The following is a 115085-nucleotide window of genomic DNA, read 5'->3' on the forward strand; positions in this document are numbered from 1 at the left end:
AACCCGCCTGCTGTTGCTGCTATCCCCATCGCCAGCAGGCTGGCTCCCACCAAGCCAGGTCCCCACTCGCTTCCATCGCCGGCACAGGGGTTCCCATGGTGGTGGGAGCCAGCCTGCTGGCGATCGGGGGCTTGGCGATCGCAGGAACCTGCGGCCGTGACTTCCGGCGCTTCCGTGGCCCCTGACCGGGGAGGACCATCGGCGGAGCGACCGCCGACGGATGTCCGTCGGGGTGCGAACCCAAGGGCTTTCAACATGCGTACTCCTCTCGTCAGCGCGATCGCCTTCGCGCTTGCCGGACTTTCGCTTGCTACCGTCGCCGCGCCGGTGACGGATGCGAACCAACTCGCTACCACCCAGTTGCCGCGCACCGTGCGTCCCACGCATTACGACGTGTCCATCGCGCCGCACGCGGACAAGCTGGCGTTCGACGGCACCGTAAGCATCGCCATCGATGTGCTCGAACCTACCCCGTCGATCACGCTCAACGCGATGAACATGGACTTCGCCAAGGTCGCGCTGGCGCCAGCGAAGGGCAAGGCCGTGTTCGCCGCGCCCAAGGTAGCGGTAGACGAGAACGCGCAGACGGCGACCTTCACCTTCGACCATGCGATTCCCGCCGGCAGCTACGTCCTCACGATGAGCTACACCGGCAAGATCGGCACGCAGGCCAACGGCCTGTTCGCCATCGACTACGACACGAAGTCCGACGGCAAGAAGCGCGCGCTTTACACGCAGTTCGAGAACTCCGATGCGCGCCGCTTCATTCCTTCGTGGGACGAGCCGGCCTACAAGGCCACCTTCACCCTGAAGGCCACGGTGCCGGCCAAGCAGATGGCGGTAAGCAACATGCCGGTGGCGAAGCGCAAGGACCTGGGTAACGGCCTGGCCGAAGTCACCTTCCAGCCGTCGCCGAAGATGTCCACCTATCTGCTGTTCTTCGGACTCGGCGACTTCGATCGCGCGACCACGAAGAGCGACGGTGTGGAGATCGGTGTCATCACGCAGAAGGGTCTGACCTCGCAGGCGCAGTTCACGCTGGAAACCGGCAAGGCAGTGCTGCAGGAATACAACGCGTACTTCGGCGTGCCGTATCCGCTGCCCAAGCTCGACAACATCGCCTCGCCGGGGCAGAGCCAGTTCTTCTCCGCCATGGAGAACTGGGGCGCGATCTACACCTTCGAATACGCGCTGCTCCTCGATCCGACCATTTCGACGCAGTCGGACAAGCAGGAAGTCTTCAATACCGCCGCGCATGAAATGGCGCACCAGTGGTTCGGCGATCTGGTGACCATGCGCTGGTGGGACGACCTCTGGCTCAACGAAGGCTTCGCCTCGTGGCTGGCCTCGCGCACGACCGAGCGCCTGCATCCGGAATGGCATACCAACCTCGAAGCGGTCTTCATCCGTGAAGGCGCGATGTCGCGCGATGCCGTCGCCACCACGCACCCGGTGGTGCAGCACGTGGAGACGGTGGAGCAGGCCAGCCAGGCGTTCGACTCCATCACCTACGCCAAGGGCGAGTCGGTGATCCGCATGCTGGAAGCCTATGTCGGTGCCGATACCTGGCAGAAGGGCGTGCAGGCGTACATCAAGGCGCACGCGTATTCGAACACGGTGTCGGACGATCTGTGGAAGGAAATCGATGCGGCTGCCGGCAAGCCGGTAAGCACCATCGCGCATGACTTCACGCTTCAGCCGGGCATTCCGCTCGTCCGCGTGGAATCGGTCTCCTGCGCGAACGGTTCGACCACATTGAAGCTCTCGCAAGGCGAGTTCACCCGCGATCGCCCGGACAAGAAGCCCCTGGCCTGGCATGTGCCGGTCATCGCGAAGACGCTCGGCGGCGCGCCCGCGTCCACGTTGCTGCAGGATGGTTCGGGCACGCTCACCGTCGCGGGTTGCGCACCGGTGCTGGTGAACGCCGGTCAGACCGGTTACTACCGCACGCTGTACGCGCCGGCCCAGATCAAGGCATTGCAGGGCGTGTTCGCCAAGCTCGATCCGATCGACCAGCTCGGCGTCACCGCCGACGTGTGGGCGCTCGGCATGGGCGGACTGCAGCCTGCCTCCGACGTGCTCGATCTCATCAAGGCCACACCGCTGGATGCCACGCCGCTGCTGTGGGATGGCATCGCCAGCGACTTCTCCACACTCGACGACTACTACGAAGGCGACGCGAAGCGCCAGGCCGCGCTGCGCAAGTACGCGATCTCGCGGCTCGCGCCGAAGTTCGAGCAGGTCGGTTGGGATGCGAAGCCTGGCGAGGACGCGCCGGTGGCGATCCTGCGCGCGCAGCTCATCGGTACGCTCTCGCACCTGGGCGACGCGAAGGTCATCGCGGAAGCGCGCCGTCGCTACGAAACGGACAGCATGCCACCGGAACTGCGCAAGTCGATTCTTGCCGTGGTCGCCGCGCATGCGGATGCCGCCACGTGGGACAAGCTGCACGAAGCCGCCAAGGCGGAGAAGACGCCGCTGGTGAAGGATCGCCTGTACGCGTTGCTGGCAACGCCGGAGGACGAGGCCTTGACGAAGCGTGCGCTCGAACTGGCCCTCACCGACGAACCCGGTGCGACCAACAGCGCGGGGATGATCTCGGCGGCAGCACGCAAGCATCCCGAGCTGGCCTTCGACTTCGCGGTGGCGCACAAGGCCGCCGTGGATAAGTTCGTCGATTCCACGTCGGCCTCGCGTTACTACCCGATGCTCGCGGGCGGCTCGCTGGATCTCGCCACGATCGACAAGATCAAGGCGTTTGCCGACAAGTACATCGCACCGACCTCGCGTCGCGATGCCGAAACCAGCATCGCGAACATCCGCTATCGCGCGATGGTGCGCAAAGAGCGTCTGCCGGCCGTGGACGCCTGGCTGAAGAAGAACGGCTGATCGTTAGTTAGCTGCAGCGATACCGTGCGGCCGCCCTCCATGGGCGGCCGCACGTCGATGGAGTTCTGTCTCACAGGGGAGGGTGGGAGCCACCCTGGTGGCGAAGAGCCGACGAAGCGGTGTAGCCGTGAGCCAGGCCCCCATCGCCAGCAGGCTGGCTCCCACCAGCAAGTTCGAGGGATTCTCTGTGGGAGCCGCTACAGCGGCGAGAAGCCAACGAAGCGGTGAAGCCAAAACGCACATTGCGCCGCGTATCACCACACATCGAGGCAAGCTTCCCTCGCCGCCATGGCGGCTCCTACAAGCGGCTCACTTGTCAGAGTCGCTAGCCTGCCGCGTCGCAGGCGGCCAGCAGCGCGTCGCGGAAGCAACGCGCGTCCAGCAGGCGTGCGGCGAGCGTGCCCTTGAAGACGTCACCCGAGCCGCAGGTCGGCACGCGGTAAAGGTCCGCGGCGTCGCCATGCCGGTCCGCGCCGTGCGAGACGAGGCAACTGCGATCCAACGACACCACCACGGTTCCCGCACACAGCCGGCGGGCGAGGGCGTTGATCGTCGTGTCGTCCATGCCGGTCACCGCCTGCGCGGTGATGTCGATGGAGAGGAAGCGACCGCACACGCGGGCGAATTCATGCACGTCCAGCAGCAGCACGTCGGTGCTGGCGAATTCGCGGACGGACAGGCCGGCAGGCAGCGGGCCTGGATCGAGGATGCGCAGCAGACGTTTCTCGCCTGCGCGTTCCAGTGTGGCCGCCACCGCGTCGATGTTGGCCTCGGTGGAAATGAGCAGGATGCGCGCCTCGTCCATCAGGTCGTCCTGCGCGGCGACGAAGTCGGCATCCAGATGCTCGTTGGCGCCGGAGGACAGCACCGAGAGCAATGCGCCGCGCGGATCGACGATCAAGGCCGTGCGACCGGTGCGCACGCCGGCAACGACCTGCCAGCGCGCGATCACATTGGCGGGAAGACCCGAGGGATCGATGGTGTCGTCGCCGATGGCGGCCACGAGACCTGTGGCTACGCCGGCACGGGCCGCGGCGACCACCTGATGAAACGCCTTGCCGCCAGGGCGACGTTCGAAGTCGTCCGCATAGGCAGGTTCGCCCGGGCGAGGGAGGCGCGGCGTACGCCAACGCTCTTCCTCGCTGTAGCCGCCGACGACCAGCAGGCGGACCGGCATGCGCTCAGAATCGCTCGAGCACGCCGGCAATCGTCGCCGTCATGAAGGTGGCGATGGACCCGCCGAGCACGGCGCGCAGGCCGAGGCGAGCGAGATCGCCGCGACGGTTCGGTGCGAGGCCGCCGATGCCGCCGATCTGGATGGCGATCGAGGAGAAGTTGGCGAAACCGCAGAGGGCGTACGTGGCGATCAGCCGACTTTCCGGCAGCAGGTCGTTGAGGTGGCGTGCGAGGTCCGCATACGCCACGAACTCGTTGATCACCACTTTCTGACCGATGAAGCTGCCGACCAGCGTCGCATCCTGCCAGGGCACACCAATGAGCCACGCGACGGGAGCCAGCACCCAGCCGAAGATCGTTTCCAGGCTGAGCGCCACCGGATGTCCGGTGCTCGCGGTCAGCCACGCATTGATGCTGTGCTCGCCACCGAGGGTGCCGACCCACTGCACCGGACCGTTGATGAGTGCGATCAGGGCGATGAAGGCGAGCAGCATCGCGCCGACGTTCATCGCGAGCTTGAGACCGTCGCCTGCGCCGGTGGCAGCAGCGTCGATCACATTGGCGGTGGTCTTCTCCACCTCGATCTTCACGGTGCCGCGGGTCAGCGGTTCCTGCGTTTCGGGCACGAGGATCTTCGCCAGCACCATGGTGGCCGGCGCGGCCATCACGCTCGCGGTGAGCAGGTGCTTGGCGTAGAACATGCGCTGCGCCGGATCGTCGCCACCGAGCATCGACACGTAGGCCGCCATCACCGAACCGGCAATGTGCGCCATGCCGCCGATCATCACGGTCATCAACTCGGCCTGGGTCATCCGCTCGATGTACGGCTTGATCGTGAGTGGCGCCTCGGTCTGGCCGATGAACACGCTGGCGCAGACGCTGGTGGTTTCCGCACCCGAGACGCGCATGACCTTGGTGATGACCCAGGCCATGCCCTTGACGATCTGCTGCATCACGCCGAGGTGATAGAGCACGCCGGTGAGCGAGGCGAAGAACACGATGGTCGGCAGCACCTTCACGGCGAAGATTACGCCGAACTTCTCGCTGTCGAGCAGGCTGCCGAAGATGAAGCGCGAACCCACGTCCACGTAGTCGAGCAGGCGCACGAAGCCGGTGGCGATGGCGTCGAAGACGTCGCGACCCAAGGGCACCTTCAGCACGACCGCCGCGAACACGATCTGCAGGCCGACGCCGGTGGCGACGAGTTTCCAGTCGACCACGCGCTTGTTGTTGGAGAAACAGAAAGCGATGGCGACGAGCACCACCAAACCGAACAGGCCAAAAAGGACGTGGCCCAGCAGACCCAGCATCGTGACTTACCCCTTCGAAGGCCGGGGGTAAGCCCCGTGACCGCTTTAAAAAACGCGAGGTTACGGGACGCTGGCGCGTGGGGCAAGGCGCGCCGCGACACGGGGCGATCGCCGACGGCGCCGAGCGCATGCGCAAACGATGCTTCCGCCGCCGCCACGGCAGGATTACCCTGGCGCGATGAACCTCATGCTCACCGTCGCACTGGTCCAGATCGTGGCGCTCATCACCCCGGGTCCGGACTTCTTCTTCGTGTCGCAGCTTGCTGCCAGCCGTTCGCGTCGGGAGGCGCTGGCGGGCGTGCTGGGCATCGCGCTGGGGGTGGCCGCCTGGGCCGCGCTGGCGCTGCTCGGGCTGCAGATCCTCCTGCACCGGCTGGCGTGGCTGCAGCGAGGCATCGCCATCGCCGGTGGCGCGTATCTGTGCTGGATGGGCTTTCAGATGCTGCGGGCCGCGTGGAAGGCCAAGCCGGACGCGGCGGCACCCGTCGTAGACGTACGCCAGTCGAACCCTTGGCGTGCGCTGGTTCGCGGACTGGCAACCAATCTGGCGAATCCGAAGGCGGCGGTCTATTTCGCCTCGATCTTCTCTGCGTTCGTGGGCGAGGGTATGTCCGCGGCCACGCGCTGGGGGCTATGGGCGATGGTTACCGCCGAGACCTTCGCCTGGTTTGCGCTGGTGGCGGCCATCTTCGCCTTGCCGGCAATGCGCCGCGGCTACGTGCGGGCGAGCCGCTGGATCGACGGCGGGGCCGGCGCGATCTTTACCTTGTTCGGCCTGCACCTGATCTTCGGACGGCGCACCGCTTAGTCGCTCAGTCCTTTTCCAGGTTCCTTGTCACCTGCGCGAGGCTTTCGGCCAGCACGGCGGGCTGATCCACACCTTCCAGCGCCGTGCGTGCCAGGTCGGCCACCAGCGCGCGGACCCGCTCGGCCATGCGCTTGCCGGCGGGCGTCAGCACGATGTCGACCAGGCGTCGGTCTGCCTCATTTCGATCGCGCTGCATCAGGCCACGCTCGATGCCGGCATCCACTGCGTGGGTGACCGTGCTCGCGTTGACGCCACAGGCGGCCGCGAGCTCGGTGGAGATCATGCTGCCGTGGACGGCGAGCAGGAGCAGCATGTCGCTCTGCAGCGCGGTAAGCCCGAACTCGCGCTGGGCGCGCCGGCCCACGGCATCGCGCAGGCGCGAACCGGCCAACATGAGATCCCTGCCCAGGCAGAGAGCGGAGGGCGTGCCGTCGTCCTTGGTCATGTCAGTCCGTGGCGCGCCGCCATGCGCCGGGCGGCATGCCGACCGTGCGGGTGAACACGCGGGTGAAGTGGCTCTGTTCGGCGAAACCGCAGGCAAGGGCGATGTCGGCCAGCGAAAGTTGGGTGTCGCGGAGAAGTTGACGCGAGCGCTCGATGCGTCGGTCCAGCAGCCAGCGGTGCGGCGGCTTGCCCGTGCTGCGGCGGAACGCGCGCGAGAAGTGATTGACCGACAATCCGCAGACGTCGGCGACGGCAGAGACGGGGAACGACTGGTCCAGGCGCTCGTCCATGAAGGCAATGGCGCGCCGTTCCTGCCAGGTCGCCAGGCCGCCGCGCGGCGTACCGGCATCGTCGCGCGCGGACGGCGCGCCGAGGATGGCCCGCAAGGCCAGGGCCACATGTGCCAGGAGCGGGGTGTTGGGCGCCTCGGCGCGCAGGCTGTCGAACAGCACCTGGGCCAGGGTCCGCACAGCGGGTGGATGCGGCGTGTCGATATCGCCCTCGACCGGCCGGCGGAACAGGATTGCGCCCGCGCCGACGGCGTCTGCCGGACAGGCGGCGCGGTAGACCAGCAGCAGATCGCCCGCATCCCCATCGACGAGGATCTCGGTCAGTTGCGCCCGGCCGCGCAGATCGTCGAGCAGGCTCGCGCCACCGTGCCGACCGCCACGGTCGACCGCCGCCGAACGCTGGGCGAGATCGACGAAGACGGTGGGCAGGTCCTGGCGGCACGGGCTGCAGGCGTGTTCGGCGCGGTACATGAGACCGATCCTTTCGAGGTATCGGAGAGCGACACAAGCATTGCGCGTGCAAGGATCGGTCACTACCCCCTTTCGGGGGATTTCCCCTCACTCGTGTCAATTTCCTGACGGTCGAGGATGTAACCCAGCCCGCCCTCGCGGAACCAGCGGTAGCCATAAGGTTCCAGCAGGATGCGATGGCGCCCGCGCGCGTCGGGCTCGCTGTGCTCGTCCGAGAGGACATTGGTCAGGCGCTGTCGCAGGGAAAAGTCCGCTTCCGTCGGCGCGTCGGACAGGTTGTGCAGGAACAGCGTGGTGTTGCCGCGCCAGGTGTAGCGCATCATCAGTACGGCGTTGTCATCCAGCGGCAGTACCTCGAAATCGCCCCAGGCGACCTCGGGGATTTCCTTGCGCATGCGGATCACGCGTTCCATCCAGTTGAGCAGGGAGGACGGATCGCGGCGTTGCTCCGCAACGTTGACGTGCGGATAGCCGAAGGGGCCGTCCGAGATCACCGCCGCGCCGCCGCGGCGCGAACGGGTGAAGCCGCCGTACGGTTCCGTAGACCATTGCATGGGCGTGCGCGCGCATTCGCGTTCGGGCAACGAGAGATCGTCGCCCATGCCGATCTCGTCACCGTAGCGCAGCACCGGTGTCCCGGGGAGGGTAAGCATGAGGCTGTACGCCAGTTCTAGGCGCCGCCGGTCGTTGCGCAGCATCGGCGCGAGACGACGACGGATGCCTCGGTCGTAGAGCTGCATGTCCTTGTCCGGCCCGAACGCCGCGAATACGCGCTCGCGCTGGGCGGAGGTCAGGCGACCGAGGTCCAGTTCGTCGTGGTTGCGCAGGAACAGGGCCCATTGCGCCGTGGCGGGGCGGGGTCGCGTCTTCTGCAGCGCTTTGGTGAGCGAGCGCACATCTGCGCTGGCCAGGGCGTAGAACAGATGCTGGTTCACCTGGAAGTTGAACATCATCTGCAGGCGGTCGCCGTCGGAACCGAAATACTTCATGTCGTCGCGCGGCAGCACGTTGGCTTCGGCAAGGATGATCGCGTCGCCCTTGCGCCATTGCAGCAGTTCGCGAAACGAGCGAAGCATGTCGAACTGCTCTTTCGGCTTGGTCACGTCAGCACCCTTGGTCGCGATGACGAAGGGCACGGCATCCATGCGGAAGCCCGAGACGCCCAATTGCGTCCAGAAACCCATGATCTTCAGGATTTCCGCCTGCACGTGCGGGTTGGCGGTGTCGAGATCGGGCTGGAAGTCGTAGAAGCGGTGGAAGTACCACGCCTTGGCGGTCTTTTCGTACGTCCACGTGCTTTTCTGCACTCCCGGAAAGACCACGCCCTTGCTGGCGTTGGCGGGGCGCGTCTTGGACCAGACGTACCAGTCGCGGTACTTGGACGACGGATCGCGACAGGCGTCACGGAACCAGGGATGGCGATCCGAGGTATGGTTCACCACCAGATCGATCATCACCCGCATGCCACGCTGGGAGGCGGCGTGGGTGAACTCGACGAAGTCGCCGAGGGTGCCGTAGCGGGGATCGACGTTGTAGTAGTCGGCAATGTCGTAGCCGCCGTCCCGGCCTGGGGAGGTCTGGAAGGGCATCAGCCATACCGCGGTGACGCCGAGGCCCTGGAGGTAATCCAGACGGCGGACCAGTCCCTGGAAATCGCCCACGCCATCGCCGTTGGCGTCCTGGAAACTGCCGACGGAAAGGCAATAGACGATGGCATTCTTGTACCAGAGGTCGTTGATCATGACGGCGGTCCGGCGCAGGAAGGAACCCGAGCCTAGGTCAGCGTATGTGAAGGCGTTTCGTACACGCTGCCGGGGCAAGACTGGCTGGAAGGCTCGAGACGAGGAGAGCGTGTGGACGGTTCGTGGTGGCGCGACGGCGTCGTGTACCAGGTGTATCCGCGGTCGTTCGCCGATGCGAATGGCGACGGTATCGGCGATCTGGAGGGGATTCGCGGCAAGTTGTCGTATCTCGCCGAACTCGGGGTCGATGCACTCTGGATATCGCCCATCTATCCCTCGCCGATGGCGGACTTCGGCTACGACGTGAGCGACTACCGCGGCATCGATCCGCTATTCGGCGACATCGGCACGCTGGATGCCTTGATCGCCGACGCCCATGCGCTGGGACTGAAGGTGATCCTCGACTTCGTGCCCAACCACAGCTCCGACGAACATCCGTGGTTTCGCGAGAGCCGGCGATCGCGCGACAGCGCCTATCGCGATTGGTACATCTGGCGTGACCCCGCGCCCGACGGCGGTCCGCCGAACAACTGGCTGTCCAACTTCGGCGGCAGCGCTTGGACCTTCGACGCCGCGACGGGTCAGTACTACCTGCATCTGTTTCTCGACAAGCAGCCTGATCTCAACTGGCGCCATCCGCCGCTGCGCGAGGCCATGTACGAGTCGATGCGCTTCTGGCTGCGCCGCGGCGTGGACGGGTTCCGCGTGGACGTGATCTATCACGTCATGAAGGACGCCGCCTTTCGCGACAACCCGCCCAACCCGGATTTCCGTCAGGGCGTCGATGCCGACGCGCATCGTTTTCTTCCCGTGCATACGGCCGACCTGCCCGAGACGCAGGGGGTGGTCGCCGCGATGCGCGACGTGGTGGACGAATTTCCGGGCCGCGTGCTGATCGGCGAGTTGTACCTGCCGCTGGATCGCCTCGTCGTTTACTACGGCGAAAACCTCAGCGGAGCACATCTGCCATTCAATTTTCTGCTCATCGGTACGCCGTGGGACGCGCGCTCCATCGGCGATCTGATCAAACGCTACGAGGCGGCGCTGCCGCCGGGTGGATGGCCGAACTGGGTGCTCGGCAACCACGACAAGCCGCGTATCGCGTCGCGCGTCGGCGCGGCACAGGCTCGCGTGGCCGCCATGTTGCTTCTTACCCTGCGCGGTACGCCGACGATGTACTACGGCGACGAGATCGGCATGCACGACGTGCCGATTCCCTTCGACGAAGTACGCGATCCGTTCGAGCTCAACGAGCCGCACAAGGGTCTTGGTCGCGATCCGCAACGCACGCCGATGCGCTGGTTTCCTCGCCCCGGTGCAGGTTTCACGCGCAGTACGCCGTGGCTGCGGATCGGTGACGACGTGGATACCTGCAACGTCGCCACGCAGGCAGACGATCCTCGCTCGATGCTCTCGCTGTACAAGGCGCTGCTGCACCTGCGTCGCGACACGCCGGCACTGCATGGTGGCGACGTCACGGTGTTGGCGGCGAGCGATGCGGTACTGGCCTATGAGCGCCGCAGCGCGAGTGATGGCAGGGTCGTGGTGCTCAATCTCACCGACGCACCGGCAGCGTTGCCTCTGTCGGAACCGACGGGGGTCGTCTTGCTTTCGACCCACGGCGATGAGGTTCGTGGTGAGTTGCGCCCGAACGAGGCCCGGATCTATCGGGCGTCGTGACGATCAGAATGCCCAGCGGAGCAGGGCAGCCAGCAGCGCAAGCACCAGGGCCGCGATGACGATGTGGCGCAGGTACGCGCCCCCGGATGCGCCGCCGCCGTCGTAGCTGGCGTCGTCGTAGTCGTGCGACGCATCGCGTGGATGGCGGACGAAGGGCAGGCGGAATCGTTTCTTGGGTCGGGACATGCGCGTCATGCTGTGGCGGCGGGTGTGTGGTGGAGGTCAAGAGTCATCGCGGGCCACGTCATGCGCCGACCCGCGAGGTGTTCTTCAGCTCTTCCAGGATCTCCGGACCGCGCAGATCGATATGGTCGAGGTTGTTGACGTAGAAACGCACGAACGGGTTCTCGGCGTCCTTCGGCATCCAGGGCTTCGCCCAGACGAAGGCGACGCAATAGCCGTCCGTTTCCGCGATCAGCTTGTCCAGCCGTGCACGTAGGAGCTTGCGCACGGGGTAGGCCTCGATGTCCTTGGCCGCGAGGGTGATCGTGGGGCGCAGTTCGGCCTCGCCATGACGGAACGGTCGCGAGAAACGCAGGTAGTAACCGCCGTCCTTGGTAGCGCGCAGGTTCGCGGTGCCCCACCAGACGGCGCGGGTGCCGAGCAGGTCGGCCACCTTCTGCCGGTAGACGTTGCGGAACAGGGCTTCGTAAGTGGTGGTTTCGCCGCCGATCTCGACGGTGGCCTCGGCGAGATCCTTGTCGCGGCGGTGCTCCAGAAACTTCTGGACCAGCGACGACAGCCGATAATAGTGGCTGGCGCGCGGTCTCGGCGCGGACGGTGAGGCGGACGCAGGGCGTCGCGCCCCGACGTTCGCCGGTGGCGTGGTCGACGCAGGTTCCCGATGACGGAAATGACCGGGCGGGCGCTCTGCCTCGAAGACGTCTGCCTGCTTTTGCGTGGCCTTCTCGCCGCGGGCATGCACGACCTCGCAGGTTGGCGCGTGGTCTTCCAGTCGGTACGAACGGAAATACGGCCGGATCCGCAGGTTCTGTTCCGGCTTGTCGAGGCAGGCGCAGATCAGCGGCGCGTGGCAGCCGGTGCCCACGCAGGCGAAGCGGGCGTCACGGCCGAGCAGGTCGGCCCAGTAGAGTTCGTAAGCGCGCTCGGCGGTCAGTCGTTCGCCGTCGCGCTCGGGGGTGACCGCTTCTTCGATCGACACGGGTGCTTCCGGGCATTCGCGATAGCGGCACTGTACTTCAGTAGGAACCGAATCCGCGCGTCGTCTCCGTGCCCAGGTCGCAGGTCACGCCGCGCAGGAAGGCCAGTACGTCCTCGTAGCGGCCCGCCGCCACCAGTGTCTCGGCCGTAAGCATATGCAGGGCGACGATGGGGTCGTCGCGGTACCAGGCGATACGCGCACCCTCGTCAGGCTCGATGCGGGCGGCTTCTCGCAGCACCTGCCATGCATGCGACTTGCGCACAGTGCTTTCATGGTTTGCGCGGAAATCGACAATTCGGGCATATCGCATGGCGGATAACCTCGTTATGGCGGCGGTGGTCTGCCCACACACATGACCTAGACGGTGTCGCGACTATTTTTCCCTACCAACCTTTCCCTGGAGTTCCTCCCCATGGCTAATGTTCTGGTTCTCTACTACTCGTCCTACGGACACATCGAGACCATGGCCCAGGCCGTGGCCGAAGGGGCCCGCGAGGCGGGCGCCAAGGTCGACATCAAGCGCGTGGCGGAACTGGTGCCGGACGACGTGGCGCGCAGTTCGCACTTCAAGCTGGACCAGTCCGCTCCCATCGCCAAGGTCGACGACCTGCCCAACTACGACGCCATCATCGTCGGCGTCGGTACGCGCTACGGCCGTATGGCCTCCCAGATGGCTCATTTCCTTGACCAGACCGGGTCGCTGTGGGCGAAAGGTGCCTTGAACGGCAAGGTCGGCGGTGCCTTTTCTTCCACGGCCACCCAGCACGGCGGTCAGGAAACCACGTTGTTCTCCATCATCACCAACCTGCTGCATCTGGGGATGATTCCGGTGGGCTTGCCTTACAGCTTCCAGGGCCAGATGAAGCTCGACGAAGTCACCGGCGGCAGCCCCTACGGCGCCACGACCATCACCGGCGGCGATGGATCCAGGCAGCCCAGCGAGAACGAGCTGGCGGGCGCGCGCTTCCAGGGCCGGCACATTGCCGAGGTCGCCACCAAACTGTTCGGTTAGGCCTCCTGCCAGCGGGCACGCCGCCAGTGGCTGGGGCTCTGCCCCACCAGGCGGCGGAACAGGTTGCACAGGTGGGCCTGGTCGGACAGTCCACAGGCCAGCGCGATCTGGCTCAGCGGTTCACGGGTCTGCAGCATCAGCGACTGCGCGCGCTCGACCCGCCGCCGCATGATGTACGCGTGCGGCGGATCGCCGAAGCTGTCCTTGAAGGCACGGCAGAAGTAGCTGCTCGACAGGCCGGCGATGGCCGCCAACTGGTCGATGGTGATCGGGAACCCGAGGTTCTCCTCGACGTGCGCGGCGACACGGCGAGCCTGCCAGGGGGCGAGCCCCGCACCCGTGCGACGGCGGGGCGCGACGGCGGGGGCGCTTTCGCGTTCCAGCAGGGCGGCCACGCGGGCCACGCAGGCACGGGTCGTGGCGAGGTCGGTCTCGGCGGCCGTCAGGGCCTGTTCCAGCAGGCGGGTGACACTCGACTCGGTTTCAGCGGCGGCGAGGGTGAAGGTCGCCATGCCATGCATGACGTCGGGGGCACGCGTGCCTCCCGTTGCGGCGAAAGCGCTGGTTTCGTATCGCATCTGCGTGTGCTCCATGGCGGCGGCTCATGGGCGGGACTGCCCATGCGAGCAGCCTATGCGCGATGCGAAAGCGACTGAATTCTACATACGGTCGGGGCCGTCCATACCAAAGGATGAGTGGGCCCTCCGTGGATTTCTTGTAGCGCCTGTGCCGTAACGGTCAAAAACCATCACCGGCGTGCAAGACTCTCGCCGCGGCAATCCGAAACACTTCAGGCCGATTCCTCCAAGACGCCACGGTCCCGGTGCCTCCGATGTCACGATTCCGGCCTCTCCACAGCCATGCCTACGCCCCGGTCGCCAGGCCGCGCCGGCTCGTGGCGGGCCTGGTGATGGCGGCAGGTACCTTGCTGGCGCTGGGAGTGTTCCTGGTCGATACCTTCACCCCGCTGCAAAGTGCCGTGGCGGTGGTCTACGTGGTGGTCGTGCTGCTGGTGGCCGCCAGCGGCAGCCGCCGCGCCATCCTCGGCGCGACGATCGGTTGCCTGGTACTGACCGCGGTGGCCTACCTTCGTGGGCACGGGTGGCCGGAAGTGGACGCTTCCATGCTGCGTTGCGCCGTGAGCCTCGGGGCGATCGGCATCACCGGCGTCCTCGCGCTACGCAACCATGAGCGCATGTTGACGATCGCCGGACAGGCCCGGCTGATCGAGCTGACTCACGACTCGATCTTCGTGCGCGACATGGACGATGTGATCGTGCTCTGGAATGGTGGCGCGGAACAGCTCTATGGCTGGACCGCCCACGAGGCGCTCGGCCGCCGTGCGGGCGACCTTCTGGGCACGGCATTCCCTGGCGAGCGGGGCGAGGCGGATATCGCGCTGTTCGGCGCCGGCCGCTGGGAGGGCGAGGTCTTCCAGCGTCATCGGGATGGCCGCATCGTGATCGTGGAGGCGCGCTGCGCGCTCCTGCGCGACGAGTACGGCAAGGCCCGAGTCATCCTCGAAGCCGGCACGGACGTGACCGAGCGCCGTGCCGCCACCGCCGCACTGGCGGACAGCGAGCGCCGCTACCGCAGCATGTTCGAAACCGCGCGCGTCTCCTTCTGGGAGGAAGATTATTCGCTGGTGATGGACCGGGTGGACGCCCTGCGCGCGCAGGGCATGACCGATTTCGCCGCCTACCTCGAGGCGCACCCCGAGTTCGTCACGGAAGCCTGCTCGCTCACCCAGGTGACCGATGTGAACGAGGCCGCCGTGCGGATGCTTGGTGCGCGCTGCCGTGAGGACCTGATCGGCCCCCTGGACCGGCTGCTGCCGGGATCCGAGCGCACCTTCGCCCGCGTGCTCTTGAAGATCGTCGATGGCAGTGGCGTGGCCGAGGGCGAAACCTATCTCTACAACCTGTGCGGCGAGCGCCTGACGGTGCTGTTCGCGCTGAACATGCCGCTGGGCCCCGCGCGCTACGACCGCGTGCTCGTCAGCGTGGTGGACATCACCGAGCGCAAGCGCACCGAGCGCGCCGTGATCGCGATGCAGGCGGAGCTGGCGCAGGCAGCACGCGTCACGGCGCTGGGCGAAATGAGCGCATCCATTGCGCATGAGGTAAACCAGCCGCTGGCGGCGATCGTGACGCATGGCGAAGCCAGCCTGCGCTGGTTGCGCCGGCCGGAGCCGAACATCGACGAAGCGTGCATCGCGATCGAGCGGGTAGTGCGCGACGCGCGTCGCGCCAGCGAAGTGGTGCATCGCGTGCGCAGCCTTGCCAGCAAGGAGCCGCGCCAACACGTGCGCTTCGACCTCGCTGCCCTGGTGGAGGAGTGTGCGCAGCTTCTCGACGGCGAAATCGCCCTGCATCGGATCGTGTTGCGCGTGGACGTCGGCCGCGACGCGCCCGCGCCTCGCGGCGATCGCGTCCAATTGCAGCAAGTGGTGGTGAACCTCATGGCGAATGCTGTGCGCGCGATGTCGACCGTCAGCGGGCCGCGGCATCTCGTGGTGCGGGCGCGCGCCGATGCCAGCGACGGTCTGCTCGTGGAGGTCGAGGACAGCGGTACCGGCATTCCCGAGCACATCGCGCCACACCTCTTCGATGCGTTCGTCACGACACGCGGCGAGGGCATGGGCATGGGGCTGGCGATCTGTCGTTCCACGGTCGAGTCCCACGGAGGCCGGCTTTGGGCGACCAACCGACCTGGCGGCGGGGCCACGTTTCATTTCACGCTGCCACTGGCAGAGGTCGCGGAGGCCCACGCATGAATCGCGTTCCCAGCGTGGCCGTCACGCGTGCCCCGATCGTCTGCGTGGTGGACGATGACGCCTCCGTTCGCGAGGCGCTGGCGTCGTTGTTCCGCTCGGTAGGTCTGGATGTCGCCACGTTCGGCAGCGCGACTGACTTCCTCGCTCGCGAGCACGCCGATGCGCCGGGCTGTCTCGTTCTGGACGTGCGCCTGCCGGGCGTGAGCGGGCTCGATTTCCAGGCTCAGCTCGCGGCCATGGACAATCGCCTGCCGATCATCTTCATGACCGGTCACGGCGACATCCCCATGTCGGTCCGCGCCATGAAGGCGGGCGCCATCGATTTTCTCGCCAAGCCGTTCCGCGACCAGGACATGCTCGACGCCGTGTCCAGCGCCATCGAACGTGACGCGGCCAATCGCCGTGGCGCGGAGGCCATGGACACCCTGCGTGCCGCCTATGGCTCGCTCACCCCGCGGGAACGCGAGGTGATGGCACACGTGACCGCCGGGTTGATGAACAAGCAGGTCGGCGGTCTGCTGGGCTTGTCGGAGATCACGGTGAAGATTCACCGTGGCAACGTGATGCGCAAAATGGGCGCGAAATCGCTGGCGGAGCTGGTGAAACAGGCGGAAGCACTCGGCATCGGCCCCTGAACGGAGGGCGACCGCACACTTCCGTATGATTCCAAGCGAGGCCTCGTCGGCGCACTGTAAGGGTCGAACGGGGCGAGCAGGTGCCCGACGAGGAATCAAGGTTGGCCGCTAACAGGATCGTGGCGATCGTGGACGACGATGAAGCCGTGCGGACGGCCACCGTCAGTTTGGTGCGGTCGCTGGGATATGAGGTGCGAAGCTACGCTTCCGCCGAAGCTTTCCTCCGCGACGATGACGAACAGGTCGATTGCCTGGTCACCGACGTGCAGATGCCGGGGCTGGATGGCACGGCGCTACAGCGCCGCTTGCGCCATCTCGGCAGGCGCTATCCGGTCGTCTTCGTCACGGCCTTCCCCGACGACTCGGTGCGCGAGCGTGCCATCGCCGATGGCGCCTTCTGCTACCTGGGTAAGCCGTTTAGCGGCGATGAGTTCATTACCTGCCTGGAACGGGCGCTGGCAGGCGGGACGCGCTGAGTTTTCGCGTCGCTCGCTTGTCCACGGGCCGTGCCGATGCTCGCCATGCGGGTTTGCTACTCTCCGCGACCATGACTCTTCTTCTTTTTCTGCTGCTCGTCGTCATCGGCATCGTGCTGCTGGCGCGCCGCCGTCTCCGTGGCGGGTTGGCATTCGCCATCATCGCGCTGGCGTGGCTCTTCTTCGCTGGCTGCGGCCCGCTCACTGCGATGCTGCTGGGCCACCTGCAAGCGGGCTTTGCACCTGATGTGGCGCAATGGGGTAAGCGCAACGCGATCATCCTGCTCGGGGCAGGCACGGTACGTTCCGGTGCAGGCGCGATCGAACCCAGCCTGTTCGCCAACGGACGCATTCTCCGCGCTGCGGAGCTGTATCGCTCGTGCAAGGCGACGGGCGCCGATTGCAAGCTCGAAGTCAGCGGCGGCGATGCCATGAAGCTGCAGCAGGCCGAGGCCGATGTGTACGCCGTCACGCTCGATCGCTTGGGCGTGCCGCGCGCCGATCTGATCCTCGAAGCGCGCAGCATGAATACCTTCCAGAACGCGCAATTCAGCAAGCCGCTGCTGGTGGCGTATGGCGCGGACAAGGTGGTGCTGGTGTCGTCCGCGGCGCATTTGAAGCGGGCGTTGCTGTATTTCGCCCATTTCGGTATCCGGGGGGACGCGGTTCGCGGCGACTACGTGACCGCTCGTTACGACTGGCTTCCCGACTCCGGCAACCTTGCCTACGCCGACCTGGCGATACACGAATACATTGGCGTACTCCGCTACCACGTCTATAACGCCATGGGCTGGAACGCGCCCAGGGTTCCTGAAGAAAAGCCAACCGCACAGACGCCTACGTAACAATTGGCGTCCTATGCTGATCCGCCGTCCCGGTACGGACACGACCCCAAGGAGTTGCCTGTGAAGTCTCGTTACCTGCTCGCCGCCTTGCTGGCCGCCGCCACTGTCGCACCGGTGGCTTCCTACGCGCAGGAGGCGGCGCCCGCCGCCAATCCTGCTTCCCAGATCCCCGCATCCGACAAGCAGGCGATCCAGAACTACAACCTCAACGAAGACGTCTTCGACCGTATCGTGAAGGTCTCTCAGGAGGCGCGGAAGGAAGGCATCAAGCCCAAGGATGCGCAGACGGATTTCTCGAAGATCCATTCGCTCGACGATCTGGCCGCGCAGGTGACGGCCGCCGATCCGCGCATCGAGCCGCTCATCAAGAAATACGGTTTCACGCCGCGCGAGTTCCTGCTCGCGAACCTGGCCGTGACCAATGCCGCCATCGCCTCGGAAGCAAAGAACAACCCGCAGATGGCCGCCTATGTGGATCAGTCGAAGGTCAACAAGCAGAACGTGGCGTTCTACGAAGCGCACAAGGCGCAGATCAACGCTCTGATGGCCGAGGACGATTCGACGGGCCACTGAGCTCGCCGCACGTCGCCGCGCTGACACGGCTAGGGACGGCCGTGTTTAGCCGGTAAAGTGGCGCGATGAATTCCTCTCGTGCCATCCCATGGTTGCCGGCGCTGGCCGTGCTCGGCTCGGTCACGTCGCTGTGCATCGGCACGTCGTTTGCCAAGAAACTGTTCCCGCTGATCGGGGCGGAAGGTACCTCGGCCCTGCGTGTGGGCTTTTCCGCGCTGGTGCTGCTGATCTTCTGGCGCCCATGGCGTTGGCCCCTCAGCCGCCGGGACGCCGGATACGTCGTGCGTTACGGCCTCACGCTCGGCGTGATGAATCTCCTGTTCTATCTCGCGCTTCGTACGATCCCCTTCGGTATTGCCGTGGCCATCGAATTCAGCGGTCCGCTGGCGGTTGCCATGTGGTCGTCGCGTCGACCGGTCGATTTCGTATGGCTTGCCTCGGCCGTGGTCGGGCTGGTGATGCTGTTGCCACTGGGGCACCAAAGCGCACTCGATCCGGTAGGCGTGATGTTTGCCTTGGCTGCTGCGGTTTGCTGGGCGCTGTACATCCTGTTCGGCAAACAGGCCGGGCATCTGCACGCGGGCCACTCTGTGTCGCTGGGGCTTGTTGCGGCCAGCCTCGTGGTCGTGCCGTTCGGCGTGGCCCATGCCGGCGTGCGCTTGCTGGACCCGGGCATTCTTGCAGCCGGCCTGGGCGTAGCGATCGTGTCGAGCGCCATACCCATGTCGCTGGAAATGATGGCGTTGAAGCGGTTGCCCAGCGAAACGTTCGGCATCATGGTCAGCCTCGAACCGGCCGTGGCCTCGCTGCTTGCCATGCTTTTGCTTGGCGAGCACCTCACGCCGTCGCAATGGGTAGCGATCGGGTTCATCGTGCTGGCATCGATGGGCAGTACCGCGACGGCACGCAGGGCGCGACCCGAGGCGGCGGAACTGGCGGGCTGATCGTCCGACGCATCCGCCCGAGATACCCAAACATCTGCGACGCTGGTGGGTCGAATGTATCGACCCACCAGCGTGTTGCTTACCAGTTCTTGCGCACACCGACAGTGCCGGCCACGCGGCGATAGTTGCGCGGTCCGAAACGCGACTCCACATCGATCCACGCGCGCCAGCCGCTATAACGCAGAAAGTTGACGCCGAGCTTCAGCGAGTAGGCATTGCGTGGGACGCCGCCCGTGATCGATTCCGTGTCGAACTGCGTGGCGTCGAGACGCCCCAGTCGACGAAGCCAGTTCGCCGACACGTAAGGCGATGCGACGTGTCCGCCGGGCGTCGTCCAGCGCGCCGCTGCCCGCATGCCGAGGCGTGCGGTGCTGCCACTGGCGTGACGGGACTTGACGCGTGTGCCGGTGGCTTCCGTGTGTGAGCCGCCGTGCAGCCGGTTGAGGAGGAGCTGCGCCTGCGGCTCCAGGTAGGCATCCGTTTCCGCGTTGAGGGCGGTGCGCCAGCGGTGACCGGCTTCGACGCTGGCCGTAAGGACATTGCTGTCATAGCGTTCGCTCGGCAGTGCGTCGCCTTCCACGCGTTGGTTGAAATGAGCGTACTGCGCCCAGCCGCGCAGGTAGGTGCCGTCCTTGGTCCGCACACCTGCATAGATACCGCCCGCCGTGCCGCGAACGCGCCCCTTCGCCGAGTAGCGGGTGAGCAGTGACGTGCCGCGGGTGTCGGACTGCCCGACCGCGGCCATGACACCCGCATAGGCATCGTGTGTGTCGCCGCCGCGCAGCAGGTCCGTGCCGACTGTGAGTTCGTTCGTGGAAGTCGTGGTAGTGATCTGATCACGGAAGTCGAAGGTCGTGTGGCGACGTTCGAACCGTGCCCACGCGCTGCCGCGTGACGCGTCGCCCTCGTCGTCTTCTCCGGCGCCAGGGCCGCCGTGGAACATGTCCAGCGCTGCGGTCTGGTTGGCGCGGTACGTGCCGGTTTCCGGTCGAAGCACCGGCGGCGAGGGTGCCGGAGGCGGATCGACGGCGTCCGGCGTCTCGGGGTCGAGCACCTCGGGATCGATTTCGGGATCGACCGGTGGTGGCAGGGTGGAGCGCAGGTACCAGTTACCGTCGTCCGGCTGCCGCAGCGAACCCTTGTGCAGAAAGTATTCGTGGCTGCCGGCGACGGCGCGGCCTGCCAGCCGGAATGTTGCATCCGATCGGCCGTCTACGCGTACGAGTGGAATGCCCTCGTTGGTGTGATCACCTCGGCTGTCGAGCACGTCCACGGCGATCAGGGCGGTGCCGGTGGTATTGCCGAGCACGTGGACGAGGTCCGCAGGCGAGGTGTCGCCGCCGAGGTGGGCTCGCATGCGGAACAGGCCTTCATGGCCTTCGTAGTCACCGAGGATGGTCAGGACACCGAATTCGCTCGGTGCGGCCGGGTCAAACGTCACAACGCCGCGATCATGGCGAAGGGTGCCTACCTGGCTGTTGCCCGTGACGACCCAGGTTCCCTTGTTGGTCAGCATGAGGTTCCGGACGATCGAGGACGCGCCCGACCATTGCGCGTCGTTGGTGATGGAGAGCGACAGCTTGGTGTCATCCGCTTGTGTGGCAGCGGTATGGGTTGGCAGACGGATGTCGCCTACCGCCTGTGCCTTGTCGCTGAGTTCGATGGTGAACGCCTTCGTGGAGGCCGCATCGACTTCGGCGAATACGCCATGGCCACCCGCGACCACGGCACCGCCCGTGATCTTGATGCGACCTGGATCGTTGAGGCCCAGTGCGGCAGTTTGCGTCGTGCTCACGCTGCCGCCATCGACGATGAGCCTGCCGTCGTGCTGCACGATGGCGCCGTAGGCGTTCTCGCCCGACGTTTCAGCAACGGTGTTCGTGGAGGTGACATTCCCGGCGCTGGTGTAGAGAGCGTGGGCGTTGGCGCCGGTGGTCTCAATTTTCGAGTTGATGAGGTCGACATTGCCCCCGTCGGAGGCGGCAGCGCCGTAACCGAATGCGCCTTCGGTTCGGATGGTCGTGCCGCGCACGTCAAGTCGGGGCGTCCTGCCAATGAAGTCGCCTCCTTTCGCGAGCACGCCATGGGCCAAGCGGCCCTTGGTGGTGACGGTGGCATTTTGCAGGCTGACCGAGGCGGCACGGTCTTCGACACCTGCGGCCTCGTCGCCCTCAGTCTCTATGGTCGTGTTGCGGAAGACGGCGCGGGCGCCGTCGTAAACGACAATGGCGGTGGCATTCGCTCCGCGGGTCTTGAAGCTGCTCTCCTTGACCGTAACGAGGCCGCTGGTCCAATTGGCATTCATGGCATGGGCGCCATCGCCTGCCGTGCTGACCGTGGTGTTCGCGAGCGTCGCGGTGGCCGTGCCGTCGACGTATACGGCGTGCGCCTGTTCGCCGAACGTCTCGATCGTGGCGCCTTGCGTTTCGAGAGATGCGCCGCTGCTGGCAATGAGCCCGCGGGCTCGATCGCCACGTGCGATGACGTGAGTATCTTCCAGGGAGACCTGACCGGTGTTTTCCGCGAGGACGCCGGTGGCGTTGTAACCGGAGGTTTCGATCCGGCCACCGAAGAACTGGCCGTGGGCATTGTTGTGCGAAAAGCTGGCGCCGACCGCGCTGGCGCCTTCGGTGACGATGGTGAGATCGTTGAGGGTGGCGGCAGTGCCTACGGTGTCGCGTACGGCGAGACCGTGGGAAGCGACGCCGGTCGTCCGGAGGGTACTTCGGGTCAGGACGACAAGGCCGCCAAGGCCACGAACGTGGACGGCATGGGCGTCCCTGCCTTCGGTGAGGATATCGAGATCACGGCCGGAGGCGTTGCCACCATTGATGACCAGCAGCCCGTGCTCGGAAGGAGCCGCGGTCGCGTAGCTACCGGGAGCGATGTCGAGCGCGATGCCGTCGGCGACCAGCGGTGGGTCCGCGGCGGCTGTCCGCGCGAAGGCTGCCGCGATGAGCGCGGCAAGGTAGCGTCGGGGGAGGGGATGGGGGGTGTTCAATGCAGGGTCACTCCATGTCATGGGGTCGGCGGGGGTGCCGAACCGCAACTTCCAGGTGACAGGGTAGGGACTGGCTTCGACCGGCGGAACGCGATTATTCTGAAAATGTCTGCGAACGCCGTCTGAGCTGCGCCGCCGGACATCGATGCTTCACCATGGCTGTTACACCCCGGGGGAGGCCCTCGGCCTCACCTGGCGCATTCGTCCCTGGACGCTTGCGCAACAGGTGCGAGTACTTTTTTTATCCGCGCGTGTGGCGAATGCCGTGCAAGGGCCGCCATTTCGGCGGTATGCTTCGCTGCGCTTGCCCTATACATAACGAATGAGGAGCCCAACATCATGAAGGTCATTTCCATCACCGCCCTGGCTTTTGTCGCTGCTGCCATGCTGACCGGCTGCAACAAGTCCGACGACAACGCTGCTTCGACCCCGTCGAGCGCTTCGACGGCCGCTGCCGCCCCGGCTTCGACCGCCGCTGCTCCGGCTGCTGCTCCGGCTGACGCCACCCCGCCGGCCGCCAGCACGGCTGCTCCGGCTGCCGCCGGCACCGCCGCTCCGGCGTCGACCTCGACCGCTTCGGGTCAGTAAGTCGCCGTCGCCGGACCGGCTTTCGAGCCGGTCGCGCGAAAAAAACGCCGCTGCGCATGCAGTGGCGTTTTTTTTTGGCCTGGGCCTGTGCTGCGGCCCCATGGCCCTTCCTTGCGGGATGGGGCACGCTAGGGCGATTCCTCCGTCCCGCTGCCACAGGAATGTCCATGTCCCATCGTTCGTTGATGCCCATGCTTGCGCTGTCCCTGGCTGTTGCCTCGTCCTTCGCCTTTGCGCAGACCGCGCCGCTGGCGCCGGACATTCCCGCCAAGTTCGACGCGCCCACCGCCGCCAACGACTACGTCAAGCGCGTCGTCGAGATTCCGATGCGCGATGGCGTGAAGCTGCACACCGTGATCGTGATACCCAAGAACGCGAAGCACGCGCCGATCCTGCTCACGCGTACCCCGTACAACGCCGACGGCCGCGCGGCCCGCAGCGATTCCTCCACGATGCGCAACCTTTTGCCGATGGGCGATGAGGTCTTCGTGGATGCCGGCTATATCCGCGTATTCCAGGACGTGCGCGGCAAGTACGGTTCGGAAGGCGACTACGTGATGACCCGCCCCCTGCGTGGACCGTTGAACGCGTCGGCCGTCGACCACTCTACCGACGCGTACGACACGATCGACTGGCTGATCAAGAACCTGCCCGAGTCCAACGGCAAGGTCGGCATGATCGGCTCGTCGTACGAGGGTTTCACGGTGGTGATGGCGCTGGTCAATCCGCATCCGGCGCTCAAGGTGGCGGCGCCGGAGAGCCCGATGGTGGACGGCTGGATGGGCGACGATTGGTTTCACTACGGTGCGTTTCGCCAGACCAATTTCGACTACATCGCCGGGCAGAATGCCAAGCGCGGGAAGGGTGCGACGATTCCCCGCACCGGTTACGACGACTACGCCAACTTCCTCGCCGCAGGTTCCGCTGGCGACTACGCACGCGCAGCCGGTCTCGACCAGTTGCCTTATTGGCGCAAGCTGAGCGAGCACCCCGCTTACGATGCTTACTGGCAGGCCCAGGCGCTGGACCGGGAGATGGCGCGCCAGCCGCTCAAGGTGCCCACCATGTGGATCCAGGGACTCTGGGACCAGGAAGACATGTGGGGCGCCATCCATAGCTACGAGGCCATGGAACCCAAGGACAAGGGCAACGACAAGAATTACCTGGTGATGGGCCCCTGGCGGCACAGCCAGGTCAACTACGACGCCTCCTCGCTGGGTGCGCTGAACTGGGACGGCGACACGGCGCTCCAGTTCCGCCGCGACGTGCTTTTGCCGTTCTTCAACCAGTATCTGGTCGACGGCGCGCCCAAGGCGAAGACCCCGCCGGTGCTGATCTACGACACCGGCGAAAACCATTGGGACCGCTTCTCGTCCTGGCCGCAGGCGAAAACGAGCCGTCCGCTGTACTTGGATGCCAATGGAGAGTTGTCGTTTGAGGCCCCTGCAGAGGGCAGCGCGAAATATGACGAATACGTCTCGGACCCGGCGAAGCCGGTGCCATACGTACCTCGCCCGGTGAATTTCGGCGATCGTCAGTCTTGGACGACATGGCTGGTGCAGGACCAGCGTTTCGTGGACGGCCGCCCCGATGTCATGACGTACGTGACCGAGCCGCTCACCGCGCCGCTCACGGTGGCCGGTGCCCCGCAGGTGAACCTGTATGCGTCCACCAGCGGCACCGACAGCGACTGGGTAGTCAAGCTCATCGACGTCTATCCGGCGGAGAATGCGACGTCGCCCAAGATGGGTGGCTATGAGCTGTCGGTGTCGATGGACATCTTCCGCGGACGCTATCGCGAGAGCTTCTCGACGCCGAAAGCGCTCACACCGAACACGCCGCTGGAATATCGTTTTGGCCTGCCCACGGTGAATCACACCTTCCTGCCCGGACATCGTGTGATGGTGCAGGTGCAGTCGTCGTGGTTCCCCTTGTACGACCGCAACCCGCAGACCTTCGTGCCGAACATCTTCTTCGCCAAGCCGTCGGATTATCAGAAGGCCACGCAGCAGATCTGGCACGCGCCAGGTACGGCCAGCGCGATCGAACTGCCGGTGGTGGGGGCGAAGTAACCTCCGCCCGGGCCCTGTGGGAGCCGCTATAGCGGCGAGAAGCCCACGGAGCAGTGAAGCGGCGAGGCTAATCGCCCTCGCCGCTATAGCGGCTCCCACAGGGGTGCCGCTTTTGCAATCCCTGCACGCGGGCGACCGTATGGTCGCGAGACACCCGCGCCGAGGACAGCCCCATGGCCCGCCCCATCTGGACCGGAACGCTCTCGTTTGGTCTGCTCAACGTACCGATCCGGCTCATGTCCGGCGAGCGCCGTAATGACATCCACTTCCGCATGCTCGACCAGCGCAACAACACGCCGGTGCGCTACGAGCGGGTGAATGCCGAGACCGGCGACGAAGTCCCCTGGAAGGATATCGTCAAGGCCTTCGAATACCAGAAGGGCAGTTACGTGGTGCTGGAAGAGGACGATATCCGCAACGCCGCCAGCGATGCGCACGAGACGGTGGAGATCGACAGCTTCGTCGACGGTAGCGAGATCTCGCCGGCCTATTTCGAGAAGCCGTACATACTGCTGCCCGCGAAGAAGGCCGAGAAAGGCTACGTGCTGCTGCGCGAGACGCTGAAGAAGACCGGCAAGGTCGGCATCGCGCGCGTGGTGATCCGTACGAAGGAATACCTTGCGGCGGTGATGCCGCAGGACGATGCCCTGGTGCTGAACTTGCTGCGCTACAAGTCGGAAGTGGTGGACACCGAGGAGTTCGAACTTCCCGGCAAGGCCACCGCCGACTATCGCATTACTCCGCGCGAGATCGAGATGGCGACCGATCTCATCGAGTCGATGTCCGCCAAGTGGAAGCCCGAGGATTACCGCGACGAGTTCCGCGAAAAGCTCCGCGCGGCCATCGAAAAGCGGCTGAAGAGCAAGGGCGTTACGGCAACGGTGGAAGAGGACGAACGCACGCCGGAGAACGCCACGACCAACGTCGTGGACTTTATGGCGCTGTTGAAGAAGAGCATCGGCTCGAAGACGCGCACGCCTGCGGCGAAACGCGCGCCACCGGCGAAGGCAACAAGCAAGAAGACCGCCACCAAGAAAGCCGCTGCAAAAAAAACGGCGGCCAAGAAGACCTCTACGCGCAAGGCGCCGGCCAAACGGCGAGCGGGCTGAGCCATGGCCGGGCAAGTCGTCGGCGGCGTCACCATCACCCATCCAGAACGCCGCGTGTTCGGCGAGGACGGGCCGACCAAGGGCGAGGTTGCGGCCTACTACGAGGCCGTCGCCCCGTGGATGCTGCCGGAGCTGAGCGGCAGGCCGCTTTCACTGGTGCGTTGCCCGCAAGGCTCAACGGGTCCGTGCTTCTTCCAGAAACATCACGCGGATACGCTCGGTCCGCACGTGAAGTCGGTGGACATCGAGGAAAAGAACGGCGACGAAGCGCACTACATCTATGTGGACGACGTGCGTGGCGTGCTCGAACTCGTGCAGATGAACACGCTGGAATTTCATCCCTGGGGCGCGCATGCGGACAAGCCCGATCAACCGGATCGTCTCGTGTTCGATCTCGATCCTTCTGCCGGCGTCGAATGGAAAGCCATCGTGGGGGCCGCTCGTGAGATCCGTGAGCGGCTTGCCGAAGCGAAGCTCGAAAGCTTCGTGCGCACGTCGGGCGGCAAGGGTCTGCATGTCGTCGCGCCTTTCCGCCGCGGGCCGTCATGGATCGCGGTCAAGGCATTCTGCGAAAGCATCGCCGATGCGATGGTGGCAGAGCATCCCAAGCGCTACATCGCCGAGGCCAGCAAGACCAAGCGCGAAGGGCTCATCTTCATCGACTGGCTGCGCAACACGCGGGGCGCAACGAGCGTCACCGGATGGTCGCTGCGCGCGCGTCCCGGCGCGCCTGTCGCCATGCCGGTACGTTGGGAGGAAATCGCCCGACTGAAAAGTGGCTCGGCCTTCGATTTGAAGAAGGCCTCGAAGCGCGCGAAGTCGCTGGATGCGGACCCGTGGGAAGGCATCGCATCGCTGAACCAAACGCTTCCATCGTAACGATGGCGGGCCAGGGCAGGTTGCCGATCCTCGTCCTTGCCGCTAACAGCGGCGGAAGGTCGATCGCACCCTTCCGCCGGTAGTTATGCGATGGACTACTTCGCCTGCATGCGTCGCAGCGACGCCATCACTTCGTAGCACGCACCCATCGTGTGGTAGTCAGTCTTGCCGGCGGGGCTCTTTTCGTCGTCGTACTTCTCGTTGGTGCGCTTGAGAATGCGGTACCACGCGCCGTACTTATGGTCGACGAAGTGTTCCCAGCTATACGCCCAGATCTTTTCGTACCACTGATCGTATTTCGCTTCGCCCGTGGTCTCGAACAAGAGCTGCGCGGCGCCGAGCGATTCGGCCTGCACCCAGAAATACTTGTCGTCATCGCACACGTCGCCCTCGGGTGAGAAGCCGTAGGCGATGCCGCCGTACTGCGCGTCCCAGGCCTTGTCCAGCGCCTCGTCGAAGAGATGCTTTGCCGTCGGTACCAGCCAGTGCTTGTGTCGCGGCGTGCCCTTCGTATAGCGCTCCAACATCATCAGCAGCTTGGCCCATTCGGTCTGATGACCGGGCTGGAAGCCCCAGGGGCGGAACAGGTGCTTGGGATTGTCGAGGTTGTACTCCCAGTCGATCGTCCAATCCTCGTGGTAGTGCTCCCACACCAGTTTCTGCGGGGTGAGGCCCGCCTGACGCTGGGTCATGTTCTCGGCAAGCAGGAGTGCGCGATCGAGATAGCGGTCGTCTTTCGTGGCTTCCCACGCGGCGATCATCGCTTCCGTCATGTGCATGTTCGCGTTCTGGCCGCGATAGCTGGTGAAGTTCCAGTCCTTGTCCGCTTCGTCGCGATAGAGGCCGTACTTCGGTTCCCAGTAGCGCTGTTCCAGCAGATCCCAGATCTCGCCCTGCCATGCGCGGGCTTCGTCGAAGCCCACCTTCACGCCGCACGAGTAAGCCAGCAGCATGAAGGCCAGGCCGTAGCAGTGATTCATCTGGTCGTCGCGCTTGCCGTCGGCGATGGTCCAGGCGTAGCCCCCGGTCTCCGGATTGCGATGCACGTCGCGCAGGTATGTCAGGCCATGCATGGTCAGATCCTTGTCCTCGGGCTTGTGGAACTCGAGGTAGGCCATGGCATGGTTGAACACGAAGCGCGTGCTGGAGACGAGGTGACGGTGGCTTCGGTCGTAGACCGTGCCGTCGTCCTTGAAGTACTGGAAGAAGCCGCCGGCCGGATCGACCTCGTTGGGCTTGTAGAAGGCCATCGTCTTCGCGACGTGGTCGCGCAGGACGTCGACGGAATGGAAATCGGGAAGGGGTACGGTCGTCATGCGTGCTTCTCCATGAAGGCCGTGACTTCGGCCTGGTCGGGAATGGCGGTGAACGAACCCTTGCGGGTGGCGGTGATCGCGCCGCATGCGGCGGCAAAGCGGATCAGGTCGGCGAGTCTCGTTTCGTCGGCGATCATGGCGTCGAAGCGTGCGGGTGTGACGCCCTCGGCAGCGAGGCGCGCCAGCAGCCCACCGACAAAGGCATCGCCTGCGGCGGTCGTATCCACGGCATCCACCTGGTAGCCGCGCAGGGTGCCTTCTGCGGTGCGCGTGAACCAGCGCATGGGCTCGGCGCCGTCGGTCACCAGGAGCAGACGAGCCTTGCCTTGCCACAAACGTGTCAGCACGGCGGCATCGGAGCCGGCACCCGCCTGGATGAAGGCGAACTCTTCCGCGCTGAGCTTGATGACGTCCGCTTCGTGCAGGGCCTGCCACAGGCGCGGCAGAGGTGCCTCGTCACGCGGCCAGAGCGCGGGGCGCAGGTTCATGTCGAAACTGACCAGTGCGCCGGCGGCACGCGCGCGGCGCATGCCTTCCACGGTGGTCGCCGCAATGGCGGCCTCCGTCAGCGAGTTGGAACAGACGTGGAAGATGGCGAGGTCGTCGAACGCCTCGCGACGGAAATGCTCGGGACGAAAGAGCAAGTCGGCGGCGGGCGGTCGGTAGAAACTGAAACTGCGGTCGCCCTTGTCGTCGTGAGCGACGAAGGCCAGCGCGGTGCGTGCCTCGTCGGTCCGTGCAATGTCGTCGGTACCGACACCGAGTTCGGTGAGGCTCTTCAGCAGGAAGTCGCCGAACATGTCACGGGCGAGCATGCCGGCAAAGCGGGCCTTGCCGCCAAGTCGTGCTGCGGCTACCGCAACGTTGGCGGGTGCGCCGCCGGCAAAAGGAACGAAGGCGGGAGGCTGACCGGCGCCGCCCTGGGGCTGTGCGTGAAAATCGATCAGCGCCTCGCCGAAGCAGAGGATGGAAGACATGCGTACGGCCTGTCCTTGGGGGCGAGGGGGAAACACGACGGCCGGCGCGAACGGCCGGCCGTCGTCAAGGGCCGGTTAGCGCGTGGCGACCGGAAGATTGCGGATCTTCGAGCCGCTGAGGCCGTAGAACACGATGTACGCGTAGCAGATCAGCGGAATGAAGAACGCGTGCTGCACGCCGATCTGATCCGCGACCACGCCCTGGATCCAGGGGATCAAAGCGCCGCCCACGATGGCCATGATGAGCAGGCTCGATGCCTTGCCGGTCAGCGGACCCATGCGCTCGATGCCCAGCGAGAAGATCGTCGGGAACATGATCGAGTTGAACAGGCCGATGGCGACGATGCTGTACACGGCGACATTGCCGGTGGTCATCATGGTGGTGATCACCAGCACAGCGTTGATGACGGCGAACAAGGCGAGCAGCAGGCGCGGCGAGAACTTCGCCAGCAGGGCCGAGCCGATGAAGCGGCCGACCATCGCACCGCCCCAGTAGAACGCCACGTGGCTGGCGGCCACTTCACCCGACATGTTGCCGATCTCAGGCAGCTGCAGGTAGTTGATCATGAAGCTGCCGATCGAAACTTCGCCACCCACGTAGAAGAAGATGCCCAGCACGCCGAAGAACACGTGCGGCGTCTTCAAGGCGTCCATCAGCGAGTGGCGGCTGTCGTCGGCCTTCTCGGTGGTTTCCTCGAGGGCCGGGAGGTTGAACAGGTACACGCCGATGGCGAGCAGCACGAGCACGACGGCCAGACCGATGTACGGGCCTTGCACGCTGCTGGCTTCCTGCACGCGATAGGTGACCTGCTCCGCGGCGCTCATCTTGGCGATGTCGGCACCGCTCTTCACCTGGTTGGAGAGAATGAGGAAACCGCCGAAGAACGGGGCAAGGAAGGTGCCGAAGGAGTTCAGCGCCTGAGCGAGCGTGAGGCGGCTGGAGCTGGTTTTCTCCGGACCCAGCAGAGCGACGTACGCGTTGGCGGCCACCTGCAGCACTGTGATGCCGGTGGCGAGGATGAACAGCGCAGCGAGGAAGAACGCGTAGACGCGCATGCCGGCGGCCGGCCAGAACAGCGCGGCGCCGATGCCGGCGACGATCAGGCCGGCGACGATGCCTTTCTTGTAGCCGAGTGCCGCGACCAGCTTGCCGGCCGGGAGCGACATGATGAAGTACGCACCAAAGAAGGTGAACTGGATCAGCATCGCCTGGGCGTAGTTCAGTTCGAACACGGCCTTCAGGTGCGGGATCAGGATGTCATTCAGGCAGGTCAGGAACCCCCACATGAAGAAGATCGTGGTCATCACGCCGAGCGCGAGCGGGAAGTAGGTGTAGCGAGTATCGCCAGCGTTCGTCGATGCCGACGAGGTGGGCGATGGCGTGTATCCGGTGGCCATGGGGCGCTCCAAGGTTGGTCAGGGGGAGGACGGCGGACAACTGCTTTCGCGGACGACCAGCCGTACCGGCGCGATCGTATAGGCAGTGTCCGTCTCGGGATTGGCAAGTCTTTCCAGAATGAGTTCGGCGCTGCGGCGTCCAAGGCCACGCGGATCGACCGCAATGGTGGTAAGGGGCGGCACGCAGACCGAGGCTTCGGCGACGTCGTCGAAGCCGGTCAGGGCGAAATCTTCCCCCGGGCGCCGGCCCCGTTTGGTCAGGCCGAGGATGAGGCCCAGGGCCACGGCATCGTTGTAGCAAACCGCCGCGGTCGGCGCGGGATCGCGCAAGAACAGTGCGCCGGTCTGCCGTGCCGCCTCAAGGCGGGTCGGTGCGCTTTCGATCAACCACGCTGGATCGACCGGCAGGCCCGCGTCGCGCATGGCGCCCGCGTAGCCGCGGCGCCGCTGCTCTACCGAACTGGAATCGCGATGACCGCCGAAGAAGGCGATGCGCTGGTGGCCCAGGCCGATCAGGTGTTCGGTGGCGAGCCGGGCGCCGTGTTCGTTGTCCATCTCCAGCGTGTCCCAGCGATGGGCGCCATCGTCGTCGGGCAGTTCGCGATTGAACACCAGCAGGGGCGTGTGCATGCCCACAGCGGCCAAAACCTGTTCGCCCTCGCTGCCTTCGGCGGGAGAGAGGATGATGCCCGCCGGGCCGTGCTCGATCAGCGAGTTCAGCACCGCCTGCTGACGCTCCGGCGATTCACCGGTGTTGCCCAGCAGGGTGACGTACCCGGCCCGGGCCAGGGCTTCGTCCGCCCCGGCGGCGAATTCCGCGAAGAACGGGTTGCCCAGGTCGTTGATGACGAGCCCGATGCTCGACGACGTGCGTCGACGCAGATTGGCGGCGGCGCGGTTGTAGACGTAGCCTTGCCGCTTGAGTTCGGCTTCCACCCGCGCGCGGGTGGCCGAATTGACCAAGGGGCTGCCACGCAGCACCAGCGACACGGTGGCCCGCGAGACGTCGCAACCCTGGGCGATATCGGCGAGCGTCACCTTGCGGCGCTGCGGGTTATTCCTCGGCATCGGAGCTCCTTCAAACGATCTAAACCGGGCGATCATCGCGCGGCGGACTGAGGGATGCATCACGCACTGCAACATGCGCGACGGCGCTATCTTTGCTACGTTCGGTCTGTTTGTCACGATCCAAATCACCGTGACCGCTCGCCACGCGTCCACCCGAGGGGAACCACCGATGCCGAGAACTACCCGCCTGCGTCGCGGCCTGCTGGCCGCCGCCCTGTCCTTCGCCCTGCCGGCCCTGGCCTTGGCGGCCTCCACCGGTCAGGCAGGAAGTGCCTTCGATGCGGTGGATCCGATGATCGGTACGGGCGGCGACGGGCATACGTTCCCCGGTGCCACGGTGCCCTTCGGCATGATCCAGTTGTCGCCCGACACGGCGATGCCGGACTTCAAGCACGCATACAAGTGGGCCGCTGGTTACCAGTACGGCGACGCGAGCATTCTCGGTTTCTCCCATACGCACTTCTCCGGCAGCGGCCATTCCGACCTGGGCGACGTGCTCGTCATGCCGATTGCCGGCGACGTGAAGCTGGATCCCGGTTCCCCCGACCAGCCCGGTAGCGGCTATCGCTCGCGCTTCGACCACAAGAGCGAGAAAGCGGAGGCAGGGTACTACGCCGTTACGCTGGCCGACTACGGCGTGCGGGCCGAGTTGACGGCGGGCGCTCGCGTGGGCTGGCACCGCTATACGTTTCCCAAGGGCAAGCCGGCGCATCTGCTGCTCGACCTGCGGCCGAGCATCTACGACTACGACGGCAAGGTGCTGTGGTCGTCGCTGCGCGTGCGTGCCGACGGCACCGTGACCGGCGGCCGCACCACGCGCGGCTGGGCTCCCGGTCGCCAGCTCTACTTCGCCATGCGTTTCAACCAGCCCATGACCTCGCGCAGCCTGAAGAACCGCGAGGAGAATGTGCCGTACCGCGGCTTCAGCGGCCCCGGCAACCGTGCGGAGGATGTCGATGGCATCAGCGGGCGGGCACTCGAAGGCGTGTTCGACTTCGGCGATCTCGGCAAGCCGCTGATCGTGAAAGTGGCCGTATCGTCGGTCAGCGAGGACAACGCCATCGCCAACCTGGACAAGGATGGCGCCGGGTTCGACTTCGATGCCCGTCGCGCCGATGCACGCCAGGCCTGGGAAAAGGCGCTGTCCAGCGTCGACGTGCAGGCACCTGCGCAGACCCGCAAGACCTTCTACACGGCGCTGTACCACGCCATGATCGCGCCGGGCCTGTCCATGGACGTCAACGGTCAGTACCGCGGCCCCGACAATCAGGTGCACACGGCCAAGGGTTTCGACTTCTATTCCACGTGGTCGCTGTGGGACGTGTACCGCGCACAGCAACCGCTGATGACCCTGCTGGAGCCGGCCAAGAGCAACGATTTTGTCAGTTCGCTGATCGCCGCGCGGCAGGCCAGCCCGTTCGGCATCCTGCCCGTGTGGGCGTACCAAGGCATGGAGACCTGGTGCATGATCGGCTACCACGCCGTGCCGGTGATCGCCGATGCCTATATGAAGGGCATCCGTGGCTACGATGCGAACGCTGCCCTGGACGCCATGGTCGCCAGTGCCACCTACGGCCCCTACGGCGGCCTCGACGATTACATGAAGCTCGGCTACGTGCCGATCGACCGCCAACCCGAAGCGGCCTCCAAGACGGTCGAGTACGCGTTCGACGACTGGTCCCTGGCGCAGATGGCGAAGGCGATGGGCAAGGGCGATGTGGCTGCCACCTTCATGAAGCGCGCCGGTAACTGGAAGAACAGCTTCGATACCAAGACCGGGTTCCTGCGCGCGCGCAAAAGCGACGGCAGCTACCGTGAACCGTTCGACCCGTCGTCGGCCGGCTACGGCAGCGACTACACCGAAGGCAATGCCTGGCAGTACTCCTGGTACGTGCCGCAGGACGTCGCGGGCCTTATCGAGGCGCTCGGCGGCAAGGACGCGTTCGTCAAGAAACTCGACTCGGTCTTCGACGCCAAGGTCGATCCCAAGTCGTTCGCACACGTCGAGGACATCACCGGCCTGATCGGCTGGTACGCGCACGGTAACGAACCCAGCCATCAGGTGGCCTATCTCTACGACTACGCCGGCCAGCCCTGGAAGACCCAGGAACGTCTGGTGAAGATCATGCAGACCCAGTACACGCCCACGCCGACGGGGCTGGTGGGCAACGACGATCTCGGTCAGATGTCGGCCTGGTACATCTTCACTTCGCTGGGCTTCTATCCGGTGGCACCGGGCAGCAATCAGTACGTCATTGGACGGCCGTTCGTGGAGAAGGCGACGCTCAACCTGGCGGGGGGCAAGCGCTTCACCGTCTCGGCTGACCACCTCGACGCCAAGCACCCTTATGTGGGCAAGGTCACGCTCAACGGCAAGCCTCTGGAGCGCACCTTCATCCGCCATGAGGAAATCGTGGCCGGGGGCGAGTTGCACTTCTCGATGCAAGAAAACCCGGCAAAGGACTGGGGCACCGCACCGGGGGCGCAGCCATACTCGATGAGCGACGCCTCGCGCTAAGCCGCATTTTTCCTGGGTATTTCCCGCGCCGTCACCAGCCCTTCACGGCGCTTTCGGCATTAAGCACGGCTTCAAATGGACGGGTACGCCGCTTTACCTCTCGGTCGGCCGGGAGGCAAAGCGGCGTACCCGTCCTCATGTCCGAAGGCCCTCATGAGATCCCCCGAAGCGACGCGTTGCCCGTTTACAATGCATGCCTTTACCGGGCAGGACTCGTCGCGGGGGATGACGAAGGCATGATGGTGCGGATTGGACAGCGGTGGCGGATGACGGGCTTGCTCGCCGCCGTGATCGTGATCGTGGCGTTGCCCTATGTCGTCACGCGTTCGAGCGCGGAAGACGCGCTGAACTCGCGCGACTGGGTGACCCACACCGCGGAGGTGAAGGCTGCCGTCTATCAGTTGAACACGGTGCTGCGCGACAGCGAGGCCGCCGTGTACTCGCGGCTGGCGGGTGCGCCCGCTGAATCGGTGCTCGACGAACGCATCGCGGTTCCGCGCAAGGTGGTTCCTCAGATCATTGCGACACTGCGCGAGATGACCCGGGACAATCCCACCCAGCTCACGCGCCTGGGTGCACTCGAATCCATTGCCAGCGGGCGCATGGCGCTGACCGAGCAGGCCATGCAGCGGCTGAATGCCGGCGACCACGACGGTGCGCTGGCTTCCATGGAAGACGCGCGCCATCTGTTCCCCATCGCGACGGCCATTGAGGACGTGCTCGCGGAAGAGACCCGGCTGCTGAACGAGCGCCGGAACGAAGCGCGCGACCTTGCCTCCAACAATCGTCTGGTGCTGCTGGTCTCGGCGCTGGCGCAGATCGCGCTGCTCGGTATCGTGGTCGTGGTGTCCGAGCGGCAGATTGCCATCCGTCTCGCTGCCGAGTCGCAGGTGGCGCAGGCGGTGAAGCGCTCGCAGCTCATCGTGCAGGCGGTGCGCGAGCCGATCATCATGCTGGATCGTCAGTTGCGCACGCTGCTGGCCAATGCGGCGTTCGCCGAGCTGTACGGCTACAACCCGGACGAAGACCAGCACGTGCCGCTGGACCAGATCGGTAACGGCGCCTGGACCGATACCGCACTCATGCAGCGCCTGTCCGACGTGATGACGCGCGACCGCGAACTGTGGGACTACGAACTCACCCAGCGCACCGTCGACGGCGTGGACCGCTTCGTGGTCATCAACGCCCGGCGCATCGAACAGCCCGACAGCGACGATCCCGCCCTGCTGCTGACCGTCAGTGACATCACCGCTCGCGCGCTGGTGGAGCAGAAGGTGTCGGAGTTGAACCGGCAGCTCGAAGGTAAGGTGGAACAGATCTCCGACGTGAATCGCGAACTGGAAGCCTTCAGCTATTCGGTGTCGCACGATCTGCGCGCGCCGCTGCGCCACATCTCGGGATTTGCGGGCAAGCTCGAGGCGCAACTGGGCGACCAGGCCGACGACCGCGTTCGCCATTACATCGACGTCATCAGCAGCTCGTCGCGTCGCATGGCCCAGCTCATCGACGACCTGCTGGTCTTCTCGCGCCTGGGGCGCGGCGCACTGCGCCTGCAGCCCGTCGACATGCAGTCGCTGGTGGACGAGGCGCGCGCGCTGGTGGAAGCGGATGCGTCGGGCCGTCGCATCGACTGGCGGATCGCACCGATGCCGATCGTGATCGGCGACGAGAATATGCTGCGCACCGTGTGGCAGAACCTGCTCGGCAACGCGGTGAAATACACCGGCAATTGCGAGGTGGCCCGGATCGAGGTGGGGCTCGATCGCACCGCGGCCGGCGATTACGAATTCAGCGTGCGCGACAACGGCGCAGGCTTCGACATGCAATACGCCAGCAAGCTCTTCGGCGTGTTCCAGCGATTGCACCGTGCCTCCGAGTTTCCCGGTAACGGCATTGGCCTGGCCAACGTCAGGCGCATCATCGCGCGTCATGGAGGACGCACCTGGGCCGAGGGCGAACCGAACGTCGGCGCCACTTTCCATTTCTCATTGCCGGCGTCGGACGTACCCGGCGCCAAGACAGGTGACACATGAACCAGCGCGACCTGCGCACCATCCTTCTCGTCGAAGACTCCATGGCCGATGCGGAAATGGCCATCGACGCCCTGCGCGAGGCCAAGCTCGCCAATCCTGTCGTACACCTCGAAGACGGTGTCGACTGCCTCGACTGGCTTCACCGGCGCGGCGCCTTCGCCGATCGCGTGGAGGGCGACCCCGCCGTGATCCTGCTGGACATCAAGATGCCCCGCATGGACGGCCTGGAAGTGCTCAAGCATCTGCGCAGTGAGGGCGAGCGCTGGAAGCGCCTGCCCGTGGTCATTCTTTCCTCGTCGCGAGAAGAGAGCGATCTGGCGCGTAGCTGGGATCTCGGCGTGAACGCCTACGTGCTGAAGCCCGTAGACGTGCAGCAGTTCTTCTCCGCCGTGCAGACCCTTGGCCATTTCTGGGCGGTGCTCAACCAGCGCCCGGAAGGCGACTGAGCCAGCGCCGACGATCAGGGGACACGACATGAGCGGGCAAGGGCAGAAGGTCAGAATTCTCCAGGTGGAGGACAGCGCGCTGGACGCGGAGCTGGTGCTGACCGAGCTCGACCACGATGGGCTGGCGTACGAGGTGACGCTTGTCGAAGACGAGCAGGCCTACGTCGCGGCCCTCGACAACTTCGCGCCCGACATCGTGCTCTCGGATCTGAGCATGCCGGTATTCAGCGGCGAGCGTGCGCTGCAGATCCTTCGTGACCGTGGTTCGGACATCCCCTTCATCTTCATCTCGGGCACGCTGGGCGAGGAGTCCGCCATCGAGGCGCTGCGCAACGGTGCCACCGATTACATCCTGAAACAGAACACCGCGCGCCTTGCCAGCGCGGTGCGCCGTGCGTTGCGCGAAGCCGAAGAGCAGCGGGCCCGCGTACGCGCCGAGCAGGAACTCATTCGCGCGCAGCGTTTCGAAAGCCTCGCGCTGCTGGCGGGTGGTCTCAGCCACGACTTGCGCAACCTGCTGCAGCCACTGCTGCTCGCCGGCGATACGCTGGAAGACTACGCGGACGATCCGCGCCTTGCCCGGCTCGGCACGCTGGTGCGCGACTGCGGGCGCCGCGGCCTCGAGATGGTCTCGTCGATGCTCTCGTTCGCGCGCGGCGCCCGCCGCGCCGAGCGCGTGAAGCTCGGTGCGTTGCTCGACGCGTTGAACCTGCTGCTTCAGGGCAGTGTGCCGCGCACGGTGCGCATGGAAGTCGACGTGTTCGACCCCGAGGTTGCCTTCGAAGGCAATCACACCGAGCTGCAGCAGTGCCTGCTCAACCTCAGTCTCAATGCGATCCAGGCCATGCCCGATGGCGGATCGCTGCGTATCGAGACCGAACTGGTCAGCCTGCCCGACGACTTCTTCGTCGAAGGCGAGCAGCAGGTGCCGGGCCGCTATCTCCGCCTGTCCGTGATCGATACCGGCCAGGGCATGCCGCCCGAGGTGCTCGAGCGCCTGTTCGAACCGTTCTTCACCACCAAGTCCGGTGGCACCGGGCTTGGCCTGCTGTCCTGCAAACGCATCGTCGCCAGCCACGGCGGTCTCATGCGCGTACGCAGCACGGTAGGCGAAGGCACGCAGTTCCACCTCTACCTCCCGTTGCAGGCGCTGGAAGGCGACCAGGCCGAATCGCAGGCCATGGACGCGTCTCTCCAGGGCGAAGCCGAGCGCGTGTTGGTGGTGGTGGAAGAGGCTGTGCAGCTTTCGCTGCTGGTCGATACGCTCGACGCCTACGGTTACCAGGCCGGCGCAAGCCAGAGCGGTACGGCTGCGCTGCAATGGATCGAAGCGCACGGCGTGCCCGACCTCGTCGTCATGGACGCCGACATGAATCTGTTCACCGGCGTGCGCACACTGGCCGCGTTGCTCGATCACGGCTATGCCGGCGCGGTCCTGCTGCTCGCGCGTCCCGACGCGCCGCCCAACCTGGACGAACTGCCGCATCTCGATCACCTATACGTGATCGACAAGCCCGTGCAGTCGAAAGCCTTGCTGCGCAAGGTGCGCGAGGCGTTGGGTGCGAGTGGTCCGAAGCGCTAAGCTGGATTGCTATCTCCAGGAGATAAGGCAATCGGCCTTAGGCCTCGGCGATGTCGTGTGAAGCATGACTCTCTACCTTCGAGACGCAACCTCGCGTCCAAGACAGCGATTATTGCCAATCGCTATGCATTTTCCGGCCAGGTAGCTGAATCTCCTTAATAAGCTCTGAGTCGACCCTCATATCGCGACCTCGCGCATGCTGCGTGGGCAGCGTAGTCTCAAGTGCAGGTAGGTCGTCGTTTCGACCACCACGCATTGCACGGAGGCGATGATGGAGCGTCAAGAGAAAGTGCCTGCCACCCAGGCTGGGAAGACAGCGCCGGGCGACACCGAGTACGAGTTCCTGCTGCCGTTTCCGCAGCCCATGACTCGTCCGCGCATGGCGGTGCCGTCAGACGAATGGATCTACCTGGCCAACGTTGAAAGCGGTATGGACGTCAGTACGCTATTCGTCGCGCGCACCGCCCGTAACGGTGACGTGGACACTAGCTTTGGACGTGGCGGGTGGATAGCGGAATTCGTCGAGATTCGCTTCGGTGAGCCGATCGGCTTGTGGGTCCGCGAGGGCGGGGGTGTCCTCGCCGCGGTGAAGGACAGTGTCGACAGTCGCCTTGAGGTCGCATTGATATGCTTCACCGAAGCGGGCGAACTCGATTCGACCTTCGGCGACGGCGGTAAGATCATCCACCGCATTGAAGTGCCTGGTTCGTCGAGTGAATCGACCTCGTCCAAGGCGGCATCCGATGTCGCAGAACATGGTCAGGCTGCTGGCTCTGGAACGGCATTCGCGGCCACGGGCGATGGAACCTTCTACTGCCTGCTTGGTACCGGTAACGGACCCTTTTATGCATTGATGCGTTTGCAGTCGGACGGGACGCTGGATACCCGTTTCAACGGTACGGGCTACGTGACCGATGGCGAGTGGGCTTACAGACAGTGGGGAGCGACTTCCATCGTCGTTGGTAGCGATGCCCGAGTGACGGTTCTCGGCGAATTCTACGACGTCACGGCGGTTCCCGATCGGCGACTGGTGGCCTGGCGGTTCGATCAGGACGGTTCCATCGATCGCTCGTTCGGCGACGACGGATATGCATTCTTCGACGCTGACGCTGCGGATGTCGCCCCTGAAAATCTCTATCAGATGAGTTTCGACCACGCGGCAAGCCTTCCGGATGGCGGAGTTGCAGTTTGCGGAGCCCTGACGACCGTGTCCGGGACGACGTATCAGAGGTTCGGCCTGCTGGCCTGTCTTGATGCTTCTGGGAAACCTCTCGACACGTTCAATCGCGGGAAATTCCTCCTCTACGGCGTCATGGGAGAGTACGGTACGGACTTTCGTGGAGGGATCGCTGTCCAAGGCGACGGCAAGATCGTTGTCGGTGGGGGTGTGAGCGAAAGCCTCGTGACGGATTCGGAGCTCTTGGTGGCGCGTTTCCAGCCGTCAGGTTCGCGGGACCTCACTTTTGGTGACGGCGGGGCAAGACGGTTCAAGGGGAAGGGCGCCCAGGTCAACTACATGCGGCACCTTCTCATCGATTCGAAGGGAAACATTCTTGTCGCAGCGATTGGCGGGCCGAACAACAGCGGTAGTTCCATGTGGCCGTTCGTATTCCAACTGACCGGCGGACAGTGACAGGTCGTCTTCCTGCATTCGGGGGCGAAGGTATTGCTGCGGGACGTGCGCGAGGCGCTGAAGGCGGGCTAAAGCGCTTAAGCGCAGCGGGTGGCGATTCGGGCAAGCATTACCTGCTTTGTCTCAATAGCCGTACATACGCCTCAGGGCGGCACCCATAAGATCCTCCCCGCATCAAGGAGGATTGATATGCACCCACCCCGCTTCACACCAAAACACCGCGTTCTCGTGTTGTCGATTGCGCTTTCGTTCGTCGTCTCGTCTGTCCACGCCACGGGCGACGTGGATTCCCTGTCGTCGGCCTACCCATCCGCGGCATCCGGGAACGAACCCCGCGGATCTATGCGCTCAGGCTCGGAAGGCTTGGCCATGGAGGACGTCGATCACGACGACGAAGGCGAGACCGAGGAGGACGCGAACGACCGGCGTTTCGTACTCCAGGCATTGCGAGAGCGCTGGAGCAAGGTTCCTGGGATGGAATGGTTCCAACGCGCGTCGGAGGCCACCCAGTCGGAGTGGCTCGGGCACGTGCAGAATCTCGGCCGGCGCTACGTCGAGCTTGAGGCCGTCCGCACGACATCCGACAACGCGGTACGCCATCAGCTAGAGGCCGCGCTTTCGGAGGCGGGTCTCAGTGGATCGCCTGACGACTACCAGGTGTCGCTGGCCCGCGTGATTCAGGTCGGCGACGTTCGTGTACCTACCCATCACGTGCGGTCGTTGACGGATGCCTGCCTGCGTGCCGATCCCGAGATGGACTTCGCGATGGCGGTCGTACGGCGCGACGGCGACCTCGTTGCCGAGGCGGAGAGGAAGCCCTTGCTCGCCTTGCTCGCGCAGCCGTTCTGCCGAATCTCCGCCGCCGATCGGCTCGCCGAGTTCGACACGCAGCAACCGTTGCTGGAATCGGTGTACGCCGCGTTGCTTGAAACGCAACTCCGGAAGGCGATCGTCGAGGCGGACGCGCAAGGACATCTCACGGGCGGCCTTGATGCATGGATCAAGGGGCACGATATCGTTCGCGCCGCCATGAACGGCGCTGCCGACGTCGACATGGGCACGCTCAGGTTCTCCACGGAAACGGGTGGCGTCTCCGTCTCGCTGCCGCAATGGCTGGTGTTCGTGAAGCGCGACGCGCAGGGGAATGAGGATGGTGTGGTGCTCTATCGACCGCAAGAGCAGGAAGCGCTATCGGTCGGCAGCCAGCAGGAGCTATACCAATACCTGGACATCAAGCGCATGAGCCAGGAGATCGCCGGTGAGATGCCAGGCATGTGTCCCGCGAGGCCATCGTCCATGGGAAGCGAGACGGCGGGTGAGTCGAACACGCCGCGGGCACTTCGCGACGTCGTCCTTGCCGCGGCCGGCCCGGGCGAGGGCACGCCGATCACGAAGTTCTTCGACGACCTATGCGACAAGCCATCGCTATGGCGAAATAATCTTCAGTTCCAACCCTACGACAGCCACGATTTTCTGACGAACATCGGCACGTGGACGAAGGCGCGGATCGATCTGATGGCGAAGGACATACGAAGGCTCGCCCAGGCCCCCGGGCTTCCGTCTCTCGTGACGCGCTATCGAGCCATCATGGACGAGTACACCGCGTTCAACGAGATGCACATGCCGACGCTGCGCGAATTTACGCGGCGACGCGAGAGCGAGAAATTGACGAGGTTCTTCCGCGCGGAGCAACTTATCGCCGTTGATGAAAGTGTGGATGCGGATACCATCGTCATCGAGTTCAATGGTCGGAAACGGCCCTGGACGGACTGGGTTTTGAGCGATTATCGGGAGCACGGCGACAACCTCTTGGCCCTGAGCAACAACTTCGCGCAGGATGCCACTCTCACCGCGAGGGATGCCGCGCTCGCTGCGCGCTTGAATACGAGCGAGATCAAGACGGCCGTCGAACGAAACCTCCGTAGCACTTACGCGGGTGACAATTACATCGAGGCGATGAGCGCGCTGCTCGATCCGAGTGACCCCCGCTATGCGAAGGCCAGCGATCTCCGCGTAGCGATGCAGATCCTCGACATGCAGATGGCACTGGACGTCGAGTATTCCCGAGGCAATATCGATCTCGCCGACTACCCATGGCTGAAAGGCGTGCTGGATGGCCTGCCGATGAGCATCGGCCTGGCCGATGTCGAACTGGCGCATTTCATGATCTCCGGCACACGCATTCCCGGTGTGCTGGCGATCTCCAAGACATCCGCGAGCGGAAAGGGCGACACATTCGTCTTCGTGCCCAACGGGCCCTTTGGGCGAACGCTCTACAAGAACGACGCCTATTTTCAGGAGATCATCCGGACCGACGCGTTCAAGGAATACTTCGTGGCGAGGGCACGGGCGGAGGACCAGCCCAAGCTCGACAAGGCGATCAGGGCGGCCCGTACACCCAGCTATTTCTATACCTCTTTCGCGCCGATCGATGATTTCAAGGCGGAATGCGATCAGGTCATCAAGGATGCGATAAGCAATGCGGCCTCCGTGACAACGAGCAAGGCCGAGGTGATCTGGGAACAGTCGTTGAAGGGTGTCCGCTACGGCATGGGCGTTATCTGCGCGGCGGCCACTGCGGGCGCAGGTGCCGCTGTGTGCACGGCCGGCACGGCCGCTCTTATGGGGCTGGATGCCTATGGTGCCGTCGACAAGCTGCTGCGTGGCCGGGAAGACGAAGCCCTGGTCGACGTGGCGTTCCTGTGGCTCGATGCGATCGATGTCGGCAAGGGCGCCAGTGCGGGCTTGACGACGTTTCAGCCTAAAGCGCTGTTGAGGCTGCTGCGCAAGACACATTTCTCGAGTGTCGACGAGGCGAAGGAGGCCATCGACGCTGCCGCTCGCCATGCCGGGCATTTCCGATACGACGGTACACTGAGCCCGGCGTTGTCCAGGCTCGACGTCGACATCGACCAGTTGAGTGCCCTGCCGAATCGTCCAGGTAAAGCGATCTCAGGTAAGTTCTACGAGTATCGCGGGAGGGTCCATATCGTCGACGACGGTCGGATCTTCGAAGTGTTCTCCCATAACGGTTGGGCCAGCGTGCGCGTGCGCGATCCGGCCCGTCCTTACGGGCCCGGTGCGCTGGTCGTCTACCGGCAGGGGCGGTGGCAGCGTGACGAGGCCGGTCTGCTTGGCGGCGGCAAGGCCGTCAGCAAGGTCACCGATCAAGCCTATGCTCCCCTCGAGGGCGAGCTGCCAGCCCCGCCCACGCTTGCCTTCGCGATGCCTCTGTACGATCAGCCATTCATGAAGGTCATGCGTTGGACGGACTCGGACTACTACGTCTCCCTTCCTGCCGATAGCCAGCGTGCCCGAGAAGCATTCATGGCGCGTCGCAACGAATTTCTCGCGGCCGCGCGGGTGAACGCGTTTGCCGGAGAGCAGGTACCTCCACATGCAGTGGGCAGCCCTCACTTCGTGCCCAGGCCGTCTCGACCTTCTATTCCCGCCAGCCTTGACGGCATGAGTCCAGGCGAGGCGATGAGCGAGCTCTACAAGGCGGCGGACGGCGTGGTAGTGGGTGAAGGACCGGGAGACATCGGAGGCAGGGTGTTTCTCGTCGACAACATGGGTGTGCTTCGGAAGCAAGGCGTCAAGACCCTCTACGTGGAGGGCCTTCTGCACGACGTCGACCAGGTCGAGCTCGACGCCTTCTTCGCCCTGCCAAAGCGCAAGTCGATGCCGGCGAACCTGAAGGCCCGCCTGGATCGGTTGGAACCATCGCATCTCAGGGAGCGGCACACGCGCTACACCTTCTCAGATGTTGTAAGGGTGGCAAAGAAACACGGTGTCCGAGTCGTTGCCGCCGATCAAATCGTGAGTACCAGGCTGTACGGCGTATCGCTCACTGACGCACGCGACATAGCGATGCCCTATCAGGCGCAACAGGTCATCGATGCCTACCAGGCGCAGTCGCCTGGCAAGTGGGTCGCCCTCGTCGACACCAGGCACGCCAGTACCTATTCCGATATCGCAGGTGTTGCGGAACGGACCGGCGCTATCGGGATTCGGACGGTCGATGTTCCGGCAGGCAATCCGATGACGATCGGCCCTGATCCGGGCGTGCTCGTCGAGAATCCAGTTCGGGGCCGCGACCCCAACATGCTCCGCTCCGATTTCGTGGTCGAGATGCCCATCCTGGGTGACGACGCATCACGCGTGCTGCATGTGCTGGACATGCCGGACATGTCGCCGTCCGACATTCCCGCGAGTGCGCGCCGTTTGGAGAAGCCCGGCGAATTCGTCCTTCTGCTGGAGGGCGAGCAGGCGCCGCCGGTGATCTATCACCGTAACCGCAGGAACGAAATCCTGCGGACGGCAATCCATGAGGACGTGGGAGGATTCTATGTCGACCGGGCCGAATGGCCGGGGATTCACGGAACCGTATATGCGACCGTGGACGATCTGGTTCGCGATCTCCGGACGGCCAAGCAAATGCGGCTCGTGATGCCGGCGACTGAAGGGGAGGCAGCCGGCCTATAGCAGTGGCTATGACGACGGCCGCCGGGCGCGCTTCGCTCCCGGCGGCTCGTGCGTCAGTCGATGCCGAGTTTCTTCAACTTGTAGCGCAATGCGCGGAAGGTGATTCCCAGCTTCTTCGCCGTCGCCGTCTTGTTGTAGCGCGACTCTTCCAGCGCCTTGATGATCGTGTCGCGCTCGATGTTGGAGATGTAATCCTCGAGTGAGCCATCGGCGGCAGGTGCGCTGCGCGCCGGTTGTGTGGCCGCAGCGACCAGCGTGGCCTCCACGGCGGTCGCGAGCGAAGGTGCAGCCGACGGCATGCGCTGAGGCAGCATGAGGTCATCTGCCTCGATGGTCTCGCCCTCGCACATGGCCATGGCGCGTTCGAGGATGTTCTCCAGTTCGCGCACATTGCCGGGGAAGGGGTAGGCCTCCAGCGCGGCCAGCGCTTCCGGACGCAGGCGCCCCGGCGCACCGCCGGATTCCGTAGCGAGCTGGCGCAGGATGAAGTCCGCCAGGCGTGGAACGTCACCCCGGCGCTCGCGCAGCGGCGGCACGCGCAACTCGATCACGTTGATGCGATAGAACAGGTCCTGGCGAAACAGGCCTTGCTCGACCAGAGAAGCCAGATTCTTGTGCGTGGCCGAGAGAATGCGCACGTCCACCGGAATCTCATCGCGCCCGCCGATCGGCCGAACGGCTTTCTCCTGAATCGCGCGCAGCAGCTTCACCTGCATATGCAGGGGCAGCTCGGCCACTTCGTCGAGAAACAAGGTGCCGCCCTGGGCGGCCTGGAACAGGCCTTCCTTATCGACATGTGCGCCGGTGAAGCTGCCCTTGCGGTGGCCGAAGAATTCGCTCTCCATCAGTTCCGACGGAATGGCACCGCAGTTCACGGGCACGAAGGCTCCCGCGGAGCGCGGGCCCATTTCGTGGATGAGGCGCGCGACAAGCTCCTTGCCCACGCCGGATTCGCCCGCGATGTAGACCGGTGCCTGATTGCGCGCCAGCTTGGCGATCTTGGCGCGCACCTCGTTCATGGCCGGCGACTCACCGATGAGCCGGTCGGCCCCCGGCGTGCCCTTGTTGCCGGCCTCCGCCTTGCGTTCCTCGGAAAGGCGCAGGGCGGTGCGGACGAGGCGGCGAAGCAGATGGATGTCCACCGGTTTGGAGACGAAATCGAAGGCACCCGCCTTCAATGCGTTCACGGCCGCATCCACGTTGCCATAGGCGGTGATCATCGCCACCGGCATGTCCGGGAAGCTGGCTGCGATCAGTTCGATGATTTCCTGGCCGCTGCCGTCGGGCAGCCGCATGTCCGTGAAGCACAGGTCATAGCGCCGTGCGGCCAATGCGCTCCGCGCTTCGCTGACGCTCCCCACGGCGTCGACGTCGAGTTCCATTCGACCGAGTGTGATGGTCAGCAACTCGCGGATGTCCCGTTCGTCGTCGATGACCAGTACGGTCTGCTTGCTCATTGGGTCCGAAAGTTCGGTGAATGGGTCAAATGTAACCGCCCGGGCCGGTTACGCAAAGGGCGTGGCTCACGCCTGCGCCGCCATCGGGGCGGCCGCAGCGGTGCGGGCGGGCGGGGTGAGGCTGATCCGGAAGCAGCTTCCACCGCCGGCCACCCGCACGTATTCCAGGGCCGCCTGGTTGGCCTCGGTCATCTGGCGGGCGAGGTAAAGACCCAGTCCCGTGCCGTATTCGTGCGTTGTGAAGAAGGGCTCGAAGATCTGCGCGGCGACCTTGGGCGGGATGCCCGGGCCGCGATCGATCACTTCCAGAATGGGGATGCCCGCCTCGGAGTGGCGCGCCACCAGCATCACGCGCGCCGGTTCGCCCGGCATGCGGCCGTAGCGCAGGGCGTTCTGCACCAGGTTCCAGATGACTTGCTGGAGGTGCTGCGGGTCCGCCACGGCCGCGACGGGCTCGCTGCCCGAGACGGCACGCAGGATGTCCAGGCCCAGGTCGTTGCCCTGGCGGTATTCGGTGACGAAGTGGTGCACCCACTTGCCGAGGTCGAGCGTTTCCGGGCGCGAGCGTTCGCGGCGCGAGAGCTGGAGAATGTTCTCGATGATCTCGTTGAGGCGGGAGCAATGGTTGTTGATGATCTCGACCATGCGCAGGTCGGTATCGTTCATGTCGGTGGATTCGGCCAGCAACTGCGCCGAGTAGTGAATGGCGGCCAGCGGGTTGCGGATTTCGTGCGCGATCGACGCCGAGAGGCGTCCGAGCGAGCTGAGCGTGAGTTCTTCCGCCCGGCGTGACACCAGCGACGTGTCGTCGAGGAAGATCAGCACGTGCGAATCGTCGTTGGGGGCCAGGCGAGTGAAGCGCGGCACCACTTCCGGCGTGCCGTCGGCGAGCATGGTGGCGCTCTCGTCGAGCTTGCCGGAGGTGCGCCAGTGATACAGGCGGCGCGACAGTTCCGGCGCGAGCGTGCCCAGGTCGCGCTGGTCGGCCGACGGATTGCCCATCAGCATCCATGCGGACTCGTTGAGCTGGTGAATGCGATTGCCCTCGTCCACGAGCAGCACGCCGGTCTTCATGCGGCGGATGATGAGCTCGTTGACCTGCGACAGGTTGGCCAGATCGATGCCGCGCTGTTCGGCCAGCGCTTCCGACGCGCGGATGTTGCGACCGAGCACGTAGCACAGCGACGCGCAGGCGAAGTAGGCCGCGCCGAACAGGCCGTACTCGGCGAACTCGCGATCGCTGACATCGACGATGGCGAGGTCGAAGAAGGAGTGCCCGAGCATGCCTAGCGTGGCCAGCGCAGCGAAGAACATCGATAACCGGAAGGGCAGCAGTAGGGCGCCGGTGGCGATGTTCACCGCAAGCATCATCGCCACGCCCATGCGCACGTCATGCATCAGCACCAGCGCCAGGAGGGCGGCCACGATGTCGAGGCTCAGCCCGATCGAGACGATCAGGACGGGCCGGTGGAGGGTGCGCCGGGTGCGGGCGACCAGCACCAGGGCGGCCAGCAGATAGGCCAGGGCGAACAGCCGGGCGAAGACCGGCTCGGGCAGCGCAGGCCAGTTCATGTGTTCCGGCCGGAAGGCCAGCGCGGTATAGACCGCCGCCTGGCCCAGGCGGAAGTAGTTGAAAAAGAACAATTCGTGGCGCGCGGTGCCTTGGCTCGCGCTGATTCGAAGGGCGCTGGACGACGCGGGCGTTGACACCGGGTGCTTCTCCGCCGTGGGCCCCTCGGGCCGTAGTGAGGGCCCAGTATAGGGGCCCCGCGGGTCGCGGCAAGCCGCCCCGGCAGGCTTCCTGCGGGCCCGCGGCCCCGGGCTTGCCGCACCGCCCCTTTCCATCCGGGGCGCCTTCCGGGAAAATGCGCGGCTGTATTGCGTAAAGCCGCGCAATCGATCCCCCCTCCCCGTACCGGTCTCACCGCCGGCGCGCTTTCACACGTTTTCTCCCGTTCGCTCGAGGTATCGAATGAATTTCCACGAGTACCAGGCCAAAGAACTGTTCGCGAAGTACGGCATCGCCGTGCCGCCGGGCAAGATTGCCAACTCTCCCGATGCCGCTGTCGACGCCGCCAAGCACCTTGGTGGTTCGCAGTGGATGGTCAAGGCCCAGATCCATGCCGGCGGTCGCGGCAAGGCCGGTGGCGTCAAGTTCTGCCGCAGCCTCGATGACGTCCGTGCCGCCGCCAAGGGCATGCTCGGTACCAACATGGAAACCTACCAGTCCGCCGGCCGTGCGCTGCCGGTGAACCTGGTGCTGGTCACCGACGCGACCGACATCGCGAAGGAACTCTATCTCTCGATCCTCACCGATCGCGACACCAAGTCGATCTCCTTCATCGCCTCCAAGCATGGCGGCGTGGACATCGAACAGGTGGCCCACGATACGCCGGAAGACATCCACACGATCGTGGTGGATTACGTCGAAGGCCTGCAGCCGTACCAGTGCCGCGATCTCGGGTTCAAGATGGACCTGAATCCGAAGCAGGTGAACCAGCTCGTCAAGATCATGCTGGGCCTGTACAAGCTGTTCAACGAGAAGGACCTCTCCCTCGTCGAGCTGAACCCGCTCGCCATCCTCGAAGACGGCAACCTCGCCGCCCTCGACGGCAAGGTCAATTCCGACGACAACGCCGAGTTCCGTCACCCGGACCTCGCCGCGATGCGCGACCTGACCCAGGAAGACGCCGCCGAAGCGGCCGCCGTCCAGCACAACCTCAACTACGTCACGATGGACGGCACGATCGGCTGCATGGTCAACGGTGCCGGTCTCGCGATGGCCACGATGGACGTGATCAAGCTGGCAGGCGGCGAGCCGGCCAACTTCCTCGACGTCGGCGGCGGTGCCACCAAGGAGCGCGTCACCGAGGCGTTCAAGCTCATCCTCTCGTCCGACAAGGTCAAGGCCATCCTGGTCAACATCTTCGGCGGCATCGTGCGCTGCGACCTGATTGCCGAAGGCATCATCGCCGCCGTGAAGGAAGTGGGCCTGAAGATTCCGGTGGTCGTGCGCCTGCAGGGCACCAATGTCGAGAAGGGCCGCGAACTGCTGGCCAACTCGGGTCTGGCGATCACGCCGGCCGACGATCTCAACGATGCGGCCCAGAAGGCCGTGGCCGCCGCGGCCTGAGGAGCGAAAGCAACATGAGCGTCCTGATCAACAAGAACACCAAGGTCCTCGTCCAGGGCTTCACCGGACAGCAGGGTACCTTCCACGCCGAACAGGCGATCGACTACGGCACCAAGATCGTCGGTGGCGTGACCCCGGGCAAGGGCGGTTCCGAGCACATCGGTCTGCCGGTCTTCAACACCGTGCGTGACGCCGTCGACCAGACCGGCGCCGATGCTTCGGTGATCTTCGTGCCGCCGCCGTTCGCGGCGGACTCGATCCTCGAAGCCATCGACGGTGGCATCAAGGTCATCGTTGCCATCACCGAGGGCATTCCCGTGCTCGACATGATGCGCGTGAAGAACGTGCTCAAGTCGCACCCGGACGTCGTGCTCGTCGGCCCGAACTGCCCCGGCGTCATCACTCCGGGCGAGTGCAAGATCGGCATCATGCCGGGCCACATCCACAAGCCGGGCAAGGTCGGCATCGTTTCGCGTTCGGGCACGCTCACGTATGAAGCCGTGTTCCAGACCACGAACGAAGGCCTCGGCCAGTCCACCTGCATCGGCATCGGCGGCGACCCGATCAATGGCCTCAGCTTCATCGACTGCCTGAAGCTGTTCCAGGACGACCCGCAGACCGAGGGCATCATCATGGTCGGCGAGATCGGCGGCAGCGCCGAAGAAGACGCTGCCGAGTTCATCGGTCAGTACGTCAAGAAGCCGGTCGTCTCGTTCATCGCTGGCGCTTCGGCACCTCCGGGCAAGCGCATGGGCCACGCCGGTGCGATCATCTCCGGCGGCAAGGGCACGGCGGCGGCGAAGTTCGCCGCGCTCGAGAAGGCAGGCGTGACCACGGTCAAGTCTCCGGCCGATCTCGGCAAGACTCTCGCGGGTCTGATGAAGTAAAACTCGCCAGCATCACGGCGAAGAAAAAGCGCGGCCTTCTGGCCGCGTTTTTTTTGGTTGGAATCTCCTGGACGTGTGGGAGCCGCTATAGCGGCGAGAAGCCCACGGAGCACGGAGGCGGTGAGGTGGAATGTCCTCGCCGCTATTAGCGGCTCCCACAACTATTGCCAGTCCAAGGCGATGGCGCACGGCGCGTTCGGCCAAAGAGTCGCGGACGGGTAAGCCTCGACCCTCGCATCCATATCCTTGACATGCGAAGCCGTCTAGACGTCCAAACGCTTGACACGTCCATATTGAACCGTGTTACGGTGTCGCACCGCAGCAATAAAACGAGGGGTCGTCATGCGTCACCCACAACTCGTTATGTCCCGAATCGCACACGCGCGTCATTGCCTCGCGCGATGTTGTCCCTGCCGCTGAATCGGCGGCTTCGCCTCGCCCTTGTTGTTGGGTGGACGGCGCTCTTCTGACGTCATAACGATCAACCGCGCCTCGCAGGCGCAGCGGGCCAGCGTGTCCGCATAGTGGCAGGTCACTGCGATCGAACCATCGCCCTCGCAAGGGGACGGCGATGCGGACGGGGCTTGCCTCTCTTCAACGATCAAGGGGTTTCATGAACAAGTGGGTGTGGCAGCGGTCGCTGTTGGCCGCCGCGGTGTTTGCCGCGTATTCGGGGAGTGTGTTGGCGCAGTCCACCACGGGCTCCATCTATGGCCAGGTGCAAGCCGGCGAGGGCGACGTGGTTCGCGTGGTGAACGATACGGGTCTAACGCGTGAGGTCCCGGTGGACGCGCGTGGCCGTTATGCCGTGTCGCAGCTGCCGTTGGGTACCTATACGGTGTCGGTCGTACATGCGGGCGCCACGGTACAGAGCCGCGACAACGTCGCCTTGCGCGTGGGCTCCGGTGTGGAGGTGTCGTTCGTGCCGTCGACGGCGCAGGATCTCAGTGGTGTAAGCGTCGTCGCGAATGCCGTGCCTCCCATCGACGTTTCGACGGTGGATTCGCGTACCGTCGTGACGGCGCAGCAGCTGGCCAAGCTTCCGTTGGGCCGGAGTTCCGAAGCCATCGCCCTGCTGGCGCCGGGCGCGGTGGACAACAGCGGCAGCTACAAGAGCGCGACCGGTAACTCGCTGGTGTCATTCGGTGGATCGGCAGCCAGCGAGAACGCTTACTACGTCAACGGTTTCAATACGACCGACCCGCTCCGTGGTTTCGGTGGCATCTCGCTTCCCTACGGCGCGATCGAGCAGCAGGAGGTGTATACCGGCGGCTACAGCGCGCAGTACGGTCGGTCCGACGGCGGCGTGATCAATGTCGTGGGCAAGCGCGGTACCAACGAGTGGCATGGCGGCGCGCAGCTCATCTGGGAGCCGAACGGGTTGCGTGCCAGCGAGAAGGACAGCTACTACACCAACGGACTTCCGCCGCAGCCGCGAGCTGGCCGGCTTTATGCACCGAATAGCGCCAATTCGGTGACCTCGACCACGGCGAGCCTCTATGCAGGCGGCCCCTTGATCAAGGACAAGCTGTTCCTCTTCGCGGCTGCCGAAGTAGAGAGGCAGACGGGCGACGTAGTGAGCAATGTGACGCTGCCGCAGTCGCCCGATCGCTCCTATCGCTATCAACTTCCGCGCTGGTACGCCAAGCTGGATTGGAACATCAACGACAGCAACATCGTCGAGGTCACCGGCGCGTCCGACAAGACCGAGCGCTCGGGCACGATCTACGATTACGACTACGCCAATCGCGTGCGTGGTGAGCGTCTCTCCGGTGCGAACAACGAAAAATTTGGCGGTGACGTCTACACCGCGAAATACACAGGCTACCTCACCGACAACCTGACCATCAGCGCCCAGTACGGCAAGATGCGTACGGTCAACTACGTGTCACCTTCGGGCTATAACCCTGACGCCGTGTATATCGCAGGACAGGATTTCCAGAATCCTGCCTATACGGGCGGGGTCGCACGCGACAACGGACAGACCGTATCGTCGCTGGCGAACCCCAATCGCGGCAACGAAACCACCAACACGCGTTTCGACGTTCACTACACGCTGGGCGACCACACGCTAACGGCCGGTATCGACAATCAGCAGGCGCGCGCACGCGACCAGGGCACCGCCAGTTCCGGCCCCGGCTACATCTGGACTTACGGCCAGGGGTCGCCGAACCTGCCGATCTCCACCGGGCTCGGCGTGGACGCGCCGGGCAACTATCCGGGCGGCGAACAGGGCTACTACGTCATTCGCGGCGTGTCTTCCAGTCTCGCCACCGTGCGTTCGAGCCAGAAGGCGCAATACGTCGAAGACGCGTGGCAGGTCACCGATCGCTGGCTGCTGACGCTCGGCCTGCGCAATGACCAGTTCACCAACTACAACGCCGACAGCGAGGTCTACATCAAGCAGACCTCACCGCAGTGGGCGCCACGACTCGGCTTCAGTTGGGACGTCTTCGGCGATGCGACGTTCAAGGTCTACGGTAACGCCGGCCGCTACTACCTCGGGCTGCCGTTGAACCCGGCGCTGAATGCGGCAGGTGGCGCGTTGTCCACGTCGCAGTACTTCACCTATACGGGCATCGCTGCGGATGGACAGCCCACCGGGCTCACGGCAATCGCCCCTGGCGTGCCCGTGTCCTCGAACAATTACTTCGGACAATTGCCGGACCCGAAGACCGTGGCCGCCAAGGGTATGAAGGCGGAGAACCAGGACGAATACATCCTTGGCTTCACGAAGACCTTTGGCAGCGACTGGGTATACGGCGCCAAGCTCACCTACCGTAAGCTTCGCAATGCGATCGACGACTATTGCGACATCGATCGCATCGTCGCCAAGGGTCAGTCGCTCGGATTGTCGCTCGACACGAACCAGGTCAACAGTTGCTACCTGTTCAACCCGGGCCGGGCGAATACCTTCACCTTGCTCGATACGGCGGGCAACCACGTGGAAGTGCCGATCAGCAACAAGGAGCTCGGCTTTCAGGGGCTGAAGCGTCAGTACTACAGCCTCGAACTGTTGCTGGAGCATCCCTTCGACGGCACCTGGTACGCGCGTGCGAGCTATGTGTTCTCGCGTAGCTACGGCAATACGGAAGGCCAGCTTCGATCCGATCTCAACCAGACCGCTGCGTCCACAAGCGAGGACTGGGACAACGCGGAGATCATGGAACATACCAATGGCCCGCAGAGCAACGATCACACCCACCAGTTCAAGGTGTTCGGTTATTGGCAGATCGCGCCGGAATGGTTGGCCTCGGCCAACGTGAGTCTCGTGTCGGGTACGCCGCGACACTGCCTTGGCTTTTACGGCCCAGATCGTACCGATCCGGCGGGCTATCAGGGAAACTACCACTTCTGCGACGGCGAACCTTCCCCGCCGGGCGCGCAGGGACGGCTTCCCTGGATTCGTCAAATCGATCTCGGTCTGACGTGGCGACCCTCGTTCGGCGAAGGGAAGCTTGCCTTTAACGCCAACGTGTTCAATCTGCTCAATGAGCGCCGGGCCTTGCAGAAGTATCCGTACTCGGAGGCTGGCCCCGGTCTGCCCGAACCGGCCTACGGCGTGATCACCGCTCGACAGCAGCCACGCTATGGCAGGTTGAGCGTGTCGTACGACTTCTGATGCGTTGAGTGGTGCGGCTTGCGTCGTGCAGGACATGGCGGTACCGAGGGGCATGTCCCTCGGTACCGCGATCATTGGATCGCGTGGGGTACTCGGCTATACGCGTAACCGCGCAGGGCCCAGCATGGCTTCCGTGATGCCTTCATCCACGAGGTGCGCAGGCAGCGCACGTCCCATGATCATGGCGGCGCACGCCTCAGCCATCGCTGCGCTGGTCTGGATACCGTAGCCACCTTGTGCGGCAAGCCAGAAGAAGCCGTCGGCATCGGGTGCGAAGCCGCCCACCAGATCGCCATCGGCAACGAAGCTGCGCAGCCCGGCCCAGGTGCGAACCGGGCGAGCGATGGTCATCGTGGTGGCTTCCTCGATGCGGTGGATGCCCAGGGCGATGTCGAATGCTTCCGGCTGCACGTCGTGAGGATGCGTGGGGTCGGCATTGGCTGCGGACCCGAGCATCAAGCCCGCGTCGGGTTTGAAATAGAAGGTCTCGTCGATATCGACGACAAAAGGCCAGCCACTGGCATCGATGCCTGTGGGCGCGGCGAAGGTGAACGCGGAACGACGCCGTGGTTCGAGCCCGATCGGCAACACGCCTCCGAGGCGGGCGATCTCGTCGGCCCACGCGCCCGCTGCGTTCACCACGACGGGCGCCCGCCATCGTTCGTTGACCACCCAATCGCTGCCATCGCGTTGCAGCGAGGCCACATCGGTATCGACATGCAGCAGCGCGCCATGCGCTTTTGCACCGCGCAGGAAGCCCTGGTGTAGTTCGTTGACGTCGATGTCAGCGGAATGCGGCTCGAAGAACGCCACGTGCGCCGACGTCGGACGCAGCACCGGCACGAGCGCGGCGATGTCCTGATCACGCAGCCAGCGCAGCGACGGGGTGAATGCGCGCACCGCCTCGTATTCGGCGTGTACGCGTTCAGCCTGCTCCGCGCCGCCGATCACCAGGGAGCCGCGCGGCTGGAGCAACGGATGGGCGGCAAAGCCCTCCGGCGGACTCGCCAGGAAGGGACGCGTGGCGCGACTCAGTGCGCGCACCTGCGCCGATCCGTAGCTCTCGCTGAAATGCGCGGCGGAGCGGCCGGTGGTGTGGAAACCGGGAAACGGCTCGCGTTCGAGCATCGTGACGCGCAGATGCGGTGCGAGAAACCATGCGAGCGACGCACCAGCCATGCCGGCGCCGATAACGATGACGTCCGTAGCGGATTCTTTCATGCCTTGTCCTTAAGGGATTGCGCTGCGACGACGCTCGTCGCAGTGAGATCGGCAGTGACATTGCCGAGCGTCGCCAGTGTATCGGGCAGCGTATCCACTGCCAGCATCAGCCCCAGCGGTCCGATCGGCAGGCCCATCGCCTGCGCGACGGATACGTTGGTGGCGATGAAGGTCACCTGACCCGGCAGGCCGACCGAGCCGAGGCTGATGACCACGGCCAGCGCGGCACCCGCGCTAAGTTGTGCGACGCCCAGATCGATACCGAACGCCCATGCGATGAAGCTCGCCGAGACGATGTATTGCACGGGGCTGGTCAGGCGAAACAACGACACGGCCATCGGCAGCACGAGCGACGTGATCGCCTTCGGATAGCGGAGGCGACGATCGGCGCTTTCGATCATCGCGGGCAGCGAGGCAAGCGACGACTGCGTGCTGGCGGCGACGACCTGCGCGGGTGCGATGGCGGAGAGGAAACGGCCGAACGGTTCGCGGCCCCAGATGCGTGCCACGACCAGCATCAGCGCGGTCACCAGCAGGTACACGATGCACTCGACCAGCACGTAGACGCCGAGTGCGCCGAGCATGTGCAGGCCGGCCCGCGCACAGACGGCGAGGATCAGTGCGAGCACGCCGAACGGCGCCAGCAGCAGCACCCAGCGAACGACCACGATCATGGCATCCGCGATGGCGCGGAAGAACTCCACCGCCAGTGCGCGCCGCTCGGGTGCGATGCGGGTGAGCGCGAAACCCAGGAACATCGCGAACACCACCAGCGGCAGCATTGCGCTTTCGGCGGCCGCCATGACCGCGTTCGTGGGCACCACGCCCGCCAGCCACTCGGACCAGCCGATGGGTGTGGTCGCTGGAAGATGGCCCGTCGTGGCGTCCAGGGCACTACGCAGGGTGTCGCTGTGCGGGAAAAGCAGGAACAACGCGGGTGCTGTCGCGGCGGCCACGGCGGCGCCGAGGGCAAGCAGCAGCAGGAACACGACGATCGCGCGTCGTGCGATGCGGCCGGATGCCGCCGCATCCGTGGCCGTATTGGCGCCAACCACTACCAGTGAGAGCACCAGCGGAACCACCGTCATCTGTAACGCACTGAGCCACAGCTTCCCCAGCGGCTGCACGGCGTCGGCGACGCGAATGGCCGCGCCAGGCGCCCAGTGCGCGAGCGCGATACCTGTGGCGGCACCCAGTGCGAGACCCAGCAGGATGCGTTGGGTGGCGGTCATGGCGCGGGCAGGTTCCAGGCCTCGCGCAGGCGCGTGTACTCGGGTTTCGGCAACAGCACGAAGACCGGCTTCTTCGATGGATCGAGCCAGGCGAGCAGGCGTTCCATCGTTGCATCGGTCATGGCCGTGCAGCCGGCGGTCCCCGTCGTGGGCGACTTCCACAGGTGGGCGAAGATGCAGCTGCCGCGGCCCTTGCGTCCGTCGGGATTGTGTTCGATGACGAAGCCGATGCGATACGCATGGTCGCCGTTGAAGTGCAGGTCGCGACGCATGGGCTCCGTGGCACCGGCAACCGCTTTCTCACCCACATCGCGCGCATCCACGATCTGGTTGTAGTAAGGCGAGCTGTCGACATCCACGCAGTAATCGGACGCGGTGAGGCCGCGGTAGGCGAGTGCCGTCGGTGCGCTTTCCGCATAACCGAAGGCCTGCCCGATCCGAAAGACGCCGGCCGGACTGCGTCCGTCGCCTTCCTTCTTGACCGGCCCATCGCGCTCCGGCGGGTTCAGACCGATGCCCCAGGCGCTGCCGCGCTTGCCGATGGTCACGTCGGCGGCAGGACCGACCGCATTCCACTGCGCGCCTTCGCGCACATAGGCACGCAGCACGCCGTGGTCGGCGTTCCAGTCGTCGGTCGTGACGACGATCATCTGTCGTGACACCGACCAGGCGGCGGGCGCTTCGAAGGCGACGGCAGCGCTGCCTCCGAGGGTGGTCGCCATGGCGAGCGTGCCCAGCAGACGATAAAGCGACGGACGAGGAAACATGTCGGCTCCGATCAGGGTTCCAGCATGTGCTGGATGCGTTCGAGGTTGGCGACGAGGCGCGCGTGCCGCGCTTCGTCGCCTTCGCACAGATGTACGAACACGGTGTCGAGCAATTGCTGCACGGACGACTGGTAGACGAGCGACTGTACGTACGAAGCGTCGTCGTGCCCCGCCACGGCGAGCGTGATGTCCGCCATTGCGCGCAGCGGGTTGGACGTATGTCGGGTCACTGTCACCACCCGTCCGCGCTGCTCGCGGAAGTAACGGGCGATCTTGACCAGGGCCGGGTGCTTGCCGTGTTCGGAAAACACGACAAGTACGTCGCCCGGTGCCGACATGGCTACCTGCGCCGCCATGCGTCCCACGTCGAAGTGCCGGATGGCGACGATGCCGAGCAGCGACAGACGCAGCGCGAACACACGTGCATGGAGGTCGTCCTCGCCAAGGCCGATGAGGAAGACCTTGCCTGCGGAGGCGATGGCCTCGACCCACTCGCGCATCGTCTCGGGACGGTTGATGAGCCGCGTGGCTTCCTCAGCCTGGGTCTTCAACTGCCACAGCATGCTGCCCAGGGCGTCGCCGGCGCGTGCGGCGGGCGGTTCGGCGACACCCTCCTCGCTGCGCCCGATGGCCTCGCCTACCGAATACTTGAGATCGGGATAGCCGCGGAAGCCGAGCTTCTGGGTGAACTTCACCACGCTGGACTGGCTGATGCCGAGGGCATTGGCCAGTTGCTGCGATGAGTAGTCGCGCAGCAGTTGCGCATTCTCCAGAATGAAATCGGCAATGCGTCGCTCCACCGCCGACATTCGGTCGCGCTCCGAGCGGATCTTCACCAAGGGCGACATGGCGGTTCCTTCAGATCGGCTCGAGGCCGTGGATGGCACGAATGCCCAAGCCCGGCGCGTCGCTGATCGAGATCTCCGACTCGTTGAAATGGACGCCGCCCTCCACGGGATCGTAAGAGCACAGCGAAGGCCCGTCGAGATCGACCTTGGTGATCACGTCGGACTTCGCGACCGCGACATGCACCGCCGCCGCCACGCTGATGCTCGTTTCGAGCATGCAGCCGATCATGCAATCGATGCCATACAGCCCGGCGATGTCCGCGATGCGGATGGCATTGGAAATGCCGCCCGTCTTCATGAGCTTGATGTTGATGATGTCGGCGGCGCGCATGCGAATGAGGTCCATGACCTCGGCCGGGCCGAACACGCTTTCATCCGCCATGATCGGCGTATGCACGCGCTCGGTGACGTAGCGCATGCCTTCGAGGTCGCGCGCCTTGACCGGCTGTTCCACCAATTCCAGGCGTACGCCCGCGTCTTCCAGTGCATGCAAGGCATATACCGCTTCCTTGGCCGTCCAGCCCTGATTGGCGTCGAGGCGGAGCAGGGCACGGTCTTCCACCGCAGCGTAGATGGCGCGTACGCGCTCGATGTCCACGCCGATGTCCTTGCCGACCTTGATCTTCAGCGACTCGAACCCGCGTTCCACCGCGGCGACCGAGTCGGCCACCATCTTGTCGATGTAATCGACGCTGATGGTGATGTCGGTGCTGATGACCGGGTCGCCACCGCCGAGCAGTTTGTACAACGGCGCACCGTAGAGTTGCCCCCACAGGTCGTAGACCGCGATCTCGACTGCCGCCTTCGCGCTGGTGTTCTTCTCCATCGTGTCCTGGATCAGCTTCGTGACCCGGTTGAGGTCGGCGATGTCCTGGCCGATCAGGCGCGGCGCGATGTAATGACGGATGGCGTCCACGATGGAGCCGTGCGTGTCGCCGGTGATGACGGCGGTGGCCGGTGCCTCGCCATAGCCCACGCGGCCATCGTCGGTATGCACCATCACGACGATGTCTTCGACCTTGTCGACGGTGCGCAATGCCGTCTTGAAGGGGGTCTTGAGCGGCACGCGCAGTATGCCGAAGCGGATGTCGGTGATCTTCATGAAAGCGGTCCCGAAGGCATTAGCGGATGCGCACGATGCTGGTCATGCGATCGACGAACGTGCTGTCGTCGCTGAACATCAGGGGCAGGAGGGGCGTCACCGAAACCTCGTTGAGCTTGACGCGGCGCAGGCTGCCGTCGGCCTGGCGATAGCTCATGCCGCTCACGTCGTGGATCACGTAGGGCTCACCGTCGATCTTGCCGATCACCATCATCACGTGGCCGGGGATGTACACGAGGTCGCCGACCTCGAGCGCCATGGCAGCCTTGAGGCGCGTTTCGTGGCTGTCCTTGCTCGTGTACACCGTATGTGTGAGGCCCGGGCTGATGCTCTGGTCGCGCGTGTTGCGCGGCATCTGCACGCCCATGCTGCGGTAGACGTCGGAGACGAAGCCGCTGCAATCGCGGCCGTTGTACGCATGCCCCCAGCCGTAGCGTTCGCCGAGGAACTTGAAGGCCTGGCGCACGATGTTCGCGCGCGTCAGTGGCAGGTAGTCGGCCGAGGAATCCTGGTTGCGCTGCAGAAGCGCGGGTTGGAATGAGAGCGCGCCATTGGCGCCGCGCACCGGCAGGCTCAGCACCCATGAGGCGTATGGGCTCTGGCCGTTGACCGGCTGGTCCGGCGGCAGCGTGGCATCCAACGGTACGCGCGTGCCCATGTCCAGTTGCAGCTCGGATACGGCAGGCGCTTCCGGCGTGTACACGGTGAGCGGCTTGGCACCCGTGATCACGCGATAAGGCGTGGCATCGGCATGGGCGAACACGGTGGCGGCATCGCCGTAGGCAATATCGTCCGCATGCACCCAGGCCGCGTAGCGCGGACTCACGACGAACACCCACTTTCCGTCCTGGCTGGTATGCACGGCGACCAGCGGGTCACCGGGAAACAGCGTGCTTTCCTGGAAACGGTCGATATCGGTATCGCCTGCGTGGCTGAATACGCGCAGGTCCGTGGGGAAGCCGCGCAGTGCCGCACGCCGCACGGCCATGCCGTAGCGCGGCGTCACCTGTGCCGGAATACGATCGATCGCCGCGTTGGTCACCACCTCGTCGAGAGTGGTGGCGGGCACCGGCTTGCCTTCGACGTCGTACAGCGGCTTGTCCGGACGGCGGGTGAGTTTTTCGATCCAGCCCTTGACCTGTGCCTGTGGCAGCGTCGCCGCCAGGTGGCGGATGTCGTGCATCGAGGGGTCGAGCCGCGCGACGCGTTCGTTGAGGGCCGCGATCGCGGCGCGGTCGAGTACCGGTGCATCGGCATCGGGCAGGCGGCTCACCCAAAATTCCGGTGAGAGCTGCGCATCGCTCATGCCGATGACGCCTGAGGGTGGCACGGGCAGGTCGCGGCCGAAGGCGGGGGCCGCGCCCATGGCGAACACCAGCGTGGCCGCAAGCAAGGTATGGCGAAGCGTGTTCATCGAAGTCCTTGAATCAGGTTGCCAGCGCCGAAAGAACGGCGGCGACGAGAAGACCGAAGCCCGTGCCGAGGATATAGCCGAGCAGCGCAAGCAGGATGCCCACGGGCACGAGCGAACGCGAATAGGTCGCCGCCAATACCGGCGTGGCTGCGACGCCGCCGATATGGGCCAGCGAGGAAATGCCGCAAAGATACAGATCGAAGTGAAACAGCCGCGCGGCGAGGGAGAGCAGGACGGCGTGCAGAGCGATCACAGTCACCCCGGCCAGCAGATAGAGCGGTGCGGCGGCGATGCCCGCGAAACTGCTTTGCGAGGCCAGCACGGCAACCACGCAGATCAGCAGCGCGCTCGATACCGACGGCGCGCCGGGCAGCCGGGCCAACGGTGTATGCGCCGCCACGAGGCCGGCCGTCGTGGCGATGAGGATCGTCCAGGTCGTCGCGGAGACCATGCTGCCGACGGGGAGCTTCGCACCCAGTACTGCGGAGAGCGCGGCGACCAGCAGGGCCAGACCCAGCCACAGGAGCACGCTTTCTCCGGTGGCGGGTGCGCGCGGTGCCGCTTCGGCGACCTCCATGTCCGCGCTCGACGTCGCGCGCGTCCAGCGATTGAACGCAGGCGCCAGTCGAGCGACCGCGAATAGCACGACGACCCACATGGAGTAGCACAGCGCGTCGGTCAGCAGGGTGGTGGCCAGCGACGTATCGGACATGCCGATGGCTTGCTTCACGGCGATCATGTTCGCCGTGCCGCCCATCCAACTGCCCGATAGCGATGCGAGCGGCATCCACGCGTCGCCCGGCATCCAATGTCGATAGAGCAGAAACGTCAGCACGAACGCGCAGAACAGGCTGATCGACGTGCAGACGAACACGCCGAGCACGCGCGGTCCCAGCGCGAATATCGCGCGCAGGTTGCAGTTGATCATCAGCAGAAAGAGCAGAGCCGGCACCAGCCTTGCCACGATCGTGTTCTGCGCGAGATGGATCTCGGGCGAGGCACTCCAGAGCCCGGCCACGGAGAGCGCGGTCACGCTGAGGTAGGTGAGCACGATGGGCGGAAGGATCTCGAACACCTTCCAGCCGAAGCGACGCTCGATTGCGGGCCAGAATCCCGCGGCGAGCAACATCACGGCCAGGTAAGGCCAAACCGACTGGATCACGCGTCCCTCCCCGGGTGGTGTCACAACGGCCGTCAGGAATATCTATTCCTAACGAAGTGGCGTGAAGCATAAATTATTGACCACGCTTTGCAAGCATGTTACACAGCCCTCACGCACGTCCACCCACCACGGTCGCATCGGGGATACCGAACGGTGAAAGCGTTCTTGTGTCATGCAACGATCCGCTCGGCCCTGGCGGCAGGTTTGCTGGCCGCGTGCGTGGTGCCGGTGACGTGGGGGGGCGAACGGCCGGCCGTTCGCGAAAAGGTCGGCGATGCCGTGTCTCGCCAGATCGATGCAGGCCATTTCCGCGACGCCGAAGCCGCCATCGCACGGGCGCTTGCACAGCCCGGTCTAGCGCCCGAGCAGCGCGTAGCGCTGACCTTTCAGCACGAGCGCATGCGTCGCATCCTTCTCGACTTTACGCTCGACGCCAACGCGGTGAAGGCACGTCTGCGCCAGTCCATTCCCGACCTTACCGACGCCGAATTCACCGCGTGGGATCGTGCTGGCCTTCTTGAGAAGCAGGTCATCGACGGCCGCACGCTTTATTTCAAGCGGTCGCCCGGCAACCTGTTCCGCCTGAGCGCCGATGCACGCGCGCGGCGTAAGGTGCAGGTGCCCTTCGACGACGGCCCCAATGAGGTCCTCAACGATCATCATCGCGCGGTGCGTGCGGCAGCGCTCGCGCAACACACCAGCAGCGTGCTTCCACGCCGCGAAAGCGTGACCCAGATACTCACCGTGAAAGCCGATGCCGTACCGGCCGGGGAGACGATTCGCGCCTGGATTCCGTATCCGCGCGAGATCGCCGGGCAGCAGGAAGACATCCGCCTCGTCGGGAGCGAACCGGCCGGGGCATCGATCGCGCCGCCATCGACGCTGCAGCGCACCGCCTATCTCGAAAAGAAAGCGCAGGCGGGCAAGCCGACCGAGTTTTCCATCACTTACGAACTGACGCTCTACGCCCGCTACGTCGATATCGATCCGGCGAAGGTGACGCGCACGCCCATCACTTCGGAACTGGCGCCTTTCGTGACCGAGCGCGCACCGCATGTCGTCTTCACCGATGCCATGCGCGCCTACTCGAAGCGCGTGGTAGGCGACGAGACTAATCCTTACCGCATCGCGCAGAAACTGTTCGCGGCGGTGGACACAATCCCCTGGGCCGGTGCCCGCGAGTATTCGACCATCAGCAACATCGGCGACTACACGCTGCATGCCGGGCATGGCGATTGCGGCGAACAGACCCTGCTGCTCATCACGCTGCTGCGCCTCAACGGCATTCCCGCCCGTTGGCAATCCGGCTGGATCTTCTCCGACGGCACGTACAACAACATCCACGACTGGGGCCAGCTCTATCTCGCGCCTTATGGATGGGTACCCATGGACGTGACCTTCGGGCGCCTCGTGGCCGACGCGAACGCGAAGCCGGGCGACAACGCGCTCGAGTGGTTCTATCTCGGCGGCCTGGATGCCTACCGCATCGCCTTCAACGACGACTACTCGCGGCCGTTCGTGCCGGCGAAGACCTTCTTCCGTTCTGAGACGGTCGATTCGCAGCGGGGTGAAGTCGAATGGAAGGGCGGCAACCTGTACTTCGATCAGTTCGACTACGACTTCCGTTGGCACCGCGCCGATGTACCGCGAGGGGGCGGTGACGCGGCGCCCTGACGGATCAATACAACCCGATTGTCACCTTATGGGAGTGGGGAGATGGGGGAGATCACGACGAACCGGCGCGCGCTGCGCCATGGCGCCTTGTGCCTGGCGATCGGTCTGGGCCTGGTGGTATCCGGCTCGGCATTTGCCGCCAATACCGACGGCACGATCGTCGGCCGCACGAAGTCCGGTGCCACAGTGACGGCGCGCGATCCGGCGACCGGGCTCACGCGCACGGTGACCGCCGATGCAGAAGGCAATTTCCGCCTGCCGTACCTGCCGGTCGGGCACTACCAAGTCGACAGCAGCAAGGACGGTAAGCCCGTGGCGACGACCGCCGAGGTCAACGTCAGCCTGGGCAACGCCACCACGGTCAATCTCGTCGAACGTGGCTCGGCCACCACAGAGTTGGAAGGCGTGCAGGTCAGCGCCCCCGTCGTGATTTCCGCCGCGGACGTCAGCTCCACCGAGACAGCGACCAATATCAGTCGCGAGGAAATCCGCCGCCTTCCGGTGGATCAAAATGTGCAGTCGGTGGCGCTTCTGGCGCCGGGCGTGAACAAGGGCAATGCCGGCTTCGGAGGCATTTCGTTCGGTGGTTCGTCCGTTGCAGAGAACTCGTTCTACGTGAATGGCCTCAACGTAACGGACTTCTACAACCGCAACGGCTTCTCCGAGGCACCGTTCGCCTTCTACCAGGAGTTTCAGGTGAAGACGGGCGGCTACTCGGTCGAGTTCGGCCGCACCACCGGCGGCGTGGTCAACGCGGTGACCCGCTCGGGCACCAACGAGTTCAAGGCGGGCGCGGAAATGACCTTCGAGCCCAGCGCCTGGCAGGCCACCACGAAGAACCGCTACTGGGACGGCGAGCGCTACATCACCTCGTCCGAGGATCACTACTCGCGTACCAAGATGAACGTGTATGCGTCTGGCCCCATCGTGAAGGACAAGCTGTTCTTCTTCGCGATGTACGAGGCGCGTGGCTACACGCCGCAGAACACGGATAACCTCGGGACGGTGCTGACCCAGAACGATACCGACTCGGGCTTCTGGGGCGCCAAGATCGATTGGCACATCAACGACAAGAACCTGTTCGAGTTCATGGCCTTCTCGGACAAGGACAAGAACGTCGGTTCGGTCTACAACTACGACTACGCCACCCACACGAAGAGCCAGCGCAACGATCAGATCTTCAGCGATACAGGCGGCAAGAACTGGAACGGCACCTTCACCAGCTACCTCGTCGACAACTTGTCGATGAAGCTGATGTACGGGCGTAACCAGCGCGAGGACTTCACCCGCGCGCAGTCGGACATCGAGTGCAATCCGGTAGCAAAGGTATCCGCTGTGCCCGGGCCGGGCGTCCCCCTTGGATGCAGCACGAGCACCGCGGTCATCAAGCGCAACGACACGCGCAAGCAAGGCCGCGCCGACTTTGAATGGAGCCTGGGCGATCACCTCGTTCGGTTCGGCTACGACCACGAGGTGGACACGTCGATCTATTCGCGTCACTACCCGGGCCCGGGGGCGTACTACTACAACATCTACGCAACTACGCCCGGCGCGACGATCGAAAACGGAGGCGTGGTTCCTGCCGGCTACAACGCTTACGTACGTGCGCGACGCTACGAGATCGCGGGCACCTTCGAGACCACGAACAACGCGTACTACGTCGAAGACAACTGGAACATCACGCCGGATTTCCTGCTCAACGCGGGCCTCCGTCGCGACGCCTTCGACAACAAGACGGGCGAAGGAGCCAGCTACATCAAGATGGACAACATGATTGCGCCGCGGCTTGGTTTCTCGTGGGATATCAAGGGCGACGGCACGACGAAGATCTTCGGCAACCTCGGGCGCTACTACCTGCCCGTGGCGAACGTGATCAACATCAAGCAGGCGGGCGGCTTGCTCGACCAGCGCACCTACTATGCGTTCGACGGTTACCAGATCCTCGATCGCAACGGTTCGCCCTACGCCATGCCGATCCTGGGGCCGCAGATCGGTCCGGTGGACGATTCGCAGGGTAACGGCACGGTGGGCGATCTGCGCGCCGAGGTCGACAAGCACATGGACAGCGTCTACCAGGACGAGGCCATCCTGGGTTTTCAACAGGCCATCACGGATAAGTGGTCCTGGGGCGTGAGTGGCACCTATCGCAAGCTGCACAATGCGATCGACGACATGGAAATCAGCGCCACACCGCAATGCGGCGGCGACGGGTACATCGGCTACGTGATGGGCAACCCGGGTCGCAAGCTCACGGTCTACGGCGACACGAACTGCGACGGCACGCCGGACGGTTACATCAACATCGACACATCCAAGCAGGGCTGGGCGCTGTATGACGCGCAGGGCAACTACCTCGGTCAGCGTGGCTGGAAGAAGCCAAGGCGCTCGTTCGGCTCGCTGGAATTCCAGGTGGACCGCGCGTGGGACGAGAAGTGGATGTTCAACGCGTCCTATGTGCTTTCCTGGAGCCGTGGCAACGCCGAGGGGCCGGTGAATTCCGATACCAACTTCGACGATACGGGCCGTACGGAGAACTTCGACGATCCGTGGGTGAACCTTTCCGGGGGTTATCTTCCCAACGACCATCGCCACCAGTTGAAGCTGCGCGGCACCTACGCCATCACGCCGCATTGGCAGGTGGGTGCCGATCTCACGGCGTTGTCCGGCAGCCCGATTACCGGCTACGGTGTGGGCAATCCGTACGATGCGACGGTCTATCACAGCTACTTCATCTGCGTGGAAAAATGCGCCGACCCCATTTCGCAGAACCGTGTCTACCAGCGTTCACCGCGCGGCGAGGATCGCACCCCATGGACCTTCAACCTCAACGCCAGCATCACCTACCTCATGCCGCTGGATGAGAAGAACAACCTGCGCGTGAAGTTCGCTGTGTACAACCTGCTCAATCAGCAGCGCACGCTTGGCGTGGATCAGGATCTGCAGACGTCGGTCGGTGGCCTCAATCCTACCTATCTGCAGCCGCAGCGCTTCCAGTCGCCCCGTTTCGGGCAGCTCACCGTCTCCCTGGACTTTTAATGTCCCTTGCGTCGGCGCCCGTAGTGGGCGCCACCTTTTTCATGGAGGCACGCATGAAGCGCATTCTCGGTCTGGCCTTCCTGCTCTGTAGCGCTGCGCAGGCGCAGGATCATCCCCTCACGTTGGATACGCACGTCGATATCCCGTTGTCGTACATGCAGGATCCGAAATTCGACGCCGGTCAGGATGGCGTGCTCAAGGTGGATCTGCCGAAGATGCGACGCGGCGGGCTCGATGCCGCGTTCTTCGTCATCTACGTGGAGCAGGGGCCGCTGACCCGCGCGGGTTATGCGAAGGCCGTCGCGCAGGCGAAGCGCAAGTACGACGCCATCGACCTCATGGTGCAGCGTTACCCGGAACAGATCAGTCTGGCGCGTACGCCGGGGGACGTTCGCGCCAACAAGACCGGTGGGCGGTTGTCCGCCATGATCGGCATCGAGAACGCGTATTCGCTCGGCCATGACCTGAAGCGTCTCGATGCCGCCTATGCACGTGGTGCGCGCTACGTCGGCCTTGTCCATGTCGGTAATAACGACCTGTGCGGCAGTTCGCTCCCGCGCAAGGGACTCGGCGATGCCCCGGACAGCAACCTCGGGCTGAGCGAGTTCGGGCGGACGGTCGTCCGGCGGGCGAACGCGCTCGGCATGATGGTGGATGTATCGCACGCCTCCGATGCCTGTGTGCGCGACGTGCTGGCGCTGTCTCGTGCGCCGATCATCGCATCGCACTCGTCGTCGCGCGCGATGACGGATCACCCTCGCAATCTGCCGGACGACCTGCTCGCCGCGATCGCGGCAAAGGGCGGCGTCGTACAGGCGGTGGCATACAAGGAGTTTCTGAAGAAAGACCCCGAGCGCGAGGCAGCGGAGAAGGCCCTGCAGGCAAGGGTGGCGAAGGCGGCCGGCGACAAGGACTACGACAGCGAAAAGCACGACTACCTGCCAGCCTATGTCGAGGGCATGAAGACGATCCAGCGCGAACACCCGCTCGCGACACTGGACGACTTCCTCGATCACATCGAGCACATGGTGAAGGTGGCCGGCATCGATCATGTCGGTATCGCGTCGGACTTCGACGGTGGCGGCGAAATCACCGGTTGGATGGATGCCTCGCAGACGCGCAATGTGACCGCGGGCCTCAAGCGCCGAGGCTTTTCCGACGACGACGTCGCGAAGCTCTGGAGCGGCAACCTGCTGCGCGTCTGGGCGGCCGACGAAGCGGCATCGACCCAGCAGAATCCGATGCCGGTCGGCCAACGTCGCGAGGCGTGGATCGACACGCATCTCGACGGTTACGGTTAGCGCGTCGGCTCGCGCTTTCTCGTACAGTGGGACGGGCAGCGGATGGACGTCGAACCTGGGTCGATCTCCTACCGCCCGACCCATTGCGCCTGACCAAGGTCGATCCCGATGCCGATTTCAGCAGTGACTTCGAAGATCTGGCTTTCACTCGCGTGCGCGCTTGCCCTTAGCGCCCACGCTGGTGAGCCGCCGCCGCCGCCGCCGCGGCTGTCGGCCGCCCGCACGCCGGAAGAGGCTGGACTGATCGATGTGCGTGCCCGCGCACCGGACATCGCCGAAGCGATTCACTACGCCGGCAGCGACAACTTCGTCGGCCGCCCCGTGGATGGCTATGCGGCGGCGAAGTGCTACCTGCGCACTGCCGCCGCCGAGGCGCTGGCGCGCGTAGAACGCAGCCTGCGCGCACAGGGCTACGGTCTGCTGGTATGGGATTGCTATCGGCCAGCGCGTGCGGTCGCGGATTTTGTCCGCTGGGCGGGAGACCTTTCAGACACGCGCACCAAGGCAATGCATTACCCCCACCTCGGCAAGGACCAGCTACTCGGCGAATACATCGCGCCGATCTCCGGACACAGTCGCGGCGCCACGGTGGACCTGACGCTGATGCGCTGCGACGGCGGGCAGTGCACGCCGCTGGACATGGGCACCGACTTCGATTTCTTCGATCCGCGCGCGCATACCGACGCTCCCGATATCGATGCCGCGCAGCGCGCCCATCGCCAACGGCTCCTTGGCGCCATGGCGGCGGAAGGCTTCGTGAACTACCCGCAGGAGTGGTGGCATTACACGCTGCCGTCGGCCGCAGAGGCCGGCGTGATCTACGATGTCCCAGTGAAGTGAACGTGAGTTACGTTACTCTCCGCGGCGTCTTCGCGTTGGCTGCTGCGGTTTCGGCGTTCGTGGGAGGCCGCAACTCGCCAACGCGAGGGGCTGCCGGTAGGCGCGGCTGACAAAGCTCAGCCTCGGGTCATGCCTTATCATGGGCGTTCCCCGCGACCGCCCGGATCTTCCATGTCCACGTTCCGCTTCGCCCTGGCCCAGTTCGATTTCCCTGTCGGGGCTACCGCCGCCAATGCCAAGCGCGTACAGGCGCTGGCCGAGGAAGCACGCGACCGCCTCGGTGCCTCGCTGATTGCCTTTCCCGAACTGACCTTGTCCGGCTACCCGCCCGAAGATCTCCTGCAACGGCCCAGCTTTCTCGAAGCCTGCCACCGGGAAATCGAGGCGCTGGCGCCGCGGATCGACGGAATCTCCGCCATCGTCGGTTACCCGGACTCGCACGGCGAGGTGTACAACGCGGCCACGCTCATTCGCGAAGGCAAGCGGGAGTGGACCTATCACAAGCAGGCGCTACCCAATTACACCGTCTTCGACGAGAAGCGCTACTTCCAGCATGGCGAAGCCACCCGTGTGTTCGTCATCGACGGTGTGCGCGTCGGCATGCTCATCTGCGAGGACATCTGGGAAGCCGAACCCGCAGCGCACGCCGCACAGGCGGGCGCTGAGCTGATCCTCGTGATCAATGCCTCGCCCTACGATCGTCGGCAGGCAGCCACGCGCGAGGAACTGCTGCGCCGTCGTGCCACGGAAAACGGCGTGCCCATCGCGTACGTCAATCTCGTGGGCGGGCAGGACGACCTGCTCTTCGACGGCCATTCGCTGCTCGTGCAGGCCGACGGACACGTCGCGGCACGCGCGCCGTCGTTCGAGGAAATGCTGCTCACCGTGGAATACGACACGGAAACGAAGCGCCTCGCCGCCATCGACTGGCCGGCACCCGATACCCGCTCACCGGAAGCCATCATGTATGCCGGGCTAGTGCGCGGCGTGCGCGACTACGTCGGCAAGAACGGCTTTTCCGGCGTACTGCTGGGTCTCTCCGGCGGCATCGATTCGGCGCTTACGCTTGCCCTCGCCGTGGATGCACTGGGCAAGGACAAGGTCACCGCCGTGATGATGCCCACGGTATACACCTCCGATCTGTCGCTGCGCGAAGCCAAGGCGCAGGCCGAGCTGCTTGGCGTCGAGTACCACGTGCTGCCGATCGAGGGCATCTATGAGGCTTTCACTGGTGCTCTGGCGCCTGTCTTCGCCGGGCGCGAGCCGGACATCACGGAAGAAAACCTCCAGTCGCGCACGCGTGGCGTCTTGTTGATGGCGATGTCCAACAAGACCGGCAAGCTGCTGCTTTCCACGGGCAACAAGAGCGAGATGGCGGTCGGCTACGCCACTCTTTACGGCGACATGTGCGGCGCCTATGCGCCGCTCAAGGACGTCTACAAGACCACCGTCTATGCGCTGTCGCGCTGGCGCGCGGCGATCGACGGGGCGATTCCCATGGCGGTGATCGACCGTCCGCCCTCGGCCGAACTCCGTCACGAACAGACCGACCAGGATTCGCTGCCGCCCTACGACGAACTGGACGCCATCCTCGAACACTTCATCGAAGGCGAAGCCTCGGCGGAAGACATCATCGCGGCGGGCCACGAGGACGCCACCGTGCGCCGCGTCATCCGCATGGTCTTCATCAACGAGTTCAAACGCCGCCAGGCCGCCCCCGGCCCCCGCGTCACCACCAAGGCCTTCGGCCGCGAACGCCGCTACCCCATCACGTCCGGCTGGCGATAGCAGCTCCCACGCTCCCCCAGGCTGGCGACAGTTGTAGGAGCCGCCATGGCGGCGAGGGAAACCTGCAGGTGGGAGCCAGCCTGCTGGCGATGGGAACTTGCCTCGCTGCTACACCGCTTCGTTGGCTTTTCGCCACCAGGGTGGCTCCTACCATCGCTTCGTAGGCTTCTCGCCGCCATGGCGGCTCCCACAGGTGCGGCGACCGATGGCGTTCCCGCAGCCGAGCCCCGCTCTTTCAAAAGCCAAAAAAAAACGCCCCTCGAAGAGGGGCGCTTGAAACAAGATGGCCTGCGATCTGGACTCAGTGGTGACCCGAGAACGGGATCGCCTTGCGCCAGACCGATGGGTGGTGCGGCCAGTTCGGGTCCGTCAGATACGGATGGTCCGGGTAGTTCAGGGCCAGCACCTGGCGGGTCTGGTCGGCCAGCGGCTTGCGGTCGAGGGCCAGGTAGCTGCGGGTGAGGATCGCCAGGGCGTCCGCCGTCTGCGGCGACTGCTGGTAATGCTCGATCACGTACTGGGCGCGGTCGGCCGAGGCAACGTACGACTTGGTGCGCAGGTAGTACTCCGCCACGTTGATCTCGAACTGGGCCAGCTGGTTGCGCAGGAAGATCATGCGCTGGCGGGCGTCGGTGGCGTAGGCGCTGTTCGGATAACGACGGGTCAGCTGGCTGAAATCGTCGAACGCCGTGAGGTTGAAGCCCTGGTCGCGACGGGTGGACGCCGAGTTGCCGCGCTGCAGATACCGCTCGATCAGGCCACCGGTACGGTCGAAATTGATCAGACCGCGCAGGTAATAGGCATAATCTGCATGCTTGTGAGTCGGAAACGTCTTGATGAAGCGGTTGATCGTCGAGTACGCGTCGTCCGGCTTGTTGTCTTTGTACTGCGCGTAGGCCAGTTCGATCTGGGCCTGCTCATTGATGTCCCCCGACGGGAAGCGCGCGATGAGGCGCTCGTACGCCTTCTCGGCCGCGGCATAGTCGGAATGCTCGAGTGACGCGTGAGCATTGGCGTAGAGCCGGTCGACCGGCATCGTGTCGATCGTCTCCTTCTTGCTGTGGAACATCGAGCAGGCGCTCATCGACAGGGCGAGGACGAGCAGAATGGTGATCTTAGTTGCACGCATTGAGAGAGTTCGGATGCTTGAGCGAAAAGGCATGATAGCCGAAACCGGCCTTGGGCCGGGTGGGGCGCTATGACGACGGTGAGACACGAGGCCAGCGTGCCGGTCTCGGCCGCAGGTCGGCGTTTCGACCAGTCCCTGGCCGAGATGTTCCCCGAGTATTCCCGATCCCGCCTGACGGGCTGGATCAAGGAGGGCAAGGTGTTGCTGGACGGCGCCCGGGTGCCGCCCCGGCACCTGCTGCGCGGCGGGGAGCGGGTGGAGCTGGAGGCCGAGCTGGAGGCGGAGGTCAGCGCCCAGCCGGAAGACATCGCCCTGGACATCCGCTACGAGGACGACGACCTCATGGTGATCGACAAGCCCGTGGGGCTGGTCGTCCACCCGGGTGCGGGCAACCCGGCCGGCACCCTGCTCAACGCCTTGCTCCACCACAGTGCCGCCCAGGCCGAACTGCCCCGCGGCGGCATCGTGCACCGCCTGGACAAGGACACCGCCGGCCTGATGATCGTGGCCAAGAGCATCGCGGCGCATACCGCGCTCGTGGCGATGCTGGCCCGGCACGACGTACACCGTCAGTACGAGGCCGTGGTGCTCGGCACCATGGTTGCGGGCGGCACGGTGGACCAGCCGATCGGCCGCCACCAGCACGATCGCCTGAAGCAGGGCGTCCGCGACGTGGAGGATGGCGGCAAGGAGGCCATCACGCACTACCGCGTGCGTGAGCGCTTCCGCGCCCACAGCGTGGTCCAGTGCAACCTGGAAACGGGGCGCACGCACCAGATTCGCGTACACATGGCCCACCTCGGCCACCCCCTGGTCGGCGATCAGCTCTACGGCAACGGCCTGCGCCTGCCGCGTGGGGCGAGCCAGGAACTGATCGACGCGCTTCGTGGCTTCCGTCGTCAGGCGCTGCACGCGGAAAAGCTGGCTTTCGAGCATCCACTGACGGGCGAGCACCTCGAGTTCGAATCGCCGAGGCCAGCCGACCAGGAGGCCCTGATCGCGGCGCTGCGGGCCGACACCGCCCTGCATCCGATCGAGGACTGAGCATGGACGACGCCTGGATCGTGCCGGACTGGCCGGCCCCGGCGACCGTCGGGGCCGCGGTCTCGACCCGTCAGGGGCCGGGCATTTCGGCGCCGCCGTACGACCGCCTGAATCTCGGGCTGCGCTCCGGCGACGATCTCGCCGCCGTGGTAACGAACCGGGCGGCGTTGGCCCAGGCCCTTGCGCTGCCGGCGGCACCGCTATGGCTGCGCCAGATCCATGGCACGGCTGTCGCCGAGCACGCGGTACCGCGCGAGGACGAGCCGGAGGCCGACGCCGCCGTGGCACGTGGACCGGGCAAGGTACTCGCGATCCTCACCGCGGACTGCCTTCCGGTGCTCTTCACCAGCGCGGACGGGGGCACGATCGGCGCGGCACACGCTGGCTGGCGGGGGCTGGCTGCAGGCGTGCTGGAAAACACACTGGCCCGGATGGCGGTCCCGGCGACGGACGTCATGGTATGGCTGGGGCCGGCGATCGGCGCGCCGTCCTATGAGGTGGGTGACGAGGTGCGGGAGGCATTCGTCGCCGCCGATCCAGAAGCGGAAGCGGCCTTCATTCCCACCCGGCCGGGGCACGCCTTGTGCGATCTCTACATGCTGGCGCGGCGCAAGCTGGCGGCGGCGGGCGTCACGCGGGTTTTCGGCGGCGGCTTCGACACGTTCCGCGACTCACGCTTCTACTCCTACCGCCGCGACGGCGCGGCCAGCGGCCGTTTCGCGACGGTAATCTGGACGCGTTGATTCGCTGTCACACCGAGCGGTCGGTGTGACAGCGACCGTGCGCCATCAAGGCGCGACGTTGGGCTTCGGCAGGTAGATTTCGGGCTTTACGCGCGGCGGCTCGGTCAGTGCCTGCAGGAAGGCATTGCGCCAGGTCGTGATGTCGTTGCGTTCCAGCACGTCCATCATCGACTGCCAACGCATGCGCCGCTCCTTCAGCGGCATTTCCAGGGCGCGCTTCAGCGCTTCCGATACCTCGTCCAGATCCGACGGATTCACCAGCAAGGCGGCGTCCAGTTCCTGCGCGGCGCCTGCAAAGCGCGAAAGCACGAGCACGCCCGGGTCCTGCGGATCCTGGCAGGCCACGTATTCCTTCGCCACGAGGTTCATGCCATCGCGCAAGGGCGTGACCAAGCCGACCTTCGCTACGCGGAAGTAGCCTGCGAGCACCTTGTGCGCAAAGGACTTGTTCACGTAGCGGATCGGCACCCAATCCGGTTCCGCGTACTGGCCGTTGATGTGGCCCGCGCTGCGCTCCAGTTCGCGGCGGAGCGATCGGTATTCAGGCACGTCCGAGCGGGATGGCGGTGCGATTTGCAGCAGCGACACGCGGCCACGCATCTCCTTGTGATCGCGCAGCAGGCGAGCGAAGCCCTCGAAGCGCTCGGGCAGGCCCTTCGAGTAATCCAGGCGATCTACGCCGATGATCAGAGCACGGTCGTCGATGGACGCTTTCAGCTTCGCCACCGCACCACTGTCTTCCGCGCGGTGCGCAAGTTCCACGGCCTCGGCGGTGTCGATGCTGATGGGGAATACCCCGGCGCGGAAGATGCGCCCGTTCGCTGCACGGATCCGGCCGCCCGTGCGCATGGCCGCGCCCAGCTCGTGCAGGAAATAGTCTTCCAGCGCGCGCAGATCGCGCTGCGTGTGGAGACCCACCAGATCGTACGAGGCCAAGGGTTCGAGCAGTTCGCGGTGGCGGGGCAGGGTGATGAGCAGTCCTGCGGCCGGCAGCGGGGTATGCAGGAAGAAACCGATCCGGTTCTCTACGCCCTCTTCGCGCAGCATCGCAGCCAACGGAAGGAGGTGGTAGTCGTGCACCCAGATGATGTCGTCCTTGCGGATCAACTTCGCCACGCGCTTGGCGAAGATGCGGTTCACCCGGAGATAGCCTTCGAGGTGATCACGGCGATAGTCGACCAGATCGGCGCGGTAGTGGAACAACGGCCACAGCGCGCGATTGGCGAAACCGCTGTAATAGTCGTCGTGATCCGCCTTCGACATGTCGATGGTGGCGTAGCTGATGTGGCCGTCCTCGACTTCATGTAGCTCCTTGCCCGTCTCGGCGGCGATGTTGCCGCTCCAGCCGAACCACAGACCGCCCATTTCCTGCAGCGCCGCGTTCATGGCGGAAGCGAGTCCGCCGGTCTGTGTCTGCTTGGGCAGCGCTACGCGGTTCGATATGACGACTAATCGGCTCATCGTGGTCTTGCGGCTCCCTGCGTCAATGCGGCCTTCACGGCATTCAGCCAAGCATGGACATCGGCCGGGCTAGGCAATGTGAACGCCGCATGTGACGGTGTTCTTTCCCCGATGCGCACCGACGCGCCACCACGTTCGTTGACCACCGCGAACGCGTGTTCGTCGGTCAGGTCGTCACCCAAATACACCGGGCGACGTCCCTGAAACGGCGCCGCCTCGAGAAACGCCGCCACGGCCACGCCCTTGTCCATGCCGCGCGGCTTGAACTCGTAGACGTAGCTGCCGGGCTGTAGTTCGAAGCCGGGGAAGCGCGCCGCGATCGCGGGCGCGACGCGATCGAGTTCCGCGGCGTGGTCCGGGCGTTCGCGGCAATGCAGCGCCACCGACCAGCTCTTGTCTTCCACGCGGACGCCGGGCATGGCGATCGCCACGTCATGCACGATGGCTCGCAAGCGGGCCAGTTCCTCCGCGTCCACGGGCATCGTGACGAGGCGTCCGTCGGCGTCGCGGCGCTCGAGGCCATGCTGGCCGGCTGCGGCCCAGCGCTGACGCCCAAAGATGCGGTCGAGCCCTGCGATGGCGCGTCCGCTTACCAGGGCCAGCGCACCGTCCAAGGCGTCATGGATCGTGTCGAGCGTCTCGATCAGCCCGTCCACCACGACTACCCCTTCGGGATCGTCGGCGAATGCCAGCAGCGTGCCGTCGGCATCCAGGAACAGGGCAGTGTCGGAGGTGACGAGGTCGGCAGGCGGCCGGGGCAGATTGTCGCGGGCAGTGGTCACGGGAGCTCCATGGGCGGCGATCCGCGAAGGATGACGCCGCGCTCGTGAAAAAAGTGGTGGCTTGCACAACGGTCCGGCCGTTGAAGGCGCATGCTTGCACCCGCATTTACCTGCCAGAGGCGTCGCGGGGAGGGCCCGGGGGCGCCAAACCTTGCGGAGAACAACCAAGATGCGAATGGACAAACTGACGTCGCGCTTCCAGCAGGCGCTGGCCGACGCGCAATCGCTGGCCGTGGGCCGCGACAACAACATCCTCGAGCCTGCCCACGTGTTGGCTGCGTTGCTGGACCAGCAAGGCGGTTCGACGGCGCCGCTGCTTACCCAGGCACAGGTGAACGTGCCGGCGCTTCGCCAGCGGGTCGGCGAGATCCTGGAGCGGCTGCCGCGAGTCAGCGGCCAGGAGGGCAACATCAGCGTCGGCAACGACCTCAACCGCCTGTTCAACCTCACCGACAAGCTCGCCCAGCAGCGTGGCGACCAGTTCATCGCCAGCGAGCTGTTCCTGCTGGCTGCGCTGGACGACCGTGGCGAGATCGGCGGCGCGTTGAAGGCCGCTGGCGCGACCAAGGAGCGGCTCGAAGCCGCCATCGAGAAGCTGCGCGGCGGGGAGAAGGTGCAGTCGGAAAACGCCGAGGACCAGCGCCAGGCGCTGGAGAAGTACACCATCGATCTCACCGAGCGCGCGGAGAGCGGCAAGCTGGATCCCGTGATCGGCCGCGACGAGGAAATCCGCCGCACGATCCAGGTGTTGCAGCGTCGAACGAAGAACAATCCGGTGCTGATCGGCGAGCCCGGTGTGGGCAAGACCGCTATCGTGGAAGGCCTCGCGCAGCGCATCGTCAATGGCGAGGTGCCGGAGGGGCTGCGTGACAAGCGCGTGCTCTCGCTCGACATGGGCGCCTTGATCGCGGGTGCGAAGTTCCGCGGCGAGTTCGAGGAACGCTTGAAGGGCGTGCTCAACGACCTCTCCAAGCAGGAGGGTCGGGTGATCCTCTTCATCGACGAGCTGCATACGATGGTCGGTGCCGGCAAGGCCGATGGCGCCATGGACGCCGGCAACATGCTCAAGCCGGCACTCGCGCGCGGCGAGCTGCATTGCATCGGCGCCACCACGCTCGACGAGTACCGCAAGTACGTCGAAAAAGACGCGGCACTCGAACGCCGCTTCCAAAAGGTGTTCGTCGGCGAGCCGAGCGTGGAAGACACGATTGCGATCCTGCGCGGATTGAAGGAGCGCTACGCCGTGCACCACGGCGTCGAGATCACCGATCCGGCGATCGTCGCCGCGGCGACGTTGTCGGCCCGCTACATCCCGGATCGCCAGCTGCCCGACAAGGCCATCGACCTGATGGACGAAGCGGCGTCGCGCATTCGCATGGAAATCGATTCCAAGCCGGAGGAACTCGATCGTCTCGAGCGTCGGCTGATCCAGCTCAAGATCCAGCGCGAGATGCTCAAGAAGGAGCAGGACGACGAGTCGCGCCAGCGCCTCGCCAATTTGGAAGCCGATATCGAGAAGCTCGACCGCGAGTTCTCCGACCTCAACGAAGTGTGGAAGTCGGAGAAAGCCACGCTGCAAGGCGCCACCAAGATCAAGGAGCAGATCGAACAGGCTCGTCTCGATCTCGAGTCGGCTCAGCGGCGCCAGGACTACGGTGCGATGAGCGAGATCCAGTACGGCCGCCTGCCGGCGCTGGAAAGTCAGCTCGCGGCCGCGCAGAAAGCGGAGAAGCAGGACTTCACGCTGCTGCAGGACCGCGTTACGGCGGAAGAGATCGCCGAAGTGGTGGCGCGCTGGACCGGCATTCCCGTCGCCAAGATGCTCGAAGGCGAGCGCGAGAAGCTGCTGCACATGGAAGAAGCGCTGCACGGCCGCGTGGTGGGGCAGGACGAAGCGGTGCGCGCGGTGTCCGATGCGATCCGCCGCGCACGCGCCGGGTTGTCCGATCCCAACCGTCCGTATGGCTCGTTCCTGTTCCTCGGCCCCACGGGCGTGGGCAAGACGGAGCTCTGCAAGGCACTGGCCGATTTCCTGTTCGACACGCAGGACGCCATGGTCCGCATCGACATGAGCGAGTTCATGGAGAAGCACTCCGTGAGTCGGCTCGTCGGTGCGCCCCCGGGCTACGTGGGCTATGAGGAAGGCGGTTATCTGACCGAGGCGGTGCGTCGCCGGCCGTACAGCGTGATCCTGCTCGATGAGGTGGAAAAAGCGCACCCGGACGTCTTCAACATCCTGCTTCAGGTGCTCGACGACGGGCGCCTGACCGACGGCCAGGGTCGTACGGTGGACTTCCGCAACACGGTCATCGTGATGACCTCGAACCTCGGCTCCAACCTCATCCAGGAGCAGGCCGGCGACAGCGAGGCCGATTATCTGCAGATGAAGGCCTCGGTACTGGGCGTGGTGCAGGCGCACTTCCGTCCGGAGTTCATCAACCGCCTAGACGATCTCGTCGTGTTCCGTCCGTTGGACAAGACCCAGATCCGTTCCATCGCGCGCATCCAGCTCGACTATCTGGCGAAGCGCCTGGCCGACCGGCAGTTGTCGCTGGACCTCACGGATCGCGCGCTCGATCTTTTGGGCAGTGCCGGATTCGATCCGGTGTACGGCGCGCGGCCGTTGAAGCGGGCGATCCAGCAGCAGTTGGAGAACCCGCTGGCGCAGCGCATCCTCCAGGGGGCGTTCTCGCCCGGGCAGACGGTGCGCGTCGATTCCGACGGCAACCACCTGACGTTTAGTGCGGTGTGAGTCGGCGGCTTGCGCCGCCTGTAAGTCGGCCGCTGTGCGGTCTGGGAACCGTTAGCTCACCGTTCGGTTCACGGTTTCCAGCGTGCGCAGCACGCGACTTTCAGGCCGCGCAGCGGCCGACTTACGCGATAATGCGCCCGATAGAACCTTGAGGTATCCCGATGCCCATCTACGAATTCCAGTGCCAGGCCTGCGGTCATCGCTTCGACCGCCTGCAGAAGATGTCCGATCCGGATCCCGCCACCTGCCCGAGCTGCGGGGAGCCACGCGTGGGTCGCCTGCTCAGCGCACCGCAGTTCCGCCTGGCTGGCGGCGGCTGGTACGAGACCGACTTCAAGAAGGACGGTGAGCGCAAACGCAACCTGGCGGAAGGTTCTTCCGGTGCGCCCGCAGCCGCCCCTGCGCCTGCACCCGCGGCGGCCCCGGCGCCCGCTCCCGCGCCTGCCGCGAAAACCGGCGACTGACCCGCGCAGGTTCCTGCGGTCCGTTCAAACAGCGTTGCGTTGGCCTCGTATAGTTTTGCCCCCACACACATGGGAGGTCTGGGGTATGAAACGCATTCTGGGGCTGTTTGCCACCGTCGCCATCGGCGCTCTGTCGCTCGCCGCCCCGCACGTGGCGCACGCCCAGCGGGGCGGTGACACCGTCAACTGCTACAGCGACAACGGCCGGCGTTCCTATTGCCGCGTGCCGTGGCGCGACGCGCGCCTGATTCGCCAGGATTCGCAGACCGCATGCATTCGCGGCCGTACCTGGGACATCGACCGCGGTGGCCTTTGGGTCGACGACGGCTGTCGCGGCATCTTCCAGGAAGCCCGCGGCTGGGGCGGCGACGACCGGCCGGGTTGGGGTGGACGCCCGGACGATGATCGACCGGGTTGGGGTGGTGGCCGTCCGGGTTACGGCGGCGGTGGGCAGATCGTGTCCTGCGACAGCGAGGACAACAAGCGCGTGTTCTGCCGCTGGCCGATCGGTCGCGGCGCTCGCCTGGTCGAACAGACCTCCAAGGCGAACTGCAGCGAAGGCTACAGCTACGGCTTCACCCGCGACGGGATCTGGGCCGATCGTGGCTGCCGCGGCAAGTTCGACATCGGCCGTTGAGGCCGTTCGCAGGCGTTTGGAGACCCCGGCTCGTGATACGATCCGGGGTCTTTTCCCACGCATTGACCGCCTTTGCGGTAGCCGGAGTTCCAAGCGCATGCGCACCCATTTTTGCGGACTCATCGACGAGTCGCTGATCGGCCAGGACGTCACCCTCTGTGGTTGGGTCAACACGCTTCGGCTGCAAAGCCACGTGGCCTTCGTCGACCTGCGCGACCACGAGGGCATCGCCCAGATCGTGATCGAGCGCGAGAATGCCGATGCCTTCGCCGTGGCCGGTGAGCTGGGTTACGAATTCGTGGTGCGCGTCACCGGCCAGATCCGTAAGCGGCTCTCGGCAAACGACAAGCTGAAGACCGGCACCGTGGAGCTGCTGGCCGACAAGGTCGAGATCCTCAACGCCGCACGCGACCTGCCGTTCGCACCGCACGAGTCGCCGAACGAGGACATGCGGATGACCTACCGCTACCTCGACCTGCGTCGCCCCGAAATGCAGAAGATGATGCGCACGCGCACGGCGCTGGTGCGCGAGCTGCGTCGTTACCTGGATGCCGCCGGTTTCCAGGACATCGAAACCCCGATCCTGACCAAGGCCACGCCGGAAGGCGCGCGCGATTACCTCGTGCCGAGCCGTGTGCATGCGGGGCAGTTCTATGCGCTGCCGCAGTCGCCGCAGCTGTTCAAGCAGATCCTGATGATGGCCGGCTTCGATCGCTACTATCAGATTGCGCGCTGCTTCCGCGACGAGGACCTGCGCGCCGATCGCCAGCCGGAATTCACCCAGCTCGACCTTGAGTTCGCCTTCGTCGAAGAGCGCGACGTGCAGGATTTCGTCGAGAACCTGATCCGCCATGTGTTCCGCGAAGTGCGCCACGTTGAACTCGACGCCAGCTTCCCCCGCATGACCTATGCCGAAGCCATGCGTCGCTTCGGTTCCGACAAGCCGGACCTGCGTATTCCGCTGGAGCTGGTCGACATCGCCGATGCGGTGAAGCACGTGGAGTTCAAGGTGTTCTCCGGTCCGGCGAACGATTCGGCCGGCCGCGTTGCCGCGCTGCGCGTTCCCGGCGCGGCGGACCTGTCGCGCAAGGACATCGACGGCCTGACCGAGTACGCCGCCAAGTACGGTGCGAAGGGTCTGGCCTGGCTCAAGGTCGACGACCTCGCCAAGGGTCGTGACGGCATCACCTCGCCGGTCGCCAAGTTCCTCGACGATGCGGCGCTGACTCAGGTGCTGGCGCTTACCGGCGCCGCGTCGGGCGACATCGTGTTCTTCGGCGCCGGTGCGTGGAAGACCGTCACCGATTTCATGGGCGCGCTGCGGATCAAGCTCGGCCGCGATCGCGGCCTGGTCGAGAACGTGTGGAAGCCGCTGTGGGTCACCGACTTCCCCATGTTCGAGTACGACGACGAGGAAAACCGCTTCGTCGCGCTCCATCATCCGTTCACCGCGCCCAAGGTCGACGACATCGCCGACCTGCGTGCCAACGCGGCCGTGGCGGTCAGCCGCGGCTACGACATGGTGCTCAACGGTAACGAGATCGGTGGCGGCTCCATCCGTATCCACCGCCCCGAGATGCAGAGCGCGGTGTTCGATCTGCTCGGCATCGGCGCGGAAGAGGCCGAGGCCAAGTTCGGTTTCCTGCTCAAGGCGCTGCGCCTCGGCGCGCCGCCGCACGGTGGCCTCGCCTTCGGCATCGACCGCATCGCTGCACTGATGGCGGGCACCGAGTCGATCCGCGACGTGATCGCCTTCCCCAAGACCACCAGTGCACAGGATCTGATGACCGACGCCCCGTCGCCGGTGTCCGAGCCGCAGCTCAAGGAGCTGCACGTGCGGGTGGCGGTCGCGGAGACGAAAGCCTGAAGCGGAGGCGCCGATGACCCTTCCTGCGCCCGAGGTCCTGCTGCTGCACGGGCTGTGGATGCGCGGTTTCGCCATGGCGATGCTGCATCGGCGCTTGCGTGAGGAAGGCTTCCAGGTTCATCAGTTCGAATATATGAGTGTGGCCGCGCCGCCGGAGCAGGCGATCGCACGGCTCCGGAAGCGCATGCGTGGCCTCGCCCCCGGACCGGTCCACGTGGTCGGCCACAGTCTGGGCGGCATTCTGGCCTTGCTGGCCTGCCGGGACGGCGACGATCTGCCCGACGGGCGCATCGTCTGCCTTGGCTCGCCGCTCAACGGCAGCGGCGCCGCCCGTGGTCTGACCCATCGCTGGGGCGGCGACATGCTGCTCGGTCGCTCGAAGGAATTGCTGGAGCACGGCCTGGATCGCTGGGACGGGCCGCGCCAGGTTGGCGTGATCGCCGGACGGCAGCCGGTAGGCCTCGGTTCGCTCGTGGGCGACGTGGGCTCCGAACACGATGGCTCGGTGGGCGTCGAGGAAACCCGGCTTCCGGGCCTGACCGACCACTGCATTCTCGAAACCAGCCACACCGGCATGCTCGTTTCAGCCGATGTCGCCCGCCAGGTGGCGTATTTCCTCAGGGAAGGGCGTTTCGATACCCCACTCGTTTAGGGGTCGCCATAGCGGCGAGGACTTGCCGGTGGGAGCCAGCCTGCTGGCGATGGGTGCTTGCCTCGCCGCGACACCGCTTCGTTGGCTTTTCGCCACCAGGGTGGCTCCCACCTTCGCTCCGTAGGCCTCTCGCCGCCATTGGCGGCTCCTACAGCCGACACACTTCCGCTAGAATCGCGCCCCTGTCCGTCCGGTAAGACCAGGAATCCGAACATGGGTAGAGGCCCGTCCATCGAAGGTCGCAAGAACGCCGAAGACGCCAAGCGCGCCAAGGTGTTCACGAAGCTGATCCGCGAAATCACCATCGCCACGCGCGGTGGTGTGCCGGATCCGGCCGGTAACCCGCGCCTGCGCGCGGCGGTCGACAAGGCGCTTGCGGCGAACATGACCAAGGACACCATCGAGCGTGCGATCAAGCGCGGCTCCGGTGCCGAAGGTGGCGCCGACATGCACGAGATCCGCTACGAGGGCTACGGCCCGGCGGGTACCGCGCTCATCATCGACTGCGTGACCGACAACCAGACCCGCACCGTGGCCGACGTTCGCGCCGCGCTCAACAAGTTCGGCGGCAACATGGGCACCACCAATTCGGTGGCGTTCCAGTTCACGCGCGTCGGCCAGGTCGTGGTCCACACGGGCGGCGACGCTGACGTCGAGGCCAAGCTTGAAGAAGCGGCCATCGAGAACAATGCCGAAGACATCGTGATCGCCGACGGCGTAGGTACGGTGCTTCTCGCCTCCGATCCGATCGCCGTGGAAGCCATGCGCAAGGCGCTGGCGGCCGCGGGTTTCGATGTCGACAGCTCGGACGTGGTGATGCGTCCGAACGGCCCGCTGGTCACGCCGACCGGCGACGCGCTGGAGCAGTTCGAAAAGCTGCTGGAGCGCCTGGACTCGCTCGACGACGTGGACGAGGTCTATCACAACGCTGTCCTGCCGAATCACGACGCGGACGAGGGCTGAGGCCGGTTCGCCGGCCCCTTCCTGTCTTGCTTCCGACGCTGTCGTCATGACCCGCATCCTTGGTATCGATCCGGGCAGTCAGCGTACCGGCGTCGGCGTGGTCGACGTGGCAGAGGACGGCAAGGTCTCCCACGTGTGGCACGGCGCACTGCTGGTGTCGGGGGAAGCGACCTTTCCGCTCCGGCTGAAACGCATCTTTGACGAACTCTGCGACATCATCGGCACGCATGCTCCCGCGGAAGCCGCCATCGAACGGGTTTTCATGGCCCGCAACGCCGATTCGGCGCTCAAGCTCGGCCAGGCGCGCGGTGCTGCCGTCTGCGCGGTGGTCAGCCAAGGCATCGTGGTGCATGAATACGCCGCGACCGAAGTGAAACAGGCGGTGGTAGGCACCGGGCGCGCCGACAAGACCCAGGTGCAGCACATGATCGGCATGATCCTCGGCCTCAAGGGCCCGATACAGGCGGATGCGGCCGATGCGCTGGCGATCGCCATCGCACACGCGCACACCCGCTCCAGTCTCGAACGCGTGGGTATCCCGCGCACGGCATGGAGGCGTCGTCGATGATCGGACGACTGCGTGGCACCCTCATCAGCAAACAACCGCCGTCGCTGCTGGTGGAAGTCGGCGGCGTGGGCTATGAACTCGACGCGCCGATGTCCACCATCTACGACCTGCCGGCCACCGGCAAGGAAGTGATCCTGCTCACCCATTACGCGGTGAAGGAAGACGGCGTGGCGCTCTACGGTTTCCTGCGGGAAGCCGAGCGCGCGATGTTCCGCAATCTGCTCAAGGTGAGCGGCATTGGCGCAAAGATCGCGCTGGCCGTGCTCTCGGGTGTGTCGACCGATGAGCTGTCGCGACTGGTCCACGCTGGCGACGTCGTGGCGCTGACCAAGATTCCCGGCATCGGCAAGAAGACCGCCGAACGCATGGTGGTGGAACTGCGGGACCGCGTGGACGCCGTGGGCGTGCGCCTTCCGGTAAGTACGCTGGGCGAAGCGCTGCCGGTCGATCCGGTGGGTGAGGCGACCGTGGCATTGCAACAACTCGGCTACAAGCCCGTGGAAGCGTCGCGCCTCGTACAGAAGGCCGCCGCCGAGGGCGATTCGGCCGAAACCATCATCCGCAAGGCGCTGCGCGCCGCGCTGGGAGGTTGAGTGTGAAAACGGAACAGCAGGGCGGCGACGTCCAGCACGCGCACGGTCGGCGCATCGGCGCGTTGGCGCTCGGTGCCATCGGCGTCGTCTTTGGCGATATCGGCACCAGCCCGCTCTACGCGATGAAGGAAACCCTCGGCACGCACGGCATGAGTCCGCACCCCGCGGCGGTGCTCGGCGTGCTGTCCCTGATCTTCTGGTCGCTGATCATGGTGGTCTCGTTGAAATACGTGACCTTCGTGATGCGCGCGGACAACAAGGGCGAGGGCGGCATCATGGCGCTCATGGCCCTGGCGCAGCGCAGCGTCAGCGGGTCGCCGCGGGCGCGCTGGGTGCTCGCGGCGATCGGCATCTTCGGTGCATCGCTCTTCTACGGCGACGGTGTCATCACGCCGGCTATCTCGGTGCTTTCGGCGGTGGAGGGTCTGGAAATCGCTGCGCCGCAGCTCGACACCTATGTGGTGCCGATCTGTCTCGTCATCATCTTCGTGCTGTTCGCCGTGCAGCGGCACGGAACGAACATCGTCGGCAAGGCCTTCGCGCCGGTGATGGTGCTGTGGTTCCTGGTGCTGGCCGGTCTCGGTATTCGCCAGCTTGTGGCCCATCCTCAGGTGCTCGTCGCGCTCAATCCCTGGTATGCCATCACGTTCTTTATCGAACACGGCAAGTTGGCCTTCATCGCGCTCGGCGGCGTGGTGCTGGCGCTGACCGGTGCCGAGGCGCTGTATGCGGATATGGGGCACTTCGGCAAGCGTCCCATCCGGCTCGCGTGGTTCGGCTTCGTGCTGCCAGCGTTGCTCATCAACTACTTCGGCCAGGGCGCGCTGCTGCTGCACGACCAGACCGCCATCGAGAATCCGTTCTACAAGATGGTGCCGGAAGACTGGCTCTATCCCATGGTGGCGCTGGCAACGATGTCGGCCATCATTGCCTCGCAGGCGGTGATTTCGGGCGCCTTCTCCATGACGCGCGAGGCGATGTCGCTGGGCTACTCGCCGCGCATGGCCGTGGTGCACACCTCCCACGAAATGTCGGGGCAGATCTTCGTGCCCTGGGTGAACCGGCTTCTGCTGGTGCTGGTCTTGCTCGCGGTGATCGGTTTCCGTTCGTCGAACAACCTCGGCGCGGCCTACGGCATCGCCGTGACCGGCACGATGACGATGACCACGTTGCTCGCGCTGGTGGTCGCGCGTTTCCGCTGGCATTGGCATTGGTCCGCAGTCATCACCGTGGGCGTGATCTTCCTCATCGTCGATGTCGCGTTCTTCGGTGCGAACGCGCTGAAGATCGCTCACGGCGGCTGGTTCCCGCTGGTGTTGGGCGTGATCATCTTCACGGTGATGACGACATGGCGGCGGGGCAGGGACCTCGTCGTCCGCGAGATCAAGCAGTCTGGCCTGGCGCTGGAGCCGTTCATCGCCAACATCGCCGATCATCCGCCGTTGATCGTGCCGGGCACGGCGGTGTTCCTCACCGCCAACCAGAACGCCGTACCGCACGCGATGCTGCACAACCTCAAGCACAACAAGGTGCTGCACGAGCGCAACGTGCTCCTGACGGTGGAAATGCTGGAAACCCCGGTGGCCGACTTCGAGGAGCGCATGGAAGTGTTCGATTACGGCAACGGCTTCTACGGCCTCCAGCTCCGCTACGGCTTCGCCGAAGACCCGAACATTCCGGTGTCGCTCTCCCGGGCCAGTGCGCTCGGCCTCGACTTCGACATGATGGACACCACGTTCTTCCTGTCCCGCGAGACCATCGTCGCCGACGCGCGCCGACCCGGCATGGCCTTGTGGCGCGACAAGCTGTTCGCGTTCCTTGCGCGAAACGCGATGCCGGCCACGGCGTTCTTCCAGATCCCGGGCAATCGCCTGATCGAGTTGGGTGCGCAGGTCGAAATTTGACGCAGGACCTGTGAGTCGGCCACGTCGAGGACTGTAAATCGCGGGCTGCGCCCGTCTGTGAACCGTGAGCGGTTGCGCTGACTCACGGTTCACAGGCCACACAGCGGCCGACTCACAGCGCATAATGCGCAAATGTCCGAGCACCGCATCATTTCCTCCGCCGCCGCCATGGACGACGACGCGCTGGAGGCCAGCATCCGGCCCAAGCGCCTGGCCGAATACCTCGGCCAGCGCACGGTGCGCGAGCAGATGGCCATCTATATCGAGGCTGCCCGGCGTCGTGGTGGTGCCCTGGATCACACGCTCATCTTCGGGCCGCCCGGCCTGGGCAAGACCACGCTGTCGCACGTGATCGCCAACGAGCTTGGGGTCAGCGTTCGCTCCACCTCAGGTCCGGTGCTCGAGCGCGCAGGCGACCTCGCTGCGCTGCTGACCAACCTCGAGGCGAACGACGTCCTTTTCGTGGACGAGATCCATCGCCTCTCGCCCGTGGTGGAGGAAGTGCTCTACCCGGCGATGGAGGATTTCCAGATCGACATCATGATCGGCGAAGGCCCCGCGGCCCGCTCGATCAAGCTCGACCTGCCCCCGTTCACCCTGATCGGCGCGACCACGAGGGCCGGCCTGCTGACCGGCCCCTTGCGCGACCGCTTCGGCATCATCCAGCGCCTGGAGTTCTACAGCGTGGACGAGCTGACGGCGATCGTGCGCCGCGCGGCCCGGATCTTCGGGATCGAGTGCGAGCTAGAGGGCGCCATCGAGATCGCCCGCCGCTCGCGTGGCACGCCCCGTATCGCCAACCGTCTGCTGCGCCGCGTGCGCGATTTCGCCGAGGTGCGTGGCGACGGCCGGATCACCCATGACCTGGCGCGCGCCGCCACCGACATGCTCAAGGTGGATGCCGAAGGTTTTGACGACCTCGACCGCCGCCTGCTCAGCACAATCATCGAGAACTTCGATGGCGGGCCGGTTGGGGTGGAGTCTCTGGCCGCCGCGCTGAGCGAGGACCGTGGCACGCTCGAAGACGTGGTGGAGCCGTATCTCATCCAGCAGGGCTACCTGATCCGCACCGCGCGGGGCCGCATGGCCTCGGCCAAGGCCTGGCGACATCTCGGCCTCAACCCGCCGCCGCGCCAGTCGGCCACGCCGGACCTGTTTTCGGACGACGCATGAGCGTGTTTGCCTGGCCGGTCCGCATCTATTGGGAAGATACCGACGCGGGCGGCGTGGTCTACCACGCCAACTATGTGCGTTTCATGGAGCGTGCACGCACGGAATGGCTACGCGCGCAGGGTATCGACCAGATGGCGCTGCGCGAAGCGACCTCATTGGGCTTCGTGGTGCGCGACATGCACCTCGATTTCCATCGTCCGGCCCGTCTGGATGATGAACTCCTGATCACGGTGGACGTCAAAGAGCGCCGTTCAGCCAGTATGCTGTTCGGTCAGGAGATCGTGCGGGGGGATGCGGCACTGGTTCGCGCGCAGGTGCGCGTGGCTTGCGTCAACCTCGACACGATGCGTCCGGCGCAGATCCCAGCGGACCTGTTCCCTTCCGAATTCCCCTAATAACCAAGCCCTGATACCCGGCGGAGAGCCTTCAAGCGATGAACGGTGGACTGAACATTTTCAAGCTGGTGTCGGAAGCGAGCCTGCCCGTACAACTGGTCATGCTGCTCCTGCTGGTGTTCTCGTTCCTGTCGTGGGTGATCATCATCCGCAAGTACAGCCAGCTGAAGACCGCGCACGACAACGCAGAATCTTTCGAAGACCGCTTCTGGTCCGGCGCCGATCTCGCGGCCCTGTTCCGCGAGGTGGGCAATCGTGAAGGCCAGCACGGCATGGAAAACGTCTTCGAGGCCGGCTTCCGCGAGTTCGCCCGGCAGCGTCAGCGCCGCGTGACCGATGCCAACCGTGTGATGGAAGGCGCCGAGCGTGCCATGCGCGTGGCCGGCACCCGCGAGATCGGCAAGCTCGAGCAGAATCTCGAATTCCTCGCCAACGTCGGTTCGATCAGCCCTTACGTGGGTCTGTTCGGTACCGTCTGGGGCATCATGGGCGCTTTCCAGGGCCTCGGTGAAATGAAGGATGTGACCATTTCCGTGGTCGCTCCGCACATTTCCGAGGCGCTGATCGCCACCGCGATGGGCCTGTTCGCCGCTATCCCCGCGGTGTGGGCGTACAACCGCTACGCCAACAAGGTCGAGCGCATCGCGTCGCGTTACGAGGTGTTCCAGGAAGAGTTCTCCTCCGTGCTGCAGCGTCAGATCCATTCCGACGAAGCGGCCTGAGCGGAGCGTACGCGATGCGCACTACCTACCGCCGGCAAAAGCGGAAGCTGAAATCCGAGATCAACGTCGTGCCGTACATCGACGTGATGCTCGTGCTGTTGATCATCTTCATGGTCACCACGCCCATGATGAATCTCGGCGTGGACATCCAGCTTCCTCAGACCAACGCCAAGTCACTGCAGGATAAGAAAGACCCCGTCGTGGTCTCGGTCGACGAGGGCGGGCAGATCTACCTCACCGCCAACGGCGCCAAGCGCGAGCCGGTGAGCGAGGACGAGTTCCGCAAGCGGATCACCGCCTTCCATAACGCGAACCCGGAGCTCCAGGTCCTGGTCGCGGGCGATCAGCGCGTGGGCTACGGCAAGGTCTATTCGATCCTCCCGATTCTCCAGGAGGCCGGTGTCTCCAAGATCGGCCTGATGAGCCAGCCGCAGTCGGCGCAGAATGGAAAACCGTAACGGCACGCCCCGCGCGGTCGTCCTCGCCGCGCTCCTGCACATCGGCATCGTGGCCTTCCTGGGCCTCGCGGTCATCCCGTGCTCGGATTACGAGAAATGGGCGGAAGCCATCGGCGTTCCCGCGGAGTGGAACCCGCTGAAGTGCCCGGCGCCGCTGGAACTGCCGGGCCAGATCATCGAGGCGACGCTGGTCGGGCCGACCGGTAGCCCGCCGCCGAAGGCCACCAAGGTCAAGCCGACGCCGGATACGACGCCACCGCCGCCGGTGGTGCCGACGCCGCCTCCGCCGCAGCCTGAAAAGCCCAAGGTCGAGACGCTTCCGCCGCCGCCGAAACAGCCCGACCTCAAGGACCAGGAAAAAGTCGTCGACGACGCCGTGCAGAAGGCCGAGGACGCCAAGCGCCTGCAGGAAGAAAAGCAGCGCCAGCGCCAGGCCGAACTCGACGCCGAGCAGGAGCAGAAAAAGAAGGAAAAGCAAAAGGAGATCGACGACATCTTCAAGCAGCTCGACGCGGCGAAGGCGCAGACCAAGAAGGCGGACACCACCAAGAAGCAGGCCGAGCAACAGTTGAAGGACCTGCAGAACGCCAAGGATGACGGGCTGCCCGATCTGCCGCCCGCCGACCAGAAGATGTCCGGTACCAATGGCCGCGACACCGGCAAGCTGGGTCAGTACCTGGCGGCGATCCAGAACGCGGTCACCCAGAACTGGCTGCGTCCGGACAACATCGCGCCCACCGCCTGCGTCGTGCACATCGTGCAGGTGCCGGGTGGCCAGGTGCTGAGCGCCAAGGTGGACTCGAGCTGCCCTTACGACGCCGCAGGCCGCGCATCGGTGGAGAACGCCGTGCTGCGCGCCCAGCCTCTGCCGTACCAGGGCTTCGAAGATGTCTTTCAGCGCAACCTAACGTTCACGTTCAGGCCGCAATGATGTAGCGCGCTCGCTTCGGCCTCGCCGGAGTGAGCGGTTCAGACTCGGGTCACGCACAAAGTAACCATCGCGTTAACATTTCGCGGCCGTCCCCCTTCCCAGGCAGCAATGAATCCGCCCATGCGCAGAACGCTTACCCGCCTCCTCACCCTCCTGGTCGCGTTGACCGCCTTCGCGGCCGGTCCGGCCGCTGCCCAGTCGCTCAACGTGGATATCGTGGGCGGCCTCAAGACGGCCACCCCCATCGCGGTGGTGCCCTTCGCCCAGGCCGGCGGTGCGCCGCTGCCTACCGATGTCGCCGACGTCATCCGTGCCGACTTCAATCGCTCGGGCAAATTCCGCGCCCTCGACAAGAACGACATCGTCGAGACGCCTTCGCAGGGCTCGGACATCAAGTTCGCCACCTGGCGCCTGCTCAAGCAGGACTACATCACCATCGGCCGCATCAGCGATGCCGGCGGTGGCATGGTCAAGGTCGAATACGAGCTGTGGGACGTGAACCGTCAGCAGAGCCTCCTGGCGCAGTCGTTCACCGCCCCGACCGGCGACCTGCGTGGCGTCGCGCACCAGATCGCCGACCAGATCTACGAAAAGATCACCGGCGTCCGTGGCGCGTTCTGGACCCGCATTGCCTACATCACGGCTGTGGGTACCGGTAACAACACCACGTATTCGCTGATCGTGGCCGATTCGGATGGTTACAACCCGCAGGTCGTCGCACGCTCGCGCGAATCCCTGCTGGGTCCGGCGTGGTCGCCGGACGGCAGCAAGATCGCCTACGTTTCGTTCGAAAGCGGCAACTCGGCCGTGTACATCCAGAACATTTCCACCGGCTCGCGCAGCCTGATCGCCTCGCACCCGCGCGGCATCAACAGCGCCCCGTCGTGGTCGCCGGATGGCAGCAAGCTCGCCGTAAGCCTGTCCTATGTCGGCAACCCCGAGATCTTCGTGATCGACGTGGCCAGCCGCACGGAAACTCGCCTCACCAACAACTTCGCCATCGATACCGAGCCGACCTTCACTCCGGACGGCCAGAGCATCATTTTCACCTCGGACCGTTCCGGCAAGCCGCAGCTCTATCAGATGTCAGCCTCCGGCGGCGCCGCTCAGCGACTCACCTTCCAGGGTGGCTTCAACGCCAGCGCCTCGGTGAGCTACGACGGCAAGCAGATTGCGATGGTGCAGGGCAACGGGAACGTGTATCGTATCGCCATTATGGACCGTAGCCTGGGAGGGCAGGTGCGCTTCGTCTCCCCGGGTAACGTGGACGACTCGCCCAGCTTTGCGCCCAACGCCAGCATGCTGCTTTATGCCGCATCGCAGGGTACGCGCGGCGTCCTTTACGCGGTTTCGGCAGACGGTCAGGTACGTCAGCGTCTCGTCCTCTCGGACGGCGACGTGCGTGAGCCGTCCTGGGGACCCTATCGACAGCGCTGATGGCGCGCCCCTTGTGGGCGGCGACATCGGCAACGTCCAGGGAAGGGCGCGGCGTGGCCGCGCCTTTTCTGCGGACGAAGGTTTTATCCGGCGATCGCCCTGGCGGGCGCCGGAACGCGGGCGCCGGGTGCGGGACAGCGCCTCGCTCGCGTAGATGTAAGTAGAAAAACAGCCGGACAACCGGCGGTGCCTGTCCCGAAACCGAAAACCGACTGTCGGAACTCAACTGTTGAAGGAACGTCCCATGAATAAGACCGTTACCGTCACCCTGGCTGCCCTGCTCTGCGTTGGCGCCGCCGCGTGCTCGAAGAAGAACACCAAGCCGGCTCCGATGCCGGAACAGCAGCCGGTCGCCCAGACCCAGGCTCCGACCAACGATGGCAAGTACCAGCCGTCCGATCTCGACACCGACGCTTGCCTGCGTCAGCGCGTCGTGTACTTCGACTTTGACAAGAACGACGTCAAGCCGGAGTTCCAGCAGATCATCGCTTGCCACGCCAAGTACCTGCAGGATCGTCCGCAGTCCGCCATGACCCTCGAAGGCAACACCGACGAGCGTGGTACGCGTGAGTACAACCTGGGCCTCGGCGAGCGCCGTGGCAATGCCGTCTCCAGCGCCCTCCAGGCTGCTGGCGGTTCGGCTGGCCAGATCAACGTGACCAGCTACGGCAAGGAAAAGCCGACCTGCCGTGAGCACAACGAAGACTGCTGGTCCAAGAACCGTCGCGTCGAGATCGTGTACACCGCGAAGTAAGCAATGAAGAAGACTCTGGCTACCAGTTTCACGGCCAGGCTTGGCGTGGCGGGCGCAATCGCGTCCGCCACGCTTTTTGCGTTGCCTGCCGCCGCCCAGGACACCCGTCTCAGCCTTGCCGACCGTGTGTCGCGGCTTGAGCAGCAGTCGCAGTCGCAGGCCGGCAGCGTTTCCCTGGTGAATCAGGTCAACGATCTGCAGCAGCAGCTTTCGCAGCTGCAGGGCCAGATCGAAGAACTGCAGCACCAGAACAAGCAACTCCAGGATTCCCAGAAGGCGCAGTACGCGGATATCGATTCGCGGCTGAGCCGTCTCGAAAAGGGCGGTGCGACTCCCGCGCCGTCACCGGCCCCGTCTGCCGCCACGCCTCCGGCGTCCGCGCCTGCAGCGGCTGCGCCAGCGCCGACCAGCGCGCCGCCCGCCGCAGCGGCAGCGGCAGCGAGCGAGGCCCCCGCGGGCCAGCCGGCCAGCGCCGATCAGCAAGCTGCCTACGACGCCGCGTTCAAGTCACTTCGCGCGGGCGACTACGTCACCGCGTCGCGCGGCTTCCGCGACTTCCTCGTGAAGTACCCGGACAGCCCGCTCGCGCCGAACGCCTATTACTGGCTTGGCGAGTCGTACTACGTGACCATGAACTACCCGGTCGCGATCGAAGCCTTCCAGCGCCTCGTGAAGCAGTATCCGCAGAGCGACAAGGTCTCCGATGGCCTGCTGAAAGTGGGTTATTGCCAGATCGAGTTGAAGCAGCAGGATGCCGCCATCGCCACGCTGAAACAGGTCGCGGCGAAGTATCCGGGCACCAAGGCCGCTGGTCTCGCACAGGAACGCCTGCGCCGCCTGCAGCGCCAGACGGCCAACTGATCCCATGAACGGCAACACCGCTACGCCGGCGGATGTCTCGCCGGCTTCGCCCGTCGCGGAGCGGTTGCGCATCACCGAGATCTTCCACTCCGTGCAGGGCGAGGCCGATGCGATCGGCTGGCCCACGGTGTTCGTGCGCTTGACGGGATGCCCGCTGCGCTGCGTGTGGTGTGACACCGAATACTCGTTCCACGGCGGACAATGGCACGACATCGACGCGATCCTCGCCGAGGTCGCCCGTCACGGTGCCCATCATGTCTGCGTGACCGGCGGCGAACCGCTGGCGCAGAAGCGCTGCCTGATCCTGTTGCGCAAGCTTTGCGACGCGGGCTACGAGGTGTCTCTCGAAACCTCCGGCGCGCTCGACGTCTCGGACGTCGATCCGCGCGTTCGCAAGGTCATGGACCTCAAGGCACCCGACTCGGGTGAAAGCGCGCGAAACCTCTGGTCGAACCTCGACCACCTACTGCCGCACGACCAGGTCAAGTTCGTCATTGCGAGCCGCGCGGATTTCGAATGGGCGCGCGATGTCGTGCGCGAGCATTCGCTCGACCGCAAGACCATGGTTCTCTTCTCGCCGGTCTGGTCGAAAGTGGAGCCGCGCGACCTGGCCGAGTGGATTCTTGCCGAACGCTTGCCCGTGCGTTTCCAACTGCAACTGCACAAGCTGCTGTGGAACGACGCGGCAGGCCACTGAACACCAGGTCATGTCATGAACGCTTCGAACGCACCCCGTAAGGCCGTCATCCTCGTCTCCGGCGGCATGGACTCCGCCGTCACGATCGCCATGGCGCGCGAGCAGGGCTTCGACGTGCACGCCCTCAGCGTCGCTTACGGTCAGCGGCACAGCTCCGAGCTGGAAGCATCGGAACGTGTCGCGACGATGCTCGGCGCGGTCGAGCACAAGACCGTGCACGTGGATCTGCGCAGCATCGGCGGTTCTGCGCTTACCGCGGACATCGACGTGCCGGAAGAGGGTGGTGAAGGCATCCCGGTTACCTATGTGCCGGCGCGTAACACGATCATGCTTTCGATTGCGTTGGGATGGGCTGAAGTGCTCGGCTCGAACGACATCTTCTGCGGCGTCAACGCGGTGGACTATTCCGGTTACCCGGACTGCAGACCAGCATTTATCGAGGCGTTCGAAGAGCTCGCCAACGTCGCCACGAAGGCCGGCGTCGAAGGTGCGGGCATCCGTATCCACGCCCCGCTGATGCAGATGGGCAAGGGCGACATCGTGCGCGAAGGCATGCGTCTCGGGGTGGACTTCTCGGCTACCGTGAGCTGCTACAAGGCCGATGCAGAAGGCCGCGCTTGCGGCCACTGCGATGCATGTCGGCTGCGCGCCGAAGGTTTTGCGAAAGCAGGCGTGGCCGATCCCACGCATTACGTGCCGTAATCTCTCGCTAGATCGAAGGCACCCTACGACCCCTGGCTTATTGTGTCGGGGTAAGTCACGGCGGAGAGTGGACATTACCCTCGGAGCAAGGCGGCCGGCCGAGGGCGACGCGTCAGATCGTGTGTGATCGGCGAACAAGGATGGCCCGCATCAGTCAGGACGGCGACCATGGACGGTTGGCTTCGTGTTCTTTCGCGCGAAACGACGCGCACATTCCGCATGCTGTCGCTCGCAGCGTTATTGCTGTGCACTGCGACCGAAGCCGCGCTATCCAGCGACGTCATCATTCCGGCAACCGGCGGCGAGACCGTCCAACGTCTGATCGCTCGATACAACGACACGCGTCAGGACTGCGGTGACGCGAAGAGTCCCGCGTTCCTATGCTCCGGCATACTTCTCCGCGGTACCGTCGCCTCGCCGAAATACCACGTATGGGATCCCAGCCCTTCGTCGATCGCGACGGGCGGCGTGTCGTTTTCGTTCCTGCGCAAGGACGCCGAGTTCAATCAACTGGCCCTTGGCTACACCAACGGTTTCATCTTTGCGCCGTATCAATCGGTGGAAGGCAAGCTGACGCCGAAAATCCTGTGTGCATTCCCGGTGGATGCGGCAACGGACCAGCGCAACGAGAACGGCTGCGGCACCTATCGGGGGAGCGCCGCGAGCGCGACGTGCCAGCAGCAAGGTTTTCGTGATGCCGAGGGCTGGCGCAAGACCTATCTGAAAGGTACTGGCTACGCGATGAAATACGCCCAATGCGGATTCGACGTGACCGGTGACGATGCCGCCCCAGCCTTCTACGAAAGCCTCAAGGCCATGAAATATGCGCCGTCGTTTGCCGGCAACAATCCGGAGAACGAGGTCAGGATGGAACCCTGGCCGCAGGGCGTGCCCAAGGAGCTGCCGATCGAGGCCTTCTTCTACGTACCGGGCGGCTTGGCGGGCGCTCAGTACAATCAGCGCGACTACTACGCACAGACGAACATCCTGGTCCCCATCATTCGCATGACGCTGCCCTCCGCGCCATCGGCGGACAGCACGTTCGCTTTCGTTCCGCAGGAACAGACGATGGGCATGGGCCCCGACGTGCCGAAGCTCCAACCGAAACTGCGCGAAGCGTCCGCGGCAAACGGAACGCGGCTGCTCCTGGCGGACTTCTACCGCGCCGATCAAGTCACGATCATTGTGCCCATCTACGCGGGCATGGCTCCGGGACAGACCGTAGGAGCGCGCTGGAAGGGACCGTTTGCCACCTACGACACGGCCATCGCCACGGTCAGTGCCGTGGCGCCGGTCGAGGTGACGGTGCCTCGTCGCGATGTAGTGGACGCCATCGGCAAGGACGTGGAGATCACGTTCACCGTGAAGCGCGGCGATGAGCCGATCGAAACCTCCGCGCCTCTCACGGTATCGGTCGAAGCGCAGGAACTCGAGCTTCCGGCACCCGAGCTCAATGCCGATCGAACACAGGTGATCGTACGCTTCCCGACCCTGGGTGCCGGCCATCAGGTGAACGTACGCTTGCAAGGCGCCACCACCGTCGATCTACCGATCAAGACCGTCACAAGCCAGACCGAGCTGTCGTTCGCGATCCCCGCGACGTGGCTGCAACAGAACCGCGACCGCATGGTGTACGTAACCTACGCGGTCGCCACGACGAAAGCGGGCGACCTTTGGCAGTTCTCCCGCGTGCTGCGGATCAAGCTGTAACGGCGAGGGGACTCCTCACAATCCCAGGTCGCTGAGCCCCGGGTGATCGTCGGGCCGCCGTCCCAGCGGCCAGAAAAACTTGCGTTCATTCTCTGCGATGGGTTGATCGTTGATGCTGGCATGCCGGTTTACCATCAGCCCTTGTTCGTTGAACTCCCAGTTCTCGTTGCCGTGGCTGCGGAACCAGTGGCCGGAATCGTCATGCCACTCGTACGCGAAGCGCACGGCGATGCGATTGCCGGTGAAGGCCCAGAGTTCCTTGATGAGGCGATAGTCCAGCTCCCGATCCCACTTGCGGCGCAACAGTGCTTTGAGCGCCTCGCGTCCATCGACGAACTCGGCGCGGTTCCGCCAATGCGTATCCGGGGTATAGACGAGCTGGACCTTCTCGGGATCGCGCGTATTCCACGCGTCTTCGGCCAAGCGGGTTTTCAGAACGGCGGACTCGGCCGTGAACGGGGGAACAGGCTGACGGATTTCCATGGTGCACCTCATGATTGAAGGGTGGGTCGGAGTAGGTAGACAGGTCTGTCTACATGACAAAGACTAGACCATGTAGACAGACCTGTCTACACTTTAATCATGACCTCACCTACCCCTTCCCCGACCACGGCCCCCTCGGCAGCGCGCGAGCGCATTCTGCAGACCGCGCACGACTTGTTTTACAGCGACGGCATTCGCGCCACCGGTATCGACAAGGTCATCGCCGAAGCCGGCGTCACCAAGGTCACCTTCTACCGGCACTTTCCGAGCAAGAACGATTTGATCGAAGCGTTTCTCGAGTATCGGCACGCTCGCTGGATGACATGGTTCGACGACGCGATCGAGCGCCGCCGTGATGAGGGTGCGCAGGCCGTGGTGGGCGCGTTGCGCGAATGGTTCGCGCAGCCCACGTTCCGCGGCTGCGCCTTCATCAATACGGTGGTGGAATTCGGCGGGACCGCACCGGTATTCGAAGCCATCTCACGTCGCCACAAGGACGACATGACAGCCTCTCTTCGCACGCTTCTGCCGCCCGGCGAGCGTGGCGATGCAGACGCCACCGCGATAGCGCTCGCCATCGACGGCGCCATCATCCGTGCGCAATTCACACATGATGCGGAAGCGGCGCTTGCACCGCTTGAACGTCTGATCGACGCGTTGATGCGCTGATACGCGTTCATAGCCAGGTTTGACGAACATGGCCACGCCGCTGGTTTCCTCTTGCGGCCTCTGCGATCGATCAGGCGCGCTCGGACGTGCTCCAGGAAAAGACATCCTCCAACGGTTTGCCGAATACCTCGGCGATGCGAAACGCGCACTCCAGACTCGGCGAATACTTACCCGCCTCCACCGCGGCGATGGTCTGGCGTGTCACGCCCACGCGCTCGCCCAGTTCGGCCTGGGTCATCTCCCCGGCCATGAAACGCAGCGTACGGATATGGTTGGTGAGTCGGCGGTCAGCCATGCCATCCGCGCCGGTAGCTGACGACGATCATGCCGTGGTGGACGATCTCTGCGATAGCGATGGCGAGCAATGCCGCGTGGACGATGGACCAGCCGCCGTTACTGAAGGGCATGACCACGCCGACGAGGATCATGCCGGTCATGAGCACGTTATACGCGATGGCTGAAGAGCGGCTCGCGATGGCCTTGTCGCGTTCATCGCGCTCCGCGGGGCCACGCAACCGGCCCGCCAGCCATGTGCCCGCGGCGACGATGCCAAGCGACGACAGCGCTGCGGCCAGTACTCCGATCTGCTGTCCCATGCTCGGCGATCCACCCGATTCGATATAGGCGACCGTCCCGAAGTACAGGCCGAAGATCACGGCCAGCGCACATACCCATACCCAGGCAAATCGTTCCTGCACAAGCATCGCTCATCCCCTTTGGTCGTGGATGGACGGAAAGTAAAGATAGCTTTACTTCATGTCAAGTATTATTAACATCAAGGCGCGGTCTTCCAGCGTACAGGGACGCATCTATAGCTCGGACATATCCGTTGCGAATCGGGCCTGCGCCTTGGTCAGGGGACCTCAGAGCCGCCGAAGGCATCGAGCGGGTCGAGTCGCTCAGGCGGCCAGACGCGTCGTATCCGCCAGATAGCGCAGTCCGATCGAGAGGGCCATCGCATAGCCCGCCGCAGGATCGCCGGGGATGACGACGCTGACCATCGACGGGTGGCCTGGCACGAGAGTGGAGACGTCGGACGCGCCGGTGCGATCGTGCACTTCGATGTACGGCGCGCGCAGGGCGGCCAGGGCGTTGCGCACCGGGGCGGCGCAGGTGTCCGGCAGTTCGGCGGCATCGACGTCGAGCACCACGAGGTCGGCGGTGGTATTGCACGACGCGAGGCAGTTCGCCACTTCGGCGAAGTCGGCACAGGGATGCCACTCGAAATCCATGCCTGCCGCCTGCGCTTTCTCCCAGAGGCGGCAGATACGCGCATCGGCGAGGGGAGGTTGATCCGGGAGATGCGGGCCCGAGATCGCGACGATCGACATCGACGGTTGTCCGTTGGGAAGGTGCGCTTAGTGTCCGCCCGAGATGCGTAAAAACGCTGCGCCACGCGGGCGCGTTCCGGGTAACGTTGGCGTAAAGATTGCGACGCGCCTGCGTCTGCCGAGGCGAATATCGCCGCCCGAACACGGTCGTGTTCAAGACCTCGACGCTCAACCAAGAGCGGAGGCGAATGGTGGGTCGTGCCGGATTCGAACCGGCGACCTACGGATTAAAAGTCCGCTGCTCTACCAACTGAGCTAACGACCCACACGCGAGAACCGGCAAGTGTACGAGGCGCGCGCGGGTGGCACAAGCCGAAGCTCAGGTTGTGAGGACCAATGCCTCGACCTCGCGGCCGGCCTCACGCCAGGCGCCCAGGCCGCCGGTCAACGGGCGGACGTTGGAGAAGCCCAGTTTGCTCAGGCGTTCCGCAACCTTCGCAGCCGACACCTCGTTGGGGCACGAGCAGTAGATCACCACGGCGCTGTGCCGTGGCAGGGTCGCCAGTTCGCGGTCCGCTGTGGCGAGGTCGAACAGGCGGGAACCGGGAATCACGAAGGGATCGTCGCGACGACTGATGGCCGAGCGCACGTCCACGATGAGGGCGCCCGGGTCGCTCGCCAGCAGGGTCGACAGTTCGTCGACGGAAATGCGGCTCTTGCGCAGGCGCATCAGCAGCAGCGTGCGGCGCACGTAGCGGAATGCGATCCACAGGACGAGTCCGGTGATCGCTATGGCCGCCATGCCAATGCCGAACTGGCGAAGCAGGGTTAGCACGGCGTCGATCTGGCGGTAGAAGAGCATGCCGGCCGAGAGTCCCACGGCGATCCACAACGATGCGCCGAGCAGGTCGTACAGGGTGAAGCGCGAAAACCGCGTATCGCCTGCACCGGCAATCGGTATCGCTACCAGCGACAGCCCTGGAATGAAGCGCGAGATCAGCAGCAGTTTCACGCCGCGCTTCTCGAAGAACCCGCTGGCGCGACGGACGCATGTGTCCGGTGAGAGCGATATCCGGCACAGTCCGTCCAGCACGCGATAGCCGAATCGCCTGCCGGTGAGGAACCATACGGCATCCCCCAGGAACGCACCCGCCAGCGCGCCGAGAAAGGTCGCCACGATGAGCATGGGATCGCGGGCCGTGACGAGTGTGGCACCCACGACGATCAGCGTGGGCATGGCAGGCACCGGCAGCCCGATGGCGCCGGCGAACACACCGAGAAACGCCACCATGGGCGCCGCGTCAGACCCGTTGATGCTCGTCACTGTGCGCGTCCCCAAGAGGTCCTTTTTCTCCCGCCCACGATACGCCGGTACGGGCGCAGACGACAGGGGCGCTAGAACGCGGAGTGGCTGCGTAGTGCGGCGGTGGCGCGGGTCGGTGGGCCGGACGCTGCGCCGTCCAGATGTACCCAGAACAACGTGCCGCGTCCCGGGCGGGAGCGAACGCCGATGTTTCCACCGAGCGTGTCGGCGATGCGCCGGGCCACGGCCAGACCCAGGCCGTAGCCAGGATGGCCCGGAAGCCGGGTGAATTCCTCGAAGACGCGCGCCTGAATGTCCGGGTCGAGGCCCATGCCGTTGTCGCGCACTTCCAGGCGAATCGCATCGCCGCGCCGTCGCACCGCGACCAGTACGCGACCATGTGGCGTGCTGAGTACTGCGTTGACGACCAGTCGCTGCAGCAGCTCGGCGAAAAGCACGGGATCGGTGTGCAGCGGCAATCGCCCGCCACGCCAGCGCACCTCGACGCCGAGCCGATCGGCATCGCTTTCGATGGCTGCGCGGCCGCGAACGAAGACGTCCGAGGCCACGACGGTCGATGGCGCGGGCTCGACGGCACCGGCATCGAAGCGAGCGAGTTCCAATACGCCGTCGAGCAATTCGTTGAGGCGCGTGATGCTCGTGCGCATCTGTCCCACCACCGCGCGCTGGCGAAGATCGTTTCCCGGCTGCATGCCGGCGACGAATAGGGCGAGTGCCTGCAGTGGCTGTCGGAAGTGATCGCCGATCTGTTCCACGAAGCGGGTTTGCCTGGCGATCTCCTGCAAGCGGCGGCGCAACGCTTCCGCCATCGCCGCATCGTGACGACGGCGCAGTTCCACCAGCTCGTCGAGCAGTCCATCGATGGCCTGCAGCGTGTCGTCGTCGCCATCGGCCTGGCTTCCGCGCGGATGCAGGAAGCGATCGATGCGGCCGCGTACGTTTTCGATCGGCTCGATCAGGCTTCGTTCGAGATCGCGCCGACCGATCAGAAAGGCTGTGGTGATGCCCGCGCAGAGCAGCAGTGTCATCGCCAGGCCTGCCACGTGCCGGTCGTGCAGCGCCGACGCATCGACGAGTGTTTCGAGTTCGCCCTGCGGTGTCGGTGTCCACGTGTGGAGCGTGTGTCGCGGATCGAGATGGCGACCGCTGTCGACCGCAAGATCGGTGGCATGCCTGCGATGCAGTATCGCCCGCCCGGTGGGCGCGCTTTGCGCGAGAGCACGGGTGAGCGCGTTGGTCATCGCATCGTCGTTCGGTCGTCCCGCGAACGCCGCGGCGAGGCCGGCCGCCTGGATGCGTGCCATGGCGTGCGCTTCGGCGTCCACGGCGCGCACATGCAAGATGCCCAGCGTGAGCGCCAGCGACAGGGCGATCAACGCCATCGGCAGCGATCCCCTCAGGATCAACTGCCGCAGGGACGTCGGCCTTCCTGGCGCATGCGGCGACACGGTCATGAATCGGCCTTATGGCGCGTTATCTCGTGTCGAATCTATGAAACGCGGCGTCGGCGCGCGATAGACAAGGGGAACTAACCCCGGCGGTCTATATCGTTTGGCCTATCACTTCCCGTGCAGGCGGGCGACGAGGGCATCGTGGTCGGCTTCGATCTTGCGGAAACGCGCGTCGCGCGCGGCCTCGCTGACCCATTGCGCACTGCTGGCGCGACGCTTTTCCAGTGCGTATTCGATGTCCGCGAACGGCACGAGGTCCGCATTGCTCGCCGGTGCGAAGCCACTGATGTCGTGGATGCGCTTGAGGTTGGCTTCCTCGCGCGCGCCGTCCTTGCCCTTGCCGTAGCCTGTGATGAATGCGGCGACGCGCTCGCGCATCGCCGCCGGAAGATCGCCGCGGATCACGATCACCGCATGCGGTATCAGCGACGATTTCCAGAGCACGCGAAGCCGTGCGTACTGCTCGGGGAAATGCTGCTGGAACCGTTCCATGTCGGCGGTATTGTTGGTCGCCACGTCCGCTTCGCCATTCGCCACCGCCAGCGCATTGTTCTGATGATTGTCGATGTGCACGCTTGCGAAGAACGTATCGGAGTCCAGGCCACGGGCGGCGAACAACTGCGTCTCGGGCACGAGGTAGCCCGACACGGAAAGGGCTTCGCCGCGCGCGAATCGCCATTTGCCCGGCCGGGCGAACAGCTGGTCCGGCGTGCGCAGCGGTGAGTCGGCCGCGACCAGCAGCACCGCGTAGTAGCCGCGCGAACCGTCGCCGCGCGTGAGCCGTCCGATCACCTGCATGTTCTGCCGTGTCACGGCGTCCAGCGCGAGCCGCCCGGAAAGAAACGCAATGTCCACGCGCTGTTCGGCGATCGCCTGGGCGATGCCCTCGTAGGTCGTGACCGAGACGGCGCGGATGGGGCGATCGAGCGCCTTGTGCAGGTCGTCGAGCATGGGTTGCCACGCTTCAAGCGATTCGGCAGGGCCACCGATCGGCAGGATACCGAAGGTCAGTGGCGCCATGGGGTCGATATCGCCAGGTGGCTGTGTTGCGACAGCAGGCACGGCGATCAGCGCGGCCGCCAGCCACGCAGCGACATACCTGCGTACACGCCGCCCCGCGCTCCCCACGCCTGCTCGCATCGTGCCTGCCCCACGTTGTCTGGCCGTGTACCCCCACGGCCCGAAACCTTGCCCAACCTACGCCGGGCATATGTCCTGTGGATGACCGCTCAATCGCCCAGGTGCTGTGCCGCCACCAAGGCTTCGAGCCGGTTGCGCACGTGCAGGGCGCGGAAGATCGCGGCCAGATGGATCTTGACCGTGCCCTCGCTGATACCGAGCTCGCGAGCGATCAGTTTGTTCGGGCGGCCCTTCGCCAGCAGCTTGAGCACGTCGATCTGGCGGTCCGTGAGTACGGCTGCCAAGCGCTCCCGCGCGGTGAGGCCATCGTTGCCATTGGGCAGCGCGAAAGCCGGCGCGCCGGTGGCCACGGCAGCCTTCATGGCCTCGGGCGGCACGTAGATGCCTCCACCGACCACCAGACGCACGGCGTTGAGGATCACGTCGGGAGGGGAAGACTTCGGGATGTATCCCTGGACGCCAAGATCCAGCACGTGGCGAATGGCAGAGGGGTCTTCGGTGCCGGAGAGCACGATGACGGGACGCTGGCGCGACGTGCCGTCGTCTTCCGGCCCGCGCAGGGCCGCCACGGCGTCCTTGATGTGCTCGACGCCTTCGGCGCCGGGCATGGCCATGTCGATCAGCGCGACGTCGGGCGCTGGCCCTTGGGCAAGCTTGTCGCGCAGCTGTGCGACGGTTTCGGCCTCGACAAACTGGACGTCGTCGCCGAGTTCGCGAAGCTTGAGCTTCACGCCCTCGATGATGAGCCGATGATCGTCCGCGATCAGAACAAGCATGCCTTCCCTCCGGCCGCGCGAACCGCGAGCCACCCCGTTGCCCGGACCATAGCCCTACGCCGGTCTGGCGGCAAGCAGGCCATATGGTTCAGACGGCTGCATGATGGACAGCCCACGCAGAAACCATTACCTCGTGCAGACGCTCGGGTGAAACCGGCTTGAACAGCACACGCGTGGTCTTCTGATCGATGTTTTTGAGGAACTCGCCGCGGGTCTCGCCCGTGATGAGGACGCGCGCGAAGGGCGGTGGATCGCCGGGCCGCCGACGGTAGTAGCGATCGAGCAAGGCAAGCACGTCGAGTCCCGTGCCTTCGCGCAGGCGCAGGTCGGAGATCACGAGGTCGGGCGGCTGCATCCACTGGTGCACGGCTTCCATCGCCTGCTGAGCGTCTTCCGCCGTCATCACTTCGCAGCCCCAGCTGCCGAGCAGATAGCTGATGCCAGCGAGGATGCTGGGTTCGTCGTCGATGACCAATACGCGCATGCCGGCCACGTCGCGGGGGATGCCGGGCTCCGGCTCGGGCACGGGCGGTGCGTCCATCAGGCCGGGCATCACTTCGGGCAGCACGATCGAGAACAGCGTGCCCTTGCCCGGCCGCGAGCGTACCGTGGCGGACGTACCCAACAGACCGGCGAGCTTCTGCACCGTGGACAGCCCCAGGCCGAGTCCGCGGCGGGTGCCTTCCGGGCGGCCGGTTTCCGGGCCGCTTTCCACGCGATAGAACTCGTCGAAGATGTGCTGGAGATGTTCTTCGCCGATGCCCAGGCCGGTGTCCCAGACGTCGATGCGTGCGGTGCCGTCGAGGCGTCGCCGCGCGCCGACCAGCACGCCGCCGCAACGCGTGTAGCGCAGTGCGTTGCTCACGAGATTGTTGAGGATGCGAGCGAGCATCGTGCGGTCGGTGCGTACCCACAGATCCGTCGTGCGCACGACGAGCCGCAGGTCGTTCTGTTCCGCCACCATGCGGAAGTTGACGCTCACCTCGTCGAACACTTCGTCCAGCCGTACGGCGCGCACCACCGGAGGCATCGCGCCGGTCTCCAGTCGCGAGAGGTCGAGCAGTTCGCCGAACAGGTGGTCCAGCGATTCGACGCATTCCTGGATGTGCGCGATACGGTTCAGGCGGATGGGATCGTATTCATCCACCGCCAGTCCGGACGAGAACAAGGTCAATGCGTACAACGGCTGCCGAAGATCGTGCGATGCGGCGGCGAGGAAACGCGCCTTGGCGACGCTGGCCGCTTCCAGAGCAGCGTTCTTGCGTGCCAGTTCCTCGGTGGCGCTGGTGATCTCGCGCTCCATGCCGATCTGCGCATGCAGCAGCTTCGACGCGGCACCGTTGAAGCCGCGCTGCAGGTCGCCGATCTCCGTGTCGTCGGTGACCGGCACCACCACCGTGCGGTCGCCCAGGCCGAGCTGACGCACGGCGATGGCAAGGTTGCGCAGCGGTGCGCTGAGCCAGCGAGCCGTCGACCAGCCGATGCCCACGGCGATCAACAGGCTGAGCGTGAGCCAGATCAGTGCGTTGTGCACGCTGGCACGCTGGGCGGCGACCGCATCCTCCACGCTGACGTCGACCGTCACGGTACCGAGTACGCGGCGGTTCAACGGATCGACGATCTCCCTGGCGACGGTGAGGCCTTCATCGTCATCGCTGATCGAGCTGTTGACGCGGTCCGCCACGATCTCGCCATCGCGGTTGCTGATGCGTACGCGCGATACCTGCGGCAACTGCACGATCGATTGCGCAATCCGGCCGAGTTCGCGTCGCTCGCCCGTGCGAAGTGCGTCGCCTGACACGGTGGCAGCCTGCTGCGCGATGGCGTCCGCGGTGGACCGGCCCATCTCGTGCAGCGTGTCCATCTGGTGGCGGGTCAGCAACGTGACCAGCAGGACTGCACTGATCGCAGTCGGAACGAGGGCAACGCACGTCAGGCGCTGCACGAGCGACGTGCGACGCCAGACCTTTTCCAGCCATGGAGTGGATACATCACGCATGTGTTTCCCCTGGCACCGCCCTCCCGGCGGCGCGAGGCCTACAGCCTAGCGCAGATCGCGAGCGGCGGCGTCAGCGGCCCCGGCGCAGCCGGGCGCGGATCGTTCGTATGGCCAGGGGCAGCAGGGTCAGAACGGCGAACGCCGCCAGCGGGATCAACAGGCGCTGATTCATCAGGCCGCCCGCGCTGACCGGGGTGCCGCTGGCGATCGTTGCGCCAAGCCCGGCGCCCACGGCGCTTTCGACACACAACGAGACGGTGCCGCCAAGCCAGGTAGCAACGATGAAAAGCCATAGCGGGCAGCGCAGCCATGCCAGCGTCATGGTCATGATGCCGAGGGGGACGATCGGGACGAACCGAAGGGCGAACGTATAGGTCACCGGATGCGCGGCGTAACCGTCGCGCAGGCGGCGAGCCAGGGGCGGAGGCTCGCGTCCGCCCGGGCCAAAGGCGTAGCGGCTGGCGCCGTAGAGCGCGAGCGAGCCGAGCAGGACGGCGACGGAGGAAAGTGCCGTGCCTTCCCAGGTGCCGAAAAGCAGACCGCCGCTCAGCACGATCACGATGGTGCCCGGGACGCCGGTAGCGATTGCGAAGCAGAGCACGCCTGCATAGAGCAGGCGCGAGGCCACCGGATATGTCGCGATGGCCGTGCGCAGTTGTCCTTCTTCAGCCAGCAGGCGATGCGGTTCGAGACGGTCGAAGACGCCGCCGAACAGCAGCCCGAGGCCGATCAAGATCAGCAGGCACAACGGCAGGACGGTGCGCCAGCGGCGGGTCATCGGTGTTTATCCGAGTCAGTACGCCGCGCCCGATTCGCCGTAGCGACGCAGCACCTCGCGGGCCTCGTCGCGGCGAATATCACGGCGCACGGCGATACCGCGACGTTCCAGCTCGCCGATCCAGTCGGCGGGCAGCGGGCCTTCATCGAAAGGCGTCAGCGCTTCGACGTCCTCGGCGCGCGCGCCGATCAGCAGGGTGTCGACGCCTGCCCAGACGGTGGCTCCATAGCACTGGCAGCAAGGCTGGGAACTGGTGGCGAGCACGAACGTGCTGCCGTCCTCATTGAGGCGGAAACGTTGCAGCCGCTGCTGCGCGGTCATGTACGCCATCATCTCGGCGTGAGCGGCCGAGCAGGTGTGCGGCACGACGCGGTTCACGCCGACGGAAACGATGCGGTCGTTGCCGTCGAACACCACGGCACCGAACGGGCCGCCGGTGGCGAGGTCCACATTGCGATCGGAGAGTTCGATCGCCAGGCCGACTTTCGCTTCGTCGCCTGGGTAGGTCACCGACGTATCGACGGCCTCGTGGACCCAGGCGGGCAGGGTGAGATGGATCTGCGCGTAGAGCATCAGGCTTGCTTCGCCCACGAATCGCGCAACGTCACGACGCGGTTGAACACCGGCGCGTCGTGCGTGTGGTCGTGCATGTCGGCCACGAAGTACCCGAGGCGTTCGAACTGCATGCGATCCTCGCGCGCCGCGCCGGCAGCGGCCGGTTCGACATAGCCGTGCACGATGCGGCGAGACTGCGGATTGAGGTGGTCCTTGTAGGTCTTGCCGTCGCTGTCGTCGTCCGGGTCGGTGACATCGAACAGGCGGTCGTATAGACGCACCACGGCCGGCACGGCATGACGCGCACTGACCCAATGAATGGTGCCCTTCACCTTGCGATCCGCACCGGGCATGCCGCTGCGGGTGTCGAGATCGAGCGTGCAGCGCAGTTCGACGATGTCGCCGGCTTCGTTCTTTAGGATCTCGTCGCAACGCACGATGCCGACGCCGCGCAGGCGCACTTCGCCTTCGGGCTTCAAGCGATGGAATCCCTTCGGCGGCACTTCGGCGAAGTCCTCGCGCTCGATCCAGACCTCGCGCGAGAACGGCACGCTGCGTGTGCCGAAGCTCTCGTCCTTAGGATGGTTGGGGAAGGTGAGCGATTCCTCGTGCGCTTCCGGAAGGTTGGTGATGACCAGCTTCACCGGATCGATGACTGCAAGGCGGCGCGGCGCGCTGCCGTCGAGGTCTTCGCGCACGGCACCTTCGAGCACGCTCATGTCGATGGTGCTGTTCTGCTTGCTGACGCCGATGCGCTCCCAGAACAGGCGAATGCCGGCCGGCGTGAAGCCGCGGCGGCGTACGCCTGCGATGGTCGGCAGGCGCGGATCGTCCCAGCCGTCCACGAGGTTTTCGGAGACCAGCGTGATGAGCTTGCGCTTGCTCATCACCGTGTAGTTGAGGTTGCCGCGCGAGAACTCGATCTGGCGCGGTTTGCTCGGCGCGGTCGGCAGACCGGCGGCCAGCAGCGGCTGCCACAGTTCCGGATCGTTGGCGAGATCCACCTTGTCCACGCACCAGTCGTACAGCGGACGATGATCCTCGAACTCCAGCGTGCACAGCGAATGCGTGATGCCTTCCAGCGCATCCGAGAGCGAATGGGCGAAGTCGTACATCGGGTAGATCGGCCACGCGTCACCGGTGTTCTGGTGATGCACCTTGCGGATGCGATACAGAGCCGGATCGCGCAAGTTGATGTTGCCCGAGGTCATGTCGATCTTGGCGCGGAGGGTCTTGCTGCCATCGGCGAATTCGCCGGCCCGCATGCGCTGGAACAGATCGAGGTTTTCTTCCACCGAGCGGTCGCGATAGGGCGAGTTGCGACCCGGCTCGGTAAGCGTGCCGCGGTATTCGCGTACTTCCTCGGCGCTCAGGTCGTCCACGTAGGCTTCGCCGAGACGGATCAGCTTCAGCGCCGACCGGTAGAACACCTCGAAGTAATCGGAGGCGTGGCGCAATTCGGCCCAGTCGAAACCGAGCCACTTCACGTCGCGCTGGATGGCCTCCACATATTCGACGTCTTCCTTGGACGGGTTGGTGTCGTCGAAGCGCAGGTTGCAGGTGCCGGTGAACTCGCTCGCGAGGCCGAAGTTGAGGCAGATCGACTTGGCATGGCCCAGATGCAGGTAGCCGTTCGGCTCCGGCGGGAAGCGCGTGCGAATGGCCGTGTGCTTGCCGGACGCCAGGTCGTCACGGACGATCTGGCGGATGAAATGCTGCTGCAGGACGGGCGTTTCGGTCGACATCGCGAAGGGCTCGGAAGAAGGTGCGTGGCAAACGTCCGAGTTTACCTTTGTTGTCGGCCGGGCGCTTGCCGCGGCCGCCGTCGGCGGGGTAGCTTGGCGCCATGCGCATCGCTTACCACGCCGAAACCCTGATCGACGCCCATCTGGTGAAGGATGCGCTGGAGCGTGCCGAGATTCCCGCGTTCATTGCCGGCGAGTTCCTCACCGGTGCCGTCGGACAGCTTCCGGCGCGCGATTTTGTGGCCGTGATGGTGCCTGAAGCCGCCGCCGAAGCCGCCGAGGAGATCGTCCGTGCGTTAGATGCCCAACTGGCGGAGGCACGCGCCGCTGTGGCCGCCGACGACGATTTCGGCGCGGCCACGCTGCCCGCCTGAATCAACCGCTTTCCCAGGATCCTTTCATGCTTTTCGAACTCGTCCGTGATGTGCCGGACTTCCCGCGTTCCGGCATTCTGTTCAAGGACATCACGCCGCTGCTGGCGGATGCGGACGCCTTCGGCGCCTGCATCGACGCGTTGTGCGAGCCCTGGCGCGGGCACGGCATCGGCGCCGTCTGCGGCATCGAATCGCGCGGCTTCATCTTCGGCGCCGCCATGGCGCGCGCGCTTGGTGCGGGTTTCGTTCCCCTGCGCAAGGCCGGCAAGCTGCCGCCGCCGGTCGTCGGGGTTGATTACGGCCTGGAGTACGGGCTGGATCGCCTGGAAATCGGCACCGAGGCCTTGTCGCCCGGCCAACGCGTGCTCATCGTGGATGACGTGCTGGCCACCGGCGGCACCCTGGAGGCCGGCCGGCGGCTGGTCGAGCGGCTGGGCGCGGAAGTGGTGGGGGCCAGCGTCGCTATCGAACTCGGTGCGCTCAACGGACGGGCCCGTTGGCCGGCCAGTCTGCCGTTGCGTGCCTTGATGGCGTTCTGATCAGCGCACGTCGCGGATCGCCTCGACGAGTACGATTTCGCACGCGCCCGCGCCGGTATCGTCGCGGGTCAGCGACGTGTTCCAGTGCCACCCGTCGTCGCGCTTCACGTCCACGAGGAAGCCTTCCAGGTGCACCACTTCCCCTGGGCGGACGGTGCGCAATTCGCGAGCCGCCTCGTCGTTGGCCGGGATCATGTGCATGTTCGCGCTGGAATCCTCGATCTCGCGGCGCGGGATCGGGAAATTGTCGGTATACCAGTAGTAGAAGCGGTTGGACTGCGAGATGCGGATGCTGCTGAGCACCGAACTGTCGGACATGCGGCCCCAGCCCATCGCCAGATCCGTGGGGGCGATCGGGGCAAGGTCGTCCAACTGGTAGTCCTCGCGCGACAGCACGCGTGCTGTCATCGCGAAGCTGGCCCGGGGTTCGAGGGTGAAGTGTCCCCGGTTGAGCAGCGTGCCGTGCGGCAGGTTCTCCTGGTCGGGAGCGGCATCCGCCAGGATGCCCGGCGCGTCATGCACGGGCCGGTGGCGCCACCAGGAATAGCCGCCCCAGCCGCAGAGCAGGAGCAGGACGACGAGCCAGACGCGCATCTCAGCAGGAACCGTCAGGAAGATGGGAGGGCAACGGTTGGCGCGCCTTCCGGTTGACCGGAGGCGCAACCGCGCGTGCTGAACAACTCGGCAGGAACGTCGCGGATGACCGCTGCCAGCGCCTCGAAGAAAGGCGTCATGGCGGAACTCTTGCGCCAGAGCATGGCAATACGGCGGCTAGGCGCGGGCGCCTCGAACTCGATCAGCGCCACGTTGGGCGACTGCGCGATCGGCGGCTTCACGGCCAGGGCCGGGAGCAGGGTGATGCCCACATTGGCTGAGACCATCTGCCGGAGCGTCTCCAGGCTCGTGGCGCGAAAGCCCGTGCGTTCGCCGGCGCCGGCCAGGTGGCACACCTCGAGCGCCTGATCGCGCAGGCAATGACCGTCTTCCAGCAACAGCAGGTTCTGCTGCGACAGATCGTCCATGTGCAACGAGCGACGCCCCGCCAGTTCGTGACCCGACGGGACGGCCAGGACGAACGGTTCCTCGAACAGGAATTCGGTGTGCAGCGAGTCGTCGTGGACGGGCAGGGCGAGAATGCCGGCGTCGAGGGTGCCCTCGCGCAACATGTGCAGCACCTGTTCGGTTTTTTCCTCGCGCAGCAGGAGTTCCAGCCGGGGAAAGCGCTCGCGCAGCCGCGGAATCACATGCGGGAGCAGATACGGCCCCAGCGTAGGGAAGATGCCGAGGCGGATCGTGCCCGACTCCGGGTCGCGCGTCCGCTGGGCGATGGATTTGATCTCGTCCACCTGCGACAGCACGGCGCGGGCACGGCGGGCGATTTCACGCCCCGTTTCCGTCAGCAGCACCTTGCGCGGCGTACGCTCCACCAGTGCGACACCGAGTTCGTCCTCGAGCTTGCGGATCTGGGTCGACAGCGTGGGCTGGCTGACGAAGCTCGCCTCGGCCGCACGGCCAAAATGCCGGTACTCCGCCAGGGCGACGAGGTAGGACAGGTCACGCAGGTTCATGACGACGGCTCTGAGTGGGCTACGATAGTCTTAGCCTATCACATTGATGCCTACAATCGATTTGGAATATGTAGAGCCTGGCGGTAAGCTTCTGTTTCAGTCGCGTCACCAAGCGCGCGTAGAGTCCAACCACCCCTCAAATGGAGAGTCGAAAGATGCTGAGCATTGGCGATAAGTTCCCCCAGTTCAACCTCAAGGCCGTTAACGGCGGCCCGCTCGCCAACAAGATCGAGGACGCCTTCGTCGACGTGACGGACAAGTCCTACGAGGGCAAGTGGAAGCTGGTCTTCTCGTATCCGAAGGACTTCACCTTCGTCTGCCCGACCGAGATCAAGGGTTTCAGCGACCTCAACGAGAAGTTTGCCGACCGCGATTGCCAGATCCTGGCCGTGTCGACCGACTCCGAGTTCGTCCACCGCGCCTGGCGCATGGACCACGCCGACCTGAAGGATCTGAAGTTCCCGATGCTGGCCGACATCAACAAGGATCTCTGCCGTGAGCTCGGTATCCTCACGAGCGAAGGCGTTGCACAGCGCGCCACCTTCCTCGTCGATCCGAACGGCGAAATCCAGTTCGTGTACGTGACTGCGGGTTCCGTCGGCCGCAACCCGGACGAAGTGCTGCGTGTGCTCGACGCGCTGCAGACGGATGAGCTGTGCGCCTGCAACTGGAAGGCTGGCGACGAGACCCTCAAGGTCGCCTAAGTTCCACTGCTCGTAAGTCCCGTGCCGCGACCCCTCCCTCCCCCGTGCGGCGCGGGCAGTCCGAGGCGGTGAAGTTCGCTTCACCGCCTCCTTTTCAAGGGTCGTCCGACCCGTCCGCGTGAACCGGCGCATCGCGTCGAGACATTCCGCGCTCCTTTACTTCGCCCTCTCAAAGACAAAGGTGCATCCCATGAGCGTCGCCGATCTGCGCAGCAAGCTTCCCGAATACGCCAAGGACCTCAAGCTCAACCTCGACTCGGTGCTGAGCGAAGCGGGTGCTCCTGGCCTCAACATGGCCCAGATCGCGATGGTGGCGCTGGGTTCGGCCTATTCCGCGCGCTACACGCCGCTGACCGAAGCCGTTGCCGCCTTCGCCGCCGAGCACGCCTCGGCCGAGCAGTTGACCGCAGCCAAGGGTTCGGCCGCGATCATGGGCATGAACAACATCTACTACCGTTTCCAGCATCTGGTCAGCCATCCGGAGTACGCCACCATCCCGGCGAAGCTGCGCATGAACGTGATCGGTGCCTACAAGGGCGACGCCAAGAACGACTTCGAGCTCGTCTCGCTCGCCGTCTCCGCGGTCAACGGCTGCGGCATGTGCATCGACTCGCATGACAAGGTGCTCCGTGACGGTGGCATCAGTGTGCAGGCCATCCAGAGTGCCGTGCGCATCGCCTCCGTGATCCACGCGGTTGCCGTGGTGCTGGAACAGGCTGAAGCAGCGGGCTGAGCAAACGCGTCATGTTGATAGAAAAGGCCGCGTTCGACGCGGCCTTTTCTTTTACGAGGTCCTGCCGATCAATCGCGTTCGCCGTGCAGGATCGATTGCAGGAAGCGTTCCAGCAAGTCGGACTGGCCGGCAGCAGCGAGCTCATTGGGGGTCATCCGCGCGAGTTCTTCGATCGGCGTATCGCTCCACCAATGGGTAAGGCGACGCCTGTCCGGTTCGATACGTTGCGCGAGTTCCATGACGCCTGGATATTGCGAAAGCGTGGCGTTGGCGTGCCATGGCGTTTCCCTTCGCGAGGACGCGCAAAAGCGGCCCCTCATGATCGCCTCCCGCGTTCATTCGCTCGATCGGCCGAGCAGCTCGGGCGATCTGCGTATGCCAAGCCACGTGCATCCGCGGCCATGCGCAGAGCGAGTGCCTGCACCAGCCCCCGCTCCGCGTCCACCAGTGCCGTATCGCCCCTCTTTGCCGGCGCGCTGAAGGTGCCGTGACACGTCAGGGAAGGGCGTTCGCGATCGTTGGCGAAGCCAAGGCTCCAATCGGCTTCGAGTTCCACTTGTCGATCGGGCCACGCATCGAAGCGGCGGACCTGCAGCTTGATTCGCAGCACATCCGTACCCTTCGGCGTCGGGAGCCCGCCTACGTCCGTGGTGCCGAGTCGATGCGTCAACTCGGTGGACAGGGCTTGGCGCAATTCGTCTTCATACGGACTCGCCCAGCGCGCGGTGTCCCGTATCGCGACGCCGTTATCGCCTTGCCGAACGACGAGGAAGGACTGGTCCAACTGTGCCGGGAGGCCCACCGGCAAGACCTCGATGTGGAAGGCGACCGGCGTCTCGCTTTCGGCAGCTGTCGCCGCAGCGGGAGACTGCAAGGTGTAGTACCGGACCGGTGCCGACGCGCAGGCGGTCAAGCTACCGGTAACGATCGCGAGCGAGCCAACGACGAGAAGGCGCTTCAATGGGTGGGCTCCTCTTTCGTGTTTGCTGTGGGCTTGGCATCGTTGGGCGTGCCGAGCAACAGGGATTCGGGGTGGCGACCCAGCAGGTCGGTCAGGGTGCGCAGCGAGCGTGCCGTGCGTTGCACTTCCAGCAAGGTCTCGGTGATGTGCTGCGGCAAGGGCGCATCGTCTGCGAACGTACCTTGCACGGTGCCCAGTGTCCGCTGCAGCGTCTGCATGGTGCGCGTCGTCGCGGGTAGCAACTCGCCGTTGATCTGCCCGAGGGTGCCATTCAGTTCGCCAAGGCTGGCATCCAGATGCCGGCCGATGGATTCCAGCGGCATCTTGTTGACCTTGGCGACGATGCTCGCGATCTGTTCTTGCATCTGGTCGAAGCTGCCGTTCACGGTGGGCAGGACGATCGGGCGTGCCTGCATGTCGAACGCGATGGGCGGAGCATTGGGCACGAAATCGATGGCGATGTAGAGCTGCCCCGTCAGCAGGTTTCCGGCCCGTGCCTGCGCACGCAGGCCATGCGCCACCAGGCTGGCGAGGAATTGCGCCGCTTGTTGCTCTTGATCGCCTTGGTAGGTCGGCAAACGTGTGGTCACGCCGCCCAGACGACTTGGGAAGATCTCGATGCCGACCAGAGTCGGGAAGCGATGCGCGGCGGCGTTGTAATCGAGATCGATGGAGGTGACGTGCCCGATGTCCATACCGGCGAACTGCACGGGCGCGCCCACGCTCAGTCCACGTAGTGAATTCTCGAAACGCAATTGCAGAAACTGCGCAGGGCCGTCCGAGGGTGCCATCGCCGCCGCTTCATCCTTGGCCAGGGCATACGTGGTCTGTGCGGATGCGGGGGTGCTCACGCCGCCGGTGGGTGTGGCGAAGGCGATGCCGCCGGCCATGACCGTGGCGAGCGATTGCGTGTTGAGTTTCAGGCCGTCGGCGCCCAGCGAGACGTCGATGCCGCTGGCGTTCCAGAAGCGCGCGCCCTTCGTCACCAGGCGGTCGTAAGGCGCATTGACGAAAATCTGCAAGTTGAAGCGGCGGCCATCGGCGTCGAGTCGATAAGAGGCGATGTGGCCAACTTGCATGTGTCGGTAGTAGACCGGCGAACCGATATCGAGCGAACCGAGATCGTCCGCGTAAATGGTGAAGCTCGTGCCGGGGACGTCGTGGATAATGGTCGGCGGCATTTCCAGGCCGGTATACGCCTTGGCGAATCCGCGTTCCACGCCTCGATCGACCGCGATATAGGAACCCGAAAGCAAGGTATCGATACCCGAGACGCCACCCATGCCGATGCGTGGGCGAACGACCCAGAAGCGTGTGTCCGTACGCAGCAGGCTCGCTGCATTCTTCATGAGGGCGACGCTGGCCACAACATGGGAGCCGTCCTTGCTCAGATCGACCGCCGTCACGGTGCCCACGGTCACTGCCTTGTACTTGACGGGTGTCTTGCCGGCCTCGAGGCCTTCCGCTGTCTTGAATGCGATCGTGATGGTTGGCCCCTCCGACGACCACGCATGCACGAGCATCGAAAGACCGATCAATGCCGCAAGTGTGGGGACGATCCACATGACGGATAGGCGCCGCCTAGGCGATACCACGGTCGGGTGTCCTGGCATGGGAGTGGATTCAGGAGTTTCGTTCATGGGTCTCGCCGTCCCAGATCAACCGGGGATCGAATTGCATCGCCGCAAGCATGGTGAGGATCACCACGGCACCAAAGAAAAGAATGCCCAGGCGCGGTTCGATGTCCGCCAGCGCCTGGAACTTGACCAATCCAGCAACGACACCCACCACCACGACATCCAGCATCGACCAGTAGCCGACCAACTCGACCAGGCGATACAGCCGCGTGCGTTCGTGTCGTGCCCAGCCGCTGCGGCGTTGGGCGGTCAACAGCAGCAGGCCGAGAATCAGAAATTTGGAACAGGGCACCGCGACGCTGGCAATGAAAATGACCAGGGCGATACCGTACGAGCCGGATTGCCAGAACTCGATGACGCCCTCCAGGATCGTGCTGTCGCTGCCACTGCCAAGCATGTTGGTGTGCATCACCGGCAACAGATTGGCAGGGACATAGAAGATGACGCCGGCCAGTAGCAGCGCCCAGGCACGCGCGAGACTGTGCGGTTGTCGCTGATGCAACGGCGTGCCGCAACGCGGACAACGGGAATCGTCATGCGCGGCCGGCGGTGCGCAGACAAGCCGGCATGCATGGCATCCCACCAGGCCCAAGGTCTTGGCGCGGGGAAGGCCGGTCATGCGGGCTTTCCGCGTTCGGGTATGGCCCACAGGCTGTCCAGGTCGCGTCGGGCAATGACGGTAAGCAACACCATCAAGGTCGCCATGGCCCAGATGCCTGCGCCGGGAGCCACGTGCAGAAAGCCCGAGAGTTTGATTACTGAGATCAGAATGCCCAACAGAGCAACTTCGATCATGCTCCACGGGCGCAACGCAACGAGCAGTCGCATGTTTGCCACGAACCACGGCGCTCGTCGCCCGGCCCGCGCGAAAGCGAGTACCCAGAAGAGCAGGAGGATCTGCGCGAAGGGCACCACGATCACGGCCAGCATCGCCGGTACGGCGATAAGCGCTACGGCGCCCTGGGCAAGCGCGACCGTCGCTTGCCACAGCGTGGCTTCGTTATGCAGTCCTTGCAGACTGATGCGCACCACCGGACAGACATTGGCGATCACGGCCACGATCGCGGCGGCGACGGTAAGGGCCAGCCATTGATCGAGATCGAGCCGGTCCGCGCGGCACAGGGTCGAATGGCACCTGTCGCAACGAGCCGACTCGC

101 protein-coding genes and 1 tRNA gene (1 of these 102 running past the window's edge) are annotated in these 115085 nt (G+C 65.0%); 55 read left to right on the top strand and 47 right to left on the bottom strand.

Going from position 1 to position 115085, the window contains the following annotated elements; genetic code table 11:
• Nucleotides 1–255 precede the first annotated feature (255 nt).
• Entirely contained in the window at nucleotides 256–2889 is a 2634-nt protein-coding gene (locus tag BT115_RS10525; protein ID WP_072322568.1) for a M1 family metallopeptidase, read from the top strand.
• A 325-nt stretch (nucleotides 2890–3214) separates the two neighbouring features.
• Here the strand turns inward: BT115_RS10525 and BT115_RS10530 are convergent, their stop codons facing one another.
• On the bottom strand, nucleotides 3215–4066 hold the full coding sequence (locus tag BT115_RS10530; protein WP_072322569.1) for a PfkB family carbohydrate kinase: 852 nt from the start codon (nucleotides 4064–4066) through the stop codon (nucleotides 3215–3217).
• A 4-nt stretch (nucleotides 4067–4070) separates the two neighbouring features.
• The gene (locus BT115_RS10535) at nucleotides 4071–5375 is read right to left on the bottom strand and encodes a NupC/NupG family nucleoside CNT transporter (RefSeq protein ID WP_072322570.1); all 1305 of its coding nucleotides are present in this window, start codon (nucleotides 5373–5375) and stop codon (nucleotides 4071–4073) included.
• A gap of 178 nt (nucleotides 5376–5553) precedes the next feature.
• Between BT115_RS10535 and BT115_RS10540 the strand changes: the two genes are divergently transcribed.
• On the top strand, nucleotides 5554–6183 hold the full coding sequence (locus tag BT115_RS10540) for a homoserine/threonine efflux transporter (protein WP_072322571.1): 630 nt from the start codon (nucleotides 5554–5556) through the stop codon (nucleotides 6181–6183).
• 4 nt (nucleotides 6184–6187) lie between these two features.
• Here the strand turns inward: BT115_RS10540 and BT115_RS10545 are convergent, their stop codons facing one another.
• From BT115_RS10545 to BT115_RS10555, 3 genes are all read right to left on the bottom strand, one after another.
• Nucleotides 6188–6628: a MarR family winged helix-turn-helix transcriptional regulator gene (locus BT115_RS10545; protein ID WP_072322572.1), complete on the bottom strand. Its 441-nt coding sequence runs from the start codon at nucleotides 6626–6628 to the stop codon at nucleotides 6188–6190.
• Nucleotide 6629: 1 nt separating this feature from the next.
• Nucleotides 6630–7388 carry a helix-turn-helix transcriptional regulator gene (locus BT115_RS18770; protein WP_072322573.1) on the bottom strand — a complete coding sequence of 253 codons (759 nt, stop codon included), beginning with the start codon at nucleotides 7386–7388 and terminating at the stop codon, nucleotides 6630–6632.
• A 62-nt stretch (nucleotides 7389–7450) separates the two neighbouring features.
• Nucleotides 7451–9130, bottom strand: a complete 1680-nt coding sequence (locus BT115_RS10555; RefSeq protein ID WP_072322574.1) for an alpha-amylase family protein — start codon at nucleotides 9128–9130, stop codon at nucleotides 7451–7453.
• A 111-nt stretch (nucleotides 9131–9241) separates the two neighbouring features.
• On the opposite strand from BT115_RS10555, the gene BT115_RS10560 reads away from it, so the two are divergent.
• Nucleotides 9242–10810, top strand: a complete 1569-nt coding sequence (locus tag BT115_RS10560; protein WP_072322575.1) for an alpha-amylase family glycosyl hydrolase — start codon at nucleotides 9242–9244, stop codon at nucleotides 10808–10810.
• A gap of 3 nt (nucleotides 10811–10813) precedes the next feature.
• Here the strand turns inward: BT115_RS10560 and BT115_RS10565 are convergent, their stop codons facing one another.
• Genes BT115_RS10565 through BT115_RS10575 form a run of 3 tightly spaced genes read right to left on the bottom strand, consistent with a single transcriptional unit; the run spans nucleotide 10814 to nucleotide 12282 of the window.
• Nucleotides 10814–10996, bottom strand: a complete 183-nt coding sequence (locus BT115_RS10565; protein ID WP_143144532.1) for a hypothetical protein — start codon at nucleotides 10994–10996, stop codon at nucleotides 10814–10816.
• 58 nt (nucleotides 10997–11054) lie between these two features.
• Nucleotides 11055–11972 carry a hypothetical protein gene (locus tag BT115_RS10570; protein ID WP_072322577.1) on the bottom strand — a complete coding sequence of 306 codons (918 nt, stop codon included), beginning with the start codon at nucleotides 11970–11972 and terminating at the stop codon, nucleotides 11055–11057.
• Nucleotides 11973–12009: 37 nt separating this feature from the next.
• Entirely contained in the window at nucleotides 12010–12282 is a 273-nt protein-coding gene (locus BT115_RS10575; RefSeq protein ID WP_072322578.1) for a hypothetical protein, read from the bottom strand.
• A 102-nt stretch (nucleotides 12283–12384) separates the two neighbouring features.
• Here BT115_RS10575 and wrbA point away from each other — a divergent pair, with 102 nt between their 5' ends.
• A complete protein-coding gene (gene wrbA / locus BT115_RS10580) occupies nucleotides 12385–12984 on the top strand; it encodes an NAD(P)H:quinone oxidoreductase (RefSeq protein WP_072322579.1) in 600 nt (199 codons plus the stop codon).
• Here wrbA and BT115_RS10585 read toward each other — a convergent pair.
• The gene (locus BT115_RS10585; RefSeq protein ID WP_143144533.1) at nucleotides 12981–13562 is read right to left on the bottom strand and encodes a helix-turn-helix transcriptional regulator; all 582 of its coding nucleotides are present in this window, start codon (nucleotides 13560–13562) and stop codon (nucleotides 12981–12983) included. The two genes, wrbA and BT115_RS10585, sit on opposite strands and share 4 nt — an antisense overlap.
• 254 nt (nucleotides 13563–13816) lie before the next feature.
• Here BT115_RS10585 and BT115_RS10590 point away from each other — a divergent pair, with 254 nt between their 5' ends.
• The 6 genes from BT115_RS10590 (at nucleotide 13817) to BT115_RS10615 (ending at nucleotide 19233) form a co-directional block, all read left to right on the top strand.
• Complete coding sequence (locus BT115_RS10590; protein WP_083527414.1) at nucleotides 13817–15760, top strand: PAS domain-containing sensor histidine kinase; 1944 nt, start codon at nucleotides 13817–13819, stop codon at nucleotides 15758–15760.
• The gene (locus tag BT115_RS10595; protein ID WP_072322580.1) at nucleotides 15757–16395 is read left to right on the top strand and encodes a response regulator transcription factor; all 639 of its coding nucleotides are present in this window, start codon (nucleotides 15757–15759) and stop codon (nucleotides 16393–16395) included. Before BT115_RS10590 ends, BT115_RS10595 begins: the two co-directional genes overlap by 4 nt.
• A gap of 128 nt (nucleotides 16396–16523) precedes the next feature.
• Nucleotides 16524–16871, top strand: a complete 348-nt coding sequence (locus BT115_RS10600) for a response regulator transcription factor (RefSeq protein ID WP_218184749.1) — start codon at nucleotides 16524–16526, stop codon at nucleotides 16869–16871.
• 71 nt (nucleotides 16872–16942) lie between these two features.
• Nucleotides 16943–17716 (top strand): YdcF family protein, encoded by a 774-nt coding sequence (locus BT115_RS10605; RefSeq protein ID WP_072323160.1) that lies wholly within the window; start codon nucleotides 16943–16945, stop codon nucleotides 17714–17716.
• A gap of 60 nt (nucleotides 17717–17776) precedes the next feature.
• A complete protein-coding gene (locus tag BT115_RS10610; RefSeq protein WP_072322582.1) occupies nucleotides 17777–18289 on the top strand; it encodes a hypothetical protein in 513 nt (170 codons plus the stop codon).
• A 65-nt stretch (nucleotides 18290–18354) separates the two neighbouring features.
• Nucleotides 18355–19233, top strand: coding sequence for an EamA family transporter (locus tag BT115_RS10615; protein ID WP_072322583.1), 879 nt, complete (start codon nucleotides 18355–18357; stop codon nucleotides 19231–19233).
• A gap of 79 nt (nucleotides 19234–19312) precedes the next feature.
• On the opposite strand, the gene BT115_RS10620 is transcribed toward BT115_RS10615, so the two are convergent.
• Complete coding sequence (locus BT115_RS10620; RefSeq protein ID WP_072322584.1) at nucleotides 19313–22234, bottom strand: autotransporter family protein; 2922 nt, start codon at nucleotides 22232–22234, stop codon at nucleotides 19313–19315.
• 339 nt (nucleotides 22235–22573) lie between these two features.
• Here BT115_RS10620 and BT115_RS10625 point away from each other — a divergent pair, with 339 nt between their 5' ends.
• The 4 genes from BT115_RS10625 to ligD all read left to right on the top strand — a co-directional run bounded on the left by BT115_RS10625 (nucleotide 22574) and on the right by ligD (nucleotide 26882).
• Complete coding sequence (locus tag BT115_RS10625; RefSeq protein ID WP_072322585.1) at nucleotides 22574–22822, top strand: hypothetical protein; 249 nt, start codon at nucleotides 22574–22576, stop codon at nucleotides 22820–22822.
• A 167-nt stretch (nucleotides 22823–22989) separates the two neighbouring features.
• Nucleotides 22990–24894 carry a CocE/NonD family hydrolase gene (locus tag BT115_RS10630; protein ID WP_072322586.1) on the top strand — a complete coding sequence of 635 codons (1905 nt, stop codon included), beginning with the start codon at nucleotides 22990–22992 and terminating at the stop codon, nucleotides 24892–24894.
• 173 nt (nucleotides 24895–25067) lie between these two features.
• Nucleotides 25068–26003 carry a non-homologous end joining protein Ku gene (locus BT115_RS10635; protein ID WP_072322587.1) on the top strand — a complete coding sequence of 312 codons (936 nt, stop codon included), beginning with the start codon at nucleotides 25068–25070 and terminating at the stop codon, nucleotides 26001–26003.
• Nucleotides 26004–26006: 3 nt separating this feature from the next.
• Complete coding sequence (ligD, locus tag BT115_RS10640) at nucleotides 26007–26882, top strand: non-homologous end-joining DNA ligase (RefSeq protein WP_072322588.1); 876 nt, start codon at nucleotides 26007–26009, stop codon at nucleotides 26880–26882.
• A gap of 95 nt (nucleotides 26883–26977) precedes the next feature.
• On the opposite strand, the gene BT115_RS10645 is transcribed toward ligD, so the two are convergent.
• The 4 genes from BT115_RS10645 to BT115_RS10660 all read right to left on the bottom strand — a co-directional run bounded on the left by BT115_RS10645 (nucleotide 26978) and on the right by BT115_RS10660 (nucleotide 31641).
• Nucleotides 26978–28198 carry an AGE family epimerase/isomerase gene (locus BT115_RS10645; RefSeq protein ID WP_072322589.1) on the bottom strand — a complete coding sequence of 407 codons (1221 nt, stop codon included), beginning with the start codon at nucleotides 28196–28198 and terminating at the stop codon, nucleotides 26978–26980.
• Nucleotides 28195–29175 carry a carbohydrate kinase family protein gene (locus BT115_RS10650; RefSeq protein WP_072322590.1) on the bottom strand — a complete coding sequence of 327 codons (981 nt, stop codon included), beginning with the start codon at nucleotides 29173–29175 and terminating at the stop codon, nucleotides 28195–28197. Before BT115_RS10650 ends, BT115_RS10645 begins: the two co-directional genes overlap by 4 nt.
• 75 nt (nucleotides 29176–29250) lie before the next feature.
• Nucleotides 29251–30480, bottom strand: coding sequence for an L-fucose:H+ symporter permease (gene fucP, locus BT115_RS10655; protein WP_255369428.1), 1230 nt, complete (start codon nucleotides 30478–30480; stop codon nucleotides 29251–29253).
• A 111-nt stretch (nucleotides 30481–30591) separates the two neighbouring features.
• On the bottom strand, nucleotides 30592–31641 hold the full coding sequence (locus tag BT115_RS10660; RefSeq protein WP_072322592.1) for a LacI family DNA-binding transcriptional regulator: 1050 nt from the start codon (nucleotides 31639–31641) through the stop codon (nucleotides 30592–30594).
• A gap of 169 nt (nucleotides 31642–31810) precedes the next feature.
• On the opposite strand from BT115_RS10660, the gene BT115_RS10665 reads away from it, so the two are divergent.
• The 5 genes from BT115_RS10665 (at nucleotide 31811) to BT115_RS10685 (ending at nucleotide 39853) form a co-directional block, all read left to right on the top strand.
• Nucleotides 31811–34159, top strand: a complete 2349-nt coding sequence (locus tag BT115_RS10665) for a GH92 family glycosyl hydrolase (protein ID WP_072323161.1) — start codon at nucleotides 31811–31813, stop codon at nucleotides 34157–34159.
• 236 nt (nucleotides 34160–34395) lie between these two features.
• Entirely contained in the window at nucleotides 34396–36192 is a 1797-nt protein-coding gene (locus BT115_RS10670) for an ATP-binding protein (RefSeq protein WP_072322593.1), read from the top strand.
• Entirely contained in the window at nucleotides 36189–36638 is a 450-nt protein-coding gene (locus tag BT115_RS10675; RefSeq protein WP_072322594.1) for a response regulator, read from the top strand. Before BT115_RS10670 ends, BT115_RS10675 begins: the two co-directional genes overlap by 4 nt.
• 28 nt (nucleotides 36639–36666) lie before the next feature.
• Nucleotides 36667–38220, top strand: coding sequence for a response regulator (locus BT115_RS10680; protein WP_072322595.1), 1554 nt, complete (start codon nucleotides 36667–36669; stop codon nucleotides 38218–38220).
• A 268-nt stretch (nucleotides 38221–38488) separates the two neighbouring features.
• Nucleotides 38489–39853: a hypothetical protein gene (locus tag BT115_RS10685; protein WP_083527416.1), complete on the top strand. Its 1365-nt coding sequence runs from the start codon at nucleotides 38489–38491 to the stop codon at nucleotides 39851–39853.
• Nucleotides 39854–40456: 603 nt separating this feature from the next.
• Here the strand turns inward: BT115_RS10685 and BT115_RS18450 are convergent.
• Complete coding sequence (locus tag BT115_RS18450) at nucleotides 40457–40828, bottom strand: hypothetical protein (RefSeq protein ID WP_143144534.1); 372 nt, start codon at nucleotides 40826–40828, stop codon at nucleotides 40457–40459.
• A gap of 54 nt (nucleotides 40829–40882) precedes the next feature.
• Here BT115_RS18450 and BT115_RS10690 point away from each other — a divergent pair, with 54 nt between their 5' ends.
• Entirely contained in the window at nucleotides 40883–44338 is a 3456-nt protein-coding gene (locus BT115_RS10690; RefSeq protein ID WP_143144535.1) for a membrane-targeted effector domain-containing toxin, read from the top strand.
• 53 nt (nucleotides 44339–44391) lie between these two features.
• On the opposite strand, the gene BT115_RS10695 is transcribed toward BT115_RS10690, so the two are convergent.
• Complete coding sequence (locus BT115_RS10695; RefSeq protein WP_072322598.1) at nucleotides 44392–45795, bottom strand: sigma-54-dependent transcriptional regulator; 1404 nt, start codon at nucleotides 45793–45795, stop codon at nucleotides 44392–44394.
• A gap of 66 nt (nucleotides 45796–45861) precedes the next feature.
• Nucleotides 45862–47505: a sensor histidine kinase gene (locus BT115_RS10700; RefSeq protein WP_072322599.1), complete on the bottom strand. Its 1644-nt coding sequence runs from the start codon at nucleotides 47503–47505 to the stop codon at nucleotides 45862–45864.
• Between the two features lie 262 nt (nucleotides 47506–47767).
• Between BT115_RS10700 and sucC the strand changes: the two genes are divergently transcribed.
• The 3 genes from sucC to BT115_RS10715 all read left to right on the top strand — a co-directional run bounded on the left by sucC (nucleotide 47768) and on the right by BT115_RS10715 (nucleotide 53437).
• A complete protein-coding gene (gene sucC / locus BT115_RS10705; protein WP_072322600.1) occupies nucleotides 47768–48928 on the top strand; it encodes an ADP-forming succinate--CoA ligase subunit beta in 1161 nt (386 codons plus the stop codon).
• A gap of 14 nt (nucleotides 48929–48942) precedes the next feature.
• Nucleotides 48943–49815, top strand: coding sequence for a succinate--CoA ligase subunit alpha (gene sucD, locus BT115_RS10710; RefSeq protein ID WP_072322601.1), 873 nt, complete (start codon nucleotides 48943–48945; stop codon nucleotides 49813–49815).
• 613 nt (nucleotides 49816–50428) lie between these two features.
• Entirely contained in the window at nucleotides 50429–53437 is a 3009-nt protein-coding gene (locus BT115_RS10715; protein WP_072322602.1) for a TonB-dependent receptor, read from the top strand.
• A gap of 96 nt (nucleotides 53438–53533) precedes the next feature.
• Here the strand turns inward: BT115_RS10715 and BT115_RS10720 are convergent, their stop codons facing one another.
• From BT115_RS10720 to BT115_RS10750, 7 genes are read right to left on the bottom strand one after another with little or no spacing between them, the layout of a single operon-like run.
• Nucleotides 53534–54658, bottom strand: a complete 1125-nt coding sequence (locus BT115_RS10720) for an NAD(P)/FAD-dependent oxidoreductase (RefSeq protein ID WP_072322603.1) — start codon at nucleotides 54656–54658, stop codon at nucleotides 53534–53536.
• On the bottom strand, nucleotides 54655–55890 hold the full coding sequence (locus tag BT115_RS10725; RefSeq protein WP_072322604.1) for a dicarboxylate/amino acid:cation symporter: 1236 nt from the start codon (nucleotides 55888–55890) through the stop codon (nucleotides 54655–54657). The genes BT115_RS10720 and BT115_RS10725 overlap by 4 nt, the downstream gene beginning before the upstream one ends.
• Complete coding sequence (locus BT115_RS10730) at nucleotides 55887–56657, bottom strand: L,D-transpeptidase family protein (RefSeq protein WP_072322605.1); 771 nt, start codon at nucleotides 56655–56657, stop codon at nucleotides 55887–55889. The genes BT115_RS10725 and BT115_RS10730 overlap by 4 nt, the downstream gene beginning before the upstream one ends.
• Nucleotides 56658–56668: 11 nt before the next feature.
• Complete coding sequence (locus BT115_RS10735) at nucleotides 56669–57505, bottom strand: MurR/RpiR family transcriptional regulator (RefSeq protein ID WP_072322606.1); 837 nt, start codon at nucleotides 57503–57505, stop codon at nucleotides 56669–56671.
• Between the two features lie 10 nt (nucleotides 57506–57515).
• Nucleotides 57516–58607: a dipeptide epimerase gene (locus tag BT115_RS10740; protein WP_072322607.1), complete on the bottom strand. Its 1092-nt coding sequence runs from the start codon at nucleotides 58605–58607 to the stop codon at nucleotides 57516–57518.
• A 19-nt stretch (nucleotides 58608–58626) separates the two neighbouring features.
• Nucleotides 58627–60021 (bottom strand): SH3 domain-containing protein, encoded by a 1395-nt coding sequence (locus tag BT115_RS10745; protein ID WP_072322608.1) that lies wholly within the window; start codon nucleotides 60019–60021, stop codon nucleotides 58627–58629.
• 13 nt (nucleotides 60022–60034) lie between these two features.
• Complete coding sequence (locus tag BT115_RS10750) at nucleotides 60035–61183, bottom strand: DUF819 family protein (RefSeq protein WP_072322609.1); 1149 nt, start codon at nucleotides 61181–61183, stop codon at nucleotides 60035–60037.
• Nucleotides 61184–61462: 279 nt separating this feature from the next.
• Between BT115_RS10750 and BT115_RS10755 the strand changes: the two genes are divergently transcribed.
• The 5 genes from BT115_RS10755 to BT115_RS10775 all read left to right on the top strand — a co-directional run bounded on the left by BT115_RS10755 (nucleotide 61463) and on the right by BT115_RS10775 (nucleotide 69822).
• Nucleotides 61463–62857 carry a transglutaminase-like domain-containing protein gene (locus BT115_RS10755; RefSeq protein WP_255369430.1) on the top strand — a complete coding sequence of 465 codons (1395 nt, stop codon included), beginning with the start codon at nucleotides 61463–61465 and terminating at the stop codon, nucleotides 62855–62857.
• Between the two features lie 42 nt (nucleotides 62858–62899).
• The gene (locus BT115_RS10760; RefSeq protein ID WP_072322610.1) at nucleotides 62900–65893 is read left to right on the top strand and encodes a TonB-dependent receptor; all 2994 of its coding nucleotides are present in this window, start codon (nucleotides 62900–62902) and stop codon (nucleotides 65891–65893) included.
• Nucleotides 65894–65946: 53 nt separating this feature from the next.
• Complete coding sequence (locus BT115_RS10765; RefSeq protein ID WP_083527469.1) at nucleotides 65947–67194, top strand: dipeptidase; 1248 nt, start codon at nucleotides 65947–65949, stop codon at nucleotides 67192–67194.
• Nucleotides 67195–67302: 108 nt separating this feature from the next.
• Nucleotides 67303–68034, top strand: a complete 732-nt coding sequence (locus BT115_RS10770) for a M15 family metallopeptidase (RefSeq protein ID WP_143144537.1) — start codon at nucleotides 67303–67305, stop codon at nucleotides 68032–68034.
• Nucleotides 68035–68205: 171 nt separating this feature from the next.
• Nucleotides 68206–69822 carry an NAD+ synthase gene (locus BT115_RS10775; RefSeq protein WP_072322612.1) on the top strand — a complete coding sequence of 539 codons (1617 nt, stop codon included), beginning with the start codon at nucleotides 68206–68208 and terminating at the stop codon, nucleotides 69820–69822.
• Nucleotides 69823–70123: 301 nt separating this feature from the next.
• Here BT115_RS10775 and BT115_RS10780 read toward each other — a convergent pair whose 3' ends face one another.
• Nucleotides 70124–70951 carry an outer membrane protein assembly factor BamD gene (locus BT115_RS10780; RefSeq protein WP_072322613.1) on the bottom strand — a complete coding sequence of 276 codons (828 nt, stop codon included), beginning with the start codon at nucleotides 70949–70951 and terminating at the stop codon, nucleotides 70124–70126.
• A 69-nt stretch (nucleotides 70952–71020) separates the two neighbouring features.
• On the opposite strand from BT115_RS10780, the gene rluD reads away from it, so the two are divergent.
• Together rluD and pgeF are read left to right on the top strand one after the other, a co-directional pair.
• A complete protein-coding gene (rluD, locus tag BT115_RS10785) occupies nucleotides 71021–71995 on the top strand; it encodes a 23S rRNA pseudouridine(1911/1915/1917) synthase RluD (protein WP_072322614.1) in 975 nt (324 codons plus the stop codon).
• 2 nt (nucleotides 71996–71997) lie between these two features.
• Nucleotides 71998–72738 carry a peptidoglycan editing factor PgeF gene (pgeF, locus tag BT115_RS10790; RefSeq protein ID WP_072322615.1) on the top strand — a complete coding sequence of 247 codons (741 nt, stop codon included), beginning with the start codon at nucleotides 71998–72000 and terminating at the stop codon, nucleotides 72736–72738.
• A 45-nt stretch (nucleotides 72739–72783) separates the two neighbouring features.
• On the opposite strand, the gene otsA is transcribed toward pgeF, so the two are convergent.
• Both otsA and otsB read right to left on the bottom strand, forming a co-directional pair.
• Complete coding sequence (otsA, locus tag BT115_RS10795) at nucleotides 72784–74199, bottom strand: alpha,alpha-trehalose-phosphate synthase (UDP-forming) (RefSeq protein ID WP_072322616.1); 1416 nt, start codon at nucleotides 74197–74199, stop codon at nucleotides 72784–72786.
• On the bottom strand, nucleotides 74196–74981 hold the full coding sequence (gene otsB / locus BT115_RS10800; protein ID WP_255369405.1) for a trehalose-phosphatase: 786 nt from the start codon (nucleotides 74979–74981) through the stop codon (nucleotides 74196–74198). The genes otsA and otsB overlap by 4 nt, the downstream gene beginning before the upstream one ends.
• A gap of 169 nt (nucleotides 74982–75150) precedes the next feature.
• Here otsB and clpB point away from each other — a divergent pair, with 169 nt between their 5' ends.
• The 20 genes from clpB (at nucleotide 75151) to BT115_RS10900 (ending at nucleotide 95221) form a co-directional block, all read left to right on the top strand.
• Nucleotides 75151–77733, top strand: a complete 2583-nt coding sequence (gene clpB, locus BT115_RS10805) for an ATP-dependent chaperone ClpB (RefSeq protein WP_072322617.1) — start codon at nucleotides 75151–75153, stop codon at nucleotides 77731–77733.
• Between the two features lie 161 nt (nucleotides 77734–77894).
• Nucleotides 77895–78197: an FmdB family zinc ribbon protein gene (locus tag BT115_RS10810; protein WP_072322618.1), complete on the top strand. Its 303-nt coding sequence runs from the start codon at nucleotides 77895–77897 to the stop codon at nucleotides 78195–78197.
• A gap of 85 nt (nucleotides 78198–78282) precedes the next feature.
• Complete coding sequence (locus BT115_RS10815) at nucleotides 78283–78834, top strand: DUF3011 domain-containing protein (RefSeq protein ID WP_072322619.1); 552 nt, start codon at nucleotides 78283–78285, stop codon at nucleotides 78832–78834.
• 97 nt (nucleotides 78835–78931) lie between these two features.
• Entirely contained in the window at nucleotides 78932–80701 is a 1770-nt protein-coding gene (aspS, locus tag BT115_RS10820) for an aspartate--tRNA ligase (protein WP_072322620.1), read from the top strand.
• Nucleotides 80702–80714: 13 nt separating this feature from the next.
• On the top strand, nucleotides 80715–81353 hold the full coding sequence (locus BT115_RS10825; protein ID WP_072322621.1) for an alpha/beta hydrolase: 639 nt from the start codon (nucleotides 80715–80717) through the stop codon (nucleotides 81351–81353).
• Nucleotides 81354–81566: 213 nt separating this feature from the next.
• Nucleotides 81567–82316: a YebC/PmpR family DNA-binding transcriptional regulator gene (locus BT115_RS10830; protein ID WP_072322622.1), complete on the top strand. Its 750-nt coding sequence runs from the start codon at nucleotides 81567–81569 to the stop codon at nucleotides 82314–82316.
• 46 nt (nucleotides 82317–82362) lie between these two features.
• Nucleotides 82363–82884 carry a crossover junction endodeoxyribonuclease RuvC gene (gene ruvC, locus BT115_RS10835; protein ID WP_072322623.1) on the top strand — a complete coding sequence of 174 codons (522 nt, stop codon included), beginning with the start codon at nucleotides 82363–82365 and terminating at the stop codon, nucleotides 82882–82884.
• Nucleotides 82881–83477, top strand: a complete 597-nt coding sequence (gene ruvA / locus BT115_RS10840; protein WP_072322624.1) for a Holliday junction branch migration protein RuvA — start codon at nucleotides 82881–82883, stop codon at nucleotides 83475–83477. Before ruvC ends, ruvA begins: the two co-directional genes overlap by 4 nt.
• Nucleotides 83478–83479: 2 nt before the next feature.
• Nucleotides 83480–85381 carry a potassium transporter Kup gene (locus BT115_RS10845; RefSeq protein ID WP_072322625.1) on the top strand — a complete coding sequence of 634 codons (1902 nt, stop codon included), beginning with the start codon at nucleotides 83480–83482 and terminating at the stop codon, nucleotides 85379–85381.
• Between the two features lie 132 nt (nucleotides 85382–85513).
• On the top strand, nucleotides 85514–86554 hold the full coding sequence (gene ruvB, locus BT115_RS10850) for a Holliday junction branch migration DNA helicase RuvB (protein WP_072322626.1): 1041 nt from the start codon (nucleotides 85514–85516) through the stop codon (nucleotides 86552–86554).
• A complete protein-coding gene (gene ybgC, locus BT115_RS10855) occupies nucleotides 86551–86949 on the top strand; it encodes a tol-pal system-associated acyl-CoA thioesterase (RefSeq protein ID WP_072322627.1) in 399 nt (132 codons plus the stop codon). The genes ruvB and ybgC overlap by 4 nt, the downstream gene beginning before the upstream one ends.
• Before the next feature lie 38 nt (nucleotides 86950–86987).
• Nucleotides 86988–87671 (top strand): protein TolQ, encoded by a 684-nt coding sequence (tolQ, locus tag BT115_RS10860; RefSeq protein ID WP_072322628.1) that lies wholly within the window; start codon nucleotides 86988–86990, stop codon nucleotides 87669–87671.
• 14 nt (nucleotides 87672–87685) lie between these two features.
• Nucleotides 87686–88129, top strand: coding sequence for a protein TolR (gene tolR / locus BT115_RS10865; RefSeq protein ID WP_072322629.1), 444 nt, complete (start codon nucleotides 87686–87688; stop codon nucleotides 88127–88129).
• Entirely contained in the window at nucleotides 88116–89060 is a 945-nt protein-coding gene (locus BT115_RS10870) for a cell envelope integrity protein TolA (RefSeq protein ID WP_072322630.1), read from the top strand. Before tolR ends, BT115_RS10870 begins: the two co-directional genes overlap by 14 nt.
• Nucleotides 89061–89180: 120 nt before the next feature.
• Nucleotides 89181–90497, top strand: a complete 1317-nt coding sequence (tolB, locus tag BT115_RS10875) for a Tol-Pal system beta propeller repeat protein TolB (RefSeq protein WP_072322631.1) — start codon at nucleotides 89181–89183, stop codon at nucleotides 90495–90497.
• A gap of 244 nt (nucleotides 90498–90741) precedes the next feature.
• On the top strand, nucleotides 90742–91251 hold the full coding sequence (gene pal / locus BT115_RS10880) for a peptidoglycan-associated lipoprotein Pal (protein ID WP_072322632.1): 510 nt from the start codon (nucleotides 90742–90744) through the stop codon (nucleotides 91249–91251).
• A gap of 3 nt (nucleotides 91252–91254) precedes the next feature.
• The gene (ybgF, locus tag BT115_RS10885) at nucleotides 91255–92112 is read left to right on the top strand and encodes a tol-pal system protein YbgF (protein ID WP_072322633.1); all 858 of its coding nucleotides are present in this window, start codon (nucleotides 91255–91257) and stop codon (nucleotides 92110–92112) included.
• A 4-nt stretch (nucleotides 92113–92116) separates the two neighbouring features.
• Nucleotides 92117–92809: a 7-carboxy-7-deazaguanine synthase QueE gene (gene queE / locus BT115_RS10890; protein WP_072322634.1), complete on the top strand. Its 693-nt coding sequence runs from the start codon at nucleotides 92117–92119 to the stop codon at nucleotides 92807–92809.
• A gap of 15 nt (nucleotides 92810–92824) precedes the next feature.
• Nucleotides 92825–93511 (top strand): 7-cyano-7-deazaguanine synthase QueC, encoded by a 687-nt coding sequence (gene queC / locus BT115_RS10895; protein WP_072322635.1) that lies wholly within the window; start codon nucleotides 92825–92827, stop codon nucleotides 93509–93511.
• A 168-nt stretch (nucleotides 93512–93679) separates the two neighbouring features.
• Nucleotides 93680–95221 (top strand): hypothetical protein, encoded by a 1542-nt coding sequence (locus BT115_RS10900; protein ID WP_072322636.1) that lies wholly within the window; start codon nucleotides 93680–93682, stop codon nucleotides 95219–95221.
• A 15-nt stretch (nucleotides 95222–95236) separates the two neighbouring features.
• On the opposite strand, the gene BT115_RS10905 is transcribed toward BT115_RS10900, so the two are convergent.
• Nucleotides 95237–95704 (bottom strand): nuclear transport factor 2 family protein, encoded by a 468-nt coding sequence (locus BT115_RS10905; RefSeq protein WP_218184750.1) that lies wholly within the window; start codon nucleotides 95702–95704, stop codon nucleotides 95237–95239.
• 99 nt (nucleotides 95705–95803) lie between these two features.
• Between BT115_RS10905 and BT115_RS10910 the strand changes: the two genes are divergently transcribed.
• Nucleotides 95804–96373 (top strand): TetR/AcrR family transcriptional regulator, encoded by a 570-nt coding sequence (locus tag BT115_RS10910; RefSeq protein ID WP_072322638.1) that lies wholly within the window; start codon nucleotides 95804–95806, stop codon nucleotides 96371–96373.
• A gap of 70 nt (nucleotides 96374–96443) precedes the next feature.
• On the opposite strand, the gene BT115_RS10915 is transcribed toward BT115_RS10910, so the two are convergent.
• From BT115_RS10915 to BT115_RS10970, 12 genes are all read right to left on the bottom strand, one after another.
• Nucleotides 96444–96668, bottom strand: a complete 225-nt coding sequence (locus BT115_RS10915) for a helix-turn-helix transcriptional regulator (RefSeq protein ID WP_072322639.1) — start codon at nucleotides 96666–96668, stop codon at nucleotides 96444–96446.
• Nucleotides 96661–97077, bottom strand: a complete 417-nt coding sequence (locus BT115_RS10920; RefSeq protein ID WP_072322640.1) for a DUF2178 domain-containing protein — start codon at nucleotides 97075–97077, stop codon at nucleotides 96661–96663. Before BT115_RS10920 ends, BT115_RS10915 begins: the two co-directional genes overlap by 8 nt.
• 195 nt (nucleotides 97078–97272) lie before the next feature.
• Nucleotides 97273–97704, bottom strand: a complete 432-nt coding sequence (locus BT115_RS10925; protein WP_072322641.1) for a hypothetical protein — start codon at nucleotides 97702–97704, stop codon at nucleotides 97273–97275.
• A 189-nt stretch (nucleotides 97705–97893) separates the two neighbouring features.
• A tRNA-Lys gene (locus BT115_RS10930) sits at nucleotides 97894–97969 on the bottom strand.
• A 54-nt stretch (nucleotides 97970–98023) separates the two neighbouring features.
• Nucleotides 98024–98968 (bottom strand): DedA family protein/thiosulfate sulfurtransferase GlpE, encoded by a 945-nt coding sequence (locus tag BT115_RS10935; protein ID WP_218184751.1) that lies wholly within the window; start codon nucleotides 98966–98968, stop codon nucleotides 98024–98026.
• 71 nt (nucleotides 98969–99039) lie between these two features.
• Nucleotides 99040–100422 carry a sensor histidine kinase gene (locus BT115_RS10940; protein ID WP_083527417.1) on the bottom strand — a complete coding sequence of 461 codons (1383 nt, stop codon included), beginning with the start codon at nucleotides 100420–100422 and terminating at the stop codon, nucleotides 99040–99042.
• Nucleotides 100423–100527: 105 nt separating this feature from the next.
• Entirely contained in the window at nucleotides 100528–101559 is a 1032-nt protein-coding gene (gene phnD / locus BT115_RS10945) for a phosphate/phosphite/phosphonate ABC transporter substrate-binding protein (protein ID WP_072322644.1), read from the bottom strand.
• 89 nt (nucleotides 101560–101648) lie between these two features.
• A complete protein-coding gene (locus tag BT115_RS10950) occupies nucleotides 101649–102335 on the bottom strand; it encodes a LuxR C-terminal-related transcriptional regulator (protein WP_072322645.1) in 687 nt (228 codons plus the stop codon).
• Between the two features lie 88 nt (nucleotides 102336–102423).
• On the bottom strand, nucleotides 102424–104334 hold the full coding sequence (locus BT115_RS10955; protein WP_072322646.1) for an ATP-binding response regulator: 1911 nt from the start codon (nucleotides 104332–104334) through the stop codon (nucleotides 102424–102426).
• 70 nt (nucleotides 104335–104404) lie between these two features.
• Nucleotides 104405–105112, bottom strand: coding sequence for a TVP38/TMEM64 family protein (locus BT115_RS10960; protein WP_072322647.1), 708 nt, complete (start codon nucleotides 105110–105112; stop codon nucleotides 104405–104407).
• 15 nt (nucleotides 105113–105127) lie between these two features.
• Nucleotides 105128–105685, bottom strand: a complete 558-nt coding sequence (locus BT115_RS10965; protein WP_072322648.1) for a nucleoside deaminase — start codon at nucleotides 105683–105685, stop codon at nucleotides 105128–105130.
• Nucleotides 105685–107412, bottom strand: a complete 1728-nt coding sequence (locus BT115_RS10970; RefSeq protein WP_072322649.1) for a glutamine--tRNA ligase/YqeY domain fusion protein — start codon at nucleotides 107410–107412, stop codon at nucleotides 105685–105687. The genes BT115_RS10965 and BT115_RS10970 overlap by 1 nt, the downstream gene beginning before the upstream one ends.
• Before the next feature lie 101 nt (nucleotides 107413–107513).
• Between BT115_RS10970 and BT115_RS10975 the strand changes: the two genes are divergently transcribed.
• Nucleotides 107514–107786: a putative signal transducing protein gene (locus BT115_RS10975; protein ID WP_072322650.1), complete on the top strand. Its 273-nt coding sequence runs from the start codon at nucleotides 107514–107516 to the stop codon at nucleotides 107784–107786.
• Between the two features lie 26 nt (nucleotides 107787–107812).
• Nucleotides 107813–108325 (top strand): adenine phosphoribosyltransferase, encoded by a 513-nt coding sequence (locus BT115_RS10980; protein WP_072322651.1) that lies wholly within the window; start codon nucleotides 107813–107815, stop codon nucleotides 108323–108325.
• Here BT115_RS10980 and BT115_RS10985 read toward each other — a convergent pair whose 3' ends face one another.
• On the bottom strand, nucleotides 108326–108919 hold the full coding sequence (locus tag BT115_RS10985; protein ID WP_072322652.1) for a hypothetical protein: 594 nt from the start codon (nucleotides 108917–108919) through the stop codon (nucleotides 108326–108328).
• A gap of 14 nt (nucleotides 108920–108933) precedes the next feature.
• On the bottom strand, nucleotides 108934–109893 hold the full coding sequence (gene oxyR / locus BT115_RS10990; RefSeq protein ID WP_072322653.1) for a DNA-binding transcriptional regulator OxyR: 960 nt from the start codon (nucleotides 109891–109893) through the stop codon (nucleotides 108934–108936).
• Nucleotides 109894–110048: 155 nt separating this feature from the next.
• Between oxyR and BT115_RS10995 the strand changes: the two genes are divergently transcribed.
• Both BT115_RS10995 and BT115_RS11000 read left to right on the top strand, forming a co-directional pair.
• Nucleotides 110049–110597, top strand: a complete 549-nt coding sequence (locus BT115_RS10995) for a peroxiredoxin (RefSeq protein WP_072322654.1) — start codon at nucleotides 110049–110051, stop codon at nucleotides 110595–110597.
• Nucleotides 110598–110787: 190 nt separating this feature from the next.
• Nucleotides 110788–111330: a carboxymuconolactone decarboxylase family protein gene (locus BT115_RS11000; RefSeq protein ID WP_072322655.1), complete on the top strand. Its 543-nt coding sequence runs from the start codon at nucleotides 110788–110790 to the stop codon at nucleotides 111328–111330.
• Between the two features lie 68 nt (nucleotides 111331–111398).
• Here BT115_RS11000 and BT115_RS18455 read toward each other — a convergent pair whose 3' ends face one another.
• The 5 genes in view from BT115_RS18455 to BT115_RS11020 are tightly spaced (at most 58 nt apart) and all read right to left on the bottom strand, a layout consistent with a single transcriptional unit that may run on beyond the window.
• Entirely contained in the window at nucleotides 111399–111650 is a 252-nt protein-coding gene (locus BT115_RS18455; protein WP_143144538.1) for a hypothetical protein, read from the bottom strand.
• On the bottom strand, nucleotides 111647–112291 hold the full coding sequence (locus BT115_RS11005) for a PqiC family protein (protein WP_072322656.1): 645 nt from the start codon (nucleotides 112289–112291) through the stop codon (nucleotides 111647–111649). Before BT115_RS11005 ends, BT115_RS18455 begins: the two co-directional genes overlap by 4 nt.
• A complete protein-coding gene (locus BT115_RS11010; protein WP_255369406.1) occupies nucleotides 112288–113856 on the bottom strand; it encodes a PqiB family protein in 1569 nt (522 codons plus the stop codon). Before BT115_RS11010 ends, BT115_RS11005 begins: the two co-directional genes overlap by 4 nt.
• A 58-nt stretch (nucleotides 113857–113914) precedes the next feature.
• Nucleotides 113915–114547: a paraquat-inducible protein A gene (locus tag BT115_RS11015; RefSeq protein WP_072322658.1), complete on the bottom strand. Its 633-nt coding sequence runs from the start codon at nucleotides 114545–114547 to the stop codon at nucleotides 113915–113917.
• Nucleotides 114544–115085 carry the 3' portion of a paraquat-inducible protein A gene (locus tag BT115_RS11020; protein ID WP_072322659.1) on the bottom strand. It continues 73 nt past the right edge of the window, so 542 of the gene's 615 nt are visible here — the last part of the coding sequence; its start codon lies off the right edge, out of view; the stop codon is at nucleotides 114544–114546. Before BT115_RS11020 ends, BT115_RS11015 begins: the two co-directional genes overlap by 4 nt.

Origin of the sequence: Luteibacter sp. UNCMF366Tsu5.1, assembly GCF_900119235.1 — a bacterium.
GTDB classification, from domain to species: Bacteria; Pseudomonadota; Gammaproteobacteria; order Xanthomonadales; family Rhodanobacteraceae; genus Luteibacter; species Luteibacter flocculans.

What these genes read in the sequence shown, in the direction of transcription:
- BT115_RS10590 (WP_083527414.1), top strand. Translation starts at nt 13,817, where the DNA reads ATGTCACGATTCCGGCCTCTCCACAGCCATGCCTACGCCCCGGTCGCC.
- BT115_RS10555 (WP_072322574.1), bottom strand. Translation starts at nt 9,130, where the DNA reads ATGATCAACGACCTCTGGTACAAGAATGCCATCGTCTATTGCCTTTCC.
- BT115_RS10905 (WP_218184750.1), bottom strand. Translation starts at nt 95,704, where the DNA reads ATGGAAATCCGTCAGCCTGTTCCCCCGTTCACGGCCGAGTCCGCCGTT.
- phnD (WP_072322644.1), bottom strand. Translation starts at nt 101,559, where the DNA reads ATGCGAGCAGGCGTGGGGAGCGCGGGGCGGCGTGTACGCAGGTATGTC.
- BT115_RS10900 (WP_072322636.1), top strand. Translation starts at nt 93,680, where the DNA reads ATGGACGGTTGGCTTCGTGTTCTTTCGCGCGAAACGACGCGCACATTC.
- BT115_RS18455 (WP_143144538.1), bottom strand. Translation starts at nt 111,650, where the DNA reads ATGAGGGGCCGCTTTTGCGCGTCCTCGCGAAGGGAAACGCCATGGCAC.
- pal (WP_072322632.1), top strand. Translation starts at nt 90,742, where the DNA reads ATGAATAAGACCGTTACCGTCACCCTGGCTGCCCTGCTCTGCGTTGGC.
- BT115_RS10720 (WP_072322603.1), bottom strand. Translation starts at nt 54,658, where the DNA reads ATGAAAGAATCCGCTACGGACGTCATCGTTATCGGCGCCGGCATGGCT.
- BT115_RS10995 (WP_072322654.1), top strand. Translation starts at nt 110,049, where the DNA reads ATGCTGAGCATTGGCGATAAGTTCCCCCAGTTCAACCTCAAGGCCGTT.
- BT115_RS10690 (WP_143144535.1), top strand. Translation starts at nt 40,883, where the DNA reads ATGAACGGCGCTGCCGACGTCGACATGGGCACGCTCAGGTTCTCCACG.
- BT115_RS10815 (WP_072322619.1), top strand. Translation starts at nt 78,283, where the DNA reads ATGAAACGCATTCTGGGGCTGTTTGCCACCGTCGCCATCGGCGCTCTG.
- BT115_RS10575 (WP_072322578.1), bottom strand. Translation starts at nt 12,282, where the DNA reads ATGCGATATGCCCGAATTGTCGATTTCCGCGCAAACCATGAAAGCACT.
- BT115_RS18770 (WP_072322573.1), bottom strand. Translation starts at nt 7,388, where the DNA reads ATGTACCGCGCCGAACACGCCTGCAGCCCGTGCCGCCAGGACCTGCCC.
- BT115_RS10535 (WP_072322570.1), bottom strand. Translation starts at nt 5,375, where the DNA reads ATGCTGGGTCTGCTGGGCCACGTCCTTTTTGGCCTGTTCGGTTTGGTG.
- BT115_RS10920 (WP_072322640.1), bottom strand. Translation starts at nt 97,077, where the DNA reads ATGCTTGTGCAGGAACGATTTGCCTGGGTATGGGTATGTGCGCTGGCC.
- BT115_RS10955 (WP_072322646.1), bottom strand. Translation starts at nt 104,334, where the DNA reads ATGCGTGATGTATCCACTCCATGGCTGGAAAAGGTCTGGCGTCGCACG.
- fucP (WP_255369428.1), bottom strand. Translation starts at nt 30,480, where the DNA reads ATGACCACGATCTTCTTCATGTGGGGGTTCCTGACCTGCCTGAATGAC.
- BT115_RS10765 (WP_083527469.1), top strand. Translation starts at nt 65,947, where the DNA reads ATGAAGCGCATTCTCGGTCTGGCCTTCCTGCTCTGTAGCGCTGCGCAG.
- BT115_RS10680 (WP_072322595.1), top strand. Translation starts at nt 36,667, where the DNA reads ATGAGCGGGCAAGGGCAGAAGGTCAGAATTCTCCAGGTGGAGGACAGC.
- BT115_RS10525 (WP_072322568.1), top strand. Translation starts at nt 256, where the DNA reads ATGCGTACTCCTCTCGTCAGCGCGATCGCCTTCGCGCTTGCCGGACTT.
- BT115_RS10775 (WP_072322612.1), top strand. Translation starts at nt 68,206, where the DNA reads ATGTCCACGTTCCGCTTCGCCCTGGCCCAGTTCGATTTCCCTGTCGGG.
- BT115_RS10685 (WP_083527416.1), top strand. Translation starts at nt 38,489, where the DNA reads ATGATGGAGCGTCAAGAGAAAGTGCCTGCCACCCAGGCTGGGAAGACA.
- BT115_RS10595 (WP_072322580.1), top strand. Translation starts at nt 15,757, where the DNA reads ATGAATCGCGTTCCCAGCGTGGCCGTCACGCGTGCCCCGATCGTCTGC.
- ruvC (WP_072322623.1), top strand. Translation starts at nt 82,363, where the DNA reads ATGACCCGCATCCTTGGTATCGATCCGGGCAGTCAGCGTACCGGCGTC.
- ybgC (WP_072322627.1), top strand. Translation starts at nt 86,551, where the DNA reads ATGAGCGTGTTTGCCTGGCCGGTCCGCATCTATTGGGAAGATACCGAC.
- BT115_RS10980 (WP_072322651.1), top strand. Translation starts at nt 107,813, where the DNA reads ATGCTTTTCGAACTCGTCCGTGATGTGCCGGACTTCCCGCGTTCCGGC.
- BT115_RS10970 (WP_072322649.1), bottom strand. Translation starts at nt 107,412, where the DNA reads ATGTCGACCGAAACGCCCGTCCTGCAGCAGCATTTCATCCGCCAGATC.
- BT115_RS10725 (WP_072322604.1), bottom strand. Translation starts at nt 55,890, where the DNA reads ATGACCGCCACCCAACGCATCCTGCTGGGTCTCGCACTGGGTGCCGCC.
- ligD (WP_072322588.1), top strand. Translation starts at nt 26,007, where the DNA reads ATGGCCGGGCAAGTCGTCGGCGGCGTCACCATCACCCATCCAGAACGC.
- BT115_RS10565 (WP_143144532.1), bottom strand. Translation starts at nt 10,996, where the DNA reads ATGTCCCGACCCAAGAAACGATTCCGCCTGCCCTTCGTCCGCCATCCA.
- sucC (WP_072322600.1), top strand. Translation starts at nt 47,768, where the DNA reads ATGAATTTCCACGAGTACCAGGCCAAAGAACTGTTCGCGAAGTACGGC.
- tolB (WP_072322631.1), top strand. Translation starts at nt 89,181, where the DNA reads ATGCGCAGAACGCTTACCCGCCTCCTCACCCTCCTGGTCGCGTTGACC.
- BT115_RS10810 (WP_072322618.1), top strand. Translation starts at nt 77,895, where the DNA reads ATGCCCATCTACGAATTCCAGTGCCAGGCCTGCGGTCATCGCTTCGAC.
- BT115_RS10735 (WP_072322606.1), bottom strand. Translation starts at nt 57,505, where the DNA reads ATGTCGCCCTTGGTGAAGATCCGCTCGGAGCGCGACCGAATGTCGGCG.
- BT115_RS10915 (WP_072322639.1), bottom strand. Translation starts at nt 96,668, where the DNA reads ATGGCTGACCGCCGACTCACCAACCATATCCGTACGCTGCGTTTCATG.
- BT115_RS18450 (WP_143144534.1), bottom strand. Translation starts at nt 40,828, where the DNA reads ATGTCCTTGCGCGTCCGCCTCGACGATCGCCTTCCGGAGTTGCGTTTC.
- oxyR (WP_072322653.1), bottom strand. Translation starts at nt 109,893, where the DNA reads ATGAACCTGCGTGACCTGTCCTACCTCGTCGCCCTGGCGGAGTACCGG.
- BT115_RS10910 (WP_072322638.1), top strand. Translation starts at nt 95,804, where the DNA reads ATGACCTCACCTACCCCTTCCCCGACCACGGCCCCCTCGGCAGCGCGC.
- BT115_RS10950 (WP_072322645.1), bottom strand. Translation starts at nt 102,335, where the DNA reads ATGCTTGTTCTGATCGCGGACGATCATCGGCTCATCATCGAGGGCGTG.
- BT115_RS11015 (WP_072322658.1), bottom strand. Translation starts at nt 114,547, where the DNA reads ATGACCGGCCTTCCCCGCGCCAAGACCTTGGGCCTGGTGGGATGCCAT.
- rluD (WP_072322614.1), top strand. Translation starts at nt 71,021, where the DNA reads ATGACGACGGTGAGACACGAGGCCAGCGTGCCGGTCTCGGCCGCAGGT.
- BT115_RS10625 (WP_072322585.1), top strand. Translation starts at nt 22,574, where the DNA reads ATGAAGGTCATTTCCATCACCGCCCTGGCTTTTGTCGCTGCTGCCATG.
- BT115_RS10925 (WP_072322641.1), bottom strand. Translation starts at nt 97,704, where the DNA reads ATGTCGATCGTCGCGATCTCGGGCCCGCATCTCCCGGATCAACCTCCC.
- sucD (WP_072322601.1), top strand. Translation starts at nt 48,943, where the DNA reads ATGAGCGTCCTGATCAACAAGAACACCAAGGTCCTCGTCCAGGGCTTC.
- aspS (WP_072322620.1), top strand. Translation starts at nt 78,932, where the DNA reads ATGCGCACCCATTTTTGCGGACTCATCGACGAGTCGCTGATCGGCCAG.
- BT115_RS10650 (WP_072322590.1), bottom strand. Translation starts at nt 29,175, where the DNA reads ATGTCTTCCATCCTCTGCTTCGGCGAGGCGCTGATCGATTTTCACGCA.
- pgeF (WP_072322615.1), top strand. Translation starts at nt 71,998, where the DNA reads ATGGACGACGCCTGGATCGTGCCGGACTGGCCGGCCCCGGCGACCGTC.
- BT115_RS10635 (WP_072322587.1), top strand. Translation starts at nt 25,068, where the DNA reads ATGGCCCGCCCCATCTGGACCGGAACGCTCTCGTTTGGTCTGCTCAAC.
- BT115_RS10975 (WP_072322650.1), top strand. Translation starts at nt 107,514, where the DNA reads ATGCGCATCGCTTACCACGCCGAAACCCTGATCGACGCCCATCTGGTG.
- BT115_RS10960 (WP_072322647.1), bottom strand. Translation starts at nt 105,112, where the DNA reads ATGACCCGCCGCTGGCGCACCGTCCTGCCGTTGTGCCTGCTGATCTTG.
- queE (WP_072322634.1), top strand. Translation starts at nt 92,117, where the DNA reads ATGAACGGCAACACCGCTACGCCGGCGGATGTCTCGCCGGCTTCGCCC.
- BT115_RS10940 (WP_083527417.1), bottom strand. Translation starts at nt 100,422, where the DNA reads ATGACCGTGTCGCCGCATGCGCCAGGAAGGCCGACGTCCCTGCGGCAG.
- BT115_RS10740 (WP_072322607.1), bottom strand. Translation starts at nt 58,607, where the DNA reads ATGAAGATCACCGACATCCGCTTCGGCATACTGCGCGTGCCGCTCAAG.
- BT115_RS10660 (WP_072322592.1), bottom strand. Translation starts at nt 31,641, where the DNA reads ATGCCGAGGAATAACCCGCAGCGCCGCAAGGTGACGCTCGCCGATATC.
- BT115_RS10760 (WP_072322610.1), top strand. Translation starts at nt 62,900, where the DNA reads ATGGGGGAGATCACGACGAACCGGCGCGCGCTGCGCCATGGCGCCTTG.
- BT115_RS10825 (WP_072322621.1), top strand. Translation starts at nt 80,715, where the DNA reads ATGACCCTTCCTGCGCCCGAGGTCCTGCTGCTGCACGGGCTGTGGATG.
- ruvB (WP_072322626.1), top strand. Translation starts at nt 85,514, where the DNA reads ATGTCCGAGCACCGCATCATTTCCTCCGCCGCCGCCATGGACGACGAC.
- BT115_RS10830 (WP_072322622.1), top strand. Translation starts at nt 81,567, where the DNA reads ATGGGTAGAGGCCCGTCCATCGAAGGTCGCAAGAACGCCGAAGACGCC.
- BT115_RS11010 (WP_255369406.1), bottom strand. Translation starts at nt 113,856, where the DNA reads ATGTGGATCGTCCCCACACTTGCGGCATTGATCGGTCTTTCGATGCTC.
- BT115_RS10545 (WP_072322572.1), bottom strand. Translation starts at nt 6,628, where the DNA reads ATGACCAAGGACGACGGCACGCCCTCCGCTCTCTGCCTGGGCAGGGAT.
- clpB (WP_072322617.1), top strand. Translation starts at nt 75,151, where the DNA reads ATGCGAATGGACAAACTGACGTCGCGCTTCCAGCAGGCGCTGGCCGAC.
- BT115_RS10665 (WP_072323161.1), top strand. Translation starts at nt 31,811, where the DNA reads ATGCCGAGAACTACCCGCCTGCGTCGCGGCCTGCTGGCCGCCGCCCTG.
- ybgF (WP_072322633.1), top strand. Translation starts at nt 91,255, where the DNA reads ATGAAGAAGACTCTGGCTACCAGTTTCACGGCCAGGCTTGGCGTGGCG.
- BT115_RS10585 (WP_143144533.1), bottom strand. Translation starts at nt 13,562, where the DNA reads ATGCGATACGAAACCAGCGCTTTCGCCGCAACGGGAGGCACGCGTGCC.
- queC (WP_072322635.1), top strand. Translation starts at nt 92,825, where the DNA reads ATGAACGCTTCGAACGCACCCCGTAAGGCCGTCATCCTCGTCTCCGGC.
- otsA (WP_072322616.1), bottom strand. Translation starts at nt 74,199, where the DNA reads ATGAGCCGATTAGTCGTCATATCGAACCGCGTAGCGCTGCCCAAGCAG.
- BT115_RS10770 (WP_143144537.1), top strand. Translation starts at nt 67,303, where the DNA reads ATGCCGATTTCAGCAGTGACTTCGAAGATCTGGCTTTCACTCGCGTGC.
- tolR (WP_072322629.1), top strand. Translation starts at nt 87,686, where the DNA reads ATGCGCACTACCTACCGCCGGCAAAAGCGGAAGCTGAAATCCGAGATC.
- BT115_RS10675 (WP_072322594.1), top strand. Translation starts at nt 36,189, where the DNA reads ATGAACCAGCGCGACCTGCGCACCATCCTTCTCGTCGAAGACTCCATG.
- BT115_RS10870 (WP_072322630.1), top strand. Translation starts at nt 88,116, where the DNA reads ATGGAAAACCGTAACGGCACGCCCCGCGCGGTCGTCCTCGCCGCGCTC.
- BT115_RS10630 (WP_072322586.1), top strand. Translation starts at nt 22,990, where the DNA reads ATGTCCCATCGTTCGTTGATGCCCATGCTTGCGCTGTCCCTGGCTGTT.
- BT115_RS10715 (WP_072322602.1), top strand. Translation starts at nt 50,429, where the DNA reads ATGAACAAGTGGGTGTGGCAGCGGTCGCTGTTGGCCGCCGCGGTGTTT.
- BT115_RS10540 (WP_072322571.1), top strand. Translation starts at nt 5,554, where the DNA reads ATGAACCTCATGCTCACCGTCGCACTGGTCCAGATCGTGGCGCTCATC.
- BT115_RS10670 (WP_072322593.1), top strand. Translation starts at nt 34,396, where the DNA reads ATGATGGTGCGGATTGGACAGCGGTGGCGGATGACGGGCTTGCTCGCC.
- BT115_RS10985 (WP_072322652.1), bottom strand. Translation starts at nt 108,919, where the DNA reads ATGCGCGTCTGGCTCGTCGTCCTGCTCCTGCTCTGCGGCTGGGGCGGC.
- BT115_RS10695 (WP_072322598.1), bottom strand. Translation starts at nt 45,795, where the DNA reads ATGAGCAAGCAGACCGTACTGGTCATCGACGACGAACGGGACATCCGC.
- wrbA (WP_072322579.1), top strand. Translation starts at nt 12,385, where the DNA reads ATGGCTAATGTTCTGGTTCTCTACTACTCGTCCTACGGACACATCGAG.
- tolQ (WP_072322628.1), top strand. Translation starts at nt 86,988, where the DNA reads ATGAACGGTGGACTGAACATTTTCAAGCTGGTGTCGGAAGCGAGCCTG.
- BT115_RS10730 (WP_072322605.1), bottom strand. Translation starts at nt 56,657, where the DNA reads ATGTTTCCTCGTCCGTCGCTTTATCGTCTGCTGGGCACGCTCGCCATG.
- BT115_RS10745 (WP_072322608.1), bottom strand. Translation starts at nt 60,021, where the DNA reads ATGAACACGCTTCGCCATACCTTGCTTGCGGCCACGCTGGTGTTCGCC.
- ruvA (WP_072322624.1), top strand. Translation starts at nt 82,881, where the DNA reads ATGATCGGACGACTGCGTGGCACCCTCATCAGCAAACAACCGCCGTCG.
- BT115_RS10530 (WP_072322569.1), bottom strand. Translation starts at nt 4,066, where the DNA reads ATGCCGGTCCGCCTGCTGGTCGTCGGCGGCTACAGCGAGGAAGAGCGT.
- BT115_RS10605 (WP_072323160.1), top strand. Translation starts at nt 16,943, where the DNA reads ATGACTCTTCTTCTTTTTCTGCTGCTCGTCGTCATCGGCATCGTGCTG.
- BT115_RS10965 (WP_072322648.1), bottom strand. Translation starts at nt 105,685, where the DNA reads ATGCTCTACGCGCAGATCCATCTCACCCTGCCCGCCTGGGTCCACGAG.
- BT115_RS10615 (WP_072322583.1), top strand. Translation starts at nt 18,355, where the DNA reads ATGAATTCCTCTCGTGCCATCCCATGGTTGCCGGCGCTGGCCGTGCTC.
- BT115_RS10780 (WP_072322613.1), bottom strand. Translation starts at nt 70,951, where the DNA reads ATGCGTGCAACTAAGATCACCATTCTGCTCGTCCTCGCCCTGTCGATG.
- BT115_RS11000 (WP_072322655.1), top strand. Translation starts at nt 110,788, where the DNA reads ATGAGCGTCGCCGATCTGCGCAGCAAGCTTCCCGAATACGCCAAGGAC.
- BT115_RS10645 (WP_072322589.1), bottom strand. Translation starts at nt 28,198, where the DNA reads ATGACGACCGTACCCCTTCCCGATTTCCATTCCGTCGACGTCCTGCGC.